Here is a 97,941-nt window from a genome sequence, read left to right as displayed (position 1 = left end):
TTCAGTCCCCCGCATGAAGCGACGGACAATGAAAGGTCGACGACGGGAATGCCGTTGGGCCGTCATCAGAGCATCATCAACAGCTACAACCCGGAGGTACTACGATGAACACCTACCAGACCACACTGCTGAAGCGCCTCGCCCTGGTCGGCTTGATCGGCCTGTTCTCCAGCGCCGCCCTGGCCGATCACCACGCCGAGGGAGACGAAGAGATGAAGCAGGAGCAGGTCATGCCTGAAGATAGCGGCGTCGACTCCTCCAACGATTCAGCGAAGGCCGAGGGCGAAGATGGCGCCATTCCCGGAGGCGAGATCGTCAAGGATGGCGGTGTCGACTCCAACCACGCGCCCAGCGACGACGCTTCCGCCAGCGACAGCCAGTCGGCGCTGGACGAGGGCGACCTGGTGGAAGACAGCGGCGTCGATTCGGCCAACGAGCCGGAAAACGACGTCTAAGCCTCCAGATTGCAGGACACCTGCGCTGCAGAGCTTGCGCGCAGCACCCCAAGGCTCCGCTACGGCGGGGCCTTGCTCGTGGCAAGGCCCACTGTTTGTTGGACGCATTCTTTCCAGCGCTCTCTCCAGCGCTTCAAGCTTCCCCTGATGTGCACTGCCGCCCCCGAGCATTAGATGCATCGCCTTTATGCTTTTGCGCTATGCTGCACACCTCGTTCCGCCTTGCCCTGGGCGGCATGTTAGACTATGCGGTCCATTTCCGGAGGAACGCTTCATGTCCCTCGATGATCTTCAGCTCAATCTCCGCAACCTCACCTGTGACGACTACCCTCAGCTCAAGGGGCTGATGGATAAGGTCTACCACGACATCGGCGGAGCCTGGCCCAGGATCACCATCGACAGGCTGGTGGCGGAGTTTCCTGACGGCCAGATCGTCATCGAGGACGACGGCCGGGTCATCGGCGTGGCGCTTACCGCCCTGGTCGACTACGAGGAGTTCTCCAACCCGCACAAGTACGACGACCTGATCGGCAAGCGCGAGACGATCCAGAACGCCAAGGACGGCGATGCCATGTACGGCATCGACGTGCTGATCGACCCCGACTACCGCGGCTATCGCCTTGGCCGTCGCCTCTACGAGGCGCGCAAGGAGGTCTGTCGCCAGCTCAACCTCAAGGCCATCCTGGCCGGCGGACGCATCCCCGAGTATCACCGGGTGGCCGACAGCATGTCGGCGAGCGAGTACATCGACAAGGTCTCGCGCAAGGAGCTGCATGACCCGATCCTGTCGTTCCAGTTGTCCAACGACTTCCAGGTCAAGCGCCTGCTGCGCAAGTATCTGCCGGAAGACGAGAAGTCCCAGGGCTACGCGACCCTGCTCGAGTGGAACAACATCCTGTTCGAACCGGCCGAACGCATGCTGGAAAGTCGTCCGACCCAGGTTCGAGTCGGCGCAGTGCAGTGGCAGATGCGCGAGTTCGCCTCGGTGGAGGCGGTGCTGCAGCAGGTCGAGTACTTCGTCGATGCCTTGTCCGACTACCAGAGCGACTTTGCGGTCTTCCCGGAGCTGTTCAATGCACCACTGATGGGCCTTCAGGACCGCGCCGCCCAGCAGGACCAGATGGCGGCCATCCGCTTTCTGGCCGGCTTCACCGAGCGCTTCAAGACCGAAATGTCGCGCATGGCGGTGGCCTACAACATCAACATCATCGCCGGATCGATGATCGAGGAAGGTGACGACGGACGCCTCTACAACGTGGCCTACCTGTGCCACCGCGACGGCTCCATCGAGCGCCAGGCCAAGCTGCATATCACCCCCCAGGAGCGCCGCGACTGGGTGATCGAGGGCGGCGAGGATCTGTGCGTATTCCAGACGGATGCCGGACGCATCGGCATCCTGATCTGCTATGACGTGGAGTTCCCGGAGCTGGGCCGACTGCTCGCCGATCAGGACATGGACCTGCTGTTCGTGCCCTTCTGGACCGATACCAAGAACGGCTATCTGCGGGTACGTCACTGCGCCCAGGCCCGTGCCATCGAGAACGAATGCTACGTGGTGCTGTGCGGTAGCGTCGGCAATGTGCCGTCCATCGAGAACCTGGACATCCAGTACGCCCAGTCATCGGTGTTCTCGCCTTCCGACTTCGCCTTCCCCCACGACGCAGTGATGGCAGAGACCACCCCCAACACCGAGATGATCATGTTCTCCGACCTGGATCTGTCGCGGTTGACCGTGGTGCGCGCCGAGGGCTCGGTGACCAACCTCAAGGACCGCCGCAAGGACCTGTTCGACCTGCGCCTGCGCGACTGGTCGTGGAAGTCCGGCGCCAGGGACCAGGACGACAGCTAGGCTGTGTTGTCACGACTCAAGCGCTGGCGGGCGGCCCGCTTCGATGCCCGCCATCCCTTCCCCGCCGACACCTGGGCAGGCGCGCGGGCGCGCCTGCCCTTGCTGGCCCGCGTGCCCGAGGCTTCGGCCCAGCGCCTGGGCCAGCGTGCCTGGCGGTTTCTTCACGACAAGCGTCTGAGCCTTCACCCGGACCTGGACCCTGCGGCACTGGATAGCGAGGAACGCCTGGCCCTGGCGGCCCAGGCCTGTCTGCTGACGCTGGGCTGGAGCGAGCACGAGCACCAGGAAGCCTTTGCCAACGTGCACGAAGTACTGGTGTTGCCCGACGCCTTTCGTCGCCAGGTCGAAGAGATGGACGAGGCCGGGGTGATGCACGTCTACGAGGACGAGCGCGCCGGCGAGACCTTCTACCAGGGGCCGGTGGTGATCGCCTTTCCCGATCTGGTCGAGAGCGGTGGCCTGGATGGCTTCAACGTGGTCATCCATGAATTCGCCCACAAGCTCGACATGGGCAATTCCCAGGACGTCGACGGGTTTCCACCACTGCCGGTCGCCATCGCCTCCAGGGAGTGGCATCGCGAGTTCACGGCGGTCTGGCAGGATCTGCAAAAGCGCCTCGAAGCAGGCGACCCCACGCCCATCGATGACTACGCCGCGAGCCATCCCGGCGAGTGCTTTGCCGTCTGCTGCGAGACCTTCTTCAGCGCCCCCGACCGTCTGATGGAGGCCTACCCGGGACTCTACGATCTGCTCTGTCGCTACTTTCAGCAGCAGCCCCTCACATGGGCGCTGACTGCCGATAACGACCATCCCGCACCCTCACCCGCCACTCAGGAATCCCCCCGATGACGAGGCGCTGGCTACTGCCGACCCTGGCCATCACCGTGCTGGCAGCGCTGGGACTGACCTGGCAGTGGCTGGCCATGCATGACCTGCTTACCGTCGACACCCTGATGAAGCTTTCCCAGGGTGGCACGGCGTGGCGCGACAGCCCCTGGGCCATCGTCGTGGTGGCTGCTGTCTATGCAGGGCTATCGCTTGTGATGTTTCCGCTGAGTCTGCTGGTGGCAGCGACCGGGCTGGTATTTGGCCCCTGGTGGGGCTTCGGCTACGCCCTGATCGGTACCCTGTCGGCCTCCTGCCTGACCTGGTGGGTCGGTCGCAAGCTTGGCCGCGATGCGCTGTTGCGCTACGGGGGAAAGCGCTTGAACGGCCTGTCACTCTACCTGTCGGGACGCGGCATCCGCACCATGACGCTGGTCAACCTGCTGCCGCTGGCCCCCTTCACCCTGACCAACATGATGGCCGGAGCCTTCCATCTGCGCTTTCGCGACTACCTGATCGGTTCCACCCTGGGCATCGCCCCGGGCCTGGCCGGGGTCACCCTGCTCGGCAGCCAGTTGGGCGAGTTGATCACCGCCGACAGTCGCAGCGAGATCTTCTATGCGCTGGGTGGCCTGGCGCTGGGTGTCGGCCTGCTGGTCGGACTCAAGCGCTGGGCCGACGGGAGAAAGGCCGATCGGGGATCATCCAGACAAGTGGAAAGCAAGTAGCACCGCCACGGCTGACCTACTGCGTCACGTGCACGAACTCGACTCGGTTTCGACCATTGGTCTTGGCCTTGTACATCGCCTGATCGGCCTGATTGACCAGGCTGTCGAGGTCAGCGCTGTCACTGTCGATCAGCAACGCACCGATACTGGCGGTGACGCGTATCACGCTATCGGCGACGGGTATCTCCAGCTCGGACAGGGCAAGGTTGAAACGCTCGAGGGCGGACATCAAGGCAGGCTTGTCGACGTCCGCCATGACCACGCAGAACTCCTCTCCCCCCATGCGGGCGATAAGGTCCGACTTGCGAAAGCTTGCGTCGAGCGCCTTGGCCACGGCGACCAGCACCCTGTCCCCGGATTCATGGCCGTAGGTATCGTTGATCGACTTGAAGTGATCGAGATCGACCAGCGCGACACCCAGCGCTCCCTTGCCGCGCTGCCAGCGCTTGGCCAGGGTGGCAAAACGGGTAGCAAAGGCGCGACGATTGCACACCCCGGTCAGGGGGTCGGTCTCGGACAGCACTTCCATCTCTTCGATCTGATGATGGATGCGTATGCTGGCGGCGACCCAGTGGGCCATGGCCTGCAGGCGCTCACGATCTTCATCGGTGAAGGCATTCGGGCTTTCGTGGGCGATGTTCATGGTGCCCACGCAGCGACTGCCGCTGATCATCGGGACATCGAGACAGCACCCCAGCCCCTTGGCACTGAGCATCTGGCAGTCGAGATCGGGACTCCCGTCAAAACGCTCGGCGTACTCCGCCTGGCGAGTGCGATAGACACGTCCGACCATGGTGCCGTAGATCGGCACAGGCTGATCCATCGGGATGGCGTTGTTACCTTCCATGGCGATCAGGGTCAGCTCGGTCTCGGACTGCGCCAGAGTGATGGAAGCGCGGTTGGCGCCAAACACCGTACTTGACCAGCGTGCCACCGTATCCAGCACGTCCTGGAGCGATTCGGCCGCGGACAGCTCATGCACGAAGCGTATCGGTAACTCGATGGTCAGATCCGCGCGCTGGGACACGGCGTCGTCATCACGCTGCGCCGACGATGATCGCTTGCTGTCCTGCCGTGTCTGTTCCAACGTCATACCCTCACCGAGCGCTGGTCGCTCTATCCAACCGAAGAAACGAAGCTTTGGAGATTCTATCGTGCTCTCCTGGTGAAGCACGAGTCACATGAGCATAAAATGAATGAACGCACTATTCGGAAAATTTTGTGCGTTTAAACCTAGGTGTCTTGAATCACCAAGCGGCGTCACCTCGACGGCAGTTCGGGTTCGTCTTCGTGTTGGCCGGGCCACCAGGATGGCCGCTCCTCACGCCACTCTTCACGCCACTCCTCCTGGACCAGGTGGCGTAGTACCCTCCCACGGTAGCGTAGCATCTGCCACTCCGCGCCCAGCCGGCTGCGTACACGCTCCCAGCCGCCGTCATCGGCGTGGGTGAAGGGGCCACCGCGGGCGATCGCCAGGCGGTAGACCCGCAGGCAGCGTTCGGCGCAGCGAGCCTCGTCGTAGGCCTGGGCCGTGCTCAGGGCGGCCTCGTGCAGGGCCGGCCAGTATCGTGCGTCGGTACATTCGGCCAAGGCCAAGGCGAAGGCCTGCTCATCCTCATGCGCCAGCAGCCGTCCATTCTCGCCATTTCGCACGACTTCGCGAACGCCAGGGGCATCGAGGGCCACCACCGGCAGCCCCGCCGCCATTGCTTCGGCCACCACCATGCCCTGGGTCTCGCTGTGTGATGCAAAGGCAAAAACGTCCATGGCGTGGTAGGCGTCGATCAGCGCCTGCCCGTGCAGGCAGCCAGTAAAACAGACACGCTCGCTCACCCCATGACGATCGGCGGCCGCTTCCACCGCTTCTCGGGCATCACCGTCTCCTACCACCAGCCACCATGCCTCGGCATCCTCGACCAGCGCCTGGCACACCGCGCCCGCCAGAAATGCCAGATTCTTCTCCTTGGCCAGCCGACCAAGATGCCCGATCACCCGGGCATCTGCGGGAATCGCGAAGTGATCCCGCCAGCGATCACGCTTGCCCGTCGCAAAGCGTGAAGTGTCCACTCCGCTGGGCACCACCGTCATGTCCGGGTTGCCGGCGCGCTGGACCAGCAGTTGCTTGACGCTCTCGCTGGGAGCAATCACCTCGTCGCACAGCCAGGTGTACTGGGTCGCCAGCGCCACCGCAAAGCGCTGCATCCGCGAGGAATCCCCCGGCACGTAGTGGGTGTAGTGCTCGTACAGCGTGTGGTGGGTGAACACCAGTGGCAGGCCGTAGGTTTCCGCCGCGCGCGCTGCGGTGTCGCCCAGCAGGAAGGGATGGTGGGAATGCACGATGTCCGGCTCGAAAGCCTCGATGGCGTCGAACAGTTGTCCGGGGATTGGCACCGGCAGCGAGAAGTCGCTGCCGTTGAAATGCTGCACCGCGACGACACGCACCACGTCCGGCTCGTGTTGCGGCTGACCCTCCAGCCGAGGCGCCACCACCAGGACACGATGCCCCGCCTGCTGCAACTGGTGCTTCAGGCGCTGCACGGACTCGCTGACACCACCGACGATCGGCGCATAGGTGTTGGTGAACATCAACACATTCACGGCGGCAGCAGTCTCCCGAAACAGATGATGGACCGCACCCCGGCGGCGACAATCCCAAGGTGCGTTGCAGGCGGGGGCCGGACGGCACCCTCACTCTCAATTCTATGCTCTTACGAGCGCCAGCGCCCGCCAGCGATAGCGCTCGATAAGCGGTCACGATCATACCGACTCGAGCGGCTCAGCCCCAGCCCTCCTGGAGCAAAGTGCCGAGGCCTAACCTCTTGCCGACAAAGTTGTCACGATGGCCCAGGCGCCACTTCGCCCGCCAGCCAGCGCCATAGCCGTTCGCTTTCGATACTGCCCTGCGCACTGCGCGGGCGACACAACCAGAATCCTTCGCGGGTGGGCACCTCGATGTCGAACGGGGCAACCAGCCCCTGGGGATCTTCCAGCAGGCAGCGGTGCACCAGCGCCACCCCCGCCCCTTGCCGGGCCAGGGCCATCACCATGGACAGGTTGTCGCAGATCAGACTGTGACAGTGGCTCGACAGGTCCTTGCGCCCGGCGTGCTCCAACCAGGCCGGCCAGCCGGCCGCGAAGCCCGCCGCGTGGAGCAAGGTCTGCCCGGCCAGGGCATCCAGCGAGACGAGCTGCCCTGCCAGCGGCGGCGTACAGACCGGCAACAACGACGACGCCCCCAGAGAGATCGACTCCATGCCGCGCCACTCTCCCTGGCCGTAGCGCAGTTCGATATCGGCCCCTTCGGCACCGAAATCCGAACTCCAGACCGCGCTGACCACACGCACGGTCACCTCGGGGTGGGTAAGGTGAAATCGTGCCAGACGAGGCGCCAGCCATTGGCTCTGAAGCGCCGGCGTAGTGCGCAGCGTCACCGAACGATCCGGGGTCACGCCGAACACCTCCAGGGTGCCCTCATCAAGCCGCGCAAAGGCTTCCTGGACGCTCGGCAACCAGGCCTGGCCCGCCGGCGTCAGCGTCAGGCTGCGCGGGTGGCGCACGAACAGTGGCTGCCCCAGGCGGTCCTCCAGCAGCCGAATACGTTGACTGATGGCGGCCTGGGTTACCGACAGTTCCTGGCCCGCTGCGGTAAAGCTCAGGGTTCTTGCCGAGGCCTCGAAGGCCTGCAGCCAATGCAGAGGAGGAAGTCGGTGCATGTGGTTTCTGGCCCTGTGGTTTAGCGTCGATGAAAAAGACAGTCATAAGCCAAGCTTGGCCTAAGGCGTCATATTAGTCGTTTGTCGCCATCGCCTCGAGCCCCCACCATCGGCGTCAACACTCGTCACCTATTTCGTCAACACTCGTCACCTATTTCGTCAACACTCGTCACCTGGGAGCCATCCATGAGCACCACCTCGTTGACCTCGACCGCCGACGCCGGCCACATCGATATGCACGAACTGGCCCCCTGGCCCCAGCACCTGACGCTGACCGACGTGGTTGCTGAAGGCTTGCGTCTCTCGCTGGTCTGGAACAACGGCGACCGAGGACAATTTCCTCTGTTGTGGCTGCGCGATCACTGCGCCTGTGATCAGTGCCGCCACCCGCTGACCCGGGAACGCCTGGTCACACCGATGGCCGCCGTTCCAGGGCTCGACGAGGCCCGCATCGAGCACGGTCAGCTCCACCTTGACTGGCAGGACGGACACCACAGCCGCTTCGCCGCCGGCTGGCTGCACCAGCGTCGCCCCGGCGAGGCCGCCATCGACAGCCTGCCGCGGCCTGTCGCCTGGCAGACACCGTTTTCCCCCCAGCATGTGCGGCATGCCGATCTGGTAGCCGGTGGCAACGGCGAAAAAGCCTGGATCACGGCGTTGCTGCGCGACGGCCTGGTGCTGCTCGACGAGGGGCCGCTGGAACTCGAGGAGGTCAGTCGCCTGGCACGGCGCATTGGCCCGCTCAAGGCCACCAACTTCGGGGCTCGCTTCGACGTCATTTCGAAGCCCAACCCCAACAACGCGGCCTACACCTCGATTGCCCTGGCGCTGCACACGGACCTGCCAAACTGGCGCCAACCGCCGGACATGCAGTTGCTGTATTGCCTGAAGAACGATGCCGAAGGCGGCGGCTCGATCTTCGCCGACGGCATCCAGGTCGCCGAGGCGCTGCGCGCGGCCAACCCCGATCACTTCCAGCTTCTGGCCGAGACCGCCATCGACTTTCGCTTCCAGGACGAGGAACACGATATCGGCGTCCGCGAGCCGGTCATCGACGTCGGCACGGATGGGCGCATCCGCGAGATTCGCTTCAACAACTGGATTCGTGACACCCTGCACCTGCCTGCCGACCTGATCACCCCCTGGTACGAGGCCTACCACCACTTCTGGACCCTGCTGCATGCACCACAGCATCAGATTGCCCTCGACCTGCGTCCCGGGCAGATGGTGGCCTTCGACAACCGCCGGGTACTGCATGGACGTGAGGCCTTCGATCCCTCCACCGGAGAGCGTCACCTCCAGGGCACCTACCTGGACCGCGACATGCTGGAATCCCGGCTGCGAGTGCTGGCACGCAAGGGCTGACGGGGCCGGCAGTCGTTCAATCGAGTGACGGGATCCTGGCCGCCAGGCGCCGAGCGAGGAAGTCGACCAGCGCACGCAAGCGCGCGGGGACGTGCCGGCGCTGGGCGTAGACCGCGAAGAAGTCGGCACGCACCCCCTGCCAGCCCGGCAGCAGGCTGACAAGGCGCCCCTCCTTCAGTTCATCGTGAACGTCCCACCAGGAGCGCAGCATCACCCCGTGACCATCGAGCGCCAGTCGCTTGATGACCTCACCGTCATTGCTGGTAAGGCGCCCGCCGACCTTGACCGACGTCTCGACACCGTCGGCGTCGACGAATCGCCACAGCGCAAAATCGCTGTCATTCTCTCGCAGTACCAGACAGGCGTGGCGCTGCAGCGCCTGGGGAGTCTCGGCCCGACCACAGCGCTCGATATAGTCGGGAGAGGCGCAGGCAACACGTCGGCTGGCCACCAGACGGCGGGCCACCAGGCGCGAGTCGGGGGGCTCGCCAATCCGGATGCCCAGATCCACGCCCTCCACCAATGGCGCGGGAAAGTTCGAGAGTTCCAGTGACGCCTCGATGCCCGGATGCAAGGCACAGAACTCGGACAGCAAGGGCGCCACATGGCGACGGCCGAAACCGAAGGTCGCGTTGAGCCGCAGCGGTCCCGCCAGCGCCTCGCGATCCTCGCCCAGGCTCTCTTCCAGTTCGGCCAGCTCATCCAGTAGCGCTACCCCCCTTGCCAGGTAACGCTCACCTTCGGCGGTCAGGGTAAGCCGCCGGGTGGTGCGCGTGGCGAGTTCCACCCCGAGCCGCGCCTCCAGCTGCTTCAGGCGCTTGCTGACCGCCGACAGCGACAGCCCCAGCTCGCGTGCAGTGGCGGTCAAGTTGCCGGCCTGGGCCAGTTGACGAAAGAACGCCAGATCATCGAGTGACGCCACCCTTTTCTCCACTTGAGATCAACAATGAATTGCCATCGAGCCCCATTATCGCCTCGCTGTAAAGAGCTAGACTGACCTTACACCTTGCCGCCGCCACCCTTCACACCAAGCACAATCGTGGCCGCTGCGCGAGGCACCCTCTACACGCCAGCAGACAGGATCAAGGAGCTTTCATGGCCCATCGCATCGCCATCATCGCCGGTGACGGTATCGGCACCGAAGTCATGCCCGAGGGCGTGCGCGCCCTCGAGGCTGCCGCAAAGCGCTTCGCTATCGACCTGGATACCCAGACCTTCGACTTCGCCTGCTGCGACTACTACCTCGAGCACGGCAAGATGCTGCCGGACGACTGGCGCGAGACGCTGATCGACTTCGATGCGATCTTCTACGGCGCCATCGGCTGGCCCGAAAAGGTACCGGATCACATCTCGCTGTGGGGCTCGCTGCTCAAGTTCCGCCGCGAGTTCGACCAGTACGTCAACCTGCGCCCCTGCCGCCTGCTGCCGGGTATCAAGAGCCCGCTGGCCGGTCGCGAACCCGGCGACATCGACTTCTACGTGGTCCGCGAGAACACCGAAGGCGAATACTCGAGCGTCGGTGGCACCATGTTCGAGGGCACCGACCGGGAGGTGGTGATCCAGGAAACGGTGATGACCCGCCACGGCGTCGACCGGGTGCTCAAGTACGCCTTCGACCTGGCCCAGAGCCGCCCGCGCAAGAAGCTGACCTCGGCCACCAAGTCCAACGGCATCGCCATCACCATGCCCTGGTGGGACAGCCGTGTGGCCGAGATGGCCAAGCAGTACGGCGACGTCGAGGTGGACAAGTTCCACATCGATATCCTGACCGCCAACTTCGTCATGCATCCGGACTGGTTCGACGTGGTGGTGGCCTCCAACCTGTTCGGCGATATTCTTTCCGACCTGGGGCCCGCCTGTACCGGCACCATCGGCGTGGCGCCCTCGGCCAACATCAATCCCGAAGGCACCTTCCCGAGCCTGTTCGAGCCGGTTCACGGCAGCGCCCCGGATATCGCCGGCAAGGGCATCGCCAACCCCATCGGCCAGATCTGGTCCGGCGCCATGATGCTCGAACACCTGGGTCACAAGGACGCCGGTGACGCCATCCTGGCCGCCATCGAGGCGGTGCTGGAAGACGGCGACAGCGAAGTGCTGACCCCGGACCTGGGCGGCAACGGCACCACCGAGCGTCTGGGCGCCGCGATCAGCGAGCGTATCGCCCAGGGCTGATCACCCTGCCGGCCCGGCATCCTCGAGCCGGGCCGGTCTTCAGAACCCCACGATCTGCTCTGGCAACCATGTCGCCAGACTCGGCACCAGTGCCACCGCCAGTAGTGTCACCAGCTGGATCGCGATGAAGGGCAGCACCCCTCGGCACATCTGACCGTAGGTGATGTCATCCGGGGCGATGGACTTCAGATAGAAGATCGACGATGCCATCGGTGGGGTGAGATAGCTGGTCTGGATGGTCACCAGCACCAGGGTGGCGAACCAGACCGGATCGATGCCCAGTTGCTTGACCACCGGCGTGAAGATCGGAACGCAGATCAGCACGATGGAGGTCCAGTCGAGCACGAAGCCGAGCAGGAAGGTCACGCCGAGGAAAAACAGTATGACACCGGTGGGGCCGCCGAGCTGCTCAGCGATCTCGGCCACCATCTCGCCGCCGCCGTTGACCGCAAAGATCCCGGTAAACATGGTGCCCCCCGCCACGATCAGCAGAATCATGGCGGTGATGCGCACCGTCAGGGACAGCGACTCCCCTAGCGCCTGGACGCTGATACCGCCATTCATCACAGCCAGCAGCAAGGCGCCGCCCACGCCGACCGCCGCCGCCTCTGTCGGTGAGGCAATGCCCATCAGCAGCGAGCCCAGCACCGCAAACATCAACAACAGCGGGGGTACCAGGGCCTTAGCGGTGATCGCGAGCTTCTGGCCCAGCGGCAAGGGTGTCGCCTCCACGGCCGGAGGGCCGTCCTGGGGGCGCAGGGCGCAGCGCACCAGAATGTAGAGAGCAAACAGCGAGACCATCAATCCGCCTGGCAGAATGATGGCGGCAAAGAGTTCGCCGATGGAAAGCTGGGCAAGGGCCGCATACACCACCACGATCACGGTCGGCGGAATGATCGTGCCCAGGGAGCCCCCAGCGCAGATGGTCCCGCTCATCAGGCTATTGCGATAGCCATAGGCCCGCATCGCGGGTATCGCCATCAGACCGATCATGATCTCGACAGCACCGACCACTCCAGAGGCGGCGGCAAAGATGGCCGCCATGGCGATCGTCGTCAGCGCCAGCCCCCCAGGCAGTCGGCCGATCCAGAGCTGGATGGCATCGAACAGTTGACGCGCGATTCCCGACTTCTAGAGGATTCCTCCCATCAGCACAAACAGCGGGATGGAAGACAGCACATAGTGGGTGGCGGCGCTGTAGACGCTACCGTACAGCTGCTGAAAGATCATCGGTCCGAAGGCGTACCAGCCAGCGGCAACCGAGACCAACGTCAACGAATAGGCGATGGGGATGCCCAGGAAGATAAGCAGAAATAAGCCGGGAAACATCAGACCGGCAACGAGGGCATCCATCAGCGAATCTCCTCGGTGGTGCGTGCTGTACAAAGCTGCCGCACTCCGTCCACCGCAAGCTGGCAGGCGAAGAGGGAAAGCCCGATGGCGATAAGGGCGTAGAGCGGCCACATCCTTGGTGCCCATACGCTGACCATTTCCACCTCATTGGTGTGCCAGGCCCGCAGGGTGCGCAGCCATCCGTGATGCGCCATCAGCGCCACCACCGGCACCATCAGCAGTAGATAGACGGCACCGTGCAGGCGCTGGACCAGACGCGGCGGAAGCAGGCGACTGAAGGCATCGACCCTGACGTGGCCATCCACCTTGGCGGTCCAGGCGATGCCGAGAACAAAGGCTGTTCCCGTGGCCATGTAGGACAGATCGAAGGCCCAGATGGTCGAGGCATTGAAGACATAGCGTGCAATGACTTCGTAGAGCATGGCGCCGGTCAGGGCGACAAGCGCCAGGCGACTGCCCCACGCCAGCAGCGTCGACGCCCTGTCGATGAGGTTCATCAGTGTATTCATGAATAGGCGTCACCCCGCAGGCCGAGGTGACGTTCCTCCAGGATCGGTTGAGGGGTCAGTCGCGGATCAGGTAGTCGTTCTGCTCGCTCCAGCGCTGCTGGTAGGTGCGGTAGTCTTCCAGCAGCGCCTGCATTGCAGGATCGTCTGACGCTTCAACCGTGGCCTCCATCCAGGCCCGACCGCTCTGGGCCAGATCCTCAACAAACTCGGGGTCCAGGCTCACCACTTCATTGCGGCCCGAACGGTAAGCCTCCATGGCCAGCATGTCCTGGTGATAGAACTGGCTCAGGCCTTCATAGGTCGTGAGCTTGGCGGCGGCTTCGATCAGCGGCTTGAGGTCGTCTGGGACGGCCGCCCAGGTGTCCTCGGTCACGACAACCTCCCAAAGGAAGGTGGGCTGATGCACGCCGGGAACCACGATGTACTTGGCGGCTTCATGGAACCCTTCTGGCTGGTTGCTCGATGGGGTTGCCCACTCCACCGCGTCGACACCCTTGCGCTGAAGCAGGGTGTAGGTGTCCCCCGGCGGCACCACGGTCGGCACTGCGCCGTAGTATTCACGCATCACCTCCGCCCAGGGGCCCGACGTACGATACTTCAAACCTTCGAGATCGTCGGCACCATCGATCCTGACGTTGGCGTGAGCGAAGACTTCGGTGGAGCCGATACCGACGATCAAGGAATGCAACCCCTCGCTGGCACGCAGCTCCTGCAAGGCCTCTTGACCGCCCCCCTCGTAGATCCAGTTGATATAGGTCTCCGGCCCCATGCCACCGGGGAAGCCGGCAAAGATGGCGTTGATGGGCTTCTGGTTTACCAGGTAGCTGGGCGTGGAGTGCCCCGCCTCCACGGTGCCTTCCAGCACGGCCTCGTATACCTGCAACGCAGGTACGATCACCCCTGCGCCGAAGGGTTTGATCTCCACCCGTCCCTGGCTGAGGGTGTCGGCGTTATCGGCAAACCGCTCCAGAAAGTTCTCGTAAAAAGGGGAGCCCGCCGGTACCGAGGTCGGCACCTTCCACTCGACGTCAGCCGCCAGGGCAGGCGCCACCAGCCCCATCACCAGACTTCCGATCGCTGCTGCACTCAAGGCCTTGTTGTTCATTGTATTGACTCCATCGGTGTATCCAGCGCCCATCGCCAGATTCCACATTCCCCAACGCTTCGACAGGCCGATACGCCCAGACTCAGGCAATACCGCCAAAACGTAGATTGTATAAAATATATTTACAGGATACCCAAATGCAAGAGCGCCGTGAAAGCCCGCCCCTGTGATCCATCACGACAACGGTCAGCCCAGAACCCGGTCAGGTGGCGCATGCCAGCTCGACGTGACACAACCGCACCAGGCCACCCTGTACCAAGGCGTCGCGCGTCGGCCGAGAGAGCCCGCGAAAAAAGCACGGAGGGAAGGCAGGAAACAGAGAAGGATGCCGAGAGAAGAATGCAGAGAGACGACCAGAGAGCACAGAGCATTAGCAGGCTTGGCAAACCCGTGCCCCCGAGGAGGCAACCATGGGAGAGGGAGCCTCCTTGAGGAGGCACTCCGCTGCACGACATACAGCGGCAGTGGAGGGAGAAACTGTCAGGTTCGCGGCAATGGCTGGGCTTTCACAGAAAAGTCGACGAGCGAAGGTTAGACAAGGCAAAAATCGTCGAGAAAGCGCAGTTTACGGGGTGTAAATGAGCATTCTAAGGCGATTTTTAACGCCGTATTACCGAGTGCAGACACTTTTCAGAAAAGCCCTAGTGTTGCCACACCCCCTGGACCACCCGTACCCGGTCGTCGCCGAGGTTGTCGAGCAGGTTACGGCCCATCTCCAAGAAGACCTCACCAAAGATCAGCGCAGGACCAGGCAAGCGGGGACGAATGGGAGGACGGGCAGCAGGTCCTGACGCCTGAGGTGACGACTCGCCCCCCTCCTGCCTGGGCGGCTGCGCCTGGTCCGTGTTGCTGCCACCATGGGCTCGGCGGTCAGCCCCGCCCTGCTCGCGACGCCGGTGATGGCTTCGCCAGGCCAGCGCCTCGGCGCTGACATCCTCCAGTGCCTGGCGCTGAAACCCGGCGGCCTGGAGGTGTTGCTCGAGATCCTTCAGGGACAACAGTCGGCTATGCTCGGGCGTTCTCGCCCAGGGCACCGGCAGCGATAACGGCGCAGGATTGTCGCCTCGAACCACCTCGTGGAGCAGCAACCTGCCGCCCGGAGCGAGCACCCTGCGACACTCGCTCAACACAGCGGCGAGGTCCGGCATATTGAGCAGGGCATGCTGGCACCACACCGCCTCGACACTGGCATCCCCCAGCGGCAACTCGGCACCATCGGCGCACACGAAACGGGTAGTGTCCTCCAGTCCACAGGCCCGACTCAGCCAGGTCGCGACCTCGATGAAGCCCGGCGTGATATCCACCCCCACCACTTCGTAGCCAAGCTCACGGGCCAGCAGACGACTGGCGCCGCCGGTACCGCAGCCCAGATCGAGCAGGCGCGCTGCGCCGCTGGAACCCGTGCCCGCACCCGCGAACGCGTCCAAGCGAGGACCGTCCCCCTTGTTCGGGGGCTGGCCGGCATCCCTCCCCGCCAGGGCCATCAATCGCCGGCTGGCCGCCCTGCCCCCCAGATGCAGTTGATCGATACCGGCCATCTCGTCATGACTCAGATGGTCGGGGTCGCATCCCGCCTCGACAAAGGCACGTTCGAGCCGAGCCAGCAGGCTTCCTTTGGCATCATAGTGCTGGCCCAGCTGGCTACCTGCCGTTCCCTGCGCGGCCTCTCCTGGTGCCCCCTTTAGCGTCATGCGGCGCTCCTTGCACGTTTATGGCTGCTCGATCTCAAGCAGGAAGCCTCTTGGACAACAGCAGCAAAAAAGATATACACTTCTTGTACGAAAATTATGCAACACATCCAGCGGTGACTCGTCTTCCACCCGCCTGCCACCCTTCAGGAGCCCTCATGGACACGCAAGGACGCCGGCCTTCGTCGGCCCCGGCTCGAAAGCCGACGCGCCTCTCCACCCTGCTCGCAGCCGTTGGCGCCCCGCTGGCGCTGTCGGCCTGCACAGGCCTGCCCTCTGGCACCCAGCCCATCGAGGACTTCGCCCTGGAGGACTATCTGGGTCGCTGGTACGAGATTGCGCGCTTCGATCACAGCTTCGAGGAAGGGCTCGACTGCGTCACCGCCGACTACGCCACCCGGGATGACGGTGGCGTCCAGGTGATCAACCGTGGCGTCGACCTGTCCAAGGGCGAGCCCGACGTGGCCGAAGGCAAGGCCTACCTGCTGGAGGAAGACAACGTCGGCCGCCTGAAGGTGAGCTTCTTCGGCCCCTTCTATGCAAGCTACAACATTCTGGCGCTGGATGACGCCGGACAATGGTCGCTGGTCACCGGACCGGACCGCGACTATCTGTGGATCCTCGCCAGAAGTCCCCAGCTTGACGATGCGACCTACCGCTCGCTGGTCCAGCGCGCACAGGATCTGGACTACCCGGTCGAGGAGCTGATAGAGGTCGAACAGGGCGAGGAGTGCGAGCCCTATCGCCAGGGCTGAGCAATAGTCAGGCGCTGCCGCAGGGCCGCCTGACCTCGTCAGAATGTATAACATACAGACCAGTGAACACCTCATACGCTGAAAGGGCGACCACCTCGGTCGCCCTTTCACTGCATGGAGGTCAAGCAATGTCACTGGGAAGACGAGAGTTTCTTGCCGCCACGGCGGCCATCGGCGCCACCGCTGCGGCGCCGTCGCTATTTGCCCATGCCGGCGGCACGCCCGAGCGCTATCCGATCGACGCCTGGCAGGTGGTGGATGATCGTTTCAAGCAGTACATGCTGTTCAACGCCCCGCTGGAACGGGAATGGACGGGCGGACTCTGGCTCGAGGGGCCTGCCTGGAACGCCGTGGGTCGCTACGCAGTGTTCAGCGACATCCCCAGGGCCCGGCAGATGCGCTGGGACGAGGCCAGCGGCCAGGTCAGCGTGCTGCGTGATCATATCGGCCATTCCAACGGCAACGCTTTCGACGATCGTGGTCGCCTGATCGCCTGCGAGCACTCGCCGGCCCAGGTGGTTCGCTACGAGTGGGACGGCAGTCGCCATGTGCTGACCAGCACCTTCGACGGCAAGCCACTCAATGCCCCCAACGATCTGGTCACCCTGCCCGGCGGCGCCATCATCTTCACCGACCCCGGCTACGGCGCGCACTCCGACTACGAGGGCAAGCAGCGCTCGCTCGAACTCGAGACCGCCATCTACTACTGGGAGGACGGCATGCAGGAGCCGACCCGTCTGACCACAGAGCTCTACAAGCCCAATGGGATCGCCCTGGGGCCGGACGGCAGCTCGCTGTATGTCACCGATACCGCCCCTTCGCACCATCCCGATCAGCCCGCCACCATCACGCGATTCACCTTCAGCGCCGAGAACAGGACGCTGGCTGGTGCCGAGAGGCTGGTGGAAAGCACCAGCGAGGGCTATGACGGCATGTGCTGTGATGAGGACGGCAACCTCTGGGTCGGCACCTCAGGGGGCGAGGGCAAGGATGGGGTCAGCGTGTTTGCTCCGGATGGCACCCTGATCGGTCGCGTCCTGCTGCCGGAAGTCTGCGCCAACGTCTGCTTCGTCGGAGAGAAGCGCAACCGTCTGCTGATGGCCGCCAGTCAATCGCTGTATACCCTCTATACCGGCGCTCGCGGTCTCTAGGCGCCTGCCGCTGTGGCCGCTCATCTCCGACCCGGCGGCGAATGCTGCCGGGCCTTTCATTATCGCACCCCCGGTTTTCACCAGATCGACGCTCGCTCTTGCGAGGTCCCTCGCTGCCTAAGAAGGTGAAGCGGCATCCGCGCCTCCAGCGATGATCGAATGCCCGGCCATCGGCCGCTGACAGGCCACGCCCTGCCCTGTTTCCGTTCGCCCCAGCTCGGCTGGCGAGTCGGCCCGGAGGGTCGCTAGTGGGTAGGTAGTGGGCCAGCTCTGGGCCGATAAGAGGCAACGGGGTCCTCCTGGGGGCTCGCAATGGTGCGGCGACAAGAATTCGATAAATGCCTTGGCAACAAGAAGACTCCCGATGACGTTTGTTCTGACACCCGACTCAGGTTCCCTTTGTTCCTCGCCTCTGGCGGGAGGTCGCCATGCTGGCTGAGTGGCTGACGGCAAGTCTTGAGGCCGATGCGTCGTCCCCCGACCGGCCGATCAAGGGCCGGGAAGGCTCGCTAAAAGGCGGCCGCTATCGGATCGAGGGGCCAGGCCTGCTGCGCCTGATCCCGGACACCGTCGGCGCAGATGCACGCGCCTGCGTGCTGTCCGTCGGCATCCACGGCAACGAGACCGCGCCGATCGAGCTGCTGGGTGATTGCCTGGCGCGCCTGGAGGCAGGGCTTGCCTCTGTCGGTGCTCCGGTATTGGTGATCCTCGGCAACCTCGAGGCGATTCGTCGCAACACCCGCTTCGTCGAGACCAACCTTAATCGGCTGTTCCGGCGGGAACTCGACCAGCCAGGCGACGAGGCCGTCCGCGCGCGTGAGCTGATGGCCGCGGTGGATGCCTTCTTCGCCGACCACAGCCAGCTGCCAAGGCTGCACTACGACCTGCACACCGCGATCCGCGACAGCCACTACCCACGCTTCGTGGTGGACCCTTTCGCCGAGACTCGTACCGATAGCGAGCAGTGGCACTGGATGGCCGGCGCGGGCATCCAGGCGGCGCTCAAGCAGCATCAGCATAGCTGGACCTTCTCCCACTACAGCAAGCACTACCACGGCGCCCAGGCGTTTACCCTGGAACTCGGCAAGGCGTTGCCGTTCGGCCACAATGATCTCGAGCCACTTGAACCCATGGGCCGGCTGATTCAGTCGCTGATCGCCGGACAATTGCCCGAGTCGGGCGAGATCCAGCAGCTGGATGGCTTTGCGGTGGCTGTCGAAGTGTTCCGTGAAAGCGAGGACTTCGCGCTGTGCTTTGCCGATGACATTCCCAACTTCACCGAGTTCGCCCCCGGTACCGTGGTGGCGCGTGACGCCCAGGCCGGCGATACCCGTATCGGTGACGAGCCGCTCAAGGTGGTGTTCCCCAACGCCAGGGTAGAACTCGGCGCTCGAGCGGCGCTGCTGGTGCGCCCGGTGAGGCTGACATCAGCGTGAGATCGCACCTCTTTTACTTACAATAAATATATACATAACAACAACCTGGAGATAGACGCATGACAACTCCCGCCCCTATACTCGACGAAGGTCTATACCCCCTCGGATCAGCTTCGTCTGCTGCGCCGTTCCAAGCCTGTTAGAATCCCCCGTTTTTTTCGCGCCAGCCCGCGCCATCCGGCCGGCCCACCCGGCACGGCCGATTCTATCTGGAGCCCGATTCATGGCTGATACACCAATTCCGCTGGAAGTGCGCAATATCAAGAAGCGCTTTGGCAACACCGAAGTGCTCAAGGGGCTGTCTCTCGAGGCCCGCAAGGGGGACGTCATCACCCTGATCGGCGCCTCCGGCTCCGGCAAGAGCACCTTCCTGCGCTGCATGAACCTGCTTGAACAGCCCAACGAGGGCGAGCTGTTTGTCCACGGCGAACAGATCCGCTTCAAGGAAACCAAGCACGGCCGCGAGCCTGCCGACTGGAACCAGGTGGTACAGATGCGCGCCAAGCTGTCGATGGTGTTCCAGAGCTTCAACCTCTGGGCCCACATGACGCTTCTGGAGAACGTCATCGAAGCGCCTGTCCACGTGCTCAAGAAGTCGAAGAAGGAGGCCATCGAACACGCCCGCGCCCTGCTAAAGCGGGTCGGCCTGGCCGAACGCGCCGACTACTATCCGGCCCAGCTTTCCGGTGGCCAGCAGCAGCGTGGTGCCATCGCCCGGGCACTCGCCATGGACCCGGAGGTCATGCTGTTCGACGAGCCGACCTCGGCGCTGGACCCGGAGCTTGTCGGCGACGTGCTCAAGGTCATGCGTGACCTGGCCGAGGAAGGCCGCACCATGATTGTGGTAACCCACGAAATGGCCTTCGCCCGCGACGTCTCCAGTCAGGTGATCTACCTGCACCAGGGTCAGGTCGAGGAAGCGGGTCCGCCCGACCAGGTGCTGGGCAACCCCAGCTCCGAGCGACTCAAGCAATTCCTTGCACCCAAGCGCTGAGGCGGCCAGGAGAGACCCATGATTGACCTTCACGGTTACGGGCCACGCCTTCTCGAGGGGGCGCTGGTCACCATCGAACTGGCGGTGCTGTCACTGATCCTGGCCATCGGGCTTGGCCTTGTCACCGCCAGCGCCAAGATGTCGCGCAACTGGGTGGCCCACCGCCTGGGCACCCTCTATACCACCATCATCCGCGGCGTACCGGACCTGGTGCTGATGATGCTGCTGTTCTTCGGCGGCCAGATCGGCATCAACATGGTCACCGACTGGCTGTATGCCCGCTTCGGTATCGACATCTTCATCAACGTCAACGAGTTCGTCGCCGGCGTCCTGACCATCGGCCTGATCTTCGGTGCCTATATGGGCGAGACCTTCCGTGGCGCCTTTCTGGCGGTGGACAGCGGCCAGATCGAGGCAGGCCGCGCCTACGGCATGAGCCACGCCCTGGTGTTCCGCCGTATTCGCTTCCCGCAGATGATGCGCCATGCCCTGCCGGGCCTGTCCAACAACTGGATGGTGCTGTTGAAGACCACTGCCCTGGTCTCGGTAATCGGCCTGTCCGACATGGTGCGGGTCGCCGCGGAGGCCTCCAAGGCCACCCGCGAGCCCTTCCTGTTCATGATCATCGTGGCGGTCATCTATCTGCTGATCGCCAGCGTCTCGGAGTGGTTCTTCGCCAGACTGCAGAAGCGCTACGACGTCGGCTTCGGAGGGCATGACTGATGGATTCACTGCTTGCCTCAATCGAAGCACTGCTGGCCAACAACACCATCTTCACCCTCGACACCCTGTCCTACTACGGTGAGGGCCTGACCACCACGGTCCAGCTGGTGTTCCTGTCATTGATCGTCGGCCTGATCGCCGCGGTGCCACTGGCCATCGGCCGGGGTTCCAAGCGCCGCTGGATCAAGATGCCGATCTTCTTCTACACCTATGTGTTCCGCGGCACGCCGCTGCTGGTGCAGCTCTATCTTATCTACTACGGCGTGGTGTTCGTCGAGGGCATCCAGGACACCTGGCTATGGGTACTGCTGGAGAAGCCGTTCTTCCCGGCGCTGGTGGCGTTCTCGTTGAACACCGCGGCCTACACTACCGAGATCTTCCATGGTGCGATCAAGGCCACCCCGCGTGGCGAGATCGAGGCGGCCAGGGCCTACGGCATGCGCTACTCGCTGATGATGCGCCGCATCGTGCTGCCCAGCGCCTTCCGCCGGGCGCTGCCGGCCTACGGCAACGAGGTGATCTTCATGCTCCACGCCAGCGCCATCGCCAGCGTGGTGACCATCATGGACCTGACCGGTGCGGCACGCTTCGTCTATGCCCGCTACTACGCGCCCTTCGACGCCTTCCTGTTCGTGGCGGCGATCTACCTGTGCCTGACCTTCGCCATCCTGTACCTGTTCCGCTATCTGGAAAAGCGCCTGCTGGCTCACTTGAAGCCGGCCTCCGGTTAAGCCGTCGTGACGCCGGAGGCCACCGCCTCCGGCGCCGTCGCGCTATCGTCAAACAAGCGTTGGGAACTGGCGTTTCATTTCTGCCGCCCTGCCCTTCCTGAGAGGGCCCCGATTCGCTAAGGTGATGGTATGCGTCCACAAGACGCCCTCCCATCGCATCAACACCCGCTTATCAATAACAAGGGTTTACCGATATGACACTGCGCAAGCTCTTTACCGCTGGCCTGATCGGCACCGCGGTTCTCGCTTCTACCGCCCAGGCCGAGGTTCGTGACATCCGCATCGGCGTCGATGTGCCCTACGAGCCGATGGAATACCGCACCCCCGACGGCGAGCTGACCGGCTTCGACATCGATCTGGGTAACGCTCTTTGTGCTGAAGTCGGCATCCAGTGCGAGTGGGTGGTTCAGGGCTGGGACGGCATCATCCCCGGCCTGATGGCGCGCAAGTACGACGCCATCATGTCCTCCATGACCATCAACGACGAGCGTCGTGAGCAGGTGCTGTTCTCCGACCCCTACTTCACCCCGCCGTCCGCCTGGTTCGCCCCGACCGACCTGGAGATGGGCAACCCTGACGTCGAGTCCCTCGAGGGTCTGACCATCGGCGTGCAGCGTGGCACCCTGCAGGACAACTACGTCACCGACCTGTACGGCGACGTGGCCGATGTCAGCCGCTACGCCACCGCCGACGACCTGGTGCTGGACATGGACTCCGGCCGCGTCGACATCGGCTTCCTCGACTATCCGGTCGGCAAGTCGACCCTGCTGGACAGCGAGGCAGGCGACTACAAGGTGGTCGGTGAGCAGATCACCGAGCCCAAGGAGTACTTCGGTGACGGCTTCGGCATCGCCTTCCGTCAGCGTGACGAGGACCTGGCCAAGGCCTTCAACGAGGCGCTCGCCACCCTGAAGGACAACGGCACCTACGAAGAGATTCATGCCAAGTACTTTGCTGAATAAGTCTTTGCTGAATAAGCATCTTGCTGAAGCAACAAGTCCTGCCCGAGCCAACGCCTCGAGCAGGCACCGCGCCGGACCTTCCGGGTCCGGTGTCACCACCGGCACTCGCTGGAACACTTGCTGGCAATCTTGCTGTAGCACTCGCTAGAACACTCGATAGCACCTTGAAGCGACAGGACATCTTCGTGCCCCTGACCTGGCTCCCCATCTTCGCAGAGTCCCTTCCCCGGCCGCCCTGGCTGGATGGCTTTGCCCTGAGTGAATGGTTCGACGAATAGCGTCCCCGGCGTATACTCCAACGCCTTGAAAGTTCTGCTTGTTCGCCCTCCCCTGGCGACATTCCCCTGTGTGTAGGCAGCTCCCTGCTGATGCATCGCTGCAGGGGTCATATGCTGTGGTTATTCACTCTTGTCCAAGGAAGTCCCCATGAATCGTTCTCCCCTGCTGCTCGCCTCCGCCCTGTCCGCGCTGATGATCGGCGCAGGCCCAGCACTCGCCGATGAGCCGCTTCGCCTGGCCGTCGATGTGCCCTACGAACCCTTCGAGTACAAGACCGCCGACGGTACCCTGACCGGCTTCGAGATCGACCTGGGCAACGCCGTCTGCGAGCGCCTCGAGATCCAGTGCACCTGGGTCGAGCAGCCCTGGGACGGCATGATCCCGGCGCTGATGGCGCGCAAGTTCGACGCCATCATGTCGTCCATGGCGATCACCGAGGAACGCAGCCGCCAGGTGCTGTTTTCCGAGCCCTACTACACCACCCCGAGCGCCTGGATCACGCCGCGCGGCCGCGACATCGACATCGCCGACAAGGCCAGCCTCGAAGGCCTGAGCGTCGGCGTGCAGCGCGCCACCCTGCAGGATCGCTACGTCACCGACCTGTACGGCGATGTGCTCGAAGTGCGCCGCTACGCCAGTGCCGACGACGTGGTCGCCGACCTGCGTGCCGGCCGCCTGGACCTGACCTTCATGGACTATCCGATCGCCGAGGCGATGATCGACATCGATACCGAACAGAGCGACTTCGTGCGCATCAGCGACTTCATCAAGGAGCCCGAGACCTACTTCGGCCAGGGCGTCGGCGTGGCCTTCCGCAAGCGCGACCGTGAACTCGCCGAGCGTTTCAACGAGGCCCTGGCCGAGCTCAAGTCAGACGGCACCTACGACGAGATCATGAACGAGTACTTCAGCTACGACGTCAAACTGTGAACGTTGCCCTTTATCGTTCAGGCCGGCCTGCCCCAGGGCCGGCCCTGTCTCGGGAGCCGCCATGCTGACCCTTCTGAAGAATGCCCGCCTCTACGCCCCTGCCGCGATGGGCCTGAAGCACCTGCTGATCACCGACCGCCGCATCGCGGCGGTGCTGGAACCCGAGGCCAGCGTCGATGAACACTTTCCCGGCCTCGAGGTACACGACCTCGAGGGCCGGCGGGTCATCCCTGGCCTGGTCGATCCGCTGGTGCACATGACCGGCGGTGGTGGCGAAGGCGGCTTTGGCACCCGCACCCCCGAGCTCCGCCTCGAGGATGCCATCGCCTCCGGCGTCACCACCCTGGTGGGGGCGCTCGGCACCGACGCTCTGACCCGCACGCCGGCCAACCTGCTCGGCAAGGTACGCGAGCTCGCCGCCGGCGGCCTGAGCTGCTACGCCTACACCGGCTCCTACCAGCTGCCGCCGGTGACCCTGACCGGCTCGGTGGCCGAGGATATCGTCCATATCCCCGAGTTCATCGGCGTCGGTGAGGTCGCCATCAGCGACCATCGCGGCTCCCAGCCCAGCGCCCATGAGCTTGCTCGGCTGGCCTCCGAGAGCCGCACCGCAGGAATGCTCGCCGGCAAGTCCGGGATCGTCTTCATCCACACCGGCGACGCCGAAGGTGGCCTGGAGATCCTGCGTGAGGTAGCACGCACCACGGCCTTGCCCATCGCCCAGTTCATGCCGACCCACATCAACCGCACCGCGGCGCTGTTCGAGGATGGCCTGCGCTTCGCCCGGGACGGCGGGCGGATCGACTTCACCACCAGCACCACGCAGGAGCTTCTGGCCGACGGCGAGGTGCCTGCGTCAGAAGCCGCCGCCAGGGCGCTCAAGGCCCGCGTCGACCCTTCGCGCATCAGCCTGTCCTCCGACGCCAACGCTTCCCTGCCCCGCTTTGACGCCGAGGGGCGATTCGTCGGCCTCGAGGCTGGCCGCCTGGACAGCCTGTTCGAGGTACTGGGCGAGTGCGTCAACGACCACGGCATCGCCCTGGAGGTCGCCGTGGGCCTCGCCAGCACCCACGCCGCAGACGCCCTCGGGCTCAAGCGCAAGGGACGTCTGGCGGTCGGTCAGGACGCCGACCTGCTGGTGCTCGGCGACGATGACTGGGCCATCGACCAGGTCTGGGCGCTGGGCCAATGCCTGCATCGGCGTGACACGAATCGTTAGGCGTGTAAGGATCTCTCCATCACCACGACTGATTACGGTCCCGCAAGCTGGCGTGTAACCTTGAGGGCAAGCCATCGCGCCGAGCCTGCGTCTCCCCCACCCACGAGGAGAGCCCATGAAAACCTATGAAAAGTCACCCGAGGCCATCGCCCGACTGAACCGCGAGCAGTATCGGGTCACCCAGGAAAGCGGCACCGAGCGTCCCGGCACCGGGGAGCACCTGCACAACCAGGAGCCCGGCATCTACGTGGACATCGTCTCTGGCGAGCCGCTGTTCGCCTCGTCGGACAAGTACGAGTCCGGCTGTGGCTGGCCCAGCTTCACCAAGCCGATCGAGCCGGCCTACGTCAACGAGCTGGTGGATTCGTCTCATGGCATGATCCGCACCGAGGTGCGCTCATCCCACGGTGACAGCCACCTGGGTCACGTCTTCAACGACGGCCCCAGGGACAAGGGAGGCATGCGCTACTGCATCAACTCGGCGTCGCTCAGGTTCATCCATCGCGATGACATGGAAGCCGAGGGCTACGGCGAATATCTGAATCAAGTCGAGGAGGTCTGAACATGGCACAACAACGCGCAGTTCTCGCAGGCGGATGCTTCTGGGGCATGCAGGATCTGATTCGCCAGTTGCCAGGGGTCGAGTACACCCGGGTCGGCTACACCGGTGGCGACGTGCAGAACGCCACCTATCGTAACCACGGCACCCACGCCGAGGGTATCGAGATCCTGTTCGATCCCGACGTGATCAGCTATCGCAAGCTGCTGGAGTACTTCTTCCAGATCCATGACCCGACCACGCCCAATCGTCAGGGCAACGACCGTGGCATGTCCTACCGCTCGGCCATCTACTACGTGGATGAAGAGCAGAAGCGTGAAGCGCTCGACACCATCGCCGACGTGGAAGCCTCGGGTCTGTGGCCCGGCAAGGTGGTCACCGAGGTCGAGCCGGTGGGGGATTTCTGGGAGGCCGAACCCGAGCACCAGGACTACCTGCAGCGCATTCCCCATGGCTACACCTGCCACTTCCCGCGCAAGGACTGGGTACTGCCCAGGCGCACCGAAGAGGCCTGATGCGCGTCGTCTGACAACGCCAACCTGGCCATCGCATCACGGCACCCACCAGCGCCGCCCCTCCGGGCGGCGCTGTCGTGTCCGGCTCCTGGTGTCCCTGTCCGGGCTCTATGCAAGGGGAGACGCGGGCTTGCGCCAGCCGGGCTCAACGCCGCGGATGGACGCCACCGACGTGGGCATGCTCCAGCGTCTCGGGGGGATCGACCGGCTGGGACAGTTCATTGAGGATGCCGCACTCGCCGACCTTGCCCTGGCCTGCGCAGCGACGGCGCAGGCCTTCCAGTTCGACCTTGAGCCTGGAGAGCTGAGCGATCCTCTGCTCGACGTGCCCCAGGTGCGCCTCGATCAGGGCGTCGGCCTCCTCGCAGGGCTGCTCGGGATCGTCCTGACAGACCAGCAGCGCGCGGATCTCGTCCAGCGTCATGTCCAGGGCGCGGCAGTGACGGATAAAGTCCAGGCGCTCGGCGTGGGCCTCACGATAGAGTCGATAGTTGCCCTCGCTGCGCGCAGGCTCGGGCAGCAGTCCTTCGCGCTCGTAGTAGCGCACCGTCTCCACCTTGACCCCGCTGCGTCTTGCCAGCTCGCCGATCTTCATGGGTTTTCCTCTCGCCAAACGTCCGTCCATTCTGGCCAGGCATCGACTGTCTCGTGCCAGCCCTTGACCCTATAGTGACTACAGGGTGTCAACTCTGACTCAGAGACCCGAGTGGAGTTCCCAGGATGGTAGATTCCCCCAAGATGGCAGATTCCCCCAAGATGGCAGATTCCCCCAAGATGGCAGATTCCCCTGAAGAGCGCAGCGCGAAAAGTACGAGCAAGGCCGGCTGCTGCGCTTACCGAAGCGCAGACGGCGATTCCAGAGTTGACGCAAGACCGGCAAGCACAGATGCCCGCTGCGGCTCCGACGCCAGGACCGAAACAGTAAGCGAAACCAGCTCGGCAAGCGCTGGCAGTTGCTGCGCCTCCAGTGCCACGCCCCGCACTGAAACCAAGACCGAAACTAGAGACGAAACAACAAGCGAAACCAGGACAGCGGGTACCAACACCTGCTGCGGCGCAGCCGAGACTGCCGACACCCCACAGAGCAGCGAAGCGTCCCCTTCGGCTAGTCGTCTTGCGCTGACCATCGACGAGATGTGCTGCCCCACCGAAGAAGGCGTGCTCAGAAAGGCGCTGGCCGATCTTCCCGGGGTCGAGGCACTGAGCTTCCAGCTGATGCAGCGTCGTCTGGTGGTCCATCACCAGGGTGTCGATCGCGACGCCTTGGCCGCCCGTGTCCGCGACACCGGCATGACGCCTCGCTTCGAGGATGACCAAGGCGCCGACGCCGCCCATGATTCCCGCAGCACCACGACGACGCCCTGGGGGCGCCTCGCGCTGGCCGGCATTCTGGCCCTGGGCGCCGAGGCCATCGGCTGGCTAGGGCTGACCGCTGGCTGGCTTACGCCGCTGCTGGCCATCGTCGCCATCGCCCTGGTCGGCCTCCCCACCTGGAAAAAGGGCCTTGTGGCGCTGCGCCACGGCACCCTCAACATCAATGCGCTGATGAGCGTGGCGGTGACCGGCGCCATGCTGATCGGTCACTGGGCCGAGGCGGCCATGGTGATCGTGCTGTTCACCCTGGCCGAGCACCTCGAGGCCAGGTCGCTTGCACGCGCGCGCCAGGCTATCTCAGGACTGCTCGACCTGGCCCCGCCCAGGGCACGGGTGCTGGATGAAGGAGAGTCTGGCAGCGGCGAGTGGCGCGAGATCGACGCCGACGACGTCGCCATCGGTGATCTGGTCAGGGTTCACGCCGGCGAGCGTCTGGCGCTGGACGGCGAGATCGTGCGCGGTGACCCTAGCCTCGACGAGGCGCCGATTACCGGCGAGAGCCTGCCGCGTGATCGCTCCCTCGGCGAGAGCGTCTACGCCGGCTCCATCAACCTGGCCGGCGACTTCGACTACCGCGTCACCCGGCGGGCCAATGATACCACCCTGGCGCGCATCATCCACGCGGTGGAAGAAGCCCAGTCCCGTCGCGCGCCTACGCAGCGCATCATCGATCGCTTCGCCGCCATCTACACCCCGGTGGTGTTCGTGCTGGCCGGGCTGGTCGCGCTGGGCTGGCCACTGCTCGGCCTCGGTCCCTGGCTCGACGGGGTCTACCGCGCCCTGGTGCTGCTGGTCATCGCCTGCCCCTGCGCGCTGGTGATCTCCACCCCGGTAACGGTGGTCAGCGGCCTCGGTGCCGCCGCACGCCAGGGTATCCTGATCAAGGGCGGGGCCTTTCTCGAGCAGGCCACGCGACTCACCCACCTGGCGCTGGACAAGACCGGCACCCTGACCGAGGGCAAGCCACGACTGGTGCGCTCAGCTGCGCTCGGTGACAGCAGCGACGCCGAGGGACAGCGCCTGGCCCTCGCCCTGGCGGAGCGCTCCAACCATCCGGTGTCCCGCGCCCTGGTGCAGGGGCTGGGCTCTCAGCCTAGGGTGTCACTGGAAGGTGTCGAGGAGCGCGGCGGTCGTGGTCTGGTGGCAAGCGAGGTCGATAGCGGTGCGACGGTGTGGCTCGGCAACGCCCGCCTGGCCGGCGAGATGGGGGTCAGCCAGGCCCAGCTGACCAGCAGCGACGCCGACAACGACGACGCCGGCATCGTCTGGCTGGGGCGCGACGAGCGGCTGCTGGCCTACTTCGCGGTCAGGGACGCCCTGCGCAGCACCAGCCGCCAAGCCATCGAACGTCTGCATCGCCAGGGGGTGAGCGTCAGCATGCTCAGCGGCGACGCCCAGGCCAGGGTCGATGCCATCGCTCGTGAAGCCGGCATCGACGAGGCCTACGGTGAGCTGTTGCCGGAGGACAAGCTGGCGCGCCTGGACGCGCTGTCCCGACGCGGTGTGTGCGCCATGGTCGGCGACGGCATCAACGACGCTCCCGCCCTGGCCCGGGCCGATATCGGCATCGCCATGGGCGCGGCAGGCAGCGACGTGGCCATCGAGACCGCCGATATCGCGCTGATGAACGACGACCCGGCCAGCCTGCCGCGGCTGATCGACCTGGCCCGCAGCACCCGCCGCCTGCTGGTGCAGAACATCGCCCTGGCGCTCGGCATCAAGGCGGTATTCCTGGCCCTGGCGCTGACCGGCCACGCCACCTTGTGGATGGCGGTGTTTGCCGACCTGGGCTCGAGCCTGCTGGTCGTCGGCAACGGACTGAGGATACTCAGACAGCGGTTTGATGGTTGATAGGCAAAGAGGGAGCACCTGAGCCTGGCTTTTCTGGCGAAGGCAGCTCCCATACTCCCGACCAACACCGCAGCGCGCCTAGTTGCCATGCAATCAGGTGACTACGATGAATGCACTGAATGCACTGGGAGACGCTACCTATGGCCATGCTGACGGTTCGCAACCTTCCCAACGAGGTACATCGCGCCCTGCGCATCCGTGCGGCTCGACACGGTCATAGCATGTAGGCGGAGGTACGCGAGATCCTCGAGACGGCGGTATCGCTCGAGGGCAAGGTCAAGCTGGGTTCGTTGCTGGCCGATATTGGCAAGCAGGCCAGGCTGAGCGACAGCGAATTTGCCGTGTTCGAGCAGGCCCGCGACAAGACGCCTGCGCGACCGGTGAGTCCATAACCCGACGCGCCATCACGGTATCCCTTGCGACGAGTCGAACTGGGAGAAGGTGTCCCATACCGACATACGATCAAAGTCCTCCGGCACGCTGAACTGGCCATCAAGAAAGCCAAGCCGCCTCAGGTGCTCGGGCTCCGGTCTTTCGATGGAGGTAACCCGAACCACCGGCTTGCCCGCCATTGTAATGAAGCATCCTTCTCCCTGACGGACTCGCTCGACGAGCTGTACCAATTGCGTGCTGGCTTCTTCGATGTCAAAGGATCGCATGCTCTTCCCCCCGCCTGGTCACGACAAACTGCCTGCGACATGAGACAAGCGTACAGCCGTATTCAGCTTGCTGCAGTCATCGTCACCCCTCCCTGACCGCCATCGCCTCGCGCATGAAGCGCAGTATCCACTCGGCCATCACGCCGTCGTCGATGCGTCCGGCCAGCGAGGCCTGGCCCTGGCGTACCCGTTCTTCCCCGACCAGGCCCTGGCGCAGTCGCATCAGGTCGCGGGAGTAGTCGGGGCGAAACTCGGGGTGGCCCTGGACGCCAAGAAAGCAGCGGCCGACGCGGATCAGGTAGTGGGGGCAGAAGCCGCTGCCGCCCAGGGTCGAGGCGCCTTCGGGTAGCGCCTCGACCTGATCCTGGTGGCTGACCAGCAGGTCGAGGTCATGCTGCCAGGGGGTCATCCAGGGCTCGCGCTCGCCGACCCGATTGTTGGAAAGCCCCACGCCCCAGCCCTTGGGACTCTTGATCACCTCGCCGCCCAACGCCTTGACGATCAACTGATGGCCGAAGCACACCCCCACCAGAGGCTTCTCCGCGCGATAGAGCGCGCGCACGAAGTCCTCGAGCCGGGCGATCCAGGCGTGGCCGTCGTTGACCCCGAACTTCGAGCCGGTGGTCAGCCAGGCGTCCACTGCCTCGACGTCATCGGGAATCTCGCCGTCCAGGCAACGGTAGACCTGCCACTCGAGGCTGACCCCCAGGGAAAAGGCCGCCGGCGCCAGCAGCGCCTCGAACATGGCCGGATAGTTGCCGTGGGCGTCGATCAGCTCCGGCGCCACGTCGTCGCACTGCAGTAGACCGATTCGCATGATGTTCTCCATCACCAGTACTCCCTTGACGCTGGCCGGCCACCTTGCCAGAGACGACCCGGGCGCCGCCAGGGCCATGTCATCGGGCGGGGCCGGGCGCTATTCCAAGCGCTAATACCAAGCGCTATAGCCGGCCCTGCTGGGCCGCCAGGAAGATGCGTTGATAGTCCTCGGCCGTAAAGGCGATGGGATTGCTTGCCGCGGACGGGTCGACCACCGCCATTTCGCCGATCTTCACCGCCTCGGCGTCGTCGATGCCGATGGCCGCCAGGTCGTGGGGGATAGCGAGCCGCTCGCGCAGCTCGAGCACCCAGTCGATGGCACTTGAGGTGCCCGGCTGGCGAATATCGAGATAGCGACACAGGCGCACCATGGGCTCACCGATGGCGCGCTCGTTGGCCTTGAGCACATAGGGCATCAGGATGGCGTTCAAGGTGCCATGGTGGGCGTCGTACAGCGCCCCCAATGGATGGGCCAGGGCATGCATGGCGCCGAGCCCCCGCTGGAAGGCGGTGGCGCCCATGCTCGATGCCACCAGCATGTTGAGCCGGGCCTCCAGGTCGTCGCCATGGGCGTAGGCCCGGGGCAGATAGTCACGGACCCGGCGCATGCCCTCCACCGCGATGCCCTCGGCCATGGGGTGATAGCCCGGCGCGCACCAGGCCTCCAGACAGTGGGACAGGGCATCCATACCGGTAGCGGCGGTGACCGCAGGGGGCAGGCCCACGGTCAGGGTCGGGTCCAGGATCACCCGGGCCGGCACCATGCCGGGGTGGAAGATGATGCGCTTGACCCGCTCGGCCTCGTCGGTGATCACCGAGGCGCGTCCCACCTCCGAGCCGGTACCTGCGGTGGTCGGCACCGCCACCAGCGGCACGATGGCGTCGCCGTCGGCGTTCTTCCAGTTGTCGCCGACGTCCTCCAGCGACCACAGCGACAGGCCGTCGCGCTGATTGGCCATCAGCGCCACCGCCTTGGCCGCGTCGAGTCCGGAGCCTCCGCCGAAGGCGATCACGCCGTCGTGCTCACCCTGGCGGAAGGCGTCGACGCCGGCGATGACGTTGGCACCGGTGGGATTGCCCTTGATCTCGGCAAACAGCCCCGCCCTGAGTCCTTCGCCGGCGCAGTGATCGAGCACTTCGCGCACCATCGGCAGCGCCGCGAGCCCCGGATCGGTGATCAACAACGGCGCTGTCATGCCAAGCTCTCGGCACTGGGCCGGCAGGTCACGAATCCGACCGGCGCCGGTGAGGATGGCCGAGGGGTAGTTCCAGCTGGTGGTGTAGCGGCTGATATCGCTCATGGTTGCCTCAGGCGTGTTTCAGATGGAAGGACTTGGGCCGGGTCAGGCTGTCGAAGCCGAGCCGCGACAGCGAGCAGCCGCGACCCGAATGCTTGACGCCGGTCCAGGCCAGCTCCGGGTCCAGATAGTCGCAGCGATTGACGAAGGCGGTGCCCACCTGAAGCCGCGCGGCCAGCGCTTCGCCGGCGACCAGGTCGCGGGTGAAGATCGCCCCGGTCAGGCCGAACTCGGAGTCATTCATCAAGGCGATGGCCTCGTCGTCGCCGTCCACCGCCATCACCCCGACCACCGGGCCGAAGCTCTCCTCGCGCATCACCGCCATGCTGTGGTCGACCCCGGTCAACAGCTGTGGCGCCAGATAGGCGCTGCCGGGGCGCGACAGCGGATAGTCGCCGGGGTCGATCCAGGCGCGAGCGCCGGCGGCCACCGCCGCCTCCACCTGGCCCCGTACGAAGTCGGCGGCGGCGGGCTTGACCACCGGCCCCAGGCTGGTTGACGGGTCGCAGGGGTTGCCGAGCCTGAGCTGCTTCAGCCAGGCCACCGCCCGTTCGACGAAGTCATCGAAGATGGCGCGCTCGACGTAGATCCGCTCGATGCCACAGCAGCTCTGGCCCGAGTTGAAGAAGGCGCCGTCCATCACCCCTTCCACCGCGCTGTCCAGGTCGACGTCGGCACGCACATAGGCGGCGTCCTTGCCGCCGAGTTCCAGCGCCGTGGCGATAAAGCGCCCGGCGGTGGCGGCTTCGACGGTGCGACCACCGCCCACCGAGCCGGTGAAGGACACATGGTCGATGCGAGGGTCACCCATCAGGGACTCGGTGGCCTGGTGGCTCAGATGCAGGTACTGGAACACCCCCTCGGGGATACCCGACTCTCGGGCGGCCTCGACCATGCGCTCGGCACACAGCGGGGTCTGGGCGGAGTGCTTGAGGATCACCGCATTGCCGGCGAGGATCGCCGGCACCACGGCGTTCACCGCGGTCATGTAGGGGAAGTTCCAGGGCGCGACGATCAGCGAGACGCCCAGCGGTTCGCGGCGGATATAGCGGGTAAAGCCGGGCTTGTCGGCCAGGCGCAGCGGCGCGAGCGCCTCAGGCGCCATGGCGATCATCGCCCGGGCGCGCTCCTCGAAGCCGCCGATTTCCCCGCCGCCCTGAGAAATGGGCCGGCCCATCTGCCAGCACAGCTCCTCGGCGTGCTGATCGCGCCGGGCGACGAAGGCGTCCACCATCGCACTGCACAGGCGGCAGCGCTCGGCGACGTCACGTTCGCGCCAGTCCTGCTGGGCCTCGACCGCGCGGGCCAGGGCCGTTTCGATCTCGGCCGCGCCGGCCTGCTCGCGCTCCACGTACACCGAGCCGTCCACCGGCGATATCGTCTGTTGAATGGCCATGCAGTTCTCTCGTCTGTCGGTTGGCGGGATGCCGGGCATCCGCGTCAGATGATCTCGATACCGGGCATCCGCGTCAGATAATCTCGAAATAGCGATCGAGCTCCCAGTCGGTGATATGCCGACGGAATTCGCGCTCCTCCCACTCCCGGGTGGCGGCAAAGTGCTCGACGAAGTCGTCGCCGAAAAGCCCGCGCGCAGGCGTCGATGCCTTGAGCCGCTGGGCCGCCTCCCACAGGGTTCGCGGCAGCGCCTGGTGCTCGGGATGGTCGAGCTCGTAGGCGTTGCCGGTAACCGCGGTATCGGGCTCGAGCCCCTGCTCGATGCCATAAAGGCCGGCACCGATGGCCGCGGCCAGCGCCAGGTAGGGATTGGCGTCGGCGCTGCCGAGCCGGTATTCGACCCGCTGGGACTTGGCGCTGCCGGGGATCACGCGCAGGGCGGTGGTGCGATTCTCGACGCCCCAGGTGGCGTCCGTCGGCGCCCAGAAGCCGGGAATCAGCCGGGTGTAGCTGTTGATGGTGGGGGCGAACATGGCCAGAAACTCGGGCATCAGCCGCTGCTGGCCGGCGACGAAGTGACGCTGGATGGCGCTCATGGAGTGCTCGGCGTCGGAGTCGTAGAAGGCCGACTCGCCGCTCTCGAGGTGCTTCATCGACAGGTGGATATGGCCGCTCTGGCCGGGATAGTCCGGCGACCACTTGGCCATGAAGGTGGCCATCAGGCCGCGTCGCTGGGCCCACACCTTGGTGAAGGTCTTGAACAGCGCCGCCTTGTCGCCGGCGGCCAGCGCCTCGTCGACGCCGATGGCGGCCTCGAGCACGCCTGGCCCGGTCTCGGTGTGCAGCCCCTCGATGGGGAAGTCCATGCGCTGGGACAGCTCCAGCAGCTCGTGGTAGAGCTCGGCATGCACCGAACTCCTGAGCATGGAGTAGCCCATCATGTCCGGGGTCAGCGGGCGCAGGTTGCGAAAGCCCTTCTCGCGCACCGATTCCGGCGTCTCCTGGAACATGAAGAATTCATACTCCAGCGAGCCGTGAACCGAGAAGCCCATCTCGGCGGCCCGGCCCAGCACCCGCCGTAGCAGGCCACGCGGACAGATCGCCTCGGCCCGCTCGGTGAATTCGGCCATGAACAGCAGCATGTCGCCTTCGAAGGGTACCTCGCGACAGCTCTCCGGCAGCACGCGCAACTGGGCGTCGGGATAGCCGGTGTGCCAGCCGGTGTAGCGCGTGTTGTCGTACAGCTCGTCCTTGCTGTCCCAGCCCAGCACCACGTCGCAGAAGGCGAAGCCGCCGTCGAGGGCGGCAAAGAACTTGTCGCGGTGCATGTACTTGCCGACCATCACCCCGTCCAGATCGAGAAAGCCGATCTTGACGTGGGAGAGGTTGCGCGCCTCGACCACCCGGCGGGCGTCATCCGCCGTGCGCACGTCCCTGGGATTGAGTCCTGACATCGATCACCCTCCTCATGGGCGAAGGAACAAGGGCGAAGAAACAACGGGCCGACCTTGATTGCCGGGCCGGCCCGCAACGCCCGATATCTACCGAGAGTGTCAGCTGTAGCGGTAGGGAGGTCCCGCCTGCTGCATGGTCTGACGATAGTCCTTGAGGATCTGCACCACCTTGGCGTTGCGCTCGCTCTGGCCTGCGATCTCGTCCCAGAAGCTCAGCGCCTCGTCCTCGATGGTCTGCCACTCGCTTTCCGGGATCGAGGTCAGCTCCAGCTTGCCGCCCTGGGTGCGGTAGTGGGCCTCGCCCCACCAGTACCAGTGCTGACGATAGTAGTGAGAGCTGTCCATGCACATTCTGAACAGCGTCTTCAGGTGATCCGGCAGCTCGTTCCAGCGCTCGCTGTTGGCGAAGTAGGAGCCGGCCCAAGCGCCGGAAATATTGTTGGTCAGGTAGTAGCTGGAGACGTCCGCCCAGCCCACGGTGTAGGCCTCGGTGATGCCTGCCCAGGCGATGCCGTCGAGTTCGCGGGTCTGCATGGCGACCTCGATGTCCTCCCACGGCAGGGTCACCGGCACCACCCCGAAGCGGGTCAGGAAGCGCCCGGCGGTGGGGAAGGTGAAGACCCGTTTGCCCTCCAGGTCCTTGATGCTGCGAATCGGCTCCCGGGTGACAAAGTTGCAGGGGTCCCAGCTGCCGGAGCCGAGCCAGGTCACTCCCTCGATCTCGCCGTAGGCCTCCTCCCAGATTTCCTTGAGGCCGTAGTGGTTGAACAGGGTCGGCACGTCCAGGCTATAGCGCGAGGCGAACGGGAAGTAGCCGCCGAACACCGAGACATCGACCGGGGCGTTGATCGAGTCGTCGTCGCTCTGCACCGCGTCGATGGTGCCCCGCTGCATCGCTCGGAACAGCTCGCCGGTGGGCACCAGCTGGTCGGAGAAGTACAGCTCGATCTCCATCTCGCCGTTGGCGGCCTTGTTGAAGGCCTCGATGGAGGGCTTGATCACGTGCTCCGCCAGGGCTGGCCCTGCGTAGGTCTGCAGTCGCCAGCGGATCGGTGTCTTCGACTGGGCGTGGACGTAGGGGGCGGCCAGGGTGCCCGCCCCCACGGTGGCGGCGGTGGCGACACCGGCCTTCTTGAGGAAGTCGCGACGATTGGTCATCCGTTCTCTCCCGTTTTCGTTGTTGTTGCCTGACGTTGCGTCCGTAAAGGACGCCTGTTGTCGTCTTCTCCTGCCTTCTTTAAAGCTCCTTGCTTCACATCCCTGCCTGCCGGGCCAAGACCGCGACAGTCCTGCCTCAGTAGTCCCTGAACAGACCCGGCAGCCATAGCGCCAGCTCGGGAAACGCGGTGATCAGCGCAAGCCCCGCCAGCATGATGGCGACGAACGGCCAGACGCTGCGGTAGATGTCGCCGAGACTGATCTCCGGCGGGGCCATGGCGCGCATCAGAAAGAGGTTGTAGCCAAACGGTGGGGTCATGTAGGCGATCTGCACGGTGATGGTGTAGAGCACTCCGTACCAGATCGGGTCGAAGCCCAGTGTGATCACCAGCGGCACGTACAGCGGCGCCACGATCACCAGCATGGCGGTGTCGTCGAGGAACATGCCCAGCAGAATGTAAGACAGCTGCATCATCACCAGGATCTGCCAGGGGGTGAGGCCGAACTGGTCGAGGAATACCGACTCGATGGCGCGCACCGCGCCGAGACCGTCGAACACCGCGCCAAAGCACAGCGCCGCCAGGATGATCCACATGAACATGCAGGTGATGCCGAGCGAGCGACGCACCGTGGTCTCGATTACCGCCAGCGTCAGACGGCGCTTGAACGCCGCCGCCAGGGTCGCCGACAGCGCCCCCACCGCGGCGCTCTCGACCAGGCTGGTGACGCCCATCACGAACAGCCCGGTCATGAAGAAGAAGATCGCCAGCGGCATGATGCCCGCGCGCAGAAGCTTCAGCTTGTCGGCGGTGGACAGGTTGCGCTCCTCCGGCGGCAGCGCAGGCCCCAGGCTCGGCTGCAGGCGACAGCGCACCACGATGTAGATGACGAACATCGCCGCCAGGATCAACCCGGGGATGGCTCCGGCCAGCCATAGCTGGCTGACCGGCTGTCGCGCGATCATGCCGTAGAGCACCAGCACCACGCTGGGCGGCACCAGGATGCCAAGCGAGCTTCCGGCCTGGATTACCCCGGTGACCATGATCTTGTCGTAGCCCCGGCGCAGCAGTTCCGGCAGGGCGATGGTGGCGCCGATGGCCATGCCGGCCACACTCAGTCCATTCATCGCCGAGACCACCACCATCAGGCCGATGGTACCCACGGCGAGCCCGCCCATCCATACGTGGAACATCTCGTAGAGTTCGGAGGCAATGCCCGACTCCGACAGCATGTACCCCATGAAGATGAACAAAGGCAGGGTCAACAGCGGATACCAGTTCATCAACTGGATGGCAGCGCTGAACGGCATCTCCATGCCGCCATCGCCCCACAGCAAGAGCGCCGCCGCCGCGCCGACGAAGCCGATGACGCCGAACACCCGCTGTCCGGTCAACAGCAGCAACATCATCGAAGAGAACATCGTCAGCGCGATCATTTCATAGCTCATCGATCGCCCTCCGTCCCTGGCTCTGGCTTAGAAACAGCAACATCATCGACGCTCTCGACAAGGGCAGCGTAAGCGCGATCATTTCATAGCTCATCGATCGCCCTCCCCGTCCTTCTCCCCCTCGGTCTGCTCGAGCGGGTGTCCTCTCAGCACGGCGATATCCTTGAACAGGGTCGAGAGGCACTGGGCGAGCATCAGCGCTACCCCCAGGGTCATGATGATCTTGATCGGCGCCAGCGGCGGCGCCCAGGAGCTGTAGTTGGTCTCGCCGTACTTGATCGCGTAGCTGGTGCTGGAGATGCCGCCGGCCAGCAGGGTGGCGAGGAACACCAGCAACAGCAGCATGGTCAGGACGTCGCTCATGGCCTTGGCCCGTGGCGATAGTCGGGTATAGAAGAGGTCCATGCGCACATGGTCGTCGAGCTGCATGGAGTAGGCGCCGCCCAGCAGAAAGTAGGCGACCATCAGGAACTGGGAGACCTCGACGCCCCAGATCAACGGCCGATCAAACAGGGTGCGCGAGAGCGAGGCGTAGAGCAGGACCCCGATCATCACGAAGATCAGGTACATGACGATACGACCGATACGCCGATTGAATCGGTCCACGTAGCGGACGTAGAGGCGAATGGCTGCCGGCATGGGAGCTCCCGGACACAAGAGGAATCTCCTGAGTCTTGGCCCAGCCTGGCCGGACGTGCCAGTTGCATCGACTTCAACGACGTGATGACTATCGAAGCTTTCGATACTGCTCAAGCAAAGTGCAGAGAAAAGCAGCCACTGCACCGAAACCGGCCATGAAACTGGCCATCGCCGGGAAGATCCTCAGACGGAAGTGACGATCTGCTCCTCGACCCAGGGCAGCTCCTCGGTGAGCGTGGCACGAAAGTCGCCGTCCAGCAGGCGGCGGGCGTCCCGCGCCAGCTGCCCAGGCAAGCCACCGAGTTCGTCGCGCCTGGCGACCAGCGTCAACGAGCGCTTGAGCGGCGCCAGCGGCAGCGCTTCGATGCGCACCCTGAGCTGATCGAGCCCCGCCTGATACAGGCACAGCGGGGTCGTCACGGTAAAGCCGACGCCGTCGCTCACCGCCTTGAGCAAGGCGCAGGTGTTGTCCAGGTGCAGCCGCGCCGGCAGCTCCACACCGGCCAGGCGCAGGTGGCGCTCGATACTCTGGCCGATCAGCGACTGCGGCACGTAGCGCACGAAGTCGAGCTGACGCGATAGCCAGCGCAGATTGTCAGCAGGCCCCGTCCAGCTCGCCGGCAACACCAGCACAAAGGGCTCGTCCAGCACCCTGTGACGCTCCAGGCCGTCGTAGTTTTCCAGCCGATCGTCGGAGATGATCACGTCCACGTGCCGCGTCAGCAGCGAGTGCCCGTGCATGTGCGAAAGCCCGGTGGTCAAGGTGTAGTCACGGGTATGGCGGCGGATGACGTCGATCAGCGGCTTGCCCACGGCGGTGGCCAGCGAATCCACCAGCGCCAGGCGCATCTGATGCAATTGACCGAAGGCACCGGTGATCAGTTCGCGGCGGGTATCCCTGGCCTCGCCCAGCAGACGGCGGGCACGGTCATAAAAGAAGCGTCCGGCGCTGGTGGGTTCCAGCGGCCGCGAGCGGCGCTCGAACAGCGCCAGCCCCAGGCTCTCTTCGAGGGTCGCCAGGCAATGCGACACCGACGACTGGGTCAGGCCGAGCGCCTCGGCGGCGGCGCTCTGGCTACCGCGTTCCAGGGTCTCGACGAAGATTTCCATACTGCGCAGGTCGAAGCCGAAGCCATTCTTCATGGCGTCTCCTCGGTGGTGATGTTGTTATTGTCTCGGCGCTGTTGTCGGCTCTTGCTGGGGCTGTCGCAGGGATCCTTGACCCGGTGCTGATCCTGGTCGGTGTCGAAGCTCTACTCTGACTCCTGCGGAACTTGTCGGCCCGGCACAAGTCTACCCTGGCAAGCCGAACAACAGGGAAGTCCGATGACCTACGTCGCCAGCGCCAGCTACCACGAACGACCGTCCTCCCACTGGACCGGCTGGGGCCAGTGGATCGCGCTTGTCACCATGACCCTGGACCACCTGGCACGCTACCTGGCCACCGACGCCTGGCACCTTGGCTGGGTCGACTCGAGCGTGGGCCGTATCGCCTTTCCACTGTTCGCCGGCATGGTCGCCTGGCACGGGCTGTTCAATACCCGTGATCCGCTGCGCTACGCACGCCGGGTGATGATCATCGGTCTGCTGGCCCAGTTACCCTACCAACTGATGCCCCGCGAGGCGCTGTTTCAGCTCAACATCTGCTTTACCCTGGCGCTCGGGCTGATGGCCGGCCACTGGCTTGAGCAACTGACCCGGCGACAGGAGGCCGGAGAGCTGGGCCATGTACGCCTGGCGCTGGAAACCCTCGGCGTGGCAACCGGCTGGTACTTTGCCGGCTTCTGGGTCGAATACGGCCACCATGGCCTGTTGCTGGTGCCGTTTTTCATGCTCGGCATGGGCCAGCTCCATCGTACCGACGACGCCCTGCTCTCGCGCCTGCTGGCGGTGGTCGGCTGCCTGCCGCTGCTGCTGGTGGCAGGCATGATGAACAGCTCCGACATGGCCAAGTCGGTGACCGTGGCCACGGTCCTGGCGGTACTGCTGCTGGCCGCTGGTGCTCACCGGCTATGCCGCGCGCCCGGCATCGTCATGCCGCGGCGGATGTGGCTCGCATGGTATCCGGCCCACTTCGCGGTGATCGCCGCCATCCTGCTGTGGACCGGCAACGCCCAGATAATGTGAACCCGAAAGCGCGGTGATCGCCGCCATTCTGCTGTGGACCGGCAACGCCCAGATCATGTAACGGTACCGGCAACGCCCAGAGAACCCGCCAAGGTGGCTCGCCTGCTCTTGATACCCCCAGGCCCACTTCGCGGTGATCGCCACCATTCTGCTGTGGACCGGCAACGCCCAGATAATGTGATATTGAAAGCGCGGTGATCGCCGCCATTCTGCTGTGGAACGGCAACGCCCAGATCCTCTAGGCGTCCTGCGCCGGCAGCGCGAAACGGCTTCTCTGTTCCATCAAGAAGACCTTGAAGGCCTGCCAGGCCGGGCTGCGGTAGCGGTCCGGATGCCACACCAGCGAGAAGTGGCGGGTCAGCGGCAGGTCATGTGACAGCGCCAGCAACTCCCCTCGTTCGAGCTCTCCCCGCACGCTCAGATGCGACAGGCAACCCAGTCCCAGGCCCGCCGCCACGGCCTGCTTGATCGCCTCGTGCTGCCCCAGCTCCATGCGTACCTTGAGCCTCGGCACCCGGGGCAGCACCGCCGCCTCGAGCACCTCCCGGCTGCCGGAGCCGATCTCGCGCAGGATCCACGACTGCTCGACCAGATCAGCGTCCTCGACCCGGCCCTTGGCCACCAGCGGATGTCCGGGCGCGCAGACGATCACCATATGGTCTTCGCACCACACTTCGCTGGCGAGTCCCGGCTCGTGACAGCGCCCCTCGATCATCCCCAGGTCGGCGTCGAAGCGCTGTACCTCGGAGATCACCTCGCCGGTATTGCGAAGCCTCAGGCGCAGGTCGACCCCCGGATGCAGCCCGCCGAACTCCCCGGCCAGCGGCGGCAACAGATAGGTGCCGATGGTGGCGCTTGCGGAGATCGCCAGGCTGCCGTGGAGCTCGTCTCCCGGTTCCTCGGCGGCGGCGATCAGCTCGCCCAGATCATCCAGCAGCTGTTCGGCGCGCGGCAGCAGTCGATGGCCCATGTCGTTCAGGCCAAGCCGCCGTCCCGGGCGTTCGAACAGGGTGACACCAAGTTGACGCTCCAGGTCCGCCAGCGCCTGGCTGGTCGCCGACTGGGACAGGCTCAGTTGTCTGGCCGCGGCGCTGACGGTTCCCAGCCGGGCCACCGCCACGAAGACCTCGAGCTGGCGCAGGGTGATATGGGAGCGGGTGGGACTGTCTGGCGAGAAACTCATCACGGTGCTCGACGGTTGCAGGGAAGATGGCGGGGAAACGACAACGGCTCCTATATCGGCTCAGCTTATAACAGGTTTCGTTATTACACGATAATCATCTGGCATATCCACGCCTAGAATCTCCCTATCGAAGCGACGCCTCAGGCTCCACCCAGACGAGCCGGTAGCGGCGATACCCTGACACGAAGAGGAGATCCGCTCATGTGGCAAGGACTTGCGCTATGCGCACTATTGACGCTGGCCGGGCAGGCCATCAGCCGACTGCCCGGTATCGCCGACGCAGGCGTCAGTCCGCTGGTGTTCGCCCTGCTGCTGGGCATCGTGGTCGGCAATCTGCCGCTCAAGCGCACCGTCGAGGGCGCCCAGCCGGGGCTCGCCTTCGCTACCCGCTGGCTGCTGCGCGGCGGCATCGTGCTGTTCGGCCTGTCGCTGACCTTCGCTCAGGTGGTCGGACTCGGGCCCAAGGTGCTGCTGCTGGACGCGCTGATCATCACCGCGGTACTGCTGGTCGGCTACCAGATCGGCACCCGGGTGCTCGGCATGGATCGCGAGACCACCCTGCTGACCAGTGCCGGCAGCGCCATCTGCGGCGCCGCTGCGGTGCTCGCCACCGAGTCGACCATTCGCTCGAAGCCGGCAGCGGCGTCCATGGCGGTGGCCACGGTGGTGCTGTTCGGCTCCCTGGCCATGCTGACCTACCCGCTGCTGTATCCGTGGCTGGGCATGGACGAGGGACTGTTCGGGGTCTATATCGGCGCTACCGTGCATGAGGTGGCCCAGGTGGTCGCCGCCGGCGACGCCGTCGGCCCGGATGCCCTGGCCAACGCGGTCATCGTCAAGCTGGTGCGGGTGATGCTGCTGGTGCCCTTCCTGCTGGTGGTCGGCCAATGGTGGCTGCGTCAGCCGACCCAGGAAGGCGCCGAGGCCGGCGCTCAGGGCGCACACAAGGCCAAGCTGGTGATCCCCTGGTTTGCCCTCGGCTTTATCGCCATGGTCGGCGTCAACAGCGTCATCACCCTGCCCGCGCCGCTGCACTCGGGTCTGGTGCTGGCCGGCCAGATCGCCCTGACCATGGCCATGGCCGCGCTTGGCATCAACACCCGGATGTCTCGCCTCAAGGCGCTCGGCGTGAAGCCCTTTCTGCTCGCCCTGATCCTGTTTGTGCTACTGGTGGTCGGTGGCGGGATGGCCAGTGCCCTGCTGATGGGCTGACCGGATCGATGGACCGGGCAGGAACCCGACACACAGCGAAGAAGGCGGCCTTGCGGCCGCCTTCTTGCGTGGTGCTGATCCATCATTGAGCAGCGAGAGACTTGCCCCTGCTACAGAGAGAATTCCTCGCCGTCGTAGGACGTCTGTACCTCGATGCTTCCTTCGACGATCTCGGCGGCGAGGCGATCGAGTTCGGCGACGATGTCGTCCTCGACCCAGGGCGCCAGCGACAGACGCACCGCCTCCGGGTTCTCCAGGCCGATACGCACCACCTCACCCGAGCTCCAGCTGCCCTGCTTGACCGCCTCGGCAGCAACAAAACCCGCCATGGACACGTTGGCGATGGCGGAGCCGGCGAACACCTCCGGGTAGTCCTCATGCCACTCGCGCACATTGCCGAACTGCCAAACGCCTTCAGCCTCCTGCATCGCCTCGATGGCCCCTTGGCGACCCGCATTCAACATGGTGAAGATGATATCGGCACCGGCCTCGATCTGGGCGCTGGCCACGTCATGGGCCAGTGACACATCGTCCTGATCGCCGGCGAAGATGGTGAGGAAGTCGGCGTCCGGCCGGGTATGCTGCAGACCGTGGTAGAAGCCCCCGCGACCCTTGAGACCCGGAGTGACGCGAATCCCCGAGATATGGCCCACCACGCCGCTTTGGGTCAGCAGACCCGCCGCTGCACCGGCGAGCCAGGCGGACTGCTCCTGAAGGACTTCATAGCTCGACACATTGTCGCCGGTGACATCCCCCTGGGTGACGGAGAACAGCACCTCGGGATAGTCCGCGGCCACCGTCATCACCGCCTCGGAATTCTGACCGCCGTGGGCGATGATCAGGTCCGGCCCGGCATCCGCCAATCTCCGCAGGGCGGCCTCAAGTGCGTCGGGCTCCGGCGCTATCCCGTCCTCGTAGCTGATCTCGGCGCCAAGTTCGGCCTCGATGCGCTCGAGTCCACGGTAACCCGCCTCCATGAAGCCGCCGTCATCCTTCTGCCCCGGCAATAGCATGGCCACCTCGAAGGCATCCGCCACGGCCAGGGAAGGCGAAAGCGAGAGACCACACAGCGCCACCATGTATCCAACTTTGCGAATCATCGAACACCTCATTACTTGTTTTTGTATACAGAACGCACCAACTACTCTAGCGCCGTGGTGGCGTCATCGCCACCCCGAAACGACGACGGGCCCCGTGTTGGGGCCCGTCGTGGAGGGAGCGAAACAGCGCCGGGCTCAGTCTTCGAAGCTAAAGCGCACCTCGGGGGCGTCCGGCACCAGGGCGGCGCATTCGCGCACCCGCTTGAGCAGGCTCGCGTGATCGTCGGCGACCAGGTTGATGTGACCAAGCTTGCGACCGGCGCGCTCGCTCTTGTCGTAGCGATGCAGGTGGGCGTCGCGCATGGCCAGCACCTGGCTCGGCTCGGGCTCGCGTCCGATCACGTTGACCATGCAGGTCGGCGCCCGGGCACTGGTGTCCCCGAGCGGCAGGCCCTGGATGGCACGCAGATGATTCTCGAACTGGCTGGTCACCGCGCCATCCATGGTCCAGTGGCCGGAGTTGTGCACTCGCGGTGCCATCTCGTTGGCCAGCAGGCTGCCGTCGGCGCACTGGAACAGCTCCAGGGTCAGCACACCGACATAGTCCAGCTCGTCCAGCAGCGCCCGGATGTATTCATCGGCGGTGTGCTGGACGCTGTCGTCGAGATCCGGCATCGGCGCCAGCGAGTAACGCAGGATGCCATCGACATGGACGTTTTCCGCCATGGGGTAGAACACCACCTCTCCGTCGCGTCCGCGCACGGCGATGATCGACACCTCGCGCACGAAGTCGACAAAGGACTCGACGATCAACCGCGGGTGATTGATGCGCTTCCAGGCATCGGCAGCTTCCGCCGGGTCCTTCAGCACCGCCTGCCCCTTGCCGTCATAGCCCTCGGTGATCGACTTGGCCACCACCGGCGTGCCCAGCTCACGAGCGGCGGCTTCCAGCGACTCGGCGCTGTCCACCAGGCGATAGGCCGGCGTCGGAATACCCAGTCGATCGAACAGCGCCTTCTCCTCGGCACGATTCTGACACACCCGGATCGCCTCACTGCCGGGGTAGACCGGTTTCTCGGCTTCGATCGCCTGGACCAGCGACACCGGCAGGTGCTCAAACTCGTAGGTGACCAGGTCGACGTCTTCGAGGAAGCTCTGGACGTGCTTCTGGTCGGTGTCGATCATCACCTCGCCGATCCCGGCGCTGGGGTGGCCGGTGGTATCGAGAAAGCGGAACCGGTTGGCCAGCGGATAGCCGGCCAGCGCCAGCATACGGCCGAGCTGTCCGGCCCCGAGAACGCCAATCTTCATGACTTGCTCCTGTTTTCCTGCGGGTACACGACGCCGTTCAGCCCTGGCGAGACTCGGGCGGACGAGGATCGGGATTGTCGAGCACGGTCTGGGTCTGCTCGGCGCGGAAGGCCTCGACGGCCTCGCGAACCTGGCTGTCCCCGAGCCCCACGATCTGGGCTGCCAGCAGGCCAGCATTGGTAGCGCCGGCCTTGCCGATGGCCAGGGTGCCGACGGCGACGCCGCCCGGCATCTGGGCGATCGACAGCAGTGAATCCAGCCCCTTGAGCGCCTTGGACTCCACCGGCACGCCGAGCACCGGCAGCGCGGTCTGGGAGGCGACCATGCCGGGCAGGTGCGCTGCACCGCCGGCCCCGGCGATGATCACCTGAATACCACGCTCGGCGGCACCCTTGGCGTAGTCGAACAGCAGATCCGGGGTGCGGTGGGCGGAGACCACCTGGGTCTCGTAGCTCACGCCGAGGCGCTCGAGCATGGTCACGGCGTGTTCCATGACCGGCCAGTCGGACTTGGAACCCATGATCACGCCGACCCGGGGCGCTGGGGAAGTGGATGACATCGGCAACTCCTCGAAGAAACGACGGCGCCGCGGCAAAGAAATCGCCACGACAAGGGAACAATCGGGAAGCGGCATAGTCTAGCAGAGCCGGGGGAGCAGTACCTCTCCCTATGCGGAGACGTCGCCAGCCAGCGACAGCGCCTTTCACCCTGACTGCGCATTGGCCTGCTAGGGTAACGCTGCTGTCGCGGCCATCGCCGACACTCCACGCCGCCTGACAGGACGACCCGCTCACCCAAGGAGAGAGCCATGAAACCGACCCTGCTGCTTATTGCCGCCCTGACCTCCGGCCTGGCGCTGGCCGGTTGCGATGAGGGACAGAGCACCGCCAGCACCGCGCAGGAGGGCTCGAACGCCAGCCAGCAGAGCACCACCGAACAGGCGCAGAAAATGACGCTTGACGGTACCCTGAGCTTCGCCGAGGCCGGCCAGAGCCTGCCCGACAATGCCGAGGCCACGGTGTTGCTCAACGACGTTGCCCTCGCCGACGCCCCGGCCAGGACCATCGCCGAAACCACGGTGACCATCGAGCGCCAGGCGCCGACCGACTTCTCGCTGAGCTACGCAAGCGACGCGGTGAACCCGCGCCACACCCACAGCCTGCGTGGCGAGATCCGCAACGACGAAGGTCAGTTGGTGTGGACCAGTACCGAAGCCACTCCGGTGGAAGTCGGTGCCGACGCCGACCAGCCGCCGGTGTCGGTGGTGCTGCGCCCGGTGGGTGCCGACGGCAATGCCCAGAGCGACAGCATGCAGAAGGCCCAGGAGGCGCTGCTGTCCAGCGGTGATGAACCCACCGCCGCCGAGAAGCAGGCCGTGGAAGAGGCCGACGCCGTGGCCGAACAGGCCGCCGGCATGCAGGAGCCCAGCCAGGGCGCCGCCGCGGCGAGCGGCGAAAATGCCGACACCGGTGCCAATACCGAGACGTCGTCCAGCCAGCCGCAGTAAGCGAGCGCCCTCGACGGACCGGCTCCTCCCGATACGACAACGCCGTGCCCAAGGGCACGGCGTTGTCGCTGCTGGCGGCTGCCCTGGCGCCGCTAAGCTGTTGCCGGCGAGCGGCGAGCCTGCCAGAAGTTGAGGCTGATGATCGCCAGCATGACGGCGGCACCGGCGACGTCGAACACCAGCGACGGCAGGAACACCCCGACGATCGCCGGCAGCAGCAGCACGCGCTGCCAGATCGCCATGCGGGTGAACAGATAGCCTTCCAGGGTGGCGGCGAAGGCGCCCAGCGCCAGAAGCCCGGTGAAGCCCTTCCAGATCAGCAGCCAGACCGGCCCGCCGACGATGATCTCGGGGTTGTAGACCATGAACAGCGGCACCAGGTAGAGGCCCTTGGCAAACTTCCACGACTGGAAGCTGGTCTCCATGGGCTTGGCCCCGGCGATGGCGGCCCCGGCGAAGCCGGCCAGCGCGATCGGCGGCGTCACGTTGGAGTCCTGGGAATACCAGAACACCACCAGGTGGGCGATCAGCAACGGCACCCCGAACTCATTGGCCAGCGCCGGTCCCACCAGCACGATCAGCACGATATAGCTGGCCGTCACCGGCAGCCCCATGCCCAGCACGAGACTCGCCAGCAGCACCATGATCAGCGCCAGCAGCAGGTTACCGCCCGAGAAAGCCAGCATCATGGCCGAGAACTTGAGGCCGAGACCGGTCAGCCCCACTACCCCGACGATGATCCCTGCCACCGCACAGGCCATGGTCACCGCCACGGCGTTGCGCGCACCGAGTTCGAGGCCTTCAATCAGCTTGAGCAGACCGTTGCGACAGGCCAGCCCCAGACGCTCGGCGGTCACCGGCTGCCCCTCGCCTGGCGCCACGAACAAGAACCACACCGCAAAACGCAGCACCGCCACCAGCAGCATGCAGACGATGGCGTAGTAGCCCACTCGCATCGGCGACATGTTCATCATCAACAGCCACACCAGCACCGCCAGCGGCAGCAGGAAGTGCCAGCCGTGCTTGAGCACGTCGCTCATCTGCGGCAGCTCGTCCTTGGCCATGCCCTGCATGCCCTCCTTGAGGGCGATGATATGCACGAACAGATAGACGGTGGCGAAGTACATGAAGGCCGGCAGGATGCTGACCTTGACCACCTCGAGATACGGCAGCCGGGTGTACTCGGCGATCAGGAAGGCACCGGCCCCCATCAGCGGTGGCATGATCTGGCCACCGGTCGACGCCGCCGCCTCGATGCCACCAGCCTGGTGGGGCTTGTAGCCCAGGCGCTTCATCAGCGGGATGGTAAAGGCGCCGGTGGTGACCACGTTGGCGATGGCGCTGCCGGAGATCGAGCCCATGCCGGCGGAGGCGATGACCGCGGCCTTGGCGGGCCCGCCACGCTGGCGGCCGGTGGCAGCGTAGGCAAGATCGATAAAGAACTTGCCCGCCCCGGTGATCTCGAGAAAGGCACCGAACAACACAAAGATGAAGATATAGGTCGCGGCCACCCCCATGGGCAGGCCGAAGATGCCTTCCTGCCCCAGGTAAAGCTGGCCCACCAGGCGATCGAGATTGTAGCCGCGATGCTCGAGGATGCCGGGCAGGAACTGGCCGAGCCAGGGTAACTCGCCACGAGGCCCGGCAAAGGCGTAGAGGATGGCGATCAGGCCGATGATGGTCATGCCCAGACCCACCGCGCGACGGCTGGCCTCCAGCACCGTGATGGTGGCGATGATGCCGACGGTGATGTCGGTCTGGCTCCAGAAACCGGCGCGATTGATGATCTCGTCCAGAAACAGCGCCATGTAGCCGCCGGTGATCATCGCTCCGGTAAAGAACACAAGGTCGATCGCCCCACCCAGCACGCCCCTGTCACGCTTGGGACCGAACACCGGAAACATCAGGAACGCCAGCATCATCACCAGCGCAAGGTGGATGCTGCGCTGATAGAACAGCCCCAGCGGCTGAATCCCCGCCGAGTAGAGCTGGAACAGCGACAGGCCGACCGCCACCAGGGTGATCAGCCATAGGATGGTCTTGGGGTGGTTGGCCTGGCTGCCAGGCACCACCGGTGAAGCTGCCGTTTCGCTCATTGTCGTGATTCTCGTCAGGCCTTGCCGGCGCTTGGCCGGTCGGCATAATTCGGAATGCTGTCGCAGGTCGCAGGCCCTCGAGGGGCCGAAGTGCCCACGCGGTTGGTGGCGTTATTCGATAGCCTGGGCCAACGACAGGCTAGTCGCGCCGCTCGAGTCCAACGCTGACCAAACGCCCCGCCGCCAGATCGCTCAGGCTGATGGGCGTGGAGGCCGCCGGCACGGCCAGGGAGTCCCCGTCCGCACAGTCGGCCCGAGCCTTGATCAACGTCTCCAGGGTCGGCTCACCACGGCTGACCAGGCGATGATCGACGCGCTTGGCGCCGACCCTCAGCCGATAGCGATTGCCGGGGACGGGCTCGTCGATGTCCTCGATCCAGTAGCCGCCCTGACCGTCGCTGACCTGGCGTCCGCGCCCGGGCACATGGTCGAGGCCCGCGGCGAAGTCCGGCAGGTGGCTACGTTCAAGCACCATGGCACCGCCGAGGTTGCGATAGCAGTCAAGCACCTCGAAGCCTTCTACCGAGTGATTCCAGGCCAGGCACCAGCCGGCACCATCGGGCATCGGCAGTTCCACCAGCGCTGCACCCTCGGCGTCGCGCACGCTCAAGGTAAATAGAGCATCGCAGTCGGCATCACTTGCCTGGCCAGCGCCCGCCACAGTCATCAGCGTGACCAGCCCAAGCGCAGGCAGGGCGAGCCCGGAGGCCCGCCCTGCCATGTGTCGACGCCCCGCCATCAAGGACGCTGCTTGTCCTGCACCTCGGCACCGACTTCCTCGTAGTAGCGCAGTGCGCCAGGGTGGAAAGCGATAGGTGTGGAGTTCACCGAGAACTCGACGGTGGTGTCATTGGCCGCCGGATGGATGGCGATCAGCTCGTCGGTCTGCTCGAACAGGGTCTTGGTGATCTGGTAGGCCAGTTCCTCGTCCATCTCGCTGCTGGCGATCAGCACGTTGGGTACGCCAAGGGTCTGCACCGCTTCTTCCATGCCTTCGTAGAGACCGGCCTTGAGCTCATACGGGGCAAACACCGGTTCGTCCTCGCGCGCCTTGGCGACTTCCTCGTCGCTGAGGCCGATCAGCCGAACATCGCTGGTGGTGGCCAGATTCAGAATCGAGCTGGTGGGCGGCCCCACGCTCCAGAAACCGGCATCGATATCGCCATCACGCAGGGCGTCGGCGGTCTCGTTGAAGTTCAAGCGACGCGGGTCGAAGTCGTCATAGCTGATGCCGTTGGCTTCGAGGATGGCGCGGGCGTTGAGCTCGGTGCCGCTGCCCGGCGCACCCACGGACACGACCTTGCCTTCCAGGTCATCCAGCGAGTCGATGTCGGAGTCGGCCATGGTCACGATCTGCACCGCATTGGGATAGATGGAGGCGATGGCACGAATGTTCTCGAGCTTGCGCCCCTCGAAGTCACCGGTACCGGTAGCGCCCTGGTGGACGGTGTCGGCCAGCGCCAGCGCCAGATCGGAGTCACCACGCCAGACCAGTCCCATGTTCTCCACCGAGGCGCCGGTCACTTCGGCCACGGCGTCGTAGCCGTCGACGTGCTTCTTGATCAGCTCGGCCAGGCCTCCACCGTAGGGGTAGTAGGTGCCGCCGGTTCCACCGGTGGCGATCGACAGCTGGCTCTGGGCCACGGCGCTGTGGCTGGCAACCAGCAGGGATGCCGTCAGGGCAAGGGTCAGTGCTCGCATGGTCTTCCTCCGTTCCTCGTGGGAACCGCTTAGAATTTATTGTGCGGAATTGAAGTGTCGATACAGCAATCGCCTAGGCAAGCTAGCAAGAGCCGGCCTCGCTTGCCACTGCAGACATTTCGACGTTTTTTATCTTTGTCTGCAATTCTCACAAGGTCTTAGAGACACTGGCCCGCCATCCTGCCCGTCGAACCCCCGAAGGGCGCGCTTCTCAGGGAGCTGGCGTCGCGCCGGCTTTTCACGCCTCAGCGTTGACTGTCGACCTGCTCGCGTACCTTGGCGACGATATGGGCACCGATCGGCAACGCCGAGGTCGCCGCCGGCGATGGCGCATTGCCGACGTTGATGGTGCGCGGCGTGTTGACGAACAGAAAGTCGTCGACCAGCTTGCCGTCTCGTGTCACCGCCTGGGCACGCACCCCGGCCGGGTAGGGCTTCAGGTCATCGAGGGTGAGACTCGGGCAGTACTTGCGCACCTCTTCCAGATAGCCACGCCGTGACAGCGAGTTCTTCATCTCGCGCATGCCAGGGCCCAGATGACGCCACAGCACCTTGAGAATACCCGGATGGCTGACCATGCCGACCAGATCCGCTGCCGAGACATCACGCTTGCGATAGCCCTCGCGGGCCAGTGCCAGCACGGCGTTGGGCCCCACCGTCACGCTGCCATCGATCATGCGGGTAAGGTGGACGCCGAGAAACGGCATGCTGGGGTCCGGAATCGGGTAGATCAGATGATTGACGATGGCGTTGCGGTGCTCGGGCAACTGAAAGTACTCCCCGCGGAAGGGGCAGATGGTGAAGCTCGGAGTCTGACCCAGCATGCGCACCACCCGGTCGGCCATCAGCCCCGAACAACTCACGAGGTAGCGACTACTGAAGGTCTCGGTGGTAGTGGTCACCACCACTTCCTGGCGACGTTCGTCGAGCCCGGTGACCTCCCGTGAGTAGCGGATCTCGCCACCGCGTCGCTCGAACTCGGCGGCCATGGCGCGAGTGACCTCGGCATAGTCGACAATACCGCTGGACGGCACGAAGATGCCGCCGACGCCGGTGATGTTGGGCTCGCGCTCTGCCAGGGCACCGGCGTCGAGCCATTCACGCTCGAGCCCATTGGCCTCGGTACGTTCCCACAGGGCCTTCATCCGCCCCAACTCCACCTCGTTGGTGGCGACCAGCAGCTTGCCGCAGCTGTCGTAGGCGATGTCGTGGGTCTCGCAGAACGCCTTGGTGGCACGGTTGCCTTCCAGACAGAAGCGCGCCTTGAGGCTGCCCGGTGTGTAGTAGACCCCGGCGTGTATCACGCCACTGTTGTGACCGGTCTGATGGCGAGCCGGACCGTCCTCCTTTTCCAGCAACAGCATGCGCTTTTCAGGATAGGCGTCCTTGAGCTGCATGGCGGTGGACATGCCCAGAATGCCACCGCCGATGATGATGAAGTCGTACATGGGGGTCTCGTTGTCCTTGGTCTTGCCCCACCGCCGGGACGGGGCCGGATACATCGTGGGCAGCCGGGTATCGCGGGGCCCATCACCCTAGAGTACCGCGTCGGGCCGTGCCCCGCTGCACCCCTCTTCCCCGGAGGACACCTCAGCCCTGGCGCGCTCGCAGGGTGCTGCCACAGGTGAAGACACCGCGCTGGCGCATCAGCTCGCGTCTGAGCTGCGGGTGAGCCTTGAACTTGTCGCGACCGTGCAGCCAGAAGTGGTTGTTGATCAGCAGGAAGCTGCCGACCGGGTTGGGCAGGGAGATGACGCCGTCGCTCGACTCCAGCGAGTCGGACAGCTCGCAGAGCCAGTTGCCCTCCTCCAGATCACGTGGCTGGACAAACTGATCGATGTAGGCCATCACCGGGCGGCCATCACGGTCGACGTCGAATACCGGGTGAAAGACGTCGCGCACCACATTCTTGCTGGGCGGAGCCGACCAGCGCATCTCGCTGAACGCCAGCGGGTGACGGCAGAACCGCTCCAGCTCGTGCCAGTCGTCCAGATGCAGCAGCCGCGAGTTGCCGCCTTCCATGTGCTGCTCGTCGATCTTCATCATCAGTACGTAGTCGGTGACCTGCTCGACGAAGGTGCCGTCGTTGTGAAGCTCCATCACCCGATGCGGCGCCCGCAGATAGCTGTCGGAGGTGTCGACATTCTCGACCACGAAGCGGGCATAGTACTGACCACTCATGGCATCGAAGTTGGATCGTCCGATCAGGTGGGCAACGGCGGTGGCAAACTTGACCATGTCCTCGGACTGCTCGACCCGGTCCAGCCCTTCCGGCACGACCTGCAGCGCTCCCTGGCGACGGTCCAGCAGGATATTCGCCAGCCGCGGCCTGAGCGTCCCCTCGCACAGCTCATCGAGTATCCCCGCGACACGAAAACGCAGCATCGACTTGTACTCCAGCGCCTGAATCGGCCATTCGGCACAGGCGTCGAGGAAGGCAGCGACGACCGACCGCTCGACACGCAACTCCTGCAGACGCTCGGAAGAGGTCGACGGGACCAGGGTGAACCCGCGTGGATCGCGTGCGTCAGGGGCGGTGGTCTGATCATCACGATCCTGAAGCTGGGCAGAGGCAAGGATGGACATGGCAGGGCTCCGTATTGTTTTGACGTTTTGTAAAAATATCTACATTTTTATTTTTGGTCAACAAAAACCCGGCTGCCGCCGGGTGCTGATTTTCGGGACAAGGTCCAGAGTTCTTGAAGCGTCCGCCGGCCGGCAAAGCCGCCGACCGGCGTTGCGGTCAAGGCGTCAGGTGCCTTCCAGCTCACGACGCATCTGTCGCTGGCTGTAGGCCGTGCCATAGCGGCGGCGGGACCACAGGTACAGGCAAAGCCCGGCACCCATCCAGCCGGCGAACAGCCCCCACTCGATGGGTGACAGCGCCGAGGGGCTGCCGGGCAGGTAGAGCCCGATCAGTCCCAGCGACAGCACCACCGCCAGCCAACCGACCAGGCGAGGATGGCTGACCTTGAACGGCCTTTCGAGTTCCGGCTCCTTGCGCCGAAGCACCAGAAACGAAATGGATACGAACAGGTAGGCGATGACGATGCCGAGACCACCGGCCACCACCAGCCACACCATGGCCTGGCGGCCCAGCAGAGGCGCCAGGCTCGACAAGGCTCCCATCAACAGGATGGCGTTGACCGGCGTCTTGTGACGAGGATGCAGCTTGGCCAGAAAGGCCGGCAGCATGCCGCAGTGGGCCAGTGCATAGATGGCGCGAGAGCCACCGACGTAGAAGGCGTTCCAGCTGGTCAGGATGCCGGCGATACCCGCCAGCACCATCAGGTTGGCCGCCCAGGGGGTATTGAACACCGCCCCCATGGCGTCAGGTACCGCCAGGGAGCTGTTCTCGAGCTCCGCCTTGGGCAGCATCAATGCCGTTCCCAGCACGATGAAGGCGTACCAGAACACCGCCAGGACCACCGACAGCATCAAAACCCGACCGATCTCGCGAAACGGCAGGTCGATCTCTTCCGCCGCCTGCGGGATGACGTCGAAGCCGACAAACAGGAAAGGAACCATGATCAGCACCATGGTGATCCCGCCCAGCACACCCTCTTCGGTGTTGAACAACGGCGTCAACGAAGCGCTGCTACCCTCGAACAGTGCGCCGGTGATGAACATCACACCGACGGCCAGAATCAGCAGCGTCACCACCTTCTGGACCAGCGCCGCGGTGCGCACGCCAATATAGTTGATGGCCATCATGACCACCGAGCCGGCCACACCGACGGCAACCCAGGTGGCCTTGACGTCCCAGCCCGCCAGGGTCCACAGGTGACCGACGGCGTAGCCGGGGAACAGATGCTCGACCACGGTGGGCAGCGCTACCGCCTCGAAGGCCACCACGCTGAGATAACCCAGCACGATCGCCCAGGTACACAGGAAGGAGGCAAAATGGCCCAGGGCACGGTAGCTGTAGACGTGCTCACCACCGACCTGGGGCATCGCCGAAGCGAGCTCAGAGTAAGTCAGCCCCACCAGCACGATCACCATGCCGCCCAGCACGAATGCCAGTATGGCGCCAAGGCTTCCTGCCGAGGTGATGAAGCCACCCGTCAATACGATCCAGCCCCAGCCGACCATGGCACCGAAGGCCAGCGCCAGGACGTCCTTGCGTGCCAGCACTCGGCTCAGCTGGGCTCCGCCATTGCTGTTATTGTCCATGAGATAAACCTCTCGCCGCAGTGGTGCGTTCCCGCAGAACAGTGATTGTTGACCGGGGACAGGACGCACCGTTGAATTTATCAATCGCGCGTGCAACTTATCATGAGGATGTTTGCCGTCCGCAGCCTTCGTTTATACCTCTTTGGTCTAAGTTTGTAGGGCCTGCAGATGGCGCCATCGCCGTCAGCCGCAGTCTCCCGCGGCGTCTGCGGAATGAGGAGTTTTCGTCGCTGCGCCACGTCCAGAACGGACACCAAATTGGACTGGCAAGAGGGCAAAAAAGGTTGCATGCTGTAGGGGTCGAAAACGCCCATTGGAGTACCATGAGCACCGCAGATTCCTTGTCTCGAGCAGACGCTTCCGAACCGCCTCCTCGACGATGCCCTGACCTCGATGTCAGGGACCTGGAACAGCGCACACGACTGATGCGCATTGTTACGCGGCTTATCGCCGTATCTGATCTCGGAAGCCGCGAGATCGCACGCCGCGCGGGTCTCCCCATGCAGAAGATCAGTGATCTGCTGTCGGGACGACTGGAACACTTCACCTGCGACGAGCTGCAGGCCATTCGCCGCATCATCGACGATGGCCATCTGTCACTCTCCTGATTGGCCCGTGCTGGACGGCGCCCCGGAAGGCAATTCTGCCAGGGCGCCGCGTCTTGTTGGCGCGAGCCATTGCCCCGCCCTTCCCCTTGATCTTCATGCCATGAGGAATCATCGATGCGCCGTCTGCTAGCGGCTTGTCTGCTATGTGTGTCTGCAAGCGCCCTGGCCGATGGCCAGGCCACCCTGGTCGATGGCAGTGGCGACCCCGAGAGCGCCGTCACCGCACGCTGGATCGGTGATCAACTGCGCCTGGACTTTCCCCGCCACGCGGCCAAGGGCTATCTGCTGTTGAGAGACGGCAAGGGCCACGTGGTCACCAACTTCGGTGGTCAGACGGTGGTGCTGGGCATCCGCGATGTTCAATCCATCGCCGGGCAACTCGGTGGCCAGGACCTGTCCGACCTCGGCAGTTACCAGGCCCAGCAGGTGCTGTCGCTGGAGCCTGTCGGCACGCGGGAAAGCGTCGCCGGCATCGAGGGCGAGGTCTATCGTCTTGACTGGATTACCCAGGAGGGCGATCGCCGAGAGGATGAACTGGTACTCAGCCAGCGACCGGAGGTCATCGAGCTTTTACGGGTCGTCGACCGCTATCAGAGCATTCTGTCGGGGCAACCGGACCCGGTGGCGGCAAGGCTCGAGCAACAGGGGCTCGGACTTCTGCGTTTTGGCGACAAGTTTCAGGTGGCCAGCCTGACGGCGACGTCGCCCGATCCTGCCCTGCTGGCATTGCCGTCCCAGAGTGGCAACGTTGGTGAGCTGTTGCGTTCGGTCATTCAATAGACTTAGGGCCAGGCGCCAACTTTCCCCCTCTCCAGCACTAGATCCACAGCATACCTAGGATGGTGTACTTGATCGCGCACCGCGTGGAATAGGTGTGTGTCAATTGCGTGTAAAACCGCGAAAATGCGATGCAGGAGTCTCCAATCCACGATATATCTTGAAGGTAGCCTTCAAGACATGGTGCGGCCGCACGGCTCGATGTCGTTCCGCAGTGGTCGCACCCATCCAGTGAGAGTTGCCATGAGGCCAATCGACAAGTCCCTGCTGGAACAGATGCACATCAGCGAGGTCGAGATCCAGCGTCGCAAGGAATTCCTGAGCCTCGACGAAGCCGACCTGGCCGATCTGGCAGCGCTCAAACCCCTCATCAACGAGCATATCGAGATCATCGTCGAAGAGTTCTACGAGCGGCAGACCGAGATCGACGAGATCAGCCTGCTGATCGGCGACTCCGAGACCCTGCAGCGACTGCGCTCGGCCCAGCGCCAGTACGTCCTCGACATCTTCACCGGCTACTACGACGCGGAATACGTCAACAGTCGGCTGCGCATCGGTCTGGTGCACAAGCGTATCGGCGTCGAACCCAAGCTGTTTCTGGCCGCCATGCGCACGCTCAAGGAAATCCTGTTTCGCGTCATCGACGAGAACCTCGAGGACGTGCAGGCGACCAAGTCGGCGAAGAACAACCTCGACAAATTGATGTACTTCGATATCACCCTGGTCTTCGATACCTATATCGATACCCTGCTCAACGAGGTCCACAGCGCCAAGCGCCGAATGGAGCTCTACGCTCGCAACCTGGAAGAGAAGACCAAGGAGCTGGCCGCCTACGCAGAAAAGGACGCCCTTACCGGGCTGTTCAACAAGCGAGGCATGAGCGAGGCCCTGAACAGGGAGATCCGCATGGCCGAGCGACGTCACTCGCTGGTCAGCCTGATCTACTGCGATATCGATGACTTCAAGCAGATCAACGATACCCACGGCCACCACAAGGGTGATGAAATCCTTGTCACCTTCGGCCAGATCATGCGTGAAACGGTCCGCAGCAGCGACATCTGCTGCCGCCTCGGGGGGGATGAATTCTGCTGTATCCTGCCAGACTGTGACGCCAAGAGCGCCAAGACCATCGGCAGCAAGATTGAACTGGCCTTCCAGAGCAAGTACCCGAACTTCTCGATCAGCCTGGGCGTCGCCGAGACCGGGGATCGAGACTACCTGCGCGAGGAAGAACTGCTGCGCGCCGCCGACGCCATGATGTATCGCAACAAGGAAGCCAGAAAGCGCAGTGCCGCAGAGGCCGCCTCGAAGACCTCAGCCAAGACGTTGCCAGCCCCCGCCCAGGCAGCAGAGAAGACAACCAGCTCAACGGCCGCCCAGAGTGACGATCACTGACTTCCACTCGCCTGGCTCGGCATTGTCTCGATAAAAATTTAAATTTCTGCTAATAAAGTTGGGTCTAAAATAAAAAGCCTCGATCAGGGCATGCGGGAAGCTCGGCAGACGCCCCTGCTTCAACCAGGTCCTGATGGTGGCATGTGCTGGTTGTCGTACGGTCTCGAGGAAAATGCCCCATGTCCTACCATGAAGCCAAGGAACACGCGCCCGGTCGCCTGCATCGGCTATTCAGTTCGCCCTATACCGCCTTCGACAACCAGACCAGCGAGCGACGCCTGCATCTACTGCTGGCCCTCAATCTGCTGGTCTTCGCGCCGATGCGCCAGGGCCGACTGACGTTACGACTGCTCGATGGCTGGGAAAACGGCGACTGCGAACAGCACACCCTGAACTTCCGGGACGCCGACATCCACCGCCCCCATGACCTCATCAACGCCGCACCACACACCCAGTCACGCCCACTGCTCGCCCCGGCCCTGGAAGAGGCGTTGTCCAGCGCCGAGGCCAATGCCATGGGGCTGGATAGCGATATTCGCCTTCACCCGGCGAAGTGGCCGGCCTTCCCCGGCGGACTCTCGCTCTACACACGCTACAAGGTCTGCCATCGCCTCATCTATGGCGAAGACGACAGCTACCGCTCGATTCGCTGCGAGACCCCGGTAGGCCTGCGCGAGATTCACGAGTTCCACCTGGAAGAAGGCGACTTCGCCGTCAGCCTGCCCCACGATGACTCCCCCGCCGACAGCGATGACACCGTGGGCCTGGTCCTTCATGCGGCCCAGCGCTCCGCCCTCACTCACTGGCTTGCCGATCTGGCAGAGCAACCACTGTCGAAGCTGATGGGCTGAGATCAGGCGTCCCTGGGCACCCTGCCCATCAAATAGAATTCCGGGTTGGGAGGCGTCCCGGTCAAGGTCACCAGGCGGTTGGACAGCCCAAAGAAGGCGCAGATCGCACCGATATCCCAGATATCGTCACGGCTGAACCCCACCGCCTGCAGACGTTGCTCCCACTCATCGGTCAGCTCGCCCAGATCGATTGCGCAGTGCAGCGCGAAGTCCAGCATGACGCGATGTCGCTCGCTCAAGCCTGCACTGCGATGGTTGACCGCCACCTGGTCGGCGAGCAGAGGATCCTTGCTGTAGATCCTGACCAGCGCACCATGGGCCACCACGCAGTAGAGGCAGTGGTTGCGGGCGCTGGTGGCGACCACGATCATCTCCTTCTCGGCCTTGGTCAGGCTATCGGACTCACGCTCCATCAGCGCATCATGATAGGCGAAGAAGGCGCGAAACTCCGCCGGTCGGTGGGCCAGCATCAAGAAGACATTTGGCACGAAGCCCGCCTTCTCCTGAACCGCCAGGATGCTGTCTCGGATATCGTCGGGCAGATCGTCGAGAGATTCAGGGACGGGAAAGCGACTGAGAGATGGGCTGATCGAGGGGCTCATGGGGGCTCCGGGCTGACGTGGGCATGGAAGAAGGGCCAGGCAATACATTGACGTTAACGTAAAGGTCAATCTGGCGCTCTGGTACTTTGATCGAATGCCGGGTCGCCGCTGCCGAAAACGACGATGCCCCCTTGACGGGGGCATCGCAGCCTGCAGCAGGGCCAGGCCGGAGAGCTCGAGTCAGGCAGGACCTGGCCGCTGCGCCAGCATGCCTGCTCCCAGGATCAGCCGAGCGAGATGGTGCTGTTGATGCCGCTCGAGACGTTCTCCGGTTCGAACCAACGCGCGGTCACCGTCTTGGTCTGGGTCCAGAAGCTGATGGCCTGCTTGCCATTGGGGCCAAGGTCACCCAACTTGGAGGCGCGCGAGCCGGTAAAACTGAAGTAGGCCACCGGCACCGGGATCGGCACATTGATGCCCACCTGACCGACATCGATATCGCTCTCGAAGCGACGCGCCACCCAGCCGGAATTGGTGAAGATGGAAGTACCATTGCCGTTGGGGTTGGCGTTGACGAAGGCGATGGCCTCGTCCAGCGTGTCCACCTCGACCACGCACAGCACCGGACCGAACACCTCTTCACGATAGATGCTCATGTCCGCCGTCACGCCGGCGAACAGGGTTGGGCCGACGAAGTTGCCGTCGGGGTAGCCCTCGACCTGGCAGCCACGTCCGTCGACCAGCAGCCGAGCGCCTTCCTGTTCGCCCTTGGCGATCAAGCCTTCGACACGATCCTTGGCCGCCGGTGACACCAGAGGCCCGAGATCCGCCTCGCGGTCGGTGCCCGGCCCCACCTTCATGTTGCGAGCCCCCTCGACGATATCCTCGAGCCACTCCCGGGCCTGGCCGACCAGCACCACCACCGAGTTGGCCATGCAGCGCTGGCCGGCGGCGCCGAAGGCCGACCCCAGCAGGTTGTTGATGGCCTGAGAGCGGTTGGCGTCAGGCATCACCACACAGTGGTTCTTGGCACCCATCATGGCTTGAGCGCGCTTGCCGGACTCGCTGGCACGGCGATAAAGCTGGGTGCCGACATGGGTGGACCCGATAAACGACATGGCCTTGATATCCGGGTGCTCGCACAGGTGATTGGCGACATCAGGGCCGCCATGCACCACGTTGAGCACACCGGCGGGGACACCGGCCTCGAGCGCCAGTTCCACCAGGCGCAGGGTGGAGCTCGGGTCCTGTTCGGAGGGCTTCAGCACGAAGGTGTTGCCGGTGGCAATGGCCAGCGGGAACATGAAGCAGGGCAACATGATGGGGAAGTTGAAGGCGGTGATGCCGGCACCTACCCCCAGCGGCTGGTTGAGGGTGTAGACGTCCACCTCGTTGGCGGCGTTCTCGGCAAGCTCCCCCAGTTGCAGCGAGGTGATCGAGCAGGCGTGTTCGACCACCTCGAGACCACGACCGACTTCACCTTCAGCGTCGGGCAGGGTCTTGCCGTGCTCCTCGGTGATCAGGGCGGCAAGCTCCGGGGTATGCTCGCGAATCAGCGCCTGCAGCTTGAGCATGATGCGCATGCGCTTGGCCAGCGGCACCTTGCGCCAGGTGGCAAAGGCCTGATGGGCGCTGGCAACGGCCCGGTCGACCTCCTCCAGGGTACAGAACGGCACCCGCGCGACCACTTGCTGGGTCGCCGGATTGATCACATCGCGCCATTCGCTGGACTGCGAGGGGACGGCCTGGCCATCGATGATCATGGGAATTTCGCGGACTGACATGGGCGTGCTCCGGCTGTTGTCGTTGTGCATGAGCGTGGCGTCGTATGAGATGGACTGGGCGTACTGCCATGCCAGCAGCCGCCTTGATCGCTGTGGCGGTGTGCACCACGGCACGGCTATCCATGCTGACCAGTCTAGACACAGGTAGGATGGCCAAACAACGGCCAGCCAGGCACATTGCTTGTGCACTGATGCACAACCACAAACACATCGAAGTCCACGACGTCGTCGCTCAGCGGAGGTGATTTTTGCTCGATTGGCAGGACCTTCAGGTCTTTCTCGAGGTGGCCAGGCATGCCCGCCTGTCCGACGCCGCCCGACGGCTGGGCGTTGACCACTCGACCCTGTCGCGGCGAACCCGCCGCTTCGAACAGCGACTCAACACCCAGTTGTTCGAACGCAGCACCCATGGCTACCGCCTGACTCCCGCCGGCGAACGTCTGAAGAGCCACGCGGAACAGATGGCCCGACACGCCGACGAGGCCGCCGACAGTCTGACCGATCAGAACCTGCGCCTGGAGGGCCAGATCCGACTTGGCGTGACCGAAGGCTTCGGGACCTGGGTGGTGGCCCCGCTGCTCAGCGCCTTCTGCCGGCGTCATCCCGGCCTCACCCTGGACCTGCTGGCGCTGCCTCGCGTGGTCAATCTCAGCCGCCATGAGGCAGACCTGGCGATCACCATCGAACGACCGGGCAACCCCGGCCTGGTCACCTCGCGACTGTGCGACTACCGGCTCAAGCTCTACGCGGCGAGGCACTACGTCGAGCGCCACGGGGCACCGCAGCAGCTTGCCCAGCTGGGCACACATCCGCTGATCGGCTACGTGGACGACCTGTTGTTCAGCGAGCAGCTCAACTACCTGGATCCGTTGCTGTCGCCGCAGGTGCAACAGGCGCAGCAGACCCACTTTGCGCTTCGCAGCACCAGCGTGACGACCCAGATGATGGCCACCGAGAGCGGCGCAGGCCTGGGCATTCTGCCGTGCTTCATGACGGCGGGACGAGACGGGCTGATGCCGCTGCTGGAGGATGAAGTATCGGTGGTGCGTCAGTTCTGGATCACCGCCCGGCAGGAGCAGCGCCAGCTTGCCCGGGTGCGTCTGCTGTGGGACTTCCTGCGCGAGGCGCTGGCAATGAATCAGGATTTTCTGATGGGCCGCCATGACCGGCTGGTGCTGCCGGACGACGTCGAATGAACACCGGCTGGCTGCCACCAGGGCCGGCGCCAGCATAGGACTGGGCCCCCGCTGGCGGTGGTGTCGCAAGCCCCAGAACCACGACCCCCCGCCTGGGCGGGGTGTCGTCGATGCGCAAGCAACCGCGTCAGGATTCGACCTTGGGTGGCTCGACCTCGAGCTTCTGGGCCGCGATCACCGCCTGGGTGCGCGAGTGCACGCCCAGCTTTCTGAGAATGGCGGTCACGTGGGCCTTGATGGTGGCCTCGGAGACGTTCAGCTCGTAGGCGATCTGCTTGTTGAGCAGGCCTTCGGTCAACATGTTGAGTACGCGGAACTGCTGAGGCGTCAGCGAGGCGATGGCCTCGGCAAAGCGCGCCTCTTCCTCGTTGGCCTCACCCAGGGCGTCGGCCATCTCTTCCGGTAGCCACACTTCGCCGTCGAGGATCTCGCCCACCGCCTCGGCGATCAACGCCAGCGACGAGGACTTGGGAATGAACCCCGAGGCACCGTAGTCGATGGCGCGGCGCACGACGTGCACTTCATCGCTGCCGGATACCACCGCCACCGGCACATCCGGGGTCTGACCACGCAGCTGGATCAGCCCGGAGAAGCCGTGGGCTCCAGGCATGTGCAGATCGAGCAGGATCAGGTCCGCGTCGGGGTGGCGAATGACCACGTCCGAGGTGGCCTCCATGGTGTCGGCCTCGATGATTTCGGCCTGGGGCGCGAGCTGGCGAAGCGCCTGCGTCAGGGCGGCACGGAACAGCGGATGATCATCGGCTACGATGAATTTCTGGGCAAAGGCCATGGACTCTCCTCCGGATTCCGATGCAGCGTGTCAGGCCTGGACGCCGCAACGCAAGACGCTTGTTTGCACAGCATGTTACCCCATGGTTGCCGGCTTTCCCAAGCGCCCTGACGCAAGCATCCTCAACGGCTACCCGTGGTGCCGACTCTGCGGCCTCCGTCACTATGCAAAAACGGGCCGGCGCCGGAAGTTTCCGGCAGCCGGCCCGCGGGACCTGCTGTTACGCCATGAGCCTTACTTGGCGGCGCGGTGCTCGATCAGATCCTCGACCACCGAAGGATCGGCCAGGGTACTGGTGTCGCCGAGGCCATCACACTCATTGGCGGCAATCTTGCGCAGAATCCGGCGCATGATCTTGCCCGAGCGGGTCTTGGGCAGTCCCGGTGCCCACTGGATATGATCCGGCGAGGCGATCGGGCCGATGTCCTTGCGCACCCACTGGGTCAGTTCCTTCTTGAGCTCGTCGGTGGGTTCGGCCTCGTCGTTGAGGGTCACGTAGATATAGATACCCTGCCCCTTGATGTCATGGGGGAAGCCCACCACGGCGGCCTCGGCCACCGCTGAGTGTGCCACCAGCGAGGACTCGATCTCGGCGGTGCCCATGCGGTGACCGGACACGTTGAGGACGTCGTCCACCCGGCCGGTGATCCAGTAGTAGCCGTCCTCGTCACGGCGACAGCCGTCACCGGTGAAGTAAGTCCCCTCGTAGGTGGAGAAGTAGGTCTGGATGAAGCGCTCGTGATTGTTCCAGATGGAGCGCGCCTGTCCCGGCCAGGAATCGAGGATGACCAGGTTGCCGTCGGTGGCGCCCTCGAGGCGCTTGCCTTCGTTGTCCACCAGCGCCGGCTGCACACCGAAGAACGGCAGGGTCGCGGAGCCCGGCTTCTGGTCGATGGCACCGGGCAACGGGGTGATCATGATGCCGCCGGTCTCGGTCTGCCACCAGGTATCGACGATCGGGCATTTGCTGTTGCCGATCACCCGGTAGAACCACTCCCAGGCCTCGGGGTTGATCGGCTCGCCCACCGAGCCAAGCAGGCGCAGACTATCCCGAGAGCTGGAGTCCATCACCTTGTCGCCGTGGGCCATCAGGGCGCGCACCGCGGTGGGGGCGGTGTAGAGGATATTGACCTTGTGCTTGTCGACGATCTCGCCCATCCGCCCGTGGGTCGGATAGCTCGGCACCCCCTCGAACATCAGGGTCACCGCGCCGTTGGCCAGGGGCCCATAGACGATGTAGCTGTGGCCGGTGACCCAGCCCACGTCCGCGGTGCACCAGTAGACCTCGTCCTCGTGATAGTCGAACACGTACTGGTGGGTGAGGCTGGCGTAGGTCAGGTAGCCGCCGGTGGTGTGCTTGAGCCCCTTGGGGGTGCCGGTGGAGCCGGAGGTATACAGGATGAACAGCGGATCCTCGGCACCCATCTCTTCGGCGGGGCAGTCGGTGTCCTGATCGGCCACCACGTCGTGGTACCAGACGTCACGTCCCTCGTGCCATTCGATGTCACCGCCGGTACGCTTGACCACCAGCACCTTCTCGGCCACGTCGGTGCCGTCACGGGTCAGGGCGGCGTCGACGTTGTCCTTCAGCGGTACCTGCTTGCCACCGCGTACGGACTGGTCGGCGGTGATGATGACCCGTGAGGCAGCGTCCTTGACCCGCTGGGCCAGGGCGTCGGGAGAAAAGCCGCCGAACACTACCGAGTGCACCGCACCGATACGGGCGCAGGCCAGCATGGCCATGGCGGCTTCCGGGATCATCGGCATGTACAGGGTCACGGTGTCACCCTTGCCGATCCCCATGGACTTCAGGGCGTTGGCCAGCTGGCAGGTACGCTCGTACAGCTCGCGGTAGGTGATCACCGAAGATTCGTTCGGATCGTCCCCTTCCCAGATGATCGCCGGCTTGTCGCCACGCTTGTCGAGGTGTCGATCCAGGCAGTTGGCCGCCACGTTGAGGGTGCCATCCTCGAACCAGCGGATATCGACATTGTCGCTGGCGAAGGATACCGACTTGATGGTCTGCGGCGGCTTGATCCAGTCAAGGCGTGCGGCCTGCTCCTTCCAGAAGCCCTCGGGATCTTCCACCGACTGCCGATAGAGCTTGTCGTAGGTGGCCTTGTCGGCCCAGGCGGTCTTGGCAAACGCATCGGAAACCGGATAGACGTGCTGATGATCGCTCATGGTGCTCTGTCCTTGGATACCCATCGAAGTGAAGAGCCAGCCGCCTGAATAAGAGAGACCGACCGGCGCGAATAACCTGACAGCCAGCATAACGTCGCCAGGCCAGGGTTTCCCCTTAGACATTGGTATGACTATTTTTTTATTTTATAACAAGAGGTTAAGCGCAAATTTCAGCACTTCTTCCCAACCAGGCACAGTCGGCCGCGACAGTGCCTGCAGCGATACTCTTGACCGGCCTGGGCGTTGGCGTGACGCCGCGCCGAGAATCCGTGCTCGCGACAGGCGCAGCGATAGCGATACGGAACGGGACTCGAGCGGGCGGTATCGAAGCGATGGGTGACCCGGGGGGCCAAGCCGAACAGCCTGAGCATGACGGTCTGCCACTCCCTGCCATGGGGGCGAAAGGTAGGCCCATCTTCCAGGTGCCAGACCAGCCAGTGGGCCACCTCGTGGGGCACCACCTCGGTGAAGAAGGTGTGGCGATTTTCTTCCAGCAGCTGGCCATTGAAGCGCAGTCCGCCGCGACCGAAGTGGGCCTGCCCTGCGCCCTTGCCGCGCAGATCGCACCACACCTTCGGCTCCGGCAGCCCAGGATGATAGTCACGACACAGCGCCACCGCCTCCACGACTCTTGCCATCAGCGCTTGGCGCAGGGCAGCGACGTCGAGTGACTGAAGCCAGGCGTCGTCGACGTCGGGCAACACCGGGGTGGGAGAGTCACCGCGAGCGCGCGGGCGAATTGATGGCCGGGTCGAGGTCATGACGCAGTCAGAGTAGGTAAAGGAGTGCTAGAATGCCGCCTCGAACGGGGACGGTAAAGACCACCGTCCAGTCATCCCCTCGCCAAGTGAGCGCCCCATGTCCGACGCCGAAACGCCGCTCCCCCTCCCCTTGCTCGAAGACGACGCTCTGGACCTGCTCGATGACTTTCTCGAGGAGCGCGCCGGTCCCGATGCGCTGGACCTGATCGGCGCCCACGGCTTCCTGGTCGCGCTGGCGGTGGCGCCGCGGGATGTCGAGGCTGCCGCCTGGGTCGCGGAGCTGTTTCACGGCACCCCCGAGTTCGAAAGCGACCAGGAAAGGGAGATCATCCTGGGCCTGCTCGAGCAGCTCAGGGCCAACGCCATCGGTGTGCTGGAAGGCGGCGGTCTCCCCGAGCTGCCCTTCGAGCTGACGCTGGACGGCATGGCGGCGGAAGAGACGCCCATCGGCGACTGGTGTGCCGGCTTCATGGAAGGCGTCTTCCTCGACGAGGCCGCCTGGTTCGAGGGCGATGAAGAAACCGTGGCCACACTGCTGTTGCCCTTCATGGCGCTGTCGGGACTGTTCGCCGACGAGCCCGACATGGCCGATCTGGCCGGGGAAGGCGAGCGACTCGAGCGCCTGGTCGGTCAGTTGCCGGAACTGGTGCTGGATCTGTACCTGCACTTCCGGGTACCGCCGGACACCCCCAAGCCCAAGCCCCGCGGCAAGGCGCCAGCCGGCGGCAGGGGTGGCAAGGCAGGCCACAAGGGGCATGGCAACAAGGGGCAAGGCAACAAGAGCAAGGGCGGCCAGGGCAGACCCCAGGCCAAAGGCCCCAAAGGCAAGCGATAGCGAATAACAGGGCAAGCGCTAGCGAATAACAGGCCAAGCGATAGCGCGTCACAGGCCAGGCGATAGCGAGTCACAGGCCAAGCGATAGCGAGTCACAGGCCAGGCGCTGGTCAGCACCGGAGCAAGCGACAGCCGGCGCCTCAGCGCAAGCGGGTCAGCCAGCCATCAAGGGTGCCGTACAGCCAGGTCCTGATCCTGGCCCACCAGGAGCGGCGCGCCCAGCTTTCCCGGGTGATCTCACGACTCGCCGCGAAATTGCGCTCGAACAGCGCCGCGACCTCGTCGGCCAGGACGGCGTCCTCGACCTCCTGATTGGCCTCGAGGTTCCACTGCAGGCTCCAGTGGTCGAAGTTGCAGGACCCCAGGCTGACCCAGTCATCGGCGACCACGAACTTGGCGTGGATGAAGCTTGGCTGGAACTCGTAGATGCGCACCCCTGCCCGCAGCAACCGAGAGTAGAAGCGCTGCCCGGCGTAGCGGATACCGGGATGGTCGTGGTCCCGTCCTGGCAGCAGCAGGCGCACGTCACGGCCCTTGCGCGCCGCGCGCTGCAGCCTGAGCCTCAGCCCCAGGGTGGGCACAAAGTAGGGCGTACACAGCCACAGGCGCCGTTCGGCGCGGGCGATTCGCTCCTGCAGTGAGTGGCGAATGGCCTGAAAGCGGTAACCCCGTCCCCAGATCACCCGTGCCCTGACTCCAGGGTCATGGCGCCTCTCGCCACTCGACGACGGCAGCGCCGGTGCCTGCGGGGCGCCTCTGGTCAACGGCGAGTTCCACACCTGGGCAAACAGCGCCACCCAGTCGGCCACCACCGGGCCCTCGACACGCACGGCCACCTCGAACCAGGCCGCCAGGAACTCATCGACGGCGCCAAAGCCCCCGGTAAAGGCCAGTCGCTGATCCACCACCACCAGCTTGCGATGATCACGACTGACGTTGCGTCCCAGCGAGTGCCAGCCCAGCGGGTTGAAGTCCCGCAACCACACGCCGGATGCGACCAGGCGTTCTCTATCCTGGCCTGAAAGCCCCATGGCGCCGAAACCGTCCAACAGTAGATAGACGGCGACGCCGCGCTGCGATGCGGCCACCAGCGCCTCGATGACGCGGTCGGCCAGTTCGCCGGACTCCATCAGATAAAGTTCGATCAGCACGCTTTGACGGGCCTCGGCCACCGCCTCGAACAGCGCCGGCAGGAAGCGATCGGCCTCCGGCAATAGATCGACGCGATTATGCTGTCGCCACGCGGTGGTCATGCTGCACGTCTCCCTGGCGGTGTCATATCAACCGGATATCAAGCAGATCATGGCGCCACCCTACCCGATCGTTATACTGACGGCACGACATGGATGGCCCGCAGACGGTCCTCGCCTACTGCCCCGAACAACGGAATTGCTATGCCTGGCATGCTTCGCGCACCGCTGCGCCGACTCATCGAACTGTGGACCGAGGTTCGGCTGGCGGAACCGACGCCGGATAAACTGGCGCTGGATCCGCAGCTGCCGACGCTCTATGTGCTACCGCGCCCCTCGCTGAGCGACGCCCTGCTGCTGGACAGCTACTGCCAACGTCATGGCCTGCCCCCGGCGCGTGGCCGGTTGGCGCTGCCCGACAGCAACCTGCCGCGCTGCGTGGCGCTGCCGGCACGCCGGTTCCGGCTGTGGCCGGGCCAAGCCACCGGTGTCGCGCCCTTCACCGAGCTGATCACCAGCGACACCCGGATACAGCTGGTGCCCGTCAGTGTGTTCTGGGGGCGAGCCCCGGGCAAGGACTTCGGCCTCTGGCATCTGCTGGCAGCGGACAGCTGGCGCCTGACCGGACGACTGCGGCGAGCGCTGTCGGTGCTGGTCAACGGCCGCGACGTGGAAATCCAGTTCGGCGCCCCGCTGCACCTCGAAGAACTGCATGACGGTGACGCCCCACGCACCAACCGCAAGGCGGCAAGGCTGTTGCGGGTACACTTTCGCCGGGTGCGTACGCGGGTGCTGGGGCCGGACCTGTCGCACCGCAGCACGATGATTCAGGGAGTGGTGGCAAGCGACGAGGTGCGTCGGGAGATCGACCAACTGGCAGAGAAGGCCAGCTCACACAAACGACTCAAGCGACGCGCCAGACGCTATGGCCACGAGATCGCGGCCAACATGACCTATCCGGTGCTGCGCTTTCTGGCCGGTGCCTTGAAGCGCCTGTGGAACCGGCTCTACGACGGCGTCGACGTCAATGGTCTGGAAGAGGTCAAGGCCCTGGCCGAGGATCACACCCTGATCTACGTGCCCTGCCACCGCAGCCATATCGACTACCTGCTGCTGTCCTACGTGCTCTACCGCGAAGGCTTGATGCCGCCCCACATCGCCGCAGGACGCAACCTTGACATGCCGTTGATCGGCCCTTTGCTGAGACGTGGTGGCGCCTTCTTCCTGCGTCGCAGCTTTCGCGACAACCGCCTCTACGGCGCGGTGTTCAACGAATATCTGCACCGCCTGCTGGCCCGGGGCTATCCGATGGAGTACTTCATCGAAGGCGGTCGTTCCCGCAGCGGTCGCATGCTCACGCCTCGTCCCGGCATGCTGGCGATGACACTGCGGTCCTTCCTGCGCTGCCAGCGGGTCGACGAGCGGCCGATGGTCTTTGTTCCGGTCTATATCGGCTACGAGCGTATTCTCGAGAACTCCAGCTACCAGCGCGAACTGGGCGGTGGCAAGAAGCGCAAGGAGTCCCCGCTGGATCTGCTGCGGGTGCTCGGACGTCTGCGCGAGCCCTACGGCCGGGTATCGGTCAATATCGGCGAGCCGCTGCCCATCGGGGGCTTTCTCGATAGCCACGCCCCCGGCTGGCGAGACGACGAGTCGCCGCGCCCCGACTGGCTGGCACCGACGGTCACCACGCTTGGCAGATCCCTGACCCGGCGCATCAACCGGGTGGCGGCGCTGAATGCCATCAACCTGACAGGCCTAGCGCTACTCTCGTCGCCGCACCGCGCCCTGGAGTACGCCACCCTGACCGACCAGCTCGCCCTGCTCTGTCGCCTGGCCGACAGCCCCGCCTGCGGCGAAAGACCCAGTCTGCCCGACGAGTCTCCGGAAGCCTGCATCGCCAGGGCGGTGGACCTGGACATGGTCGAGCGCCACGCCCATAGCCTTGGTGACATCGTTAGCGCCACGCCCGAGCAAGCGGCACTGCTGGCCTGGTATCGCAACAACGTGCTGCACCTGTTCGCCCTGCCGGCGCTGGTCGCCTTCGCCTTTCGCAGCCGCCACCAACGCAGCCTCCACGAACTCTGCGACCTGTTGACGCCGCTTTGGCCACCGCTGGCCCGGGAGTTCTGTGTCGATGAAAGCGCGGACATGAAGGAACGCCTCGCGGCCATTCTTGCCGTCCAGGTGGACCTGGGGCTGCTGGAGCGCCATGGCGAAGGCTTTACGCCGGTGGAAAGCCTAGAAGGCCGAGAACGCCTCGAACTGATCGGCCGCATGATCCAGCCATCGCTGGAGCGCAACGCCCTGCTGATCGAGGTGCTGCTGCGATCCGGATCGGGGGCACTGGACCGGGCCACCCTGAAGGAGCGCTCGCGTGCGCTGTCGGAGCGCCTTGGACTCCTCAGCGGTCGCGAGGCACCGGAGTTCTTCGACCCCAAGCTGTTCGAGACCCTGATCGATACCCTGGAACAGGAAGGCTGGGTGTGGCTCGAGCAGGACCGGCTGCACTTCGACGAGTGCCTCAAGCGCGCGGCCCAGCGGGCCTCACGCCTGCTCGACGCCTCGCTGCGACGGCGACTGGCGTTGATCAGCCGTCACCGCGAGGAGGCCGCCGAGGCTCCCTCGGAGGTCAGCGCTCAGCCTTGAGCGAGCGGTGCACGTAGATGTCGTAGCGGCTGGTCTTCTCCTCGAGTCGATGCCTCGGCTCGGGGCCTGCTATGGGAGGCGCCTTGCGCGGACGCTTGACCACCACGCGGTGGCTGGCGACGTCCAGCGCCGCTTCCAATAGCCGCGGTGCATCGTCATCGTCCCCCGCCAACTCGCGAAACAGCCGCATCTCCTTCTTGACCAGGGCCGACTTGTCGCGGTGGGGGAACATCGGGTCCAGGTGGATCACTTCCGGGGCTACCCCGGCCGCTGCCACGATGTCGCCAAGCTCACGACTGCTGTCGCCATGGGCAAGGTGCATGTGCGCCGCCGCTTCCTGAGTGTCGCTATCCTCCCGGGCACGCCGGAGTCCGTCATCCAGCAGGGCCGCAATCGCGGCTACCCGCTCGATCAGCAGCACCTCGGCGCCCAGGCTCGCCAGCACGAAGGCGTCACGGCCTAGACCCGCGGTGGCATCGATGATGCTCGGGGTGACGCCCTTGGCAAGACCACAGGCCCGAGCCACCAGTTGACCGCGCCCGCCGCCGAAACGCCGTCGGTGGCCGGCTCGCCCACCGACGAAGTCCACCCACAGCGGCTTGCCATAGCGGGCCTCGTCACCGACCAGCACCAGCCGACCCTGGTCATCCCATTCCAGCGCCAGCGCCGCCTCGGGATCGCTGTCCATAACGAAAGGCAGCGCCATGTCAGGGCTCAGGCGAACACTCACGAACGCGCCTTTCGCTCGGCCTTCTTCCAGGCCACCTGATCGCGCAGATAGACGGGCTGGGCGTCATGGGGGCGCTGGGCATCGCCTGCGACAAAGACCTCGACGGCCAGCCGCACCATGTCCTCGGCGGCAGGGTCGGCATCGGTCACGGTCAGGTTGAGGCTGGCCTGGATCTCGGCGGGCATCTGATCCCACAGCGCCCAGCCAGACCCCAGTCCCACCCAATCATGGTCTTCATGCTCGCGGGGCAGCACCAGCCGTTCGGGCGGCAGCACCGCTTCGTCCATCAGTGCCAACGGCCGCCCATCCTCGACCCGCCAGGCACCGACGTAGATTTCGCCCATGCGGGCGTCCAGCGCGGTGACCATGTAGCGATAGCGATGGCGCAGGTGGCCGCCCAGCGCCAGTGCCTCCAGCGTCGATACACCGACCAGCGGGCGGTCCAGTCCGTAGGCCAGCCCCTGGGCCACACCCGCGGCAATCCTCAAGCCTGTGAAGGAGCCTGGTCCGCGCCCGTAGGCCACGGCGTCCAGTTCGCTGGCCGCCACCCCGGCCTCGGCCAGCACTTCGTCGACCATCGGCAACAGACGGCGGGTATGCTCTCGCGGGGTCTGCGCAAAACGCGCTATCACCTCGTCCGGGCTACCCTCCTGGCGACGCAGCAGGGCCGCGGAGCAGGCGCTCGAGGAGGCATCGAGGGCCACAATCAAGGTCATGTCAGGCTCATCCTGGTAGTGAATCCGGCACATTATAAACGACTCACGGCCCGCCTTGGGGCGAGCCGTGAGTCGAATGCAGCAAGCGTGGTGCGGTAGATCAGCCTTCGAGGGCCTCGCGCACCTGACGGGTGATGTCATCGACACTCCCCACGCCTTCCACGCGATGATAGCGCGGGGCATCCTCAGGCGCCTGCTGGGCCCATTGCTGGTAGTAGCCCACCAGCGGCTCGGTCTGCTCGTGGTAGACCGACAGACGATTGCGAACGGTATTCTCGCGATCATCATCACGCTGAACCAGCGCCTCGCCGGTCACATCATCCTTGCCGTCTTCCTTGGGCGGATTGTGGTCGACGTGGTAGACGCGGCCGGACGCCGGGTGGACCCGACGACCCGCCAAACGATTGACGATTTCCTCGTCGGCCACGGCGATCTCGAGCACGTGATCGATCTTGACGCCACCTTCCTTCATGGCATCGGCCTGGGGAATGGTGCGCGGGAAGCCGTCAAACAGGAAACCGTTGGCGCAGTCAGGCTGGGTGATGCGTTCCTTGACCAGGGCGATGATGATGTCATCGGAGACCAGGCCACCGGTGGTCATGATTTCCTTCACCTTGAGGCCCAGTTCACTGCCTTCCTTGACCGCTGCACGCAGCATGTCACCAGTGGAAATCTGTGGGATATCGTAGCGCTCACAGATGAATTGGGCCTGGGTGCCCTTGCCGGCACCCGGGGCACCCAAGAGGATCAAGCGCATCGTTGGAACTCCTTCGAGAAAGCGAAAAGTCGGGGTGAAGAATGGGTTAAGCGAACAATACCCGTGCCGTCTTGGCGACACAACCTGAGGTTACTCGCAACTCACCGAAAACCTGCAGAAAAAGCGTTTAACATCAAGCTGCTGGCATCTAGATTGCACTTTGGTCAGGAGTCATAGAAGCGTCACGATTCGCCCGGCCTGGCACATCCACATGGCACGCTGTCAGAGCTGACGGCAGGACGAGAAACGGCGCCTTGCGGCGCCGTTCTGTTCTCGCATTCGGCCTGAATTACAGCAGAAGGCGACGCACGTCGGTCAACAACTGTCCCAGCAACGCGGTGAAGCGCGCGGCATCGGCGCCGTTGACGGCACGGTGGTCATAGGACAGCGACAGCGGCATCATCAGTCGCGGCTGGAAGTCCGCGCCATTCCACACCGGCTTCATCGACGCCTTGGAAACCCCGAGGATCGCCACCTCCGGCGGGTTCACGATGGGCGTGAAGGCGGTCCCGCCGATGGAGCCCAGGCTCGAGATGGTGAAGCAACCACCGGTCATCTCGTCACGCTTGAGCTTCTTCGACTGAGCCTTCTTGGCCAGCTCCACCGACTCCTTGGCCAGGTCGATCAGCGACTTCTTGTCGGCATCGCGGATCACCGGCACCATCAGGCCATCGGGCGTGTCCACGGCAATACCGATGTGCACGTACTTCTTCTGCACCACGGTCTCGCCGTCGGCCTTGAGGCTGACGTTAAACTGCGGGTACTTGTTCAAGGCATAGGCGCACGCCTTGATCAGGAACGGCAGCGGAGTCAGCTTGGCGCCCTGGGCTTCCGCCTCGGCCTTCATCGACTTGCGGAAGGCCTCGAGCTCGGTGATGTCCGCCTCGTCGAACTGCGTGACGTGGGGAATATTGACCCAGCTGCGATGCAGATTGTTGGCGCCCATCTTCATCAGGCGGCCCATCTGCTTCTCTTCGATCTCGCCGAACTGGCTGAAGTCCTGATCCGGGATCGGCGGAATGCCAGAGCCCCCGGCAGCAGGTGCCGCAGCGGCGTCGCTCTTGCCCTTGCCCTGGTTGGCCATGGCCTGCTTGACGTAGTTCTGCACGTCTTCCTTGAGCACTCGGTCCTTGGGACCGGAGGGCTTCACCAGGGCCAGGTCGACACCCAGTTCGCGGGCCAGCATGCGCACCGCAGGGCCGGCGTGGACGCTCTTGGCATCACGCGGCTTGTCGGCCACCGCAGAGCCCTGACCGGACGCCGCCTGCTGCTTGGGCGCGTCCTTCTTCGGGGCATCCTTTTTCGGGGCGTCCTTCTTGGGAGCGTCCTTCTTCGGCGCCTTCTTCTTGGGCGCCGCGCCGGCGACCTCGATGTAGCCGATCAGGTCACCCTCGGAGACACTGTCGCCTTCCTTCACCGACAGCTCCACCACCTTGCCCTTGAACGGACTCGGCACGTCCATGGAGGCCTTGTCGGACTCCAGGGTGATCAGGGCGTCCTCGACGTCCACCTCGTCACCTTCGCTGACGGCCATCTCGATGATCGGCACGTCGCTGGAACCGGACAGGTCGGGGACACGAACCTCCTGACGACCACCTTCGGCGGCCTCGTCGTCGGAATCGTCCTCTTCCTGCTCTTCCGACGCGCTTTCGGCGGACTCGGCTGCACTATCATCGGCAGACTCATCGGCAGACTCATCGGCCGACTCATCGGCAGAGTCGTCATCGCCATCATCGCCTTCACCGGCGACTTCCATGGAGCCGATGACGTCACCTTCGGAGACGGTATCCCCTTCCTTGACGTTCAGGCTGACCAACTTGCCGGCGTGGGGGCTCGGCACGTCCATGGAGGCCTTGTCGGACTCCAGGGTGATCAGGGTGTCTTCCTCGCCGACCTCGTCGCCTTCGGACACCGCCACCTCGATGATCTCGACGTCGCTGGAGCCACCCAGGTCCGGCACCTTGATCTCGACGGTCTTGCTGCCACCGCCGCTCTTCTTCTTCGGTGCCGGCTTGTCGTCGGACTTGGGCGCTTCCTGCTCGTCGCCGCCGGAATCGGCCTGCGACTCTTCAGCCGAATCGGCGTCGGCGTCAGCATCCTCGTCGGCGTCGCCACCACCTTCGGCCTCGATCTCGACGATGTCATCGCCTTCCGAGACGGTGTCGCCTTCCTTGACCAGAACCTTGAGGACCTTGCCGCCCTTGGGCGCCGGCACGTCCATGCTGGCCTTGTCGGATTCCAGGGTAATCAGGGTGTCTTCCGGCTCGATCACGTCACCTTCGGACACCGCGACTTCGATGATTTCCACATCGGTGTCACCACCGATATCGGGCACTTTGATGATTTCGCTACTCAAGGTCGCGCTCCTTCAAACTCTTGACGGAGGCGGGCCACCGGCCCGCCATGCCACCGGACAGTCCAACCGATGCCTTACACCTCGAGCGGGTTGGGCTTGTTCGGGTCGATGTCGTACTTCTTGAGTGCCTCGGCCACGACCTTGCGGTCGATCTCGTCACGATCGGCCAACGCCTTGAGCGCCGCCACGGTGACGTAGTAGCGGTCGACCTCGAAGAACCGGCGAAGCGCTTCGCGGGTGTCGGAGCGACCATAGCCGTCGGTGCCCAGTACATGATAGTCGGTCGGCACCCAGGCGCGGACCTGGTCGGCGTACAGCTTCATGTAGTCGGTCGAGGCGATCGCCGGTCCCTTGCGCCCTTCCAGACACTTGGTGACGTGAGGCTTCTCGGGGTCGGCATCCGGGTTGATGAAGGCCTGACGATCCAGCCCCAGGGCCTCGCGGCGCAGCTCATTGAAGCTGGTCACGCTCCAGATGTCGGAGCCCACACCCCACTCTTCGGCCAGTATCTCGGCGGCAGCCTCGACCTCGCGCAGGATGGTACCGGAGCCCAGCAGCTGGACGTGGCCCTTCTTGCCCTTGGTCTCGCGCAGCAGGTACATGCCCTTGATGATGTCCTCGGCGGGAATCTCCTCGAGCTCGGGGTGCTCGTAGTTCTCGTTCATCAGGGTCAGGTAGTAGAAGCAGTTTTCCTTGTCGGAGAACATCCGCTTCAGACCATCCTGCACGATGACCGCGACTTCGTGCCCGTAGGTCGGGTCATAGGTGCGGCAGTTCGGGATCATCGCTGCCTGCAGCAGGCTGTGACCGTCCTGGTGCTGGAGACCCTCGCCGTTGAGCGTGGTACGACCGGCGGTACCACCGCACAGGAAGCCGCGAGCCTGCATGTCACCGGCGGCCCAGGCCAGATCACCGATCCGCTGGAAGCCGAACATCGAGTAGTAGATGTAGAACGGCAGCAGAGTGGTGTTGTTGTTCGAGTACGAGGTGGCCGCGGCAATCCAGGCAGACATGGCGCCGGCCTCGGTGATGCCTTCCTCGAGGATCTGACCCTTCTGATCCTCGCGGTAGAACATGATCTGGCCCTTGTCGACCGGCTCGTACTTCTGGCCTTCGGAGGTGTAGATACCGAGCTGACGGAACATGCCCTCCATACCGAAGGTGCGCGCCTCGTCGGGGATGATCGGGACCACCCGCTTGCCGATCTTCTTGTCCTTGACCAGGCCATTGAGGATCCGCACGAAGGCCATGGTGGTGGACACTTCGCGGCCCTTGGAGCCGCCGGTCTGGGAGGCGAAGGTCTTGTCATCGAGGCCGGGAATCTCGAGCGCCTCGAAGTCATTGCGACGGCTCGGCAGATAGCCGCCCAGCTGTTCGCGCTGATAGTGCATGTACTTCATTTCGGGCGAATCGTCGTCCGGCTTGTAGTACGGCACTTCCTTGAGCTGGTCGTCGGAAATCGGGATGCCGAAGCGATCACGGAAGCGCTTGAGCGCCTCGTACTCCATGGTCTTGACCTGGTGCGCCTCGTTGGCCGCCTCGCCGTCGCCGCCACCCATGCCGTAGCCCTTGACGGTATGCGCCAGGATCACGGTGGGGCGACCATTGGGTTTGGTGGTCGCCTCGTGGTACGCCGCGTAGACCTTGAACGGATCGTGGCCACCGCGATTGAGCTTCCAGATGTCCTCGTCGGACATGTCCTTGACCAGGTCGGCGGTCTCCGGGTACTTGCCGAAGAAGTGCTCACGGGTGTAGGCACCGCCGTTGGCCTTGTAGTTCTGGTAGTCGCCGTCGACCGCCTCGTCCATGCGCTTCTGCAGCATGCCCTTCTTGTCCTTCTCGAAGAGCGGGTCCCAGTGACGACCCCAGACGACCTTGAGCACGTTCCAGCCGGCACCGCGGAAGACACCCTCGAGCTCGTCGATGATGCGGGAGTTGCCGCGCACCGGGCCATCGAGACGCTGCAGGTTGCAGTTGATAACAAAGATCAGATTGTCGAGCTTCTCGCGGCTGGCCAGGTGGATGGCGCCGAGAGATTCCGGCTCGTCACACTCACCGTCGCCCATGAAGCACCAGATCTTGCGATCCTGCATGTCGTGCAGCTCGCGGGAGTGCAGGTACTTCATGACGTGGGCCTGGTAGATCGCCTGGATCGGGCCCAGACCCATGGAAACCGTCGGGAACTGCCAGAACTCCGGCATCAGCCACGGGTGCGGGTAGGATGACAGGCCGTTGCCATCGACTTCCTGGCGGTAGCTGTCCATCTGCTCTTCGGTCAGCCGGCCCTCGAGGTAGGCGCGGGCGTAGATGCCCGGTGCCACGTGACCCTGGATGTAGATCAGGTCGCCTTCGAAGTCGCCGTTGGGGGCACGGAAGAAATGGTTGAAGCCCACGTCGTAGAGAGTCGCGGAGGACATGAAGCTGGCGATGTGGCCACCCAGTCCCGGCTTCGCCTTGTTGTTGCGAATGACCTGAGCGATGGCGTTGTAGCGGATCACCGAGCGAATACGACGCTCCATGAACAGATCGCCAGGCATCGGGGCCTCGCAGTGCACCGGAATGGTGTTGCGATGCGGGGTGGTGACCGAGAAGGGCACCTGCATGCCGTCCTGGCGATAACGGTCGGCGAGCCGCGTCATCAGGTACCGGGCACGATCCTCGCCCTCACGATCCAGAACAGACTCCAGGGAATCCAACCATTCCTGGGTTTCGACCGGATCGAGATCTTCTCTTGAACCAAGACTCATAGAACGTCTCTCCGAATGACGATGGGGGTCCATTGCCCCACGATCGAGGCCAATGAGCGAGCGGGATAGAGGGGGTGATTCCCCGCCCGCCTCGCAGCGTCAGGCATGTAGTAATATTACTAGAATGTCCGTGCCAAACGAGCACGATTGGGCAAGAAGATACCTCAAACGCCCTGCACTGCCAATTGAAGCAGCTATGGAAATATTTTTCAATTACCTCATATTGCACTGCAACACAATGGCTTAACCCAAAGGGGGTATGACTTAAGCGCCTCAAGTCAGCCACTTGTAAACAAACTACCGTTTGACCTGAAGGTGATGGCTCGCGCTATGCCGAAACGATGCATCGCATCTTCATCTAGCGGTGCTGCAAACAGCGCCGCAGGTACGCCCAGTCGAAGGAGGGGCCGGGATCGGTCTTTCGCAGGGGAGCGATTCGCGCGTGACTGGTCAGTCGTTGGGGGGTGATCTCGGGGTAGGCGTCAAACAGCGCGTGCAGCACCTGGGCCAGGGCACGGTACTGGGCGTCTCGATAGGGCGACATCTCGTCCCCTTCAAGCTCGATCCCGATCGAGAAGTCGTTGAGCTCGCGGCGCAGGCAATGGCCATCGAACCAGCTGGAGCGTCCCGCGTGCCAGGCCCTCGCCTCGAAGGGCGCAAACTGAACACACTCTCCATCGCGACGGATCAACAGATGCGCCGAAACCTTGAGCCCGGCGATGCCCGCGAAGTAAGGGTGGGCCTCGGGATCCAGACGGTTGGTGAACAGTTCCTCGATGTGCTCACCGCCGAATTGACCCGGCGGCAGACTGATGGAATGCACCACCACCGCCGATATTTCTCGTTCGGGTCGTTCATTGACGTTGGGCGAAGGCACTCGCCTGGCCCCGTCGAGCCACCCGTCGTGACACTGCATGCTGGTGTCTCCATTGTCTGAATATGGGATCGTCACCTCGCCCACTGACGTCGAGGTGCTAGTGCCCCTATAATGTCGGCTCCACGCGCCGCAATACAGAGATACCCATGCACTTTCAGGACGCCCTTGCCGAAGACATCCGCAACAGTGCCGCTCGCCTGCTGGCCGAGGACGTCGGTCCGGTGGACATCACCGCCCAACTGATTCCCGAAAAGCATCTGGGCAAGGCCCGCGTCATCAGCCGCGAGCCGGCGATACTCTGCGGCGTGGCCTGGGTCGACGAGCTGTTCCGCCGCCTCGATCCCCGGGTCGCTCTGACCTGGCACGCCGCGGACGGCGATCGACTGACGCCAGACGAGCCCTTTCTCGAACTGGCAGGCCCCGCACGCAGCCTGCTGACCGGCGAGCGCGCGGCTCTCAACCTGCTGCAGACGCTGTCGGCCACCGCCACGCGCACCCGCCACTACGTCGACCTGCTCGAGGGCACCGGTGTGCGGCTGCTCGACACCCGCAAGACGTTGCCAGGTCTGCGTATCGCCCAGAAGTACGCGGTGGCCTGTGGCGGTGGCTGCAACCATCGGATCGGCCTCTACGACGCCTTCCTGATCAAGGAAAACCATATCTCCGCCTGCGGCGGCATCGCCGGCGCCGTGAAGGAGGCCCGCAGCATCGCGCGTGACCTGACGGTGGAAGTGGAAGTCGAGACCTTCGAGGAACTGGATCAGGCGCTGGCCGCCGGCGCCGACGTGATCATGCTCGACAACTTCTCACTGGATGACATGCGAGAAGCGGTGCGCCGCGTCGCAGGCCAGGCGACGCTGGAGGCGTCCGGCAATGTCGACGAGACGACGCTGAAAGCCATCGCCCAGACAGGTGTCGACTGCATCTCGAGCGGCGCACTGACCAAGGACGTGAAGGCCATCGACCTGTCCATGCGCATGGTCGAGGAAGGCCCGGCAGGCTGACGCCCTGCCCGTTTCGAGAAGCAATCCCACGGCCTGGACCCTGGCCCATGCCTGGGGGCTATTCTTGAAGGGCACTCTCGGGGGCACTCCTGGAGATTACTCTCAGGGGGCTCTCCAGCGGGGTCACTCCAGCGGGGGGGCTCTCCAGCGTCCAGCGGGGCCAGCGTCCAGCGGGGGTCACTCCAACGGCTTGCTCATGCATAGCCGTGGCAGCAGCTCTCCGGCGCGCTCGACCCACTCTTCACCGTGGGATTCCCAGCCAGCGTCGAGCAGTGGCTCTGCCAGCATCAGGCTGGCTTCGATGATCATCCGCCGGGCGCCGGCGTTTCTCAGGCGCTCCTCGGCAAGCGACAGCAAGCGGCCGCCGATGCCCTGGCCGGTCAGCGAGGGCCACACATAGAGCGTCTCGACGCGCGCGCGACCGGGGTCCAACTCGACAAAGCCGACGCAGCGACCGTCACACTCGGCCACCAGGGTAGTAAACAATGCCTGACGAGCACGCCAGGCGGAACCATCCCTGGGCAGCGCCGAAGCCCAGGCCTGACGCTGGGCCAGGCTGTAGTGGCGACTGGCCCCCATCATGACGGCGTGATAGAACACTTCGGCCTGATCCGAGCCATCCTTGGCGAGGGCCTCGCGATAGTGAATACGGGAACGTCGCTCGACCGGCATGGCTTGCGACATTCTGGGTTCGGACATGTAGGGAACTCCTGCAGGAGTGGAGATGGATAATCCGGCGCGTCGAGGTTCGCCAAGCCTAATCAGATAACGGGCGCGATCCAACACTCCTGACCACCCTAATGCCCGGCGACGCTGTTTCATGCCCAACTGGAGCTTTGTCATGTCACGATACCTGCAAGCACGTTGCTGGAGCCATTCAGGTCACCCCTGACCCACTTCCTGCGTCATCAGAGTTTCGACATCAGAGCATCGACGTAACAGCATCCACATCAACGCCTCGACATCAGAGCCTCACCAGATCATGCCCGACGACTTCTATACCCTGACGCCCATCGGCACCATACGCAGCGACTTCCCGGACAAGTTCGGCGTACCCCGTCAGCCAGGGCTTGCAGAAGATGCCAGAGCTCGTCTGGTGCTGGAGGGCGACTTCGCCGATCCCATGGCCGTACGTGGGCTGGAGGGGTTCAGCCACCTGTGGCTGACCTTCATCTTTCACCTTAGTCCGCCCCACTGGAAAGCGATGGTCCGTCCGCCTCGACTGGGAGGAAATGCACGAATAGGCGTATTTGCCAGCCGCAGCACCCACCGCCCCAACCGTCTCGGGCTCTCGCTGGTGGAGTTGATCGACGTCGATACGCGCGACGGCGTCAGCCTGGTGCTCAAGAGCGCCGATCTGGTCGACGGCACACCAGTGGTAGATATCAAGCCATACCTGCCCTGGGCCGAGAGTCGCCCCGACGCCCGTACCGGTTTTGCACCTGAAGCGCCGACGCAGCATCCGGTGGTGTTCTCGGCCGAGGCCGAAGCGGTGCTTTCCAGCAGCGACAACGATGGTTCCTTGCGTCGCTTGATCGCCCAGGTCCTCGCCCAGGACCCGCGCCCCGCCTATCGCAGCAAGGGCAGTGACGACGATCGCCAGTACGGCGTCAGCCTGAGAGGTTTCAACGTGCGTTTTCGCGCCGAAAACGACAAGGGCGCCCTGCGCTTTCGCGTGGACGCCCTTGAAACCCGACCGGAACCAGGACGAAACGACTGACCCGCTATGCTCGCAACTCGACTGGCCGCAGCATCATATGCCGCTACTTCGACGTCCGCGCCCCCTGTCATTGCACATCGACGCCGATCACCATCCGTGATCGCGACACCGTCAGTACCGCTGTGTCTTGCGACACAGCCGCACCCAAGGTGAACGACCAGGTTTTCGTTTGACCTGCCCACTGGTCTCAATCGATGACCCCGGAGATTCCCAGACCGACCGTTGGGCCACCGTGGGAGGCGCCAATCCCCATACCGACACTCCAGCGGCCAGTATCAGCGGTTCGTCGTACGCTCACACCTAGTGCCGATTCTCCGTTGTAGTAGCCAGTCCCCACATGATAGGTGAGCTTTCCTGCGACATAGGGTGCATCGCCCATGGCGGCCAGGGCCGCGATCCCCGCACTGGCATCTCGCTCTACTTCGTCAATCTTGTGGTCGAGTTGGTTGTAGTCGGAAGTGAACTTACGGTTCAGTTCATTGAGCTGCGACATGTTGACCGCATCGGTGGGTGCCGAACCGGCAGCCACGTTATGCAACTGGGTGGGGCCACTGCCATTGCCCAGGCTGACAGAGTGGTAGTCGACGCTACCATCCTCGCTACGATCGTAGTTGACCGCTCCCTCTTGCACGGCACTGAGCTGGCGCACATTGACCGCATCGGTGTCCTCGGTGCCCCCCGCGACGTGGGTGATCTGACGTTCACCACCCTCGCTGCCGACCGCAACAGCTCCCTTGGATGACTCCACCGCCACGTGCGAAAAGGCTTCCTCCTCCCCCTTCATGCCTTCTCTATCGGCCACAGCGCCATCACCAAGTGCAACACCTCCTTCAGCTTGTGCCTTGGCGCCACCTCCGATGGCAACGGTGTCTGCAGCACTAGTAGTGGCAGCGTCTCCCTGCGAATTCGCCTGGAAGTACTTGGTGTCCTGACCACTCAGTGCCAGGTCGCCGATATCCTCCATCAAGTCCCAGATCTGACCACCATTGACCGCATCAGTACTGCCTTGATGGATATCGCCTTCGGCCAGATTGCTGATCACGGTACCACCGTCGGCACCAGCCAGAGTGATCTTTCCCTGGTTGGAATCTGGGTCATATTGCACGACATTCTGGGCCGGGTTGCCACTGCCGCCCCCCAAGCTGTCGAGGGTCGTCTGGATATCACCGACATCGCCTTCAAGATTGGTGAGACGACCATTGGTGGCGTGGAGCTGACTGCCGTTGACCGCCTCTAGACTGGTGTCGGAAAGCGACCCATCCGCAATATTACCGAGCACGGTACCGCCGAAGGCTCTACCAGGCGACTTCAGGGTTACGTGGTTCCAGTCGACGCTGCCGTCGTTGAAGTGGTCATACGCCACCACTTCCTCAAGCGCCATATTGGTCGCATGGAGCTGGCTGCCATTGACCGCATCGGTACTGGTAGCGGAGATTCGACCCGCGGCCAGGTGGGTCAAGGTTCGCTCCTGCCCTTCGTCACCGATGCTGACGGTAGCAATGGGGTTAGTGCCGGCGTATTCATGCTGTTCACCGAAGATAATGCCTGACTCGGTGCCTATTGCCTCCTGTGAGGTCGACTGGGCCCCCAGCGCCACATCCAGAGCCTGACTGGCGCTGGCTCCAGCACCCAGAGCCATCGCCTGCTCGCCCGAGGACACTGCCGAACTACCGACCGCAATCGCATCTTCCAGCAGGGTGTGGCTCTGGTCGCCAATCGCAACCGCACCGGCTGCACCTATCTCCACCTTGGCGCTCACCCCCATACCGATGGCGTCATCGCCATTGACCGTGGTCGCAGGTCCGATGGCGATAGAGCCTTCGCCGGTGGCAAGGGCGTCGACTTCCCCTCCCCCGTTGGCATGAAAATACAGCGATCCCGTATCCGAGAGCGACCCCACGGCCCCCTTGAGCTGACGCATGGTCACCGCATCGTGATCCTCGATACCATCGGCGATGTTGATCAACTGGCGATACTCACCGTCCCGACCCACGGAGACCGCTCCCATTAGATCGGCGTCCGAGGTGTTGTACTGAATGGTGGCATTGCCCACGACGATCTGGCCGGAGACCTTCGCCACTTCGCGGTTCGCGATCGATCCGCTGCCCAGTGCCACACCGCCAAACACCGAGCTTGAAGCGCCATTGCCGATGGACACCGCATTAGTTGCCGAGGACACCGCCGCCGGCCCCATCGCCAGGCTGTCGGTGCCGCTGGCACTGGCGCCGCTACCGCTGGATTTGGCCTGGTAGTACGCGCTGTCGGCGGCGATATCCCCCAGGTTGGTGGTGAGATTGGCGATATCGCCTTCGTTCTGGGTCACCCGCACATTGGTGGCGTTCAACTGACGACCGGTGACCGCGTCGGTGCTGTCGGTGGACAAGGTGGCGTCGGTCAGATTGGTGATCCGGGTGCCGGCATCACCGGCCAGGGTGATACTGCCCTCATTGAGCGTGCCTCCGGTGCCGCGGTCGTAGACCACTGCGCCGTCGGCCAGATCCCCCAGTGCCTGATTGGTGGCATGGAGCTGGCTGCCGTTGACCGCGTCGGTACTGGTGGCCGATAGTCGACCTGCTGCCACGTGGGTGATGGTGCGCTCACTGCCGCTGGTGCCCACGCTGACCGTACCGGTCGGGCTGCTGCCGGCCAAGGCGTAGTCAGTACCGGCCACGGTGGCCGTGGTGGTGGCCGCCGCCGCTTCCGTGGTGGCACCGTTACCCAAGGCTACGCTGTTGGCGACGCTGGCCTTCGCGCCATTGCCGATGGCCACCCCATTGGTTGCCGACGACACCGCCGCCGGCCCCATCGCCAGGCTGTCGGTGCCGCTGGCACTGGCGCCGCTACCGCTGGATTTGGCCTGGTAGTACGCGCTATCGGCGGCGATATCCCCCAGGTTGGTGGTGAGATTGGCGATATCGCCTTCGTTCTGAGTCACGCGCACATTCGTCGCGTTCAACTGACGACCGGTGACCGCATCGGTGCTGTCGGTGGACAGGGTGGCGTCGGTCAGATTGGTGATTAGGGTACCGGCATCGCCGGCCAGGGTGATACTGCCCTCATTGAGCGTGCCTCCGGTGCCGCGGTCGTAGACCACTGCGCCGTCGGCCAGATCCCCCAGTGCCTGATTGGTGGCATGGAGCTGGCTGCCGTTGACCGCGTCGGTACTGGTGGCCGATAGTCGACCTGCTGCCACGTGGGTGATGGTGCGCTCGCTGCCGCTGGTGCCCACGCTGACCGTACCGGTCGGGCTGCTGCCGGCCAAGGCGTAGTCAGTACCGGCCACGGTGGCCGTGGTGGTGGCCGCCGCCGCTTCCGTGGTGGCACCGTTACCCAAGGCTACGCTGTTGGCGACGCTGGCCTTCGCGCCATTGCCGATGGCCACCCCATTGGTTGCCGACGACACCGCCGCCGGCCCCATCGCCAGGCTGTCGGTGCCGCTGGCACTGGCGCCGCTACCGCTGGATTTGGCCTGGTAGTACGCGCTATCGGCGGCGATATCCCCCAGGTTGGTGGTGAGATTGGCGATATCGCCTTCGTTCTGAGTCACGCGCACATTCGTCGCGTTCAACTGACGACCGGTGACCGCATCGGTGCTGTCGGTGGACAGGGTGGCGTCGGTCAGATTGGTGATTCGGGTACCGGCATCGCCGGCCAGGGTGATACTGCCCTCATTGAGCGTGCCTCCGGTGCCGCGGTCGTAGACCACCACGCCGTCTGACAGATCTCCCAACGCCTGCACGCCTTCCGACAGTTCTCCCAGCGCCTGATTGGTGGCGTTCAGCTGACTGCCGTTGACGGCATCCGTGCTGGTGACAGCTAACCGTCCGGCCGCTACGTGGGTAATAGTACGCTCGACGCTGGCTACCGCATTGCCCCCGCTATCGGTCGTTGCCGCCGCGCCAAGGCTCAGAGTGCCTGTCGGTGCCGCACCGGCGAAACTGTAGCTCTTGCCCGCGATGGTAGCCTGGGTGGTTCCCACCACCGCCTCGGTGGTGGCGCCGTTTCCCAAGGCCACGCTGTTGGCCACGCTGGCCTTGGCATTGGTACCGATGGCAATGGCATTGCTGGCGGACGCCTCTCCGGAATCACCGAGCACCATGGAGTAGTTGCCACTCGCTTTCGACCAATTTCCCACTACATTGGTAGCGGCGCCGGCGACGGTATTTTGAAGACCTACTACATTGGCACCAGTAGCAGTCGATGACAGCGTGTTACTTGAGCCGAAAACACCGGAAAAATCGCTGGTCACGTTATTGGTATTGCCAACGACCCGGACTGCATTGCCTTGAACGGTATTGTTGAGACCAATCGCAGACGCATATGTCGATGCGCCTTCGATCTTGTTGGAAGTACCAATGGCAATCGCGCTCTTGGCGCCTGTCGATGTGGAGTTGCTCTCACCCAATGCAAGGCTATTGTCGCCATTGGAAACGTTGAGATGGCCAACACTGACACTTTTCGCGCCGTTGGCAACACTGCCTGATCCCAGTGCCGTGGAGTGGCTACCCGTCGCTTTAGCCGTGGCCCCAAGTGACGTCGCATTGGTCGCCGTGGACGTCGCCTTTGCGCCAATAGCAAGACTCGAGGTGGCGCTGGCAACGGACCCTCCGGTCAGGTCTCCGCCAATGGCAATGGCGTTCACACCTTTCGCTTGTGCGCCGTTTAATCGAGCGACCGTGCCGCTAGACAGTGCCCCGCCACCGATAGCAACGCCATTCTTGCTTGTCACGTAGGCCCCACGCCCGATCGAGACACCGGCCAAACCGCTGGTAACAGCCTGATCGCCCAGGGCAATACCAGAATCTGCCGCCGCACTCGTGGTCGCATAGTAGCCCATCGCGATAGAGGCATCACCATCGCCAACGGCACCGGTGCCTATATGGATGGCAGATGCTCCCGCAGCGGGCTGGATGCCCACCGGCGCCAGATAACGATTGACGACAAACTGTTCAGGCTTGTCGGCAGGCGTCGACGTCTCACCAGGCATGACGCATCTATCTTTAGTCGGTGACGTCAGAGGTATCGTTGCCTTTTCTGACGCTGTCTTTCCGACCTCACCTGCCACCGTCGGACAGCCATCAACGAGGGGGCCAGCCTCCGCTTTACTCGACCCCAGCCCAGGCGTGACAGCCGATAGAGACATCAGGATACAGGTGATACAAACGCTTTTTGTCCCACTTCTTGCTGTTTTGAGCGAGTTAACGAACAAAAAAGTACGGCCATCCAATTCACTCACTCCGACCTCCTTGCCACCAATACTTAGGTGACATCTTCGTGCGCCACCAAGACACTCACTTTCATCCGAAATCCGTCTTCAACCACCCAAAACTCTCTTGTAAAAATCCTGAAAACAGAAAAACGAATCAAAAAACCAATAGCGTGCAGAAACCCGACTTTCCGGACACAAAACTTGCAAAAAGAAACATGATTAAAAAAATCTACACGCGCAGCGCTGTCACTTCCATTTTTAAACGTGACACAGATCATTTCTTGCTTGTAATTGGCGCAAGGCGCGCCAAATAAAGCACAAAAACTGACGGTCCGTTTCAGAAGCTGTACGGGCACTGGTGAGATTCATCTTTCCCCCCAGCCATAGCCAGGTGCCATCAAAAATTGACGAGCGATGGTCAAATGAACAGGAATTTTCCCGACAACTCAGTACAAAGGAAGGTGTTGTACTGCGGTTAGACGCAGCCACACCAGGCACAGGGGGTTTCAGGACTCGCGGGAATGCGAATAACGTTGCCGCACACCTATCCGAGTCGACACTTCCCAGTACCCAATATCAGCGTAGCGCCAGGAACTTCATTCACTCGTGGGAGCCAAGACATTGGTACAGACGTGGGCAGCGGAAAGCAGATCGCCCGGGCCAGGCCCGGGCGATCCTCTACATGCTTTCGGTATCAACACCGCTTGCACACCCATCGTTGCATCATGCCCTTGCGGCAGTCAGCGCAGACCAGTGCCGGCAAGCGGCTGTCAGCTAAAATCGATGCCGATACGACGGCCGACTTCCTCGTAGGACTCGATGACGCTGCCCAGCCCCTGGCGGAAGCGATCCTTGTCGAGCTTTTCACGGGTCTTGGCGTCCCACAGACGGCAGCCGTCCGGTGAGAATTCGTCACCCAGCACGATCTTGCCGTGGAATACGCCGAACTCGAGCTTGTAGTCCACCAGCAGCATGCCGCCGTCGGCGAACAGCTGCTTGAGCACCTCGTTGACCTTGAAGGTCAGCGCCTTCATCTCGGCCAACTGCTCGGCGCTGGCCCAACCGAAGCTTTCGGCCAGGGACTCGTTGACCATGGGATCGTGGAGCTCGTCGTTTTTCAGAAACAGCTCGAAGGTCGGCGGTGTCAGCGGCTCGCCTTCCTTGACGCCGAGACGCTTGACCAGACTACCGGCGGCGATGTTGCGTACCACGCACTCCACCGGAATCATGTCGAGCTTCTTGACCACGCACTCGGTGGGCGACAGCAGCTCTTCCACGTGGGTGGGGATGCCGGCCTCTTCCAGCTTGGCCATGATGAAGGCATTGAAGCGGTTGTTGACCATTCCCTTGCGCTCGAGCGACTCCATGCGACGTCCGTCGAAGGCGCTGGTGTCGTCACGAAAGTGCAGGATCAGACGATCCGGGTCATCGGTGGCATAGACCGACTTGGCCTTGCCGGCATAGAGTTCTTCGCGCTTTTCCATGGGTGCCTCCACAGGCAAATCAAAAAAAGGGGTTCAAGCAGGACCGGGGTCCTGAATCAGTGAATCGCTTGCCAATCCAGGCCGTCATCCTGGGCAGCCACGGTCAGGCGGGTCTCGTCGCCATCCAGCAGAGGCGTCAATGCCTCCAGAGCGAGTTCGGGGCGGTTATTATGCTCCGACAGGTGGGAGCAGACGATACGCTGCAGCCTATCCAGCCCCAGTTCGGTCAACAGCGCCGCAGCCTGGCCATTGGCCAGGTGCCCCCAACGTCCGCCGACGCGACGCTTGAGACTGGGCGGATAGGGGCCTTCAGCCAGCATGCGCACGTCATGATTGCACTCGAGCACGAGGGCATCGCAGCCACGGAAGGCCTGGCGCACGTGTTCGCTGGGGTGGCCCAGGTCGGTCAGCAGCCCCAGCTTCCTGTCACCTGCGGCGATACGAAACTGCACCGGCTCTCGGGCGTCGTGGGGCACCGTGATGGCGTCGACGTCGAGTCCCTTGATGGCAAAGCGCGACTGAGGGGTGATCCAGTGGGTCCGGGGGAGCCGGCCGAGCTTGCCGGACAGCCAGGTGCCCGGGGTCAGATGTACCGGCAGGTCATAGCGACGGGCCAGGGGGCCGATGTCACGCACATGGTCGCCATGCTCGTGGGTGACCAGCAAGGCATCGAGCTGACGCGGATGTACACCCAGCCGCGCCAGCCGGCGTTCTGCCTCCTTGAGACCGAAACCGCAGTCCACCAGCAACATCGACTCGCCGTCGCTGACCAGGGTGGCGTTGCCCTTGCTTCCGCTGCCCAGGGAGGCGAAACGCAAGCCTCCCCGGGAACCATTGGCATGCCCGACGCTCATCAGCGCAGCAAGCCCTCCATGCGCTGCAGCAGCTCACGCTGGTCATCGCCGGAAAGCGGCTCGTCGTCGGCGCTACGTGCCTCCATCAGGGTTTCCTGGCCCTGGGGCGACAACCTGAGCTCGATGCGTTGCATCGACTCAAGCAGATCCATCGAGGTCAAGGAGTCGATGAAGCCACGGGTACGCTCGCTCTCGGTGATGTAATCGATCACGAAGCGCTTGCCGCTTTCATCCACGGAGACCAGTTCCCGGCGATCTTCCATCTCGAAGTTGTTCTCGAGCTGGAAGGCGAGCTCGGCGTAGGCCCGCTCGATGTCGAAGGGCATCACCATCACCCAGTCATCGCCGCGGGGCTCGAAGCGAACGCTGTCGGCTTCGGGCGTCTGCTGGGCCGACGCCGAGGCGATGCTGGCCGAGGCGCTACGCGCTTCAAAGTGACGCTGCAGAGAGTTCAGGCACAGCCGGTTGAGCTGGCCCGCGGTATCACAGCGCACCTCACTGGTGCCCGACCTGAGGCCCTGGCGCAGTACCAGGCTGGCGTCGGAGGTCTCGATGACACCGCTGGCGCTGTCGCTGCGGGTGATCTCCAGCCCGCGCTGTTCGACGAAGCGCTCGAGCTCCGGCCATACCACCGCGGGCGCGGCCCCTACCACCAGCCAGCGATCGGCGTCGGTCTCGCGCACCGCCACGTCACCGGCGGCCACCGCGGTGCTGGCAGACAGCGTCTGGGGCAAGGGCGCGGCGAAGTCTCCCTCGCGGGCGTAGAAGTCCCCGCGAGCCTGAGGCACCGGCATGATATCGCGATAGCGGCTCTGGTCGCGGCTGCCGGGGAGGGTCAGCGGAGCCGTCTGACGGGCGCCCGCGTAATCCTCGTTGCGATCGTGATAGTGACCGTCCTTGGCACAGCCGGCCAGGGTCAGGGCCGCGATCATCGCCAGCGGCAGTCCTTTAAGCGCAGAATTCATGCATCCACCTTGATTGAAAATTGGGTCCACGACATCACGACCGGAGGCACGGTTCAGGCGTCAGTCCTCGATCAGTCCTGCCAGCTGCAGGGCTTCGCTGATGGTGGAGTGATACTTCTCGCTCAGCCAGGTCAACGGCAGGCGGATGCCGGGCTCGATGATACCCATGCGGTTGAGCGCCCACTTGACGGGGATAGGATTGGCCTCGATGCCCAGGTTGGTATGCAGGGGCAGAAGCCGGGTGTTGATCTGGTGAGCCTTGTCGCTTTCACCGGCCACGGCGGCGGCGCACAACTCGTGCATGGCCTTCGGCGCCACATTGGCGGTCACCGAGATATCGCCATGACCGCCCATCAGCATGAAGTCGCAGGCGGTGGCGTCATCGCCGGAGTAGAGCATGAAGTCGCTGCCCTTGAGACGTTCGATCAGGTCCTCGGCGCGCTCCAGGTTGCCGGTGGCATCCTTGAGGCCGATGATGTTGTCGACCTCGGCCAGACGCAGCACGGTCTCGTTGTAGATGTCCGAACAGGTACGTCCCGGCACGTTGTACAGGATCACCGGCAGATCACTGGTCTCGGCGATCACCTTGAAATGCTGATACAAACCTTCCTGGGTCGGCTTGTTGTAGTAAGGCGCCACGGTCAGGCAGTAGTCGGCCCCCACTTCCTTGGCGTAGCGGGTCAGCTCCACCGCCTCGGTGGTGTTGTTGGAGCCGGTGCCGGCGATGACGGGAATGCGGCCATTGACCTCTTCGACCACGCTGCGAATCACGTCGAAGTGCTCGGCGAAGGTCATGGTGGTGGGCTCACCGGTGGTACCCGCCGCCACGATGGCGTCTGTGCCATTGTCGAGGTGGAAATTCACCAGTTTGCGCAACACTTCCCAGTCGATATCGCCGTTGGCCTTCATCGGTGTCGCCAAGGCGACAATACTGCCCGTGATCATCCTCGTTGTTCCTCTGTTGTCTGCCCTCCCGCGACCCTGACGATGGCGGTCGGGGTGAACGAATGTGGCCAAGGGGGTCGCGACCCGGGGAAGCGTGGTCGTGACCAGAGCACAAATGGTACTCAGGCGGCCATATCCTGTACAGCCGCGTCTTTACATGAAGAGCGTCATTGCGTGTAATCGGACGCCTATTTTTGCGATTCTGGAGCCACCATGACAGTGTCCATCGGCGAGCCGGTCCCCGACTTCAGCGCCAGCGCCACCGGCGACAACACCATCACCCTGTCGCAACTGCGCGGTCGCCAGGTGGTGATCTACTTCTACCCCAAGGCCAGCACCCCCGGCTGTACCACCGAGGGCGGCGACTTTCGTGACCACAAGGTAGACTTCGACGACGCCAACACCGTGGTCATCGGCGTCTCCCGTGACGGCATCCGTGCCCAGGAAAACTTCAAGGCCAAGCAGGGCTTCAATTTCGAGCTGATATCAGACAAGGACGAAGCCGTGTGTGGCCTGTTCGACGTCATCAAGCTCAAGAAGCTCTACGGCAAGGAGCACCTGGGTATCGAGCGCAGCACCTTCCTGATCGACAGCGAAGGTCGCCTGGCCAGGGAGTGGCGCAAGGTCAAGGTCAAGGGCCACGTGGAAGAAGTGCTGGAAGCCGCCCGCGAACTGCACGCCCAGTCCTGACACGCCGGCCCACGGATGCAAGCCTCGTCCTCCCCGGCAAAGAACGAATGCCCGGCCATTGGCCGGGCATTGTGTTTCGCCTCGAGAGCAGGGCTCAGCCGTCGGTGCCGGTCCCTGTACCTGCGTCAGAGTGGGGCGGCAACCTTGCCATGCTGCGCTCCTTGATCCCGCGAGGCCAGGCGTAGACCAGCGCCTTCAACAGGGTCGCCAGCGGGATCGCGAAGAACACCCCCCAGAAGCCCCAGACGCCGCCGAAGAACAGCACCGCCAGGATGATCGACACCGGGTGCAGATTGACCGCCTCGGAGAACAGCACCGGCACCAGCACGTTGCCGTCCAGCGCCTGGATCACGCCGTAGGCGACGATCACATAGAGAAACTGGTCGCCCAGTCCGAAGTGAAAGCCCGCCACCGCCGCCACCGGCAGTGTCGCAACCGCGGCGCCGATGTAGGGCACCAGCACCGAAAAACCCACCAGTACCGCCAGCAGCGCCGAATAGGGAAGGCCAAAGAAGGCGAAGGTGAAGAAGGTCACACTACCGACGATGACGATCTCGGTGGCCTTGCCGCGCACATAGTTGGCGATCTGGCAGTCCATCTCCTTCCACACCCGGGTCATCAGGTCACGCTTGGCCGGCAAAAGCGACACGGTAAAGCCCACCAGACGGTCACGGTCCTTGAGCATGAACAGCACCAGGATCGGCACCAGTACCAGGTAGATGAGCAGTCCCAGCACATTGCCGAGCGACGCCAGCGACAGCGTCAGCGCACGCTGGCTCAATTGGGTCGCCTCTCGGCTGAGCACGGCGATCCAGTCCTGGACCAGGTCCGGAGTGATCAGCTGGGGATAGCTCATCTGCAGGTCGTCCAGCATCTGCTGGCCGGCAGCAAACATCCGCGGCGCTTCCTGGATCAGGCTGGCGAGCTGGTTCCAGATCAACGGCAGCAGGATCAGCGCCAACGCCAGCAGCACCCCGACAAAGGCCAGAAAGACCGTCATGACCGCCACCAGGTGTGGCACCTTGCGTCGTGTCAGGGCGTTGACCGCGCCCTGCAGCAGAAAGGCCACCACCAGCGCGGTGAGAAAGGGCGCCAGCATCTGGCCGAGCCATATCACCACCGCCAGCCCCACCACCAGCAACACCAGCAGCAGCACCGCCTCTTCATCGGAGAAGTAGTGATCGACCCAGCCGCGAAATACGCTACGCAGACTCATGCATCACCCGCCTTGCGCAACCAGTAGACATAGACCTTGTCGCGTTCTTCGCGACCTTCCAGCACGTGGGCGCTGTGCTCGGCAAAGCTTTCAAAGTCTCGCCAGGAACCGGCGTCGGTGGCCCTGACCTCCAGCACCTGCCCAGGCGACAGGCGCGACAGCGCCTGCTTCGCCTTGAGCAGCGGCAGCGGACACGGAAATCCGCACGCATCTAGCACATCGTCAGGTTGCACTGCCATGATCTCTCCCGAGAGAATGCGATATCGGATCGCTGCACATCGCAGCGCCGTTGCCCCGAGGGGCGAGCCCTTGCGATTTAAAGGCACTTTTCCGGCTGAATCAATGTCCCAAGGCAACCCCCTCCAACGCTATCGACGAGGATTTCGATGCCCAAGCGCACGCTGTTTGCCGTCACCGCTCGCCCCGCGCGGGCACGCCGTCAGGCATCGCCTTGGCATCGTGGCCGCTGGCGCCCGATGCCGGGCCTGGCCCTGGCGTCGACGCTTGCATTGAGCCTGAACGCCACCACGGCACAGGCCCAGTATCTGGACCAGGGCACCCTGCTCGATCAGCCGAGGGAACTGAACCTGCCATCGCTGATGTCCACCGGCAGCAACGCCATCAGCGGCGAGGAAACCCGCCTTGGACGTGCCTGGCTACGCCAGTTTCGCGCCCACGTGCCGGAATGGCGCGACCCATTGGCCCAGCACTATGTGGAGACACTGGTCGGCCGCCTGGTGCCCTACAGCGACCTGGGAGGCATCAACACCACCATCACCCTGGTCGACAACAAGACCCTGAACGCCTTCGCCGTCCCCGGCGGCGTGGTCGGCGTCAACACCGGCCTGTTCGCCTTCGCCGACCAGGAGGCCGAGGTAGCCTCGGTACTGGCCCACGAGCTGGGCCACCTGTCACAGCGCCACTACGCCCGTAGCAAGGCACGCGCCGAGCAGACCCAGGTGCCGGCCATGGCCACCATGCTGGCGGGCCTGATCCTGGCCGCCAGCGGCGCCGGTGACGCCGGCATCGCGGCACTGGCCGGCAGCCAGGCGGCGATGATCCAGGACCAGCTTCGCTACTCGCGTCGCTACGAGGAAGAGGCCGACCGCATCGGCCTGCAGGCCATGGCCAGCGCCGGCTACGAGCCCCAGGCGATGGTCGACATGTTTCGCTCCATGCAACGCCTGATGAGCCTCCAGGGCGGCACTCCGCCGGAATTCCTGCTGACCCACCCGATCACCGAATCACGCATCAGCGACACCCAGGCCAGGGTCAACCAGACCCGGGTGACGGGCTCGGCACCGGATGAACTGCAGTATCAGTTCATCCGTGCCCGGGCACTGCTGGCGATCCACGAGCGTGCGCCCGGCCAGGCGATGACGGTGATGCGCCAGGACCAGGCGCCGGCGGACGCCCAGCGCTATCTGCAGGCGCTGATCGACGCCCGAGCCGGCCAGACCGGCTCGGCACTGAATACGCTCGACGGCCTGGCACGGGCCCACCCGGATACCGCCCTGCTGCCCGCCAGCGCCGTCCAGGTGGCGCTGGAAGGCGGGCGCGTCGACGAGGCCATCGAGCGTGCCCGGCGTCAGTTGCGCCTGATGCCAGGCTACCCACCGACCAGCCAGCTGCTGGGCGAGGCGCTCTTGCAGCGCGACCCCGACGCGGCCTACCGGGAACTCCACGAACTGGCCCAGCGCCGTCCCGAGGACCCCACCGTGTTCGGGCTGCTGGCGGAAGCCGCCGGGCGCAGTGGCCGCGAAGCCTGGGGCCATCTGGCCAGAGCCGAGCAACTGCAGCTGACCGGTGAGATCGATCGCGCCATTCGCCAGCTGGAGGTCGCCGAGGCAATGGCCGAGCGCGAAGGCGACCTCAACGCCAGGTCAAGCATTCAGCGTCGTCGAGACGCCTTCCTCGACTACCGCCGGACCATGGAGAAATTCCGCTGAGCCGGAAGCTCCGCTGAGCCCGACAGCGATCGGCGCGGTGACGACACAGTGCTCAGGCGACGCAACGCTCAGGCCCGCCAGCCCACAGACGACTCGGCCCAGGAACAAAAGCGCCCACGAGACTCTCTCGTGGGCGTGGGCTCGTGGGCGCGGGGTGTCACCAGGAAAAGTAACGGCTGGCCTCAGGCCTGAAACTCCAGCATACGCGTCAGCGGCTTCAGCGCCTGGGTGCGCAGGGCGTCGCTGACCTGGATCTCACCGCTGCCCTCTCGCAGCGCGGCGGCCAGATTGTCCAGGGCATTCATCGCCATCCACGGGCAGTGGGCGCAGCTTCGACAGGTCGCGCCATTGCCCGCCGTCGGGGCCTCGAACAGGGTCTTGTCGGGCACCGCCTGCTGCATCTTGAAGAAGATGCCGCGATCGGTGGCGACGATCAGCTGCTCGTTGGGCAGCTCCTTGGCCGCCTTGATCAACTGGGAGGTGGAACCGGCGACGTCGGCCAGACTGACCACCGCTTCGGGCGACTCCGGGTGCACCAGTACGGCGGCGTCCGGATAGACCGACTTGAGGTCCTCGACCCCCTTGGCCTTGAACTCCTCGTGGACGATGCAGGCGCCGTCCCACAGCAGCATGTCGGCGCCGGTCTGCTTCTGGATGTAGCCGCCCAGGTGCTTGTCCGGGGCCCACAGGATCTTCTCTCCCCTGGCCTTGAGGTGCTCGATGACGTCCACCGCGATGGAGGAGGTAACGACCCAGTCGGCACGCGCCTTGACCGCCGCCGAGGTATTGGCATAGACCACCACGGTGCGATCCGGATGGGCGTCGCAGAAGGCCGCGAACTCGTCCTCCGGGCAACCCACGTCCAGCGAGCAGGTGGCCTCCAGGGTCGGCATCAGCACGCGCTTTTCCGGTGACAGGATCTTGGCGGTCTCGCCCATGAAGCGCACGCCGGCGACCACCAGCGTATCGGCCTCGTGACGCGCACCGAAGCGCGCCATCTCCAGCGAATCGGCGACACAGCCGCCGGTCTCTTCGGCCAGCTGCTGGATGGCGTCATCGGTGTAGTAGTGCGCCACCAGTACGGCATTGTGAGCCTTGAGCAGGCGCTTGATCTCTTCGACGCGCGCAGCGTCTTCCGAGGGAATACGGGTAGGGCAGTACGGGCGCGCGAGATGCTCTCTGATCTCGGCGCGAGAAGTCATGATCGTCATCGTGTCTACCACTGTGATCGACAGGGGATCCCCCTGCTGATGGGACAGTGCCGCGAACGCTCCGTTCGGCGACACGCCAGGAGAACCCTCGAGCGTGGAGCCCGGCGCCGATAGCGCCAGCTGCGACTCCTGATGCGGCGCTGGAAAGGCGTCACTGCCGCTCCAGACCCGCTGCCGGTGGTTCTCTCCCTCACCCATGCGTCTATCGCAGCGGCGAGTCACTTGACAGTTTAACGCAGGCGGACGGTTATGCCGAGTCTCCACGCATGGCATCGGCGCAAGATTGCGCCTGCGGCATACCTGTTCTCGACTCCCTGTCGACACGATGGCACCGGCTCGGCGCCGTCGGCGCGGCGTACTCGCGTCGCTTGAGGAACGGCCTGTTCAGGCTGACAGCGCCGTCGTGGCGGCGGCGGCGACTCCAACCACAGACTGCGCACACGAAAAACGGCCCCCGCTGCAAGCAGCGAGGGCCGTGAATCTGGTGGGTCGTGTAGGATTCGAACCTACGACCAATTGGTTAAAAGCCAACTGCTCTACCAACTGAGCTAACGACCCGATCATGACAGGACATCGTCCTGACCATGCACAGGTTCGGATGGTGGGTCGTGTAGGATTCGAACCTACGACCAATTGGTTAAAAGCCAACTGCTCTACCAACTGAGCTAACGACCCTTCCGAACGGGTGCAGATATTACGGATATGCCCCTTTCGACGCAAGTGTTTTTTTCGATTACCGTATCTTTAGCGCTTCTTGTCGCCGCGATCCGGCTTGCCGCCACGCTTCATCGTGTGCACCGGGCGACGCTTGTTCTTGTCGCGGCTCCAGCGATTCTTCTCGTCCGGCGTCAACTCAGGCACCTTGCGCGATTCGAGTCCCGCCAGTCCGGCCAGGTCGTCGACCTCGTCCTGGGAAAGCTCGGTCCACTCGCCGGCCTTGGCCCGCTTGTCGAGGAAGATGTTGCCGTAGCGGACCCGCTTGAGGCGACTGACTGTCAGCCCCTGGGACTCCCACAGACGCCTGACCTCGCGGTTACGGCCTTCCATGATGACCACGTGGAACCAGGTGTTGATGCCCTCGCCACCGAACTCCTGGACGTCGCTGAAGCGTGCCGGGCCATCCTCGAGCATCACGCCTTCGACCATGGCCACCACGTGCTCGCGATTGACCTCCCCCATGACTCGCACCGCGTATTCGCGCTCGATCTCGGTGGAAGGATGCATCAGCCGATTGGCCAGCTCGCCGTCGGTGGTGAACAGCAACAGCCCGCTGGTGTTGATGTCCAGGCGGCCAATCGCGATCCAGCGCTCGCCCTTGAGGCGCGGCAGGCGGTCGAATACCGTACGCCGCCCCTCTGGATCCTTGCGCGTGCACAGCTCGCCCTCGGGCTTGTTGTACATGATCACCCGCCTTGGCACCTCGTCGGCGGCGCGCAGGGTGATCGGTCGGTCATCGAAACTGACCCGGTCACGGGCCTCCACTCGGTCGCCCAGGGTCGCCACGCTGCCGTTGACCTTGACCCGGCCATCGGCGATGGCGGCCTCCATCTCCCGGCGGGATCCCAGGCCGGCACGCGCCAGCACCTTCTGCAGTTTTTCGCTGGTGGTCGTCATTCGTCGTTCTCACTCTCTGTGGGTTCCACCCCCGAGGCAGCGTCATCATCGACGCGGCCCCGGGCGCGTTCGGACAGCCTGGCTTCCAGATCGGCAAAGCTCAGGCGAGCCCGTTCGGACGCCATCCCGGCGTGCTCGTCGTCGGCCGTCCCGGCCGTCGTCTCGGCTTCCTCGCGGGAAGCCGCCAAATCCTCGTCGTCGGGCATCTTACCCGCCGTCGTCTCGGCTTCCTCGTGGGAAGCCGCCAAATCCTCGTCGTCGGGCGCTTGGCCCGCCGTCGTCTCGGCTTCCCCGCGGGAAGCCGTCACTTCATCCTGATCGGGCGATGATGCCTCGCCTTCCTCGGTCTCGCCTCTTTCGGTTGCAGCTTCAGCGCTGCCAACTTCAGCGCTTCCATCTTCAGCGCTTCCATCTTCAGTGGGTTCACCCTCGGCAGTTTCACCCTCGGCGGTCTCACCATCGTCGTCCAGCGGCTCGTCGGCCTGGGCCAGCAGCGCCGAGGGCGGAGGCGGTGGCTCGTCCTCGGTGTCGAACTGTTCGAACTGCTTGAGCTCGTGCATCGGCGGCAGCTCGTCGAGGGTCTTGAGCCCGAAATCGTCGAGAAAGCCACGGGTGGTGGCGAACACCGCCGGTCGTCCCGGCACGTCTCGGTGCCCGACCACGCGAATCCAGCCACGATCGAGCAGGGTGCGCATGATCGAGCCGCTCACCGTGACCCCGCGGACCTCCTCGATATCGCCCCGGGTCACCGGCTGACGATAGGCGATCAGCGCCAGCGTCTCCAGCAGCGCCCGGGAATAGCGCTGGGGGCGTTCATCCCACAACCGGGCGACCCAGTTGGCCAGCCGCGGGCGAATGCGCAGCTGGTACCCGGA

Annotated in this window: 85 protein-coding genes, 2 tRNA genes and 1 pseudogene (1 of these 88 cut by a window edge); 33 read left to right on the top strand and 55 right to left on the bottom strand. The window is 64.2% G+C overall.

Annotated elements, in window-relative coordinates; genetic code table 11:
• The first annotated feature begins 104 nt into the window (after window positions 1–104).
• From RBB39_RS05960 to RBB39_RS05945, 4 genes are all read left to right on the top strand, one after another.
• Window positions 105–455 (top strand): hypothetical protein, encoded by a 351-nt coding sequence (locus tag RBB39_RS05960; protein WP_045991714.1) that lies wholly within the window; start codon window positions 105–107, stop codon window positions 453–455.
• Window positions 456–729: 274 nt separating this feature from the next.
• Window positions 730–2,304 (top strand): bifunctional GNAT family N-acetyltransferase/carbon-nitrogen hydrolase family protein, encoded by a 1,575-nt coding sequence (locus RBB39_RS05955; RefSeq protein ID WP_045991713.1) that lies wholly within the window; start codon window positions 730–732, stop codon window positions 2,302–2,304.
• Between the two features lie 3 nt (window positions 2,305–2,307).
• Window positions 2,308–3,153, top strand: coding sequence for a zinc-dependent peptidase (locus RBB39_RS05950; protein ID WP_306168920.1), 846 nt, complete (start codon window positions 2,308–2,310; stop codon window positions 3,151–3,153).
• On the top strand, window positions 3,150–3,857 hold the full coding sequence (locus tag RBB39_RS05945) for a TVP38/TMEM64 family protein (RefSeq protein ID WP_045991712.1): 708 nt from the start codon (window positions 3,150–3,152) through the stop codon (window positions 3,855–3,857). The genes RBB39_RS05950 and RBB39_RS05945 overlap by 4 nt, the downstream gene beginning before the upstream one ends.
• A 16-nt stretch (window positions 3,858–3,873) precedes the next feature.
• Here the strand turns inward: RBB39_RS05945 and RBB39_RS05940 are convergent, their stop codons facing one another.
• From RBB39_RS05940 to RBB39_RS05930, 3 genes are all read right to left on the bottom strand, one after another.
• Complete coding sequence (locus RBB39_RS05940; protein ID WP_306168919.1) at window positions 3,874–4,950, bottom strand: sensor domain-containing diguanylate cyclase; 1,077 nt, start codon at window positions 4,948–4,950, stop codon at window positions 3,874–3,876.
• A gap of 167 nt (window positions 4,951–5,117) precedes the next feature.
• Window positions 5,118–6,455 (bottom strand): glycosyltransferase, encoded by a 1,338-nt coding sequence (locus RBB39_RS05935; RefSeq protein WP_306168918.1) that lies wholly within the window; start codon window positions 6,453–6,455, stop codon window positions 5,118–5,120.
• A gap of 236 nt (window positions 6,456–6,691) precedes the next feature.
• Window positions 6,692–7,570 carry a LysR substrate-binding domain-containing protein gene (locus RBB39_RS05930; RefSeq protein ID WP_045991711.1) on the bottom strand — a complete coding sequence of 293 codons (879 nt, stop codon included), beginning with the start codon at window positions 7,568–7,570 and terminating at the stop codon, window positions 6,692–6,694.
• A gap of 186 nt (window positions 7,571–7,756) precedes the next feature.
• Between RBB39_RS05930 and RBB39_RS05925 the strand changes: the two genes are divergently transcribed.
• Window positions 7,757–8,935, top strand: coding sequence for a TauD/TfdA family dioxygenase (locus RBB39_RS05925; protein WP_306168917.1), 1,179 nt, complete (start codon window positions 7,757–7,759; stop codon window positions 8,933–8,935).
• Window positions 8,936–8,951: 16 nt separating this feature from the next.
• On the opposite strand, the gene RBB39_RS05920 is transcribed toward RBB39_RS05925, so the two are convergent.
• Entirely contained in the window at window positions 8,952–9,857 is a 906-nt protein-coding gene (locus RBB39_RS05920; protein ID WP_108132410.1) for a LysR family transcriptional regulator, read from the bottom strand.
• A gap of 173 nt (window positions 9,858–10,030) precedes the next feature.
• Here RBB39_RS05920 and RBB39_RS05915 point away from each other — a divergent pair, with 173 nt between their 5' ends.
• Window positions 10,031–11,107: a tartrate dehydrogenase gene (locus RBB39_RS05915; protein ID WP_045991709.1), complete on the top strand. Its 1,077-nt coding sequence runs from the start codon at window positions 10,031–10,033 to the stop codon at window positions 11,105–11,107.
• Between the two features lie 39 nt (window positions 11,108–11,146).
• Here the strand turns inward: RBB39_RS05915 and RBB39_RS05910 are convergent, their stop codons facing one another.
• The 5 genes from RBB39_RS05910 to RBB39_RS05890 all read right to left on the bottom strand — a co-directional run bounded on the left by RBB39_RS05910 (window position 11,147) and on the right by RBB39_RS05890 (window position 15,765).
• Complete coding sequence (locus tag RBB39_RS05910; RefSeq protein ID WP_306168923.1) at window positions 11,147–12,229, bottom strand: TRAP transporter large permease subunit; 1,083 nt, start codon at window positions 12,227–12,229, stop codon at window positions 11,147–11,149.
• Window positions 12,230–12,238: 9 nt separating this feature from the next.
• Window positions 12,239–12,460, bottom strand: coding sequence for a hypothetical protein (locus RBB39_RS05905; RefSeq protein WP_306168916.1), 222 nt, complete (start codon window positions 12,458–12,460; stop codon window positions 12,239–12,241).
• Window positions 12,460–12,969 carry a TRAP transporter small permease subunit gene (locus tag RBB39_RS05900; protein WP_306168915.1) on the bottom strand — a complete coding sequence of 170 codons (510 nt, stop codon included), beginning with the start codon at window positions 12,967–12,969 and terminating at the stop codon, window positions 12,460–12,462. The genes RBB39_RS05905 and RBB39_RS05900 overlap by 1 nt, the downstream gene beginning before the upstream one ends.
• Before the next feature lie 55 nt (window positions 12,970–13,024).
• Window positions 13,025–14,074, bottom strand: a complete 1,050-nt coding sequence (gene dctP, locus RBB39_RS05895; protein ID WP_108132408.1) for a TRAP transporter substrate-binding protein DctP — start codon at window positions 14,072–14,074, stop codon at window positions 13,025–13,027.
• 641 nt (window positions 14,075–14,715) lie between these two features.
• The gene (locus RBB39_RS05890) at window positions 14,716–15,765 is read right to left on the bottom strand and encodes a methyltransferase domain-containing protein (RefSeq protein WP_306168914.1); all 1,050 of its coding nucleotides are present in this window, start codon (window positions 15,763–15,765) and stop codon (window positions 14,716–14,718) included.
• A gap of 155 nt (window positions 15,766–15,920) precedes the next feature.
• On the opposite strand from RBB39_RS05890, the gene RBB39_RS05885 reads away from it, so the two are divergent.
• The 11 genes from RBB39_RS05885 to msrA all read left to right on the top strand — a co-directional run bounded on the left by RBB39_RS05885 (window position 15,921) and on the right by msrA (window position 26,016).
• Entirely contained in the window at window positions 15,921–16,517 is a 597-nt protein-coding gene (locus RBB39_RS05885) for a lipocalin family protein (protein WP_045992789.1), read from the top strand.
• Window positions 16,518–16,645: 128 nt separating this feature from the next.
• The gene (locus tag RBB39_RS05880) at window positions 16,646–17,668 is read left to right on the top strand and encodes an SMP-30/gluconolactonase/LRE family protein (protein ID WP_045992790.1); all 1,023 of its coding nucleotides are present in this window, start codon (window positions 16,646–16,648) and stop codon (window positions 17,666–17,668) included.
• A gap of 428 nt (window positions 17,669–18,096) precedes the next feature.
• Window positions 18,097–19,104: a succinylglutamate desuccinylase gene (locus RBB39_RS05875; protein WP_045992791.1), complete on the top strand. Its 1,008-nt coding sequence runs from the start codon at window positions 18,097–18,099 to the stop codon at window positions 19,102–19,104.
• 223 nt (window positions 19,105–19,327) lie between these two features.
• Complete coding sequence (locus RBB39_RS05870; protein WP_045992792.1) at window positions 19,328–20,098, top strand: ABC transporter ATP-binding protein; 771 nt, start codon at window positions 19,328–19,330, stop codon at window positions 20,096–20,098.
• Between the two features lie 18 nt (window positions 20,099–20,116).
• Complete coding sequence (locus RBB39_RS05865; RefSeq protein ID WP_045992793.1) at window positions 20,117–20,821, top strand: ABC transporter permease; 705 nt, start codon at window positions 20,117–20,119, stop codon at window positions 20,819–20,821.
• On the top strand, window positions 20,821–21,552 hold the full coding sequence (locus RBB39_RS05860) for an ABC transporter permease (RefSeq protein WP_045992794.1): 732 nt from the start codon (window positions 20,821–20,823) through the stop codon (window positions 21,550–21,552). The genes RBB39_RS05865 and RBB39_RS05860 overlap by 1 nt, the downstream gene beginning before the upstream one ends.
• A 194-nt stretch (window positions 21,553–21,746) precedes the next feature.
• Entirely contained in the window at window positions 21,747–22,514 is a 768-nt protein-coding gene (locus tag RBB39_RS05855; protein WP_371931862.1) for a transporter substrate-binding domain-containing protein, read from the top strand.
• A gap of 426 nt (window positions 22,515–22,940) precedes the next feature.
• The gene (locus tag RBB39_RS05850) at window positions 22,941–23,723 is read left to right on the top strand and encodes a transporter substrate-binding domain-containing protein (RefSeq protein ID WP_083970403.1); all 783 of its coding nucleotides are present in this window, start codon (window positions 22,941–22,943) and stop codon (window positions 23,721–23,723) included.
• Window positions 23,724–23,784: 61 nt separating this feature from the next.
• Window positions 23,785–24,942, top strand: a complete 1,158-nt coding sequence (gene iadA / locus RBB39_RS05845; RefSeq protein WP_108132403.1) for a beta-aspartyl-peptidase — start codon at window positions 23,785–23,787, stop codon at window positions 24,940–24,942.
• Between the two features lie 115 nt (window positions 24,943–25,057).
• The gene (gene msrB / locus RBB39_RS05840; protein WP_045992796.1) at window positions 25,058–25,504 is read left to right on the top strand and encodes a peptide-methionine (R)-S-oxide reductase MsrB; all 447 of its coding nucleotides are present in this window, start codon (window positions 25,058–25,060) and stop codon (window positions 25,502–25,504) included.
• A gap of 2 nt (window positions 25,505–25,506) precedes the next feature.
• On the top strand, window positions 25,507–26,016 hold the full coding sequence (gene msrA / locus RBB39_RS05835; protein WP_045992797.1) for a peptide-methionine (S)-S-oxide reductase MsrA: 510 nt from the start codon (window positions 25,507–25,509) through the stop codon (window positions 26,014–26,016).
• A gap of 145 nt (window positions 26,017–26,161) precedes the next feature.
• Here msrA and cadR read toward each other — a convergent pair whose 3' ends face one another.
• Window positions 26,162–26,611, bottom strand: coding sequence for a Cd(II)/Pb(II)-responsive transcriptional regulator (gene cadR, locus RBB39_RS05830; protein ID WP_045992798.1), 450 nt, complete (start codon window positions 26,609–26,611; stop codon window positions 26,162–26,164).
• 539 nt (window positions 26,612–27,150) lie between these two features.
• On the opposite strand from cadR, the gene RBB39_RS05825 reads away from it, so the two are divergent.
• Both RBB39_RS05825 and RBB39_RS22745 read left to right on the top strand, forming a co-directional pair.
• On the top strand, window positions 27,151–29,241 hold the full coding sequence (locus RBB39_RS05825; protein ID WP_306168913.1) for a cation-translocating P-type ATPase: 2,091 nt from the start codon (window positions 27,151–27,153) through the stop codon (window positions 29,239–29,241).
• A gap of 119 nt (window positions 29,242–29,360) precedes the next feature.
• Entirely contained in the window at window positions 29,361–29,468 is a 108-nt protein-coding gene (locus RBB39_RS22745) for a hypothetical protein (RefSeq protein ID WP_371931861.1), read from the top strand.
• A gap of 177 nt (window positions 29,469–29,645) precedes the next feature.
• Here RBB39_RS22745 and RBB39_RS05820 read toward each other — a convergent pair whose 3' ends face one another.
• The 9 genes from RBB39_RS05820 to RBB39_RS05780 all read right to left on the bottom strand — a co-directional run bounded on the left by RBB39_RS05820 (window position 29,646) and on the right by RBB39_RS05780 (window position 39,253).
• Window positions 29,646–29,900, bottom strand: coding sequence for a type II toxin-antitoxin system Phd/YefM family antitoxin (locus RBB39_RS05820; protein WP_045992800.1), 255 nt, complete (start codon window positions 29,898–29,900; stop codon window positions 29,646–29,648).
• An 82-nt stretch (window positions 29,901–29,982) separates the two neighbouring features.
• Window positions 29,983–30,717, bottom strand: coding sequence for a glutamine amidotransferase (locus RBB39_RS05815; RefSeq protein ID WP_045992838.1), 735 nt, complete (start codon window positions 30,715–30,717; stop codon window positions 29,983–29,985).
• 124 nt (window positions 30,718–30,841) lie between these two features.
• The gene (locus RBB39_RS05810) at window positions 30,842–32,020 is read right to left on the bottom strand and encodes an iron-containing alcohol dehydrogenase (protein ID WP_185696393.1); all 1,179 of its coding nucleotides are present in this window, start codon (window positions 32,018–32,020) and stop codon (window positions 30,842–30,844) included.
• Between the two features lie 7 nt (window positions 32,021–32,027).
• Window positions 32,028–33,413 carry an aldehyde dehydrogenase family protein gene (locus RBB39_RS05805; RefSeq protein WP_045992801.1) on the bottom strand — a complete coding sequence of 462 codons (1,386 nt, stop codon included), beginning with the start codon at window positions 33,411–33,413 and terminating at the stop codon, window positions 32,028–32,030.
• A gap of 73 nt (window positions 33,414–33,486) precedes the next feature.
• A complete protein-coding gene (locus tag RBB39_RS05800) occupies window positions 33,487–34,866 on the bottom strand; it encodes a glutamine synthetase family protein (RefSeq protein WP_124803328.1) in 1,380 nt (459 codons plus the stop codon).
• Window positions 34,867–34,965: 99 nt separating this feature from the next.
• Window positions 34,966–36,024, bottom strand: coding sequence for a twin-arginine translocation signal domain-containing protein (locus tag RBB39_RS05795; protein WP_045992803.1), 1,059 nt, complete (start codon window positions 36,022–36,024; stop codon window positions 34,966–34,968).
• A gap of 136 nt (window positions 36,025–36,160) precedes the next feature.
• A complete protein-coding gene (locus RBB39_RS05790; RefSeq protein ID WP_306168912.1) occupies window positions 36,161–37,471 on the bottom strand; it encodes a TRAP transporter large permease subunit in 1,311 nt (436 codons plus the stop codon).
• 90 nt (window positions 37,472–37,561) lie between these two features.
• On the bottom strand, window positions 37,562–38,110 hold the full coding sequence (locus RBB39_RS05785) for a TRAP transporter small permease subunit (protein WP_045992805.1): 549 nt from the start codon (window positions 38,108–38,110) through the stop codon (window positions 37,562–37,564).
• Window positions 38,111–38,293: 183 nt separating this feature from the next.
• Window positions 38,294–39,253, bottom strand: coding sequence for a LysR family transcriptional regulator (locus RBB39_RS05780; protein ID WP_045992806.1), 960 nt, complete (start codon window positions 39,251–39,253; stop codon window positions 38,294–38,296).
• A 183-nt stretch (window positions 39,254–39,436) separates the two neighbouring features.
• Between RBB39_RS05780 and RBB39_RS05775 the strand changes: the two genes are divergently transcribed.
• A complete protein-coding gene (locus RBB39_RS05775) occupies window positions 39,437–40,237 on the top strand; it encodes a TraX family protein (protein ID WP_108132396.1) in 801 nt (266 codons plus the stop codon).
• 238 nt (window positions 40,238–40,475) lie between these two features.
• On the opposite strand, the gene RBB39_RS05770 is transcribed toward RBB39_RS05775, so the two are convergent.
• A complete protein-coding gene (locus tag RBB39_RS05770; RefSeq protein WP_045992807.1) occupies window positions 40,476–41,420 on the bottom strand; it encodes a LysR substrate-binding domain-containing protein in 945 nt (314 codons plus the stop codon).
• Between the two features lie 201 nt (window positions 41,421–41,621).
• Here RBB39_RS05770 and RBB39_RS05765 point away from each other — a divergent pair, with 201 nt between their 5' ends.
• Entirely contained in the window at window positions 41,622–42,632 is a 1,011-nt protein-coding gene (locus RBB39_RS05765) for a YeiH family protein (protein WP_108132395.1), read from the top strand.
• 110 nt (window positions 42,633–42,742) lie between these two features.
• Here the strand turns inward: RBB39_RS05765 and RBB39_RS05760 are convergent, their stop codons facing one another.
• The 3 genes from RBB39_RS05760 to purE all read right to left on the bottom strand — a co-directional run bounded on the left by RBB39_RS05760 (window position 42,743) and on the right by purE (window position 45,542).
• A complete protein-coding gene (locus RBB39_RS05760) occupies window positions 42,743–43,732 on the bottom strand; it encodes a BMP family protein (RefSeq protein WP_306168911.1) in 990 nt (329 codons plus the stop codon).
• Between the two features lie 135 nt (window positions 43,733–43,867).
• Complete coding sequence (locus RBB39_RS05755) at window positions 43,868–44,983, bottom strand: 5-(carboxyamino)imidazole ribonucleotide synthase (RefSeq protein ID WP_045992810.1); 1,116 nt, start codon at window positions 44,981–44,983, stop codon at window positions 43,868–43,870.
• Between the two features lie 37 nt (window positions 44,984–45,020).
• On the bottom strand, window positions 45,021–45,542 hold the full coding sequence (purE, locus tag RBB39_RS05750) for a 5-(carboxyamino)imidazole ribonucleotide mutase (protein ID WP_045992811.1): 522 nt from the start codon (window positions 45,540–45,542) through the stop codon (window positions 45,021–45,023).
• A 249-nt stretch (window positions 45,543–45,791) separates the two neighbouring features.
• Here purE and RBB39_RS05745 point away from each other — a divergent pair, with 249 nt between their 5' ends.
• Complete coding sequence (locus RBB39_RS05745) at window positions 45,792–46,490, top strand: YbaY family lipoprotein (RefSeq protein WP_108448225.1); 699 nt, start codon at window positions 45,792–45,794, stop codon at window positions 46,488–46,490.
• Window positions 46,491–46,582: 92 nt separating this feature from the next.
• Here the strand turns inward: RBB39_RS05745 and RBB39_RS05740 are convergent, their stop codons facing one another.
• The 6 genes from RBB39_RS05740 to RBB39_RS05715 form a co-directional block, all read right to left on the bottom strand.
• The gene (locus RBB39_RS05740; RefSeq protein WP_108448224.1) at window positions 46,583–48,586 is read right to left on the bottom strand and encodes a TRAP transporter permease; all 2,004 of its coding nucleotides are present in this window, start codon (window positions 48,584–48,586) and stop codon (window positions 46,583–46,585) included.
• 139 nt (window positions 48,587–48,725) lie between these two features.
• Window positions 48,726–49,307 (bottom strand): DUF1850 domain-containing protein, encoded by a 582-nt coding sequence (locus tag RBB39_RS05735; protein WP_306168910.1) that lies wholly within the window; start codon window positions 49,305–49,307, stop codon window positions 48,726–48,728.
• 17 nt (window positions 49,308–49,324) lie between these two features.
• A complete protein-coding gene (locus RBB39_RS05730) occupies window positions 49,325–50,287 on the bottom strand; it encodes a TAXI family TRAP transporter solute-binding subunit (protein ID WP_045992814.1) in 963 nt (320 codons plus the stop codon).
• Between the two features lie 245 nt (window positions 50,288–50,532).
• Window positions 50,533–51,735, bottom strand: a complete 1,203-nt coding sequence (lhgO, locus tag RBB39_RS05725) for an L-2-hydroxyglutarate oxidase (protein ID WP_124803342.1) — start codon at window positions 51,733–51,735, stop codon at window positions 50,533–50,535.
• 142 nt (window positions 51,736–51,877) lie between these two features.
• Window positions 51,878–52,873, bottom strand: coding sequence for a glutarate dioxygenase GlaH (glaH, locus tag RBB39_RS05720; RefSeq protein ID WP_306168909.1), 996 nt, complete (start codon window positions 52,871–52,873; stop codon window positions 51,878–51,880).
• Between the two features lie 165 nt (window positions 52,874–53,038).
• Window positions 53,039–54,460 (bottom strand): APC family permease, encoded by a 1,422-nt coding sequence (locus tag RBB39_RS05715; RefSeq protein ID WP_306168908.1) that lies wholly within the window; start codon window positions 54,458–54,460, stop codon window positions 53,039–53,041.
• Between the two features lie 323 nt (window positions 54,461–54,783).
• Here RBB39_RS05715 and RBB39_RS05710 point away from each other — a divergent pair, with 323 nt between their 5' ends.
• The 4 genes from RBB39_RS05710 (at window position 54,784) to RBB39_RS05695 (ending at window position 58,091) form a co-directional block, all read left to right on the top strand.
• Window positions 54,784–55,068 carry an XRE family transcriptional regulator gene (locus tag RBB39_RS05710; RefSeq protein WP_071211119.1) on the top strand — a complete coding sequence of 95 codons (285 nt, stop codon included), beginning with the start codon at window positions 54,784–54,786 and terminating at the stop codon, window positions 55,066–55,068.
• Window positions 55,069–55,182: 114 nt separating this feature from the next.
• Window positions 55,183–55,848 carry a hypothetical protein gene (locus RBB39_RS05705; protein WP_045992818.1) on the top strand — a complete coding sequence of 222 codons (666 nt, stop codon included), beginning with the start codon at window positions 55,183–55,185 and terminating at the stop codon, window positions 55,846–55,848.
• Between the two features lie 240 nt (window positions 55,849–56,088).
• Window positions 56,089–57,240, top strand: coding sequence for a diguanylate cyclase (locus RBB39_RS05700; RefSeq protein ID WP_052704349.1), 1,152 nt, complete (start codon window positions 56,089–56,091; stop codon window positions 57,238–57,240).
• Window positions 57,241–57,419: 179 nt separating this feature from the next.
• Window positions 57,420–58,091: a hypothetical protein gene (locus tag RBB39_RS05695; RefSeq protein WP_306168907.1), complete on the top strand. Its 672-nt coding sequence runs from the start codon at window positions 57,420–57,422 to the stop codon at window positions 58,089–58,091.
• 2 nt (window positions 58,092–58,093) lie between these two features.
• Here the strand turns inward: RBB39_RS05695 and RBB39_RS05690 are convergent, their stop codons facing one another.
• Together RBB39_RS05690 and RBB39_RS05685 are read right to left on the bottom strand one after the other, a co-directional pair.
• On the bottom strand, window positions 58,094–58,693 hold the full coding sequence (locus RBB39_RS05690) for a peroxidase-related enzyme (RefSeq protein ID WP_371931860.1): 600 nt from the start codon (window positions 58,691–58,693) through the stop codon (window positions 58,094–58,096).
• 224 nt (window positions 58,694–58,917) lie between these two features.
• Window positions 58,918–60,417, bottom strand: a complete 1,500-nt coding sequence (locus RBB39_RS05685) for a CoA-acylating methylmalonate-semialdehyde dehydrogenase (protein WP_045992821.1) — start codon at window positions 60,415–60,417, stop codon at window positions 58,918–58,920.
• 248 nt (window positions 60,418–60,665) lie between these two features.
• Here RBB39_RS05685 and RBB39_RS05680 point away from each other — a divergent pair, with 248 nt between their 5' ends.
• On the top strand, window positions 60,666–61,613 hold the full coding sequence (locus tag RBB39_RS05680) for a LysR family transcriptional regulator (RefSeq protein ID WP_108448215.1): 948 nt from the start codon (window positions 60,666–60,668) through the stop codon (window positions 61,611–61,613).
• Window positions 61,614–61,740: 127 nt separating this feature from the next.
• Here RBB39_RS05680 and RBB39_RS05675 read toward each other — a convergent pair whose 3' ends face one another.
• From RBB39_RS05675 to RBB39_RS05665, 3 genes are all read right to left on the bottom strand, one after another.
• Entirely contained in the window at window positions 61,741–62,403 is a 663-nt protein-coding gene (locus tag RBB39_RS05675) for a response regulator transcription factor (RefSeq protein ID WP_045992823.1), read from the bottom strand.
• A 234-nt stretch (window positions 62,404–62,637) separates the two neighbouring features.
• Entirely contained in the window at window positions 62,638–64,587 is a 1,950-nt protein-coding gene (acs, locus tag RBB39_RS05670; protein WP_306168906.1) for an acetate--CoA ligase, read from the bottom strand.
• A 170-nt stretch (window positions 64,588–64,757) separates the two neighbouring features.
• Window positions 64,758–65,348 carry a SprT-like domain-containing protein gene (locus RBB39_RS05665; protein ID WP_306168905.1) on the bottom strand — a complete coding sequence of 197 codons (591 nt, stop codon included), beginning with the start codon at window positions 65,346–65,348 and terminating at the stop codon, window positions 64,758–64,760.
• A gap of 97 nt (window positions 65,349–65,445) precedes the next feature.
• Between RBB39_RS05665 and RBB39_RS05660 the strand changes: the two genes are divergently transcribed.
• Window positions 65,446–66,183: a YecA family protein gene (locus RBB39_RS05660; protein WP_306168904.1), complete on the top strand. Its 738-nt coding sequence runs from the start codon at window positions 65,446–65,448 to the stop codon at window positions 66,181–66,183.
• A 140-nt stretch (window positions 66,184–66,323) separates the two neighbouring features.
• On the opposite strand, the gene RBB39_RS05655 is transcribed toward RBB39_RS05660, so the two are convergent.
• Window positions 66,324–67,436 (bottom strand): phosphatidylserine/phosphatidylglycerophosphate/cardiolipin synthase family protein, encoded by a 1,113-nt coding sequence (locus RBB39_RS05655; protein WP_306168903.1) that lies wholly within the window; start codon window positions 67,434–67,436, stop codon window positions 66,324–66,326.
• Window positions 67,437–67,577: 141 nt separating this feature from the next.
• Between RBB39_RS05655 and plsB the strand changes: the two genes are divergently transcribed.
• Complete coding sequence (gene plsB / locus RBB39_RS05650; RefSeq protein ID WP_306168902.1) at window positions 67,578–70,022, top strand: glycerol-3-phosphate 1-O-acyltransferase PlsB; 2,445 nt, start codon at window positions 67,578–67,580, stop codon at window positions 70,020–70,022.
• On the opposite strand, the gene RBB39_RS05645 is transcribed toward plsB, so the two are convergent.
• From RBB39_RS05645 to ampD, 6 genes are all read right to left on the bottom strand, one after another.
• Window positions 70,006–70,710 (bottom strand): class I SAM-dependent methyltransferase, encoded by a 705-nt coding sequence (locus RBB39_RS05645; RefSeq protein ID WP_306168922.1) that lies wholly within the window; start codon window positions 70,708–70,710, stop codon window positions 70,006–70,008. The two genes, plsB and RBB39_RS05645, sit on opposite strands and share 17 nt — an antisense overlap.
• Before the next feature lie 38 nt (window positions 70,711–70,748).
• Entirely contained in the window at window positions 70,749–71,468 is a 720-nt protein-coding gene (gene tsaB / locus RBB39_RS05640; RefSeq protein ID WP_306168901.1) for a tRNA (adenosine(37)-N6)-threonylcarbamoyltransferase complex dimerization subunit type 1 TsaB, read from the bottom strand.
• A 100-nt stretch (window positions 71,469–71,568) separates the two neighbouring features.
• On the bottom strand, window positions 71,569–72,225 hold the full coding sequence (gene adk, locus RBB39_RS05635) for an adenylate kinase (RefSeq protein ID WP_222516010.1): 657 nt from the start codon (window positions 72,223–72,225) through the stop codon (window positions 71,569–71,571).
• Between the two features lie 289 nt (window positions 72,226–72,514).
• The gene (gene aceF / locus RBB39_RS05630) at window positions 72,515–74,581 is read right to left on the bottom strand and encodes a pyruvate dehydrogenase complex dihydrolipoyllysine-residue acetyltransferase (RefSeq protein ID WP_306168900.1); all 2,067 of its coding nucleotides are present in this window, start codon (window positions 74,579–74,581) and stop codon (window positions 72,515–72,517) included.
• 74 nt (window positions 74,582–74,655) lie between these two features.
• On the bottom strand, window positions 74,656–77,328 hold the full coding sequence (aceE, locus tag RBB39_RS05625) for a pyruvate dehydrogenase (acetyl-transferring), homodimeric type (RefSeq protein ID WP_045992830.1): 2,673 nt from the start codon (window positions 77,326–77,328) through the stop codon (window positions 74,656–74,658).
• Window positions 77,329–77,686: 358 nt separating this feature from the next.
• Window positions 77,687–78,244, bottom strand: coding sequence for a 1,6-anhydro-N-acetylmuramyl-L-alanine amidase AmpD (gene ampD, locus RBB39_RS05620; protein ID WP_306168899.1), 558 nt, complete (start codon window positions 78,242–78,244; stop codon window positions 77,687–77,689).
• A 107-nt stretch (window positions 78,245–78,351) separates the two neighbouring features.
• Here ampD and nadC point away from each other — a divergent pair, with 107 nt between their 5' ends.
• Window positions 78,352–79,209: a carboxylating nicotinate-nucleotide diphosphorylase gene (gene nadC / locus RBB39_RS05615; protein ID WP_045992832.1), complete on the top strand. Its 858-nt coding sequence runs from the start codon at window positions 78,352–78,354 to the stop codon at window positions 79,207–79,209.
• Window positions 79,210–79,386: 177 nt separating this feature from the next.
• Here the strand turns inward: nadC and RBB39_RS05610 are convergent, their stop codons facing one another.
• Window positions 79,387–79,908, bottom strand: a complete 522-nt coding sequence (locus RBB39_RS05610; protein ID WP_045992833.1) for a GNAT family N-acetyltransferase — start codon at window positions 79,906–79,908, stop codon at window positions 79,387–79,389.
• Window positions 79,909–80,191: 283 nt separating this feature from the next.
• Between RBB39_RS05610 and tsaA the strand changes: the two genes are divergently transcribed.
• On the top strand, window positions 80,192–80,929 hold the full coding sequence (gene tsaA, locus RBB39_RS05605) for a tRNA (N6-threonylcarbamoyladenosine(37)-N6)-methyltransferase TrmO (protein ID WP_108132376.1): 738 nt from the start codon (window positions 80,192–80,194) through the stop codon (window positions 80,927–80,929).
• Window positions 80,930–81,116: 187 nt separating this feature from the next.
• On the opposite strand, the gene RBB39_RS05600 is transcribed toward tsaA, so the two are convergent.
• The 6 genes and pseudogenes from RBB39_RS05600 to dapA all read right to left on the bottom strand — a co-directional run bounded on the left by RBB39_RS05600 (window position 81,117) and on the right by dapA (window position 90,386).
• The gene (locus tag RBB39_RS05600; RefSeq protein ID WP_306168898.1) at window positions 81,117–85,028 is read right to left on the bottom strand and encodes a YadA-like family protein; all 3,912 of its coding nucleotides are present in this window, start codon (window positions 85,026–85,028) and stop codon (window positions 81,117–81,119) included.
• 351 nt (window positions 85,029–85,379) lie between these two features.
• Window positions 85,380–85,766: pseudogene (locus RBB39_RS22740) on the bottom strand (hypothetical protein); the annotation flags it as partial.
• Window positions 85,767–86,908: 1,142 nt separating this feature from the next.
• Window positions 86,909–87,622: a phosphoribosylaminoimidazolesuccinocarboxamide synthase gene (gene purC, locus RBB39_RS05595; protein WP_045992003.1), complete on the bottom strand. Its 714-nt coding sequence runs from the start codon at window positions 87,620–87,622 to the stop codon at window positions 86,909–86,911.
• Between the two features lie 56 nt (window positions 87,623–87,678).
• Entirely contained in the window at window positions 87,679–88,476 is a 798-nt protein-coding gene (locus RBB39_RS05590; RefSeq protein ID WP_306168897.1) for an MBL fold metallo-hydrolase, read from the bottom strand.
• Window positions 88,476–89,441 carry an outer membrane protein assembly factor BamC gene (locus RBB39_RS05585; protein ID WP_306168896.1) on the bottom strand — a complete coding sequence of 322 codons (966 nt, stop codon included), beginning with the start codon at window positions 89,439–89,441 and terminating at the stop codon, window positions 88,476–88,478. Before RBB39_RS05585 ends, RBB39_RS05590 begins: the two co-directional genes overlap by 1 nt.
• 60 nt (window positions 89,442–89,501) lie before the next feature.
• A complete protein-coding gene (gene dapA / locus RBB39_RS05580) occupies window positions 89,502–90,386 on the bottom strand; it encodes a 4-hydroxy-tetrahydrodipicolinate synthase (protein WP_045992000.1) in 885 nt (294 codons plus the stop codon).
• 213 nt (window positions 90,387–90,599) lie between these two features.
• Between dapA and RBB39_RS05575 the strand changes: the two genes are divergently transcribed.
• A complete protein-coding gene (locus RBB39_RS05575) occupies window positions 90,600–91,076 on the top strand; it encodes a peroxiredoxin (protein ID WP_306168895.1) in 477 nt (158 codons plus the stop codon).
• Between the two features lie 94 nt (window positions 91,077–91,170).
• Here RBB39_RS05575 and RBB39_RS05570 read toward each other — a convergent pair whose 3' ends face one another.
• Together RBB39_RS05570 and RBB39_RS05565 are read right to left on the bottom strand one after the other, a co-directional pair.
• A complete protein-coding gene (locus RBB39_RS05570; RefSeq protein WP_045991998.1) occupies window positions 91,171–92,292 on the bottom strand; it encodes an AI-2E family transporter in 1,122 nt (373 codons plus the stop codon).
• Complete coding sequence (locus RBB39_RS05565; RefSeq protein WP_306168894.1) at window positions 92,289–92,531, bottom strand: sulfurtransferase TusA family protein; 243 nt, start codon at window positions 92,529–92,531, stop codon at window positions 92,289–92,291. The genes RBB39_RS05570 and RBB39_RS05565 overlap by 4 nt, the downstream gene beginning before the upstream one ends.
• 147 nt (window positions 92,532–92,678) lie before the next feature.
• Here RBB39_RS05565 and RBB39_RS05560 point away from each other — a divergent pair, with 147 nt between their 5' ends.
• Entirely contained in the window at window positions 92,679–94,241 is a 1,563-nt protein-coding gene (locus RBB39_RS05560; protein WP_240184308.1) for a M48 family metalloprotease, read from the top strand.
• A gap of 182 nt (window positions 94,242–94,423) precedes the next feature.
• On the opposite strand, the gene nadA is transcribed toward RBB39_RS05560, so the two are convergent.
• The 5 genes from nadA to scpB form a co-directional block, all read right to left on the bottom strand.
• The gene (nadA, locus tag RBB39_RS05555) at window positions 94,424–95,452 is read right to left on the bottom strand and encodes a quinolinate synthase NadA (RefSeq protein ID WP_045992009.1); all 1,029 of its coding nucleotides are present in this window, start codon (window positions 95,450–95,452) and stop codon (window positions 94,424–94,426) included.
• A 482-nt stretch (window positions 95,453–95,934) separates the two neighbouring features.
• Window positions 95,935–96,010, bottom strand: a tRNA-Lys gene (locus RBB39_RS05550).
• A gap of 41 nt (window positions 96,011–96,051) precedes the next feature.
• A tRNA-Lys gene (locus tag RBB39_RS05545) sits at window positions 96,052–96,127 on the bottom strand.
• Between the two features lie 69 nt (window positions 96,128–96,196).
• On the bottom strand, window positions 96,197–97,066 hold the full coding sequence (rluB, locus tag RBB39_RS05540) for a 23S rRNA pseudouridine(2605) synthase RluB (RefSeq protein ID WP_306168893.1): 870 nt from the start codon (window positions 97,064–97,066) through the stop codon (window positions 96,197–96,199).
• A protein-coding gene (gene scpB, locus RBB39_RS05535) for an SMC-Scp complex subunit ScpB (RefSeq protein ID WP_306168892.1) crosses the window boundary here: on the bottom strand, window positions 97,063–97,941 show its 3' portion. It continues 201 nt past the right edge of the window; 879 of the gene's 1,080 nt are visible here — the last part of the coding sequence; the start codon falls outside the window, past its right edge — the gene reads right to left on this strand; it ends in the stop codon at window positions 97,063–97,065. Before scpB ends, rluB begins: the two co-directional genes overlap by 4 nt.

It is taken from the genome of Halomonas sp. MMSF_3323, assembly GCF_030733595.1.
Classification (GTDB): Bacteria; Pseudomonadota; Gammaproteobacteria; order Pseudomonadales; family Halomonadaceae; genus Halomonas; species Halomonas litopenaei.
This window is presented reverse-complemented; position numbering and strand designations above follow the sequence as displayed.

What these genes read in the sequence shown, in the direction of transcription:
- RBB39_RS05960 (WP_045991714.1), top strand. Translation starts at nt 105, where the DNA reads ATGAACACCTACCAGACCACACTGCTGAAGCGCCTCGCCCTGGTCGGC.
- RBB39_RS05955 (WP_045991713.1), top strand. Translation starts at nt 730, where the DNA reads ATGTCCCTCGATGATCTTCAGCTCAATCTCCGCAACCTCACCTGTGAC.
- RBB39_RS05945 (WP_045991712.1), top strand. Translation starts at nt 3,150, where the DNA reads ATGACGAGGCGCTGGCTACTGCCGACCCTGGCCATCACCGTGCTGGCA.
- RBB39_RS05940 (WP_306168919.1), bottom strand. Translation starts at nt 4,950, where the DNA reads ATGACGTTGGAACAGACACGGCAGGACAGCAAGCGATCATCGTCGGCG.
- RBB39_RS05930 (WP_045991711.1), bottom strand. Translation starts at nt 7,570, where the DNA reads ATGCACCGACTTCCTCCTCTGCATTGGCTGCAGGCCTTCGAGGCCTCG.
- RBB39_RS05925 (WP_306168917.1), top strand. Translation starts at nt 7,757, where the DNA reads ATGAGCACCACCTCGTTGACCTCGACCGCCGACGCCGGCCACATCGAT.
- RBB39_RS05915 (WP_045991709.1), top strand. Translation starts at nt 10,031, where the DNA reads ATGGCCCATCGCATCGCCATCATCGCCGGTGACGGTATCGGCACCGAA.
- RBB39_RS05905 (WP_306168916.1), bottom strand. Translation starts at nt 12,460, where the DNA reads ATGGATGCCCTCGTTGCCGGTCTGATGTTTCCCGGCTTATTTCTGCTT.
- RBB39_RS05900 (WP_306168915.1), bottom strand. Translation starts at nt 12,969, where the DNA reads ATGAATACACTGATGAACCTCATCGACAGGGCGTCGACGCTGCTGGCG.
- dctP (WP_108132408.1), bottom strand. Translation starts at nt 14,074, where the DNA reads ATGAACAACAAGGCCTTGAGTGCAGCAGCGATCGGAAGTCTGGTGATG.
- RBB39_RS05890 (WP_306168914.1), bottom strand. Translation starts at nt 15,765, where the DNA reads ATGACGCTAAAGGGGGCACCAGGAGAGGCCGCGCAGGGAACGGCAGGT.
- RBB39_RS05885 (WP_045992789.1), top strand. Translation starts at nt 15,921, where the DNA reads ATGGACACGCAAGGACGCCGGCCTTCGTCGGCCCCGGCTCGAAAGCCG.
- RBB39_RS05880 (WP_045992790.1), top strand. Translation starts at nt 16,646, where the DNA reads ATGTCACTGGGAAGACGAGAGTTTCTTGCCGCCACGGCGGCCATCGGC.
- RBB39_RS05875 (WP_045992791.1), top strand. Translation starts at nt 18,097, where the DNA reads ATGCTGGCTGAGTGGCTGACGGCAAGTCTTGAGGCCGATGCGTCGTCC.
- RBB39_RS05870 (WP_045992792.1), top strand. Translation starts at nt 19,328, where the DNA reads ATGGCTGATACACCAATTCCGCTGGAAGTGCGCAATATCAAGAAGCGC.
- RBB39_RS05865 (WP_045992793.1), top strand. Translation starts at nt 20,117, where the DNA reads ATGATTGACCTTCACGGTTACGGGCCACGCCTTCTCGAGGGGGCGCTG.
- RBB39_RS05860 (WP_045992794.1), top strand. Translation starts at nt 20,821, where the DNA reads ATGGATTCACTGCTTGCCTCAATCGAAGCACTGCTGGCCAACAACACC.
- RBB39_RS05855 (WP_371931862.1), top strand. Translation starts at nt 21,747, where the DNA reads ATGACACTGCGCAAGCTCTTTACCGCTGGCCTGATCGGCACCGCGGTT.
- RBB39_RS05850 (WP_083970403.1), top strand. Translation starts at nt 22,941, where the DNA reads ATGAATCGTTCTCCCCTGCTGCTCGCCTCCGCCCTGTCCGCGCTGATG.
- iadA (WP_108132403.1), top strand. Translation starts at nt 23,785, where the DNA reads ATGCTGACCCTTCTGAAGAATGCCCGCCTCTACGCCCCTGCCGCGATG.
- msrB (WP_045992796.1), top strand. Translation starts at nt 25,058, where the DNA reads ATGAAAACCTATGAAAAGTCACCCGAGGCCATCGCCCGACTGAACCGC.
- msrA (WP_045992797.1), top strand. Translation starts at nt 25,507, where the DNA reads ATGGCACAACAACGCGCAGTTCTCGCAGGCGGATGCTTCTGGGGCATG.
- cadR (WP_045992798.1), bottom strand. Translation starts at nt 26,611, where the DNA reads ATGAAGATCGGCGAGCTGGCAAGACGCAGCGGGGTCAAGGTGGAGACG.
- RBB39_RS05825 (WP_306168913.1), top strand. Translation starts at nt 27,151, where the DNA reads ATGTGCTGCCCCACCGAAGAAGGCGTGCTCAGAAAGGCGCTGGCCGAT.
- RBB39_RS22745 (WP_371931861.1), top strand. Translation starts at nt 29,361, where the DNA reads ATGCACTGGGAGACGCTACCTATGGCCATGCTGACGGTTCGCAACCTT.
- RBB39_RS05820 (WP_045992800.1), bottom strand. Translation starts at nt 29,900, where the DNA reads ATGCGATCCTTTGACATCGAAGAAGCCAGCACGCAATTGGTACAGCTC.
- RBB39_RS05815 (WP_045992838.1), bottom strand. Translation starts at nt 30,717, where the DNA reads ATGCGAATCGGTCTACTGCAGTGCGACGACGTGGCGCCGGAGCTGATC.
- RBB39_RS05810 (WP_185696393.1), bottom strand. Translation starts at nt 32,020, where the DNA reads ATGAGCGATATCAGCCGCTACACCACCAGCTGGAACTACCCCTCGGCC.
- RBB39_RS05805 (WP_045992801.1), bottom strand. Translation starts at nt 33,413, where the DNA reads ATGGCCATTCAACAGACGATATCGCCGGTGGACGGCTCGGTGTACGTG.
- RBB39_RS05800 (WP_124803328.1), bottom strand. Translation starts at nt 34,866, where the DNA reads ATGTCAGGACTCAATCCCAGGGACGTGCGCACGGCGGATGACGCCCGC.
- RBB39_RS05795 (WP_045992803.1), bottom strand. Translation starts at nt 36,024, where the DNA reads ATGACCAATCGTCGCGACTTCCTCAAGAAGGCCGGTGTCGCCACCGCC.
- RBB39_RS05790 (WP_306168912.1), bottom strand. Translation starts at nt 37,471, where the DNA reads ATGAGCTATGAAATGATCGCGCTGACGATGTTCTCTTCGATGATGTTG.
- RBB39_RS05785 (WP_045992805.1), bottom strand. Translation starts at nt 38,110, where the DNA reads ATGCCGGCAGCCATTCGCCTCTACGTCCGCTACGTGGACCGATTCAAT.
- RBB39_RS05780 (WP_045992806.1), bottom strand. Translation starts at nt 39,253, where the DNA reads ATGAAGAATGGCTTCGGCTTCGACCTGCGCAGTATGGAAATCTTCGTC.
- RBB39_RS05775 (WP_108132396.1), top strand. Translation starts at nt 39,437, where the DNA reads ATGACCTACGTCGCCAGCGCCAGCTACCACGAACGACCGTCCTCCCAC.
- RBB39_RS05770 (WP_045992807.1), bottom strand. Translation starts at nt 41,420, where the DNA reads ATGAGTTTCTCGCCAGACAGTCCCACCCGCTCCCATATCACCCTGCGC.
- RBB39_RS05765 (WP_108132395.1), top strand. Translation starts at nt 41,622, where the DNA reads ATGTGGCAAGGACTTGCGCTATGCGCACTATTGACGCTGGCCGGGCAG.
- RBB39_RS05760 (WP_306168911.1), bottom strand. Translation starts at nt 43,732, where the DNA reads ATGATTCGCAAAGTTGGATACATGGTGGCGCTGTGTGGTCTCTCGCTT.
- RBB39_RS05755 (WP_045992810.1), bottom strand. Translation starts at nt 44,983, where the DNA reads ATGAAGATTGGCGTTCTCGGGGCCGGACAGCTCGGCCGTATGCTGGCG.
- purE (WP_045992811.1), bottom strand. Translation starts at nt 45,542, where the DNA reads ATGTCATCCACTTCCCCAGCGCCCCGGGTCGGCGTGATCATGGGTTCC.
- RBB39_RS05745 (WP_108448225.1), top strand. Translation starts at nt 45,792, where the DNA reads ATGAAACCGACCCTGCTGCTTATTGCCGCCCTGACCTCCGGCCTGGCG.
- RBB39_RS05740 (WP_108448224.1), bottom strand. Translation starts at nt 48,586, where the DNA reads ATGAGCGAAACGGCAGCTTCACCGGTGGTGCCTGGCAGCCAGGCCAAC.
- RBB39_RS05735 (WP_306168910.1), bottom strand. Translation starts at nt 49,307, where the DNA reads ATGGCAGGGCGGGCCTCCGGGCTCGCCCTGCCTGCGCTTGGGCTGGTC.
- RBB39_RS05730 (WP_045992814.1), bottom strand. Translation starts at nt 50,287, where the DNA reads ATGCGAGCACTGACCCTTGCCCTGACGGCATCCCTGCTGGTTGCCAGC.
- lhgO (WP_124803342.1), bottom strand. Translation starts at nt 51,735, where the DNA reads ATGTACGACTTCATCATCATCGGCGGTGGCATTCTGGGCATGTCCACC.
- glaH (WP_306168909.1), bottom strand. Translation starts at nt 52,873, where the DNA reads ATGTCCATCCTTGCCTCTGCCCAGCTTCAGGATCGTGATGATCAGACC.
- RBB39_RS05715 (WP_306168908.1), bottom strand. Translation starts at nt 54,460, where the DNA reads ATGGACAATAACAGCAATGGCGGAGCCCAGCTGAGCCGAGTGCTGGCA.
- RBB39_RS05710 (WP_071211119.1), top strand. Translation starts at nt 54,784, where the DNA reads ATGAGCACCGCAGATTCCTTGTCTCGAGCAGACGCTTCCGAACCGCCT.
- RBB39_RS05705 (WP_045992818.1), top strand. Translation starts at nt 55,183, where the DNA reads ATGCGCCGTCTGCTAGCGGCTTGTCTGCTATGTGTGTCTGCAAGCGCC.
- RBB39_RS05700 (WP_052704349.1), top strand. Translation starts at nt 56,089, where the DNA reads ATGAGGCCAATCGACAAGTCCCTGCTGGAACAGATGCACATCAGCGAG.
- RBB39_RS05695 (WP_306168907.1), top strand. Translation starts at nt 57,420, where the DNA reads ATGTCCTACCATGAAGCCAAGGAACACGCGCCCGGTCGCCTGCATCGG.
- RBB39_RS05690 (WP_371931860.1), bottom strand. Translation starts at nt 58,693, where the DNA reads ATGAGCCCCTCGATCAGCCCATCTCTCAGTCGCTTTCCCGTCCCTGAA.
- RBB39_RS05685 (WP_045992821.1), bottom strand. Translation starts at nt 60,417, where the DNA reads ATGTCAGTCCGCGAAATTCCCATGATCATCGATGGCCAGGCCGTCCCC.
- RBB39_RS05675 (WP_045992823.1), bottom strand. Translation starts at nt 62,403, where the DNA reads ATGGCCTTTGCCCAGAAATTCATCGTAGCCGATGATCATCCGCTGTTC.
- acs (WP_306168906.1), bottom strand. Translation starts at nt 64,587, where the DNA reads ATGAGCGATCATCAGCACGTCTATCCGGTTTCCGATGCGTTTGCCAAG.
- RBB39_RS05665 (WP_306168905.1), bottom strand. Translation starts at nt 65,348, where the DNA reads ATGACCTCGACCCGGCCATCAATTCGCCCGCGCGCTCGCGGTGACTCT.
- RBB39_RS05660 (WP_306168904.1), top strand. Translation starts at nt 65,446, where the DNA reads ATGTCCGACGCCGAAACGCCGCTCCCCCTCCCCTTGCTCGAAGACGAC.
- RBB39_RS05655 (WP_306168903.1), bottom strand. Translation starts at nt 67,436, where the DNA reads ATGACCACCGCGTGGCGACAGCATAATCGCGTCGATCTATTGCCGGAG.
- plsB (WP_306168902.1), top strand. Translation starts at nt 67,578, where the DNA reads ATGCCTGGCATGCTTCGCGCACCGCTGCGCCGACTCATCGAACTGTGG.
- RBB39_RS05645 (WP_306168922.1), bottom strand. Translation starts at nt 70,710, where the DNA reads ATGGACAGCGATCCCGAGGCGGCGCTGGCGCTGGAATGGGATGACCAG.
- tsaB (WP_306168901.1), bottom strand. Translation starts at nt 71,468, where the DNA reads ATGACCTTGATTGTGGCCCTCGATGCCTCCTCGAGCGCCTGCTCCGCG.
- adk (WP_222516010.1), bottom strand. Translation starts at nt 72,225, where the DNA reads ATGCGCTTGATCCTCTTGGGTGCCCCGGGTGCCGGCAAGGGCACCCAG.
- aceE (WP_045992830.1), bottom strand. Translation starts at nt 77,328, where the DNA reads ATGAGTCTTGGTTCAAGAGAAGATCTCGATCCGGTCGAAACCCAGGAA.
- ampD (WP_306168899.1), bottom strand. Translation starts at nt 78,244, where the DNA reads ATGCAGTGTCACGACGGGTGGCTCGACGGGGCCAGGCGAGTGCCTTCG.
- nadC (WP_045992832.1), top strand. Translation starts at nt 78,352, where the DNA reads ATGCACTTTCAGGACGCCCTTGCCGAAGACATCCGCAACAGTGCCGCT.
- RBB39_RS05610 (WP_045992833.1), bottom strand. Translation starts at nt 79,908, where the DNA reads ATGTCCGAACCCAGAATGTCGCAAGCCATGCCGGTCGAGCGACGTTCC.
- tsaA (WP_108132376.1), top strand. Translation starts at nt 80,192, where the DNA reads ATGCCCGACGACTTCTATACCCTGACGCCCATCGGCACCATACGCAGC.
- RBB39_RS05600 (WP_306168898.1), bottom strand. Translation starts at nt 85,028, where the DNA reads ATGGTGCTCGGTGATTCCGGAGAGGCGTCCGCCAGCAATGCCATTGCC.
- purC (WP_045992003.1), bottom strand. Translation starts at nt 87,622, where the DNA reads ATGGAAAAGCGCGAAGAACTCTATGCCGGCAAGGCCAAGTCGGTCTAT.
- RBB39_RS05590 (WP_306168897.1), bottom strand. Translation starts at nt 88,476, where the DNA reads ATGAGCGTCGGGCATGCCAATGGTTCCCGGGGAGGCTTGCGTTTCGCC.
- RBB39_RS05585 (WP_306168896.1), bottom strand. Translation starts at nt 89,441, where the DNA reads ATGAATTCTGCGCTTAAAGGACTGCCGCTGGCGATGATCGCGGCCCTG.
- dapA (WP_045992000.1), bottom strand. Translation starts at nt 90,386, where the DNA reads ATGATCACGGGCAGTATTGTCGCCTTGGCGACACCGATGAAGGCCAAC.
- RBB39_RS05575 (WP_306168895.1), top strand. Translation starts at nt 90,600, where the DNA reads ATGACAGTGTCCATCGGCGAGCCGGTCCCCGACTTCAGCGCCAGCGCC.
- RBB39_RS05570 (WP_045991998.1), bottom strand. Translation starts at nt 92,292, where the DNA reads ATGAGTCTGCGTAGCGTATTTCGCGGCTGGGTCGATCACTACTTCTCC.
- RBB39_RS05565 (WP_306168894.1), bottom strand. Translation starts at nt 92,531, where the DNA reads ATGGCAGTGCAACCTGACGATGTGCTAGATGCGTGCGGATTTCCGTGT.
- RBB39_RS05560 (WP_240184308.1), top strand. Translation starts at nt 92,679, where the DNA reads ATGCCCAAGCGCACGCTGTTTGCCGTCACCGCTCGCCCCGCGCGGGCA.
- nadA (WP_045992009.1), bottom strand. Translation starts at nt 95,452, where the DNA reads ATGACGATCATGACTTCTCGCGCCGAGATCAGAGAGCATCTCGCGCGC.
- rluB (WP_306168893.1), bottom strand. Translation starts at nt 97,066, where the DNA reads ATGACGACCACCAGCGAAAAACTGCAGAAGGTGCTGGCGCGTGCCGGC.